General features: G+C 55.2%; 114 protein-coding genes, 4 tRNA genes and 1 other RNA gene (2 of these 119 running past the window's edge). 54 read left to right on the forward strand and 65 right to left on the reverse strand.

The genetic code is table 11. The features are described 5' to 3' along the window. From AC2FIZ_RS03085 to AC2FIZ_RS03095, 3 genes are all read right to left on the reverse strand, one after another. A protein-coding gene (locus AC2FIZ_RS03085; RefSeq protein WP_271947092.1) for a 50S ribosomal protein L21 crosses the window boundary here: on the reverse strand, positions 1-156 show its beginning. It extends 462 nt beyond the left edge of the window; 156 of the gene's 618 nt are visible here — the first part of the coding sequence; it begins with the start codon at positions 154-156; its stop codon lies off the left edge, out of view. Positions 157-365: 209 nt separating this feature from the next. Continuing rightward, a complete protein-coding gene (locus tag AC2FIZ_RS03090) occupies positions 366-1,163 on the reverse strand; it encodes a DUF2059 domain-containing protein (RefSeq protein ID WP_281994622.1) in 798 nt (265 codons plus the stop codon). Next, positions 1,163-1,984: a DUF2059 domain-containing protein gene (locus AC2FIZ_RS03095; protein WP_271948056.1), complete on the reverse strand. Its 822-nt coding sequence runs from the start codon at positions 1,982-1,984 to the stop codon at positions 1,163-1,165. Before AC2FIZ_RS03095 ends, AC2FIZ_RS03090 begins: the two co-directional genes overlap by 1 nt. A gap of 144 nt (positions 1,985-2,128) precedes the next feature. Between AC2FIZ_RS03095 and AC2FIZ_RS03100 the strand changes: the two genes are divergently transcribed. The 11 genes from AC2FIZ_RS03100 (at position 2,129) to AC2FIZ_RS03150 (ending at position 13,030) form a co-directional block, all read left to right on the forward strand. Then, positions 2,129-2,218: transfer RNA gene (locus AC2FIZ_RS03100), tRNA-Ser, on the forward strand. A 344-nt stretch (positions 2,219-2,562) separates the two neighbouring features. Continuing rightward, positions 2,563-3,084, forward strand: a complete 522-nt coding sequence (locus AC2FIZ_RS03105) for a hypothetical protein (protein WP_281972111.1) — start codon at positions 2,563-2,565, stop codon at positions 3,082-3,084. Between the two features lie 201 nt (positions 3,085-3,285). Further along, positions 3,286-4,314: a zinc-binding dehydrogenase gene (locus tag AC2FIZ_RS03110; protein ID WP_496790589.1), complete on the forward strand. Its 1,029-nt coding sequence runs from the start codon at positions 3,286-3,288 to the stop codon at positions 4,312-4,314. Between the two features lie 74 nt (positions 4,315-4,388). Further along, positions 4,389-5,264 carry a branched-chain amino acid ABC transporter permease gene (locus AC2FIZ_RS03115; protein WP_281994624.1) on the forward strand — a complete coding sequence of 292 codons (876 nt, stop codon included), beginning with the start codon at positions 4,389-4,391 and terminating at the stop codon, positions 5,262-5,264. Positions 5,265-5,267: 3 nt separating this feature from the next. After that, on the forward strand, positions 5,268-6,365 hold the full coding sequence (locus tag AC2FIZ_RS03120; protein ID WP_142633851.1) for a branched-chain amino acid ABC transporter permease: 1,098 nt from the start codon (positions 5,268-5,270) through the stop codon (positions 6,363-6,365). Continuing rightward, positions 6,362-7,126 carry an ABC transporter ATP-binding protein gene (locus AC2FIZ_RS03125; RefSeq protein WP_496790590.1) on the forward strand — a complete coding sequence of 255 codons (765 nt, stop codon included), beginning with the start codon at positions 6,362-6,364 and terminating at the stop codon, positions 7,124-7,126. The genes AC2FIZ_RS03120 and AC2FIZ_RS03125 overlap by 4 nt, the downstream gene beginning before the upstream one ends. After that, complete coding sequence (locus AC2FIZ_RS03130; RefSeq protein ID WP_281972114.1) at positions 7,123-7,896, forward strand: ABC transporter ATP-binding protein; 774 nt, start codon at positions 7,123-7,125, stop codon at positions 7,894-7,896. The genes AC2FIZ_RS03125 and AC2FIZ_RS03130 overlap by 4 nt, the downstream gene beginning before the upstream one ends. A gap of 5 nt (positions 7,897-7,901) precedes the next feature. Continuing rightward, a complete protein-coding gene (locus AC2FIZ_RS03135) occupies positions 7,902-9,788 on the forward strand; it encodes an AMP-dependent synthetase/ligase (protein ID WP_496790592.1) in 1,887 nt (628 codons plus the stop codon). Positions 9,789-9,817: 29 nt separating this feature from the next. Further along, entirely contained in the window at positions 9,818-10,978 is a 1,161-nt protein-coding gene (locus AC2FIZ_RS03140; protein WP_281994628.1) for an ABC transporter substrate-binding protein, read from the forward strand. A gap of 144 nt (positions 10,979-11,122) precedes the next feature. Further along, positions 11,123-11,788 (forward strand): YrbL family protein, encoded by a 666-nt coding sequence (locus AC2FIZ_RS03145; RefSeq protein ID WP_281994629.1) that lies wholly within the window; start codon positions 11,123-11,125, stop codon positions 11,786-11,788. A 153-nt stretch (positions 11,789-11,941) separates the two neighbouring features. Next, positions 11,942-13,030, forward strand: a complete 1,089-nt coding sequence (locus AC2FIZ_RS03150; RefSeq protein WP_281994630.1) for an SGNH/GDSL hydrolase family protein — start codon at positions 11,942-11,944, stop codon at positions 13,028-13,030. Between the two features lie 102 nt (positions 13,031-13,132). Here the strand turns inward: AC2FIZ_RS03150 and rpsI are convergent, their stop codons facing one another. The 4 genes from rpsI to AC2FIZ_RS03170 all read right to left on the reverse strand — a co-directional run bounded on the left by rpsI (position 13,133) and on the right by AC2FIZ_RS03170 (position 16,175). Continuing rightward, a complete protein-coding gene (rpsI, locus tag AC2FIZ_RS03155) occupies positions 13,133-13,618 on the reverse strand; it encodes a 30S ribosomal protein S9 (RefSeq protein ID WP_271947073.1) in 486 nt (161 codons plus the stop codon). Positions 13,619-13,623: 5 nt separating this feature from the next. Continuing rightward, on the reverse strand, positions 13,624-14,082 hold the full coding sequence (gene rplM / locus AC2FIZ_RS03160) for a 50S ribosomal protein L13 (protein ID WP_113790645.1): 459 nt from the start codon (positions 14,080-14,082) through the stop codon (positions 13,624-13,626). 147 nt (positions 14,083-14,229) lie between these two features. Next, the gene (locus tag AC2FIZ_RS03165; RefSeq protein ID WP_281972118.1) at positions 14,230-14,760 is read right to left on the reverse strand and encodes a GNAT family N-acetyltransferase; all 531 of its coding nucleotides are present in this window, start codon (positions 14,758-14,760) and stop codon (positions 14,230-14,232) included. Between the two features lie 11 nt (positions 14,761-14,771). After that, the gene (locus AC2FIZ_RS03170; protein ID WP_281972119.1) at positions 14,772-16,175 is read right to left on the reverse strand and encodes an aminotransferase-like domain-containing protein; all 1,404 of its coding nucleotides are present in this window, start codon (positions 16,173-16,175) and stop codon (positions 14,772-14,774) included. 99 nt (positions 16,176-16,274) lie between these two features. On the opposite strand from AC2FIZ_RS03170, the gene AC2FIZ_RS03175 reads away from it, so the two are divergent. After that, positions 16,275-16,502 (forward strand): DUF1127 domain-containing protein, encoded by a 228-nt coding sequence (locus AC2FIZ_RS03175; protein ID WP_142633870.1) that lies wholly within the window; start codon positions 16,275-16,277, stop codon positions 16,500-16,502. 59 nt (positions 16,503-16,561) lie between these two features. On the opposite strand, the gene AC2FIZ_RS03180 is transcribed toward AC2FIZ_RS03175, so the two are convergent. Next, positions 16,562-17,005 (reverse strand): PaaI family thioesterase, encoded by a 444-nt coding sequence (locus tag AC2FIZ_RS03180; protein WP_142633872.1) that lies wholly within the window; start codon positions 17,003-17,005, stop codon positions 16,562-16,564. 58 nt (positions 17,006-17,063) lie between these two features. On the opposite strand from AC2FIZ_RS03180, the gene AC2FIZ_RS03185 reads away from it, so the two are divergent. The 4 genes from AC2FIZ_RS03185 to gluQRS all read left to right on the forward strand — a co-directional run bounded on the left by AC2FIZ_RS03185 (position 17,064) and on the right by gluQRS (position 20,996). After that, entirely contained in the window at positions 17,064-17,849 is a 786-nt protein-coding gene (locus AC2FIZ_RS03185; protein ID WP_142633874.1) for an enoyl-CoA hydratase, read from the forward strand. A gap of 261 nt (positions 17,850-18,110) precedes the next feature. Beyond that, on the forward strand, positions 18,111-19,451 hold the full coding sequence (trmFO, locus tag AC2FIZ_RS03190) for a methylenetetrahydrofolate--tRNA-(uracil(54)-C(5))-methyltransferase (FADH(2)-oxidizing) TrmFO (protein WP_142633876.1): 1,341 nt from the start codon (positions 18,111-18,113) through the stop codon (positions 19,449-19,451). A gap of 37 nt (positions 19,452-19,488) precedes the next feature. Then, positions 19,489-20,103, forward strand: coding sequence for a class I SAM-dependent DNA methyltransferase (locus tag AC2FIZ_RS03195; protein ID WP_142633878.1), 615 nt, complete (start codon positions 19,489-19,491; stop codon positions 20,101-20,103). Beyond that, the gene (gluQRS, locus tag AC2FIZ_RS03200; RefSeq protein ID WP_496790593.1) at positions 20,100-20,996 is read left to right on the forward strand and encodes a tRNA glutamyl-Q(34) synthetase GluQRS; all 897 of its coding nucleotides are present in this window, start codon (positions 20,100-20,102) and stop codon (positions 20,994-20,996) included. Before AC2FIZ_RS03195 ends, gluQRS begins: the two co-directional genes overlap by 4 nt. A 4-nt stretch (positions 20,997-21,000) precedes the next feature. Here gluQRS and hisI read toward each other — a convergent pair whose 3' ends face one another. After that, on the reverse strand, positions 21,001-21,390 hold the full coding sequence (gene hisI, locus AC2FIZ_RS03205; protein ID WP_281972122.1) for a phosphoribosyl-AMP cyclohydrolase: 390 nt from the start codon (positions 21,388-21,390) through the stop codon (positions 21,001-21,003). 48 nt (positions 21,391-21,438) lie between these two features. Between hisI and AC2FIZ_RS03210 the strand changes: the two genes are divergently transcribed. Together AC2FIZ_RS03210 and AC2FIZ_RS03215 are read left to right on the forward strand one after the other, a co-directional pair. Further along, positions 21,439-21,891, forward strand: coding sequence for an iron-sulfur cluster assembly scaffold protein (locus AC2FIZ_RS03210; protein WP_281972123.1), 453 nt, complete (start codon positions 21,439-21,441; stop codon positions 21,889-21,891). A 60-nt stretch (positions 21,892-21,951) separates the two neighbouring features. Then, positions 21,952-22,590: a MarC family protein gene (locus AC2FIZ_RS03215; protein WP_142633886.1), complete on the forward strand. Its 639-nt coding sequence runs from the start codon at positions 21,952-21,954 to the stop codon at positions 22,588-22,590. Between the two features lie 186 nt (positions 22,591-22,776). On the opposite strand, the gene AC2FIZ_RS03220 is transcribed toward AC2FIZ_RS03215, so the two are convergent. From AC2FIZ_RS03220 to sciP, 5 genes are all read right to left on the reverse strand, one after another. Beyond that, entirely contained in the window at positions 22,777-23,061 is a 285-nt protein-coding gene (locus tag AC2FIZ_RS03220) for a hypothetical protein (protein WP_142633888.1), read from the reverse strand. Next, positions 23,013-25,103, reverse strand: a complete 2,091-nt coding sequence (gene recG / locus AC2FIZ_RS03225) for an ATP-dependent DNA helicase RecG (RefSeq protein ID WP_496790594.1) — start codon at positions 25,101-25,103, stop codon at positions 23,013-23,015. Before recG ends, AC2FIZ_RS03220 begins: the two co-directional genes overlap by 49 nt. Continuing rightward, positions 25,100-27,226, reverse strand: coding sequence for an NAD-dependent DNA ligase LigA (gene ligA / locus AC2FIZ_RS03230; protein WP_496790595.1), 2,127 nt, complete (start codon positions 27,224-27,226; stop codon positions 25,100-25,102). The genes recG and ligA overlap by 4 nt, the downstream gene beginning before the upstream one ends. Positions 27,227-27,349: 123 nt before the next feature. Further along, a complete protein-coding gene (gene ctrA / locus AC2FIZ_RS03235) occupies positions 27,350-28,066 on the reverse strand; it encodes a response regulator transcription factor CtrA (protein ID WP_496790596.1) in 717 nt (238 codons plus the stop codon). An 82-nt stretch (positions 28,067-28,148) separates the two neighbouring features. Next, the gene (gene sciP / locus AC2FIZ_RS03240) at positions 28,149-28,442 is read right to left on the reverse strand and encodes a CtrA inhibitor SciP (protein ID WP_496790597.1); all 294 of its coding nucleotides are present in this window, start codon (positions 28,440-28,442) and stop codon (positions 28,149-28,151) included. A gap of 129 nt (positions 28,443-28,571) precedes the next feature. Here sciP and mnmA point away from each other — a divergent pair, with 129 nt between their 5' ends. Continuing rightward, complete coding sequence (gene mnmA / locus AC2FIZ_RS03245; protein ID WP_496790598.1) at positions 28,572-29,717, forward strand: tRNA 2-thiouridine(34) synthase MnmA; 1,146 nt, start codon at positions 28,572-28,574, stop codon at positions 29,715-29,717. Here the strand turns inward: mnmA and AC2FIZ_RS03250 are convergent. From AC2FIZ_RS03250 to AC2FIZ_RS03330, 17 genes are all read right to left on the reverse strand, one after another. Then, entirely contained in the window at positions 29,714-30,295 is a 582-nt protein-coding gene (locus AC2FIZ_RS03250; protein WP_281994638.1) for a cadmium resistance transporter, read from the reverse strand. The two genes, mnmA and AC2FIZ_RS03250, sit on opposite strands and share 4 nt — an antisense overlap. Then, positions 30,295-31,452 (reverse strand): lipid-A-disaccharide synthase, encoded by a 1,158-nt coding sequence (lpxB, locus tag AC2FIZ_RS03255; protein ID WP_281994639.1) that lies wholly within the window; start codon positions 31,450-31,452, stop codon positions 30,295-30,297. The genes AC2FIZ_RS03250 and lpxB overlap by 1 nt, the downstream gene beginning before the upstream one ends. Further along, the gene (locus tag AC2FIZ_RS03260; RefSeq protein ID WP_496708432.1) at positions 31,452-32,246 is read right to left on the reverse strand and encodes an LpxI family protein; all 795 of its coding nucleotides are present in this window, start codon (positions 32,244-32,246) and stop codon (positions 31,452-31,454) included. Before AC2FIZ_RS03260 ends, lpxB begins: the two co-directional genes overlap by 1 nt. 4 nt (positions 32,247-32,250) lie before the next feature. Further along, on the reverse strand, positions 32,251-33,036 hold the full coding sequence (gene lpxA, locus AC2FIZ_RS03265) for an acyl-ACP--UDP-N-acetylglucosamine O-acyltransferase (protein WP_271947043.1): 786 nt from the start codon (positions 33,034-33,036) through the stop codon (positions 32,251-32,253). After that, complete coding sequence (gene fabZ, locus AC2FIZ_RS03270; RefSeq protein ID WP_496691266.1) at positions 33,033-33,506, reverse strand: 3-hydroxyacyl-ACP dehydratase FabZ; 474 nt, start codon at positions 33,504-33,506, stop codon at positions 33,033-33,035. The genes lpxA and fabZ overlap by 4 nt, the downstream gene beginning before the upstream one ends. A 72-nt stretch (positions 33,507-33,578) precedes the next feature. Continuing rightward, complete coding sequence (locus AC2FIZ_RS03275) at positions 33,579-34,061, reverse strand: OmpH family outer membrane protein (protein WP_496785160.1); 483 nt, start codon at positions 34,059-34,061, stop codon at positions 33,579-33,581. A 108-nt stretch (positions 34,062-34,169) separates the two neighbouring features. Continuing rightward, entirely contained in the window at positions 34,170-36,530 is a 2,361-nt protein-coding gene (gene bamA / locus AC2FIZ_RS03280) for an outer membrane protein assembly factor BamA (RefSeq protein ID WP_281972129.1), read from the reverse strand. Positions 36,531-36,658: 128 nt separating this feature from the next. Further along, on the reverse strand, positions 36,659-36,787 hold the full coding sequence (locus AC2FIZ_RS03285) for a hypothetical protein (RefSeq protein ID WP_271947040.1): 129 nt from the start codon (positions 36,785-36,787) through the stop codon (positions 36,659-36,661). A 92-nt stretch (positions 36,788-36,879) separates the two neighbouring features. After that, a complete protein-coding gene (gene rseP / locus AC2FIZ_RS03290; protein WP_496693192.1) occupies positions 36,880-38,232 on the reverse strand; it encodes an RIP metalloprotease RseP in 1,353 nt (450 codons plus the stop codon). Position 38,233: 1 nt separating this feature from the next. Further along, the gene (gene dxr, locus AC2FIZ_RS03295) at positions 38,234-39,409 is read right to left on the reverse strand and encodes a 1-deoxy-D-xylulose-5-phosphate reductoisomerase (protein ID WP_281994643.1); all 1,176 of its coding nucleotides are present in this window, start codon (positions 39,407-39,409) and stop codon (positions 38,234-38,236) included. Continuing rightward, complete coding sequence (locus AC2FIZ_RS03300; protein WP_142633917.1) at positions 39,409-40,191, reverse strand: phosphatidate cytidylyltransferase; 783 nt, start codon at positions 40,189-40,191, stop codon at positions 39,409-39,411. The genes dxr and AC2FIZ_RS03300 overlap by 1 nt, the downstream gene beginning before the upstream one ends. Then, a complete protein-coding gene (gene uppS, locus AC2FIZ_RS03305; RefSeq protein ID WP_496790600.1) occupies positions 40,188-40,898 on the reverse strand; it encodes an undecaprenyl pyrophosphate synthase in 711 nt (236 codons plus the stop codon). The genes AC2FIZ_RS03300 and uppS overlap by 4 nt, the downstream gene beginning before the upstream one ends. 30 nt (positions 40,899-40,928) lie before the next feature. After that, on the reverse strand, positions 40,929-41,492 hold the full coding sequence (gene frr / locus AC2FIZ_RS03310) for a ribosome recycling factor (RefSeq protein WP_142633921.1): 564 nt from the start codon (positions 41,490-41,492) through the stop codon (positions 40,929-40,931). A 186-nt stretch (positions 41,493-41,678) separates the two neighbouring features. After that, positions 41,679-42,674, reverse strand: a complete 996-nt coding sequence (acuI, locus tag AC2FIZ_RS03315; protein WP_142633922.1) for an acryloyl-CoA reductase — start codon at positions 42,672-42,674, stop codon at positions 41,679-41,681. Between the two features lie 85 nt (positions 42,675-42,759). Next, the gene (locus AC2FIZ_RS03320) at positions 42,760-43,863 is read right to left on the reverse strand and encodes a dimethylsulfoniopropionate demethylase (RefSeq protein ID WP_281972134.1); all 1,104 of its coding nucleotides are present in this window, start codon (positions 43,861-43,863) and stop codon (positions 42,760-42,762) included. Positions 43,864-44,003: 140 nt separating this feature from the next. Next, positions 44,004-44,708, reverse strand: a complete 705-nt coding sequence (locus tag AC2FIZ_RS03325; RefSeq protein ID WP_281994647.1) for a DUF1326 domain-containing protein — start codon at positions 44,706-44,708, stop codon at positions 44,004-44,006. Between the two features lie 4 nt (positions 44,709-44,712). Beyond that, a complete protein-coding gene (locus AC2FIZ_RS03330; RefSeq protein ID WP_282027420.1) occupies positions 44,713-45,504 on the reverse strand; it encodes a DUF2182 domain-containing protein in 792 nt (263 codons plus the stop codon). 87 nt (positions 45,505-45,591) lie between these two features. Between AC2FIZ_RS03330 and AC2FIZ_RS03335 the strand changes: the two genes are divergently transcribed. From AC2FIZ_RS03335 to AC2FIZ_RS03365, 7 genes are all read left to right on the forward strand, one after another. After that, positions 45,592-46,326 carry a FadR/GntR family transcriptional regulator gene (locus AC2FIZ_RS03335; protein ID WP_142633929.1) on the forward strand — a complete coding sequence of 245 codons (735 nt, stop codon included), beginning with the start codon at positions 45,592-45,594 and terminating at the stop codon, positions 46,324-46,326. A 7-nt stretch (positions 46,327-46,333) separates the two neighbouring features. Beyond that, positions 46,334-46,696 (forward strand): DUF4345 family protein, encoded by a 363-nt coding sequence (locus tag AC2FIZ_RS03340; RefSeq protein WP_282027421.1) that lies wholly within the window; start codon positions 46,334-46,336, stop codon positions 46,694-46,696. A 37-nt stretch (positions 46,697-46,733) separates the two neighbouring features. Next, positions 46,734-47,079: a transfer-messenger RNA gene (ssrA, locus tag AC2FIZ_RS03345) on the forward strand. 100 nt (positions 47,080-47,179) lie between these two features. Beyond that, a complete protein-coding gene (locus AC2FIZ_RS03350; RefSeq protein WP_142633933.1) occupies positions 47,180-47,611 on the forward strand; it encodes an ester cyclase in 432 nt (143 codons plus the stop codon). 129 nt (positions 47,612-47,740) lie between these two features. Further along, complete coding sequence (locus AC2FIZ_RS03355) at positions 47,741-48,544, forward strand: chromate resistance protein ChrB domain-containing protein (protein ID WP_496790602.1); 804 nt, start codon at positions 47,741-47,743, stop codon at positions 48,542-48,544. Continuing rightward, positions 48,541-49,797 carry a chromate efflux transporter gene (gene chrA / locus AC2FIZ_RS03360; RefSeq protein WP_281994651.1) on the forward strand — a complete coding sequence of 419 codons (1,257 nt, stop codon included), beginning with the start codon at positions 48,541-48,543 and terminating at the stop codon, positions 49,795-49,797. The genes AC2FIZ_RS03355 and chrA overlap by 4 nt, the downstream gene beginning before the upstream one ends. Before the next feature lie 76 nt (positions 49,798-49,873). After that, positions 49,874-50,332: an SspB family protein gene (locus AC2FIZ_RS03365; protein ID WP_281972137.1), complete on the forward strand. Its 459-nt coding sequence runs from the start codon at positions 49,874-49,876 to the stop codon at positions 50,330-50,332. Between the two features lie 34 nt (positions 50,333-50,366). On the opposite strand, the gene AC2FIZ_RS03370 is transcribed toward AC2FIZ_RS03365, so the two are convergent. Then, positions 50,367-50,930: a hypothetical protein gene (locus AC2FIZ_RS03370; protein WP_271947005.1), complete on the reverse strand. Its 564-nt coding sequence runs from the start codon at positions 50,928-50,930 to the stop codon at positions 50,367-50,369. A gap of 206 nt (positions 50,931-51,136) precedes the next feature. Here AC2FIZ_RS03370 and fumC point away from each other — a divergent pair, with 206 nt between their 5' ends. The 4 genes from fumC to AC2FIZ_RS03390 all read left to right on the forward strand — a co-directional run bounded on the left by fumC (position 51,137) and on the right by AC2FIZ_RS03390 (position 53,590). Further along, entirely contained in the window at positions 51,137-52,531 is a 1,395-nt protein-coding gene (fumC, locus tag AC2FIZ_RS03375) for a class II fumarate hydratase (protein ID WP_142633942.1), read from the forward strand. After that, a complete protein-coding gene (locus AC2FIZ_RS03380) occupies positions 52,531-52,707 on the forward strand; it encodes a DUF4169 family protein (protein ID WP_142633944.1) in 177 nt (58 codons plus the stop codon). Before fumC ends, AC2FIZ_RS03380 begins: the two co-directional genes overlap by 1 nt. Then, positions 52,704-52,919 carry a ribbon-helix-helix domain-containing protein gene (locus tag AC2FIZ_RS03385; protein WP_142633946.1) on the forward strand — a complete coding sequence of 72 codons (216 nt, stop codon included), beginning with the start codon at positions 52,704-52,706 and terminating at the stop codon, positions 52,917-52,919. The genes AC2FIZ_RS03380 and AC2FIZ_RS03385 overlap by 4 nt, the downstream gene beginning before the upstream one ends. Before the next feature lie 68 nt (positions 52,920-52,987). After that, complete coding sequence (locus AC2FIZ_RS03390; protein WP_282021276.1) at positions 52,988-53,590, forward strand: DNA-3-methyladenine glycosylase I; 603 nt, start codon at positions 52,988-52,990, stop codon at positions 53,588-53,590. Between the two features lie 6 nt (positions 53,591-53,596). On the opposite strand, the gene AC2FIZ_RS03395 is transcribed toward AC2FIZ_RS03390, so the two are convergent. From AC2FIZ_RS03395 to AC2FIZ_RS03410, 4 genes are all read right to left on the reverse strand, one after another. Further along, positions 53,597-54,478, reverse strand: a complete 882-nt coding sequence (locus AC2FIZ_RS03395; RefSeq protein WP_281972141.1) for a fructose bisphosphate aldolase — start codon at positions 54,476-54,478, stop codon at positions 53,597-53,599. Between the two features lie 72 nt (positions 54,479-54,550). Next, the gene (locus tag AC2FIZ_RS03400) at positions 54,551-55,900 is read right to left on the reverse strand and encodes a cytochrome P450 (protein WP_281994654.1); all 1,350 of its coding nucleotides are present in this window, start codon (positions 55,898-55,900) and stop codon (positions 54,551-54,553) included. Next, entirely contained in the window at positions 55,897-57,111 is a 1,215-nt protein-coding gene (locus tag AC2FIZ_RS03405; RefSeq protein ID WP_281994655.1) for a hypothetical protein, read from the reverse strand. Before AC2FIZ_RS03405 ends, AC2FIZ_RS03400 begins: the two co-directional genes overlap by 4 nt. Before the next feature lie 63 nt (positions 57,112-57,174). Beyond that, on the reverse strand, positions 57,175-57,927 hold the full coding sequence (locus tag AC2FIZ_RS03410) for a cytochrome c biogenesis CcdA family protein (protein WP_281994656.1): 753 nt from the start codon (positions 57,925-57,927) through the stop codon (positions 57,175-57,177). Positions 57,928-58,032: 105 nt separating this feature from the next. On the opposite strand from AC2FIZ_RS03410, the gene AC2FIZ_RS03415 reads away from it, so the two are divergent. Then, complete coding sequence (locus AC2FIZ_RS03415) at positions 58,033-58,266, forward strand: sulfurtransferase TusA family protein (RefSeq protein WP_142633957.1); 234 nt, start codon at positions 58,033-58,035, stop codon at positions 58,264-58,266. A gap of 45 nt (positions 58,267-58,311) precedes the next feature. Here AC2FIZ_RS03415 and AC2FIZ_RS03420 read toward each other — a convergent pair whose 3' ends face one another. From AC2FIZ_RS03420 to purC, 7 genes are all read right to left on the reverse strand, one after another. Then, positions 58,312-61,047 (reverse strand): Rne/Rng family ribonuclease, encoded by a 2,736-nt coding sequence (locus AC2FIZ_RS03420; protein ID WP_282027423.1) that lies wholly within the window; start codon positions 61,045-61,047, stop codon positions 58,312-58,314. Positions 61,048-61,553: 506 nt separating this feature from the next. Next, complete coding sequence (locus AC2FIZ_RS03425; protein ID WP_142633961.1) at positions 61,554-62,888, reverse strand: sigma-54-dependent transcriptional regulator; 1,335 nt, start codon at positions 62,886-62,888, stop codon at positions 61,554-61,556. Positions 62,889-62,900: 12 nt separating this feature from the next. Beyond that, on the reverse strand, positions 62,901-64,679 hold the full coding sequence (locus AC2FIZ_RS03430) for a sensor histidine kinase (RefSeq protein WP_142633963.1): 1,779 nt from the start codon (positions 64,677-64,679) through the stop codon (positions 62,901-62,903). A gap of 36 nt (positions 64,680-64,715) precedes the next feature. Then, entirely contained in the window at positions 64,716-65,384 is a 669-nt protein-coding gene (gene purQ / locus AC2FIZ_RS03435) for a phosphoribosylformylglycinamidine synthase subunit PurQ (protein ID WP_271946978.1), read from the reverse strand. A 22-nt stretch (positions 65,385-65,406) separates the two neighbouring features. Continuing rightward, positions 65,407-65,637, reverse strand: coding sequence for a phosphoribosylformylglycinamidine synthase subunit PurS (gene purS, locus AC2FIZ_RS03440; RefSeq protein ID WP_142633967.1), 231 nt, complete (start codon positions 65,635-65,637; stop codon positions 65,407-65,409). A gap of 95 nt (positions 65,638-65,732) precedes the next feature. After that, the gene (locus tag AC2FIZ_RS03445) at positions 65,733-66,392 is read right to left on the reverse strand and encodes a MarC family protein (RefSeq protein ID WP_496790603.1); all 660 of its coding nucleotides are present in this window, start codon (positions 66,390-66,392) and stop codon (positions 65,733-65,735) included. A 129-nt stretch (positions 66,393-66,521) separates the two neighbouring features. Beyond that, complete coding sequence (gene purC / locus AC2FIZ_RS03450; protein ID WP_271946969.1) at positions 66,522-67,277, reverse strand: phosphoribosylaminoimidazolesuccinocarboxamide synthase; 756 nt, start codon at positions 67,275-67,277, stop codon at positions 66,522-66,524. 186 nt (positions 67,278-67,463) lie between these two features. On the opposite strand from purC, the gene AC2FIZ_RS03455 reads away from it, so the two are divergent. Together AC2FIZ_RS03455 and bmt are read left to right on the forward strand one after the other, a co-directional pair. Continuing rightward, complete coding sequence (locus AC2FIZ_RS03455) at positions 67,464-67,781, forward strand: DUF1476 domain-containing protein (protein ID WP_142633973.1); 318 nt, start codon at positions 67,464-67,466, stop codon at positions 67,779-67,781. 118 nt (positions 67,782-67,899) lie between these two features. After that, positions 67,900-68,913 (forward strand): betaine--homocysteine S-methyltransferase, encoded by a 1,014-nt coding sequence (bmt, locus tag AC2FIZ_RS03460; protein ID WP_271946964.1) that lies wholly within the window; start codon positions 67,900-67,902, stop codon positions 68,911-68,913. Positions 68,914-68,918: 5 nt separating this feature from the next. Here bmt and AC2FIZ_RS03465 read toward each other — a convergent pair whose 3' ends face one another. The 10 genes from AC2FIZ_RS03465 to AC2FIZ_RS03510 form a co-directional block, all read right to left on the reverse strand. Further along, positions 68,919-69,695, reverse strand: coding sequence for an enoyl-CoA hydratase-related protein (locus AC2FIZ_RS03465; protein ID WP_142633977.1), 777 nt, complete (start codon positions 69,693-69,695; stop codon positions 68,919-68,921). 71 nt (positions 69,696-69,766) lie between these two features. Continuing rightward, entirely contained in the window at positions 69,767-70,225 is a 459-nt protein-coding gene (locus AC2FIZ_RS03470; RefSeq protein WP_142633979.1) for a cytochrome c-type biogenesis protein, read from the reverse strand. Next, on the reverse strand, positions 70,222-72,186 hold the full coding sequence (locus tag AC2FIZ_RS03475; RefSeq protein ID WP_142633981.1) for a heme lyase CcmF/NrfE family subunit: 1,965 nt from the start codon (positions 72,184-72,186) through the stop codon (positions 70,222-70,224). The genes AC2FIZ_RS03470 and AC2FIZ_RS03475 overlap by 4 nt, the downstream gene beginning before the upstream one ends. A 75-nt stretch (positions 72,187-72,261) precedes the next feature. Continuing rightward, on the reverse strand, positions 72,262-72,840 hold the full coding sequence (locus tag AC2FIZ_RS03480) for a holin family protein (RefSeq protein WP_281994659.1): 579 nt from the start codon (positions 72,838-72,840) through the stop codon (positions 72,262-72,264). Continuing rightward, positions 72,831-73,442: a holin-associated N-acetylmuramidase gene (locus AC2FIZ_RS03485; RefSeq protein ID WP_281972147.1), complete on the reverse strand. Its 612-nt coding sequence runs from the start codon at positions 73,440-73,442 to the stop codon at positions 72,831-72,833. Before AC2FIZ_RS03485 ends, AC2FIZ_RS03480 begins: the two co-directional genes overlap by 10 nt. Positions 73,443-73,563: 121 nt before the next feature. Next, a complete protein-coding gene (ccmE, locus tag AC2FIZ_RS03490; RefSeq protein ID WP_281972148.1) occupies positions 73,564-74,010 on the reverse strand; it encodes a cytochrome c maturation protein CcmE in 447 nt (148 codons plus the stop codon). Positions 74,011-74,017: 7 nt separating this feature from the next. Continuing rightward, positions 74,018-75,046, reverse strand: a complete 1,029-nt coding sequence (argC, locus tag AC2FIZ_RS03495; RefSeq protein ID WP_281994660.1) for an N-acetyl-gamma-glutamyl-phosphate reductase — start codon at positions 75,044-75,046, stop codon at positions 74,018-74,020. 94 nt (positions 75,047-75,140) lie between these two features. Beyond that, positions 75,141-75,950, reverse strand: a complete 810-nt coding sequence (murI, locus tag AC2FIZ_RS03500; RefSeq protein ID WP_271946944.1) for a glutamate racemase — start codon at positions 75,948-75,950, stop codon at positions 75,141-75,143. Between the two features lie 8 nt (positions 75,951-75,958). Next, entirely contained in the window at positions 75,959-76,837 is an 879-nt protein-coding gene (locus AC2FIZ_RS03505) for a lysophospholipid acyltransferase family protein (RefSeq protein WP_281994661.1), read from the reverse strand. A 78-nt stretch (positions 76,838-76,915) separates the two neighbouring features. Next, on the reverse strand, positions 76,916-80,335 hold the full coding sequence (locus AC2FIZ_RS03510; RefSeq protein ID WP_281994662.1) for an indolepyruvate ferredoxin oxidoreductase family protein: 3,420 nt from the start codon (positions 80,333-80,335) through the stop codon (positions 76,916-76,918). Positions 80,336-80,504: 169 nt separating this feature from the next. Here AC2FIZ_RS03510 and AC2FIZ_RS03515 point away from each other — a divergent pair, with 169 nt between their 5' ends. The 6 genes from AC2FIZ_RS03515 (at position 80,505) to grxD (ending at position 87,581) form a co-directional block, all read left to right on the forward strand. Beyond that, entirely contained in the window at positions 80,505-81,410 is a 906-nt protein-coding gene (locus AC2FIZ_RS03515) for a LysR family transcriptional regulator (RefSeq protein WP_142633997.1), read from the forward strand. Between the two features lie 277 nt (positions 81,411-81,687). Next, on the forward strand, positions 81,688-83,937 hold the full coding sequence (locus tag AC2FIZ_RS03520; protein ID WP_496687954.1) for a mechanosensitive ion channel family protein: 2,250 nt from the start codon (positions 81,688-81,690) through the stop codon (positions 83,935-83,937). Between the two features lie 235 nt (positions 83,938-84,172). Continuing rightward, entirely contained in the window at positions 84,173-86,332 is a 2,160-nt protein-coding gene (purL, locus tag AC2FIZ_RS03525; protein WP_142635129.1) for a phosphoribosylformylglycinamidine synthase subunit PurL, read from the forward strand. A 134-nt stretch (positions 86,333-86,466) separates the two neighbouring features. Then, complete coding sequence (locus AC2FIZ_RS03530) at positions 86,467-86,703, forward strand: BolA/IbaG family iron-sulfur metabolism protein (RefSeq protein ID WP_142634001.1); 237 nt, start codon at positions 86,467-86,469, stop codon at positions 86,701-86,703. Positions 86,704-86,941: 238 nt separating this feature from the next. After that, positions 86,942-87,217: a hypothetical protein gene (locus AC2FIZ_RS03535; RefSeq protein WP_281972150.1), complete on the forward strand. Its 276-nt coding sequence runs from the start codon at positions 86,942-86,944 to the stop codon at positions 87,215-87,217. A gap of 1 nt (position 87,218) precedes the next feature. Next, positions 87,219-87,581, forward strand: a complete 363-nt coding sequence (gene grxD, locus AC2FIZ_RS03540) for a Grx4 family monothiol glutaredoxin (RefSeq protein ID WP_281972151.1) — start codon at positions 87,219-87,221, stop codon at positions 87,579-87,581. Here grxD and AC2FIZ_RS03545 read toward each other — a convergent pair whose 3' ends face one another. From AC2FIZ_RS03545 to AC2FIZ_RS03555, 3 genes are read right to left on the reverse strand one after another with little or no spacing between them, the layout of a single operon-like run. Beyond that, a complete protein-coding gene (locus AC2FIZ_RS03545; RefSeq protein WP_271946931.1) occupies positions 87,582-87,899 on the reverse strand; it encodes an MliC family protein in 318 nt (105 codons plus the stop codon). A gap of 32 nt (positions 87,900-87,931) precedes the next feature. Next, positions 87,932-88,327: a cell division protein ZapA gene (locus tag AC2FIZ_RS03550; RefSeq protein WP_281994664.1), complete on the reverse strand. Its 396-nt coding sequence runs from the start codon at positions 88,325-88,327 to the stop codon at positions 87,932-87,934. Continuing rightward, positions 88,327-89,073 carry a hypothetical protein gene (locus AC2FIZ_RS03555; protein WP_496687948.1) on the reverse strand — a complete coding sequence of 249 codons (747 nt, stop codon included), beginning with the start codon at positions 89,071-89,073 and terminating at the stop codon, positions 88,327-88,329. Before AC2FIZ_RS03555 ends, AC2FIZ_RS03550 begins: the two co-directional genes overlap by 1 nt. 234 nt (positions 89,074-89,307) lie before the next feature. On the opposite strand from AC2FIZ_RS03555, the gene tkt reads away from it, so the two are divergent. Continuing rightward, on the forward strand, positions 89,308-91,332 hold the full coding sequence (gene tkt / locus AC2FIZ_RS03560; RefSeq protein ID WP_281994666.1) for a transketolase: 2,025 nt from the start codon (positions 89,308-89,310) through the stop codon (positions 91,330-91,332). Between the two features lie 58 nt (positions 91,333-91,390). Here tkt and AC2FIZ_RS03565 read toward each other — a convergent pair whose 3' ends face one another. Then, on the reverse strand, positions 91,391-92,353 hold the full coding sequence (locus AC2FIZ_RS03565) for a DUF808 domain-containing protein (protein ID WP_142634015.1): 963 nt from the start codon (positions 92,351-92,353) through the stop codon (positions 91,391-91,393). 184 nt (positions 92,354-92,537) lie between these two features. On the opposite strand from AC2FIZ_RS03565, the gene gap (AC2FIZ_RS03570) reads away from it, so the two are divergent. The 3 genes from gap (AC2FIZ_RS03570) to gap (AC2FIZ_RS03580) all read left to right on the forward strand — a co-directional run bounded on the left by gap (AC2FIZ_RS03570) (position 92,538) and on the right by gap (AC2FIZ_RS03580) (position 94,841). Next, complete coding sequence (gene gap / locus AC2FIZ_RS03570) at positions 92,538-93,539, forward strand: type I glyceraldehyde-3-phosphate dehydrogenase (RefSeq protein ID WP_142634017.1); 1,002 nt, start codon at positions 92,538-92,540, stop codon at positions 93,537-93,539. Between the two features lie 71 nt (positions 93,540-93,610). Then, the gene (locus AC2FIZ_RS03575) at positions 93,611-93,754 is read left to right on the forward strand and encodes a hypothetical protein (protein WP_185956611.1); all 144 of its coding nucleotides are present in this window, start codon (positions 93,611-93,613) and stop codon (positions 93,752-93,754) included. Positions 93,755-93,836: 82 nt separating this feature from the next. Then, positions 93,837-94,841 carry a type I glyceraldehyde-3-phosphate dehydrogenase gene (gap, locus tag AC2FIZ_RS03580; protein WP_281994667.1) on the forward strand — a complete coding sequence of 335 codons (1,005 nt, stop codon included), beginning with the start codon at positions 93,837-93,839 and terminating at the stop codon, positions 94,839-94,841. On the opposite strand, the gene coaD is transcribed toward gap (AC2FIZ_RS03580), so the two are convergent. From coaD to AC2FIZ_RS03595, 3 genes are all read right to left on the reverse strand, one after another. Beyond that, the gene (gene coaD, locus AC2FIZ_RS03585; protein ID WP_142634021.1) at positions 94,833-95,324 is read right to left on the reverse strand and encodes a pantetheine-phosphate adenylyltransferase; all 492 of its coding nucleotides are present in this window, start codon (positions 95,322-95,324) and stop codon (positions 94,833-94,835) included. The two genes, gap (AC2FIZ_RS03580) and coaD, sit on opposite strands and share 9 nt — an antisense overlap. Before the next feature lie 85 nt (positions 95,325-95,409). After that, a complete protein-coding gene (locus AC2FIZ_RS03590; RefSeq protein ID WP_142634023.1) occupies positions 95,410-95,847 on the reverse strand; it encodes a CBS domain-containing protein in 438 nt (145 codons plus the stop codon). A gap of 60 nt (positions 95,848-95,907) precedes the next feature. Next, the gene (locus AC2FIZ_RS03595; protein ID WP_281972156.1) at positions 95,908-96,810 is read right to left on the reverse strand and encodes a LysR family transcriptional regulator; all 903 of its coding nucleotides are present in this window, start codon (positions 96,808-96,810) and stop codon (positions 95,908-95,910) included. 101 nt (positions 96,811-96,911) lie between these two features. Here AC2FIZ_RS03595 and AC2FIZ_RS03600 point away from each other — a divergent pair, with 101 nt between their 5' ends. Together AC2FIZ_RS03600 and AC2FIZ_RS03605 are read left to right on the forward strand one after the other, a co-directional pair. Beyond that, a complete protein-coding gene (locus AC2FIZ_RS03600) occupies positions 96,912-98,411 on the forward strand; it encodes a CoA-acylating methylmalonate-semialdehyde dehydrogenase (RefSeq protein ID WP_281994669.1) in 1,500 nt (499 codons plus the stop codon). A gap of 201 nt (positions 98,412-98,612) precedes the next feature. Beyond that, positions 98,613-99,200, forward strand: a complete 588-nt coding sequence (locus AC2FIZ_RS03605; RefSeq protein WP_271946907.1) for a L,D-transpeptidase — start codon at positions 98,613-98,615, stop codon at positions 99,198-99,200. A gap of 55 nt (positions 99,201-99,255) precedes the next feature. Here AC2FIZ_RS03605 and AC2FIZ_RS03610 read toward each other — a convergent pair whose 3' ends face one another. Beyond that, positions 99,256-99,732: a fasciclin domain-containing protein gene (locus AC2FIZ_RS03610; protein ID WP_142634031.1), complete on the reverse strand. Its 477-nt coding sequence runs from the start codon at positions 99,730-99,732 to the stop codon at positions 99,256-99,258. 77 nt (positions 99,733-99,809) lie between these two features. After that, the gene (locus AC2FIZ_RS03615) at positions 99,810-100,655 is read right to left on the reverse strand and encodes a class I SAM-dependent methyltransferase (RefSeq protein ID WP_271946902.1); all 846 of its coding nucleotides are present in this window, start codon (positions 100,653-100,655) and stop codon (positions 99,810-99,812) included. Between the two features lie 144 nt (positions 100,656-100,799). Between AC2FIZ_RS03615 and AC2FIZ_RS03620 the strand changes: the two genes are divergently transcribed. The 7 genes from AC2FIZ_RS03620 (at position 100,800) to AC2FIZ_RS03650 (ending at position 106,402) form a co-directional block, all read left to right on the forward strand. After that, positions 100,800-101,915, forward strand: coding sequence for a carboxylate-amine ligase (locus AC2FIZ_RS03620; RefSeq protein ID WP_142634035.1), 1,116 nt, complete (start codon positions 100,800-100,802; stop codon positions 101,913-101,915). Positions 101,916-102,043: 128 nt separating this feature from the next. Further along, the gene (locus tag AC2FIZ_RS03625) at positions 102,044-103,186 is read left to right on the forward strand and encodes an acyl-CoA dehydrogenase family protein (protein WP_142634037.1); all 1,143 of its coding nucleotides are present in this window, start codon (positions 102,044-102,046) and stop codon (positions 103,184-103,186) included. 7 nt (positions 103,187-103,193) lie between these two features. Next, positions 103,194-104,234: an enoyl-CoA hydratase/isomerase family protein gene (locus AC2FIZ_RS03630; protein ID WP_281972159.1), complete on the forward strand. Its 1,041-nt coding sequence runs from the start codon at positions 103,194-103,196 to the stop codon at positions 104,232-104,234. A 3-nt stretch (positions 104,235-104,237) separates the two neighbouring features. Beyond that, complete coding sequence (gene mmsB / locus AC2FIZ_RS03635) at positions 104,238-105,110, forward strand: 3-hydroxyisobutyrate dehydrogenase (RefSeq protein WP_496790605.1); 873 nt, start codon at positions 104,238-104,240, stop codon at positions 105,108-105,110. A 94-nt stretch (positions 105,111-105,204) separates the two neighbouring features. Next, positions 105,205-105,603: a hypothetical protein gene (locus tag AC2FIZ_RS03640; protein ID WP_281994673.1), complete on the forward strand. Its 399-nt coding sequence runs from the start codon at positions 105,205-105,207 to the stop codon at positions 105,601-105,603. A gap of 143 nt (positions 105,604-105,746) precedes the next feature. Continuing rightward, positions 105,747-105,899: a hypothetical protein gene (locus AC2FIZ_RS03645; RefSeq protein ID WP_281994674.1), complete on the forward strand. Its 153-nt coding sequence runs from the start codon at positions 105,747-105,749 to the stop codon at positions 105,897-105,899. A gap of 176 nt (positions 105,900-106,075) precedes the next feature. Continuing rightward, the gene (locus AC2FIZ_RS03650; protein WP_281994675.1) at positions 106,076-106,402 is read left to right on the forward strand and encodes a site-2 protease family protein; all 327 of its coding nucleotides are present in this window, start codon (positions 106,076-106,078) and stop codon (positions 106,400-106,402) included. Between the two features lie 17 nt (positions 106,403-106,419). Here AC2FIZ_RS03650 and uvrA read toward each other — a convergent pair whose 3' ends face one another. From uvrA to AC2FIZ_RS03665, 3 genes are all read right to left on the reverse strand, one after another. Then, positions 106,420-109,278: an excinuclease ABC subunit UvrA gene (uvrA, locus tag AC2FIZ_RS03655; protein ID WP_496790606.1), complete on the reverse strand. Its 2,859-nt coding sequence runs from the start codon at positions 109,276-109,278 to the stop codon at positions 106,420-106,422. Between the two features lie 168 nt (positions 109,279-109,446). Further along, positions 109,447-109,523 (reverse strand) — tRNA-Asp (locus AC2FIZ_RS03660). A gap of 44 nt (positions 109,524-109,567) precedes the next feature. Beyond that, positions 109,568-109,644: transfer RNA gene (locus AC2FIZ_RS03665), tRNA-Asp, on the reverse strand. Positions 109,645-110,218: 574 nt separating this feature from the next. Here AC2FIZ_RS03665 and AC2FIZ_RS03670 point away from each other — a divergent pair. Beyond that, the gene (locus tag AC2FIZ_RS03670; RefSeq protein ID WP_281994677.1) at positions 110,219-112,045 is read left to right on the forward strand and encodes a M10 family metallopeptidase C-terminal domain-containing protein; all 1,827 of its coding nucleotides are present in this window, start codon (positions 110,219-110,221) and stop codon (positions 112,043-112,045) included. 142 nt (positions 112,046-112,187) lie between these two features. Further along, positions 112,188-112,212 (forward strand) — tRNA-Val (locus AC2FIZ_RS03675) (it continues 50 nt past the right edge of the window).

The following is a 112,212-nucleotide window of genomic DNA, read 5'->3' on the forward strand; positions in this document are numbered from 1 at the left end:
AAACGGTGCACCAACAACCGGAGCGTCACCGCCCAGCATCAGAACATCGTTGAATTGAACTTTTTCACCTGCGTCGGCAGCCAATTTTTCAACGCGGAGGATATCACCCGCCTGAACCTTGTACTGCTTGCCGCCAGTCTTGAGGACCGCAAACATGCGTCTTTCCTTTGTCTAACCCGCGTTCTGTGGTCCCCTTGCGGGAGTTTTCGGCCTCAGCCACCTCGAACAGCGCGCCCTTTTCGGGCTGTGTGAATGACCCATGGATCAGCCCCTTGGGTCAACAATAACGATACCCGGCGCGGAGATTCCGGCCGGGATGGGCGCTTATCCAAAGATTGCAGGGGAAAGTCAACATGAAATGGCGACTAAAGATCAGAGCCCTGTAAGACAGCCGCTACCGCCTTTCCCAGATCGTAATAGATCTGATCATACATACTGTCGAAGCTCTCGAACAGTGAGCTGTTCAGCGCTTGCCCTGTATCCGTTCGAGAAAACGCGATGTTCTTGCGCATCTGGGCGTTGCTCAGAGGGTTATAGGCCATCAACAGAAAGGAATACAGCCAGGTTTCTGTCTCTTGCTCGATCCCGTCCTTTTGCAGCAGAAGGTTGTCCAGAAGGTCGCTGTCATCGAGAACCTGGCCGTCATTTATCCCCCTGAAAAAGTTGTAATCCGCGCTCAAAGCGCTCCGCACGTTCTGTTTGATCAGGTCGTTGGCCAGTATGTACTCTTCGACCAGTTTGAACTGCATGCTGTCTTTGGTGTTTTCGAAATAGGCCTGTTTTGCCAAGTCTTCGATTGCCGGATCAACAAATGCAAGCCGTGCGGAATTCTCAAGGGAAACGATGGTCTGGCCAAGATCGCTTTCAAAAAAGGCGATGGCGCGTTCCAAATGCACTTCATCCAGGCTTTGCCGGAATCCCTGGACCAACTGATCATACATCCAATCGGGATCATAAATCGCCTCGACCCGAGTTTCGAACAGAGCGCCACCGTTGCCATCCAACAAAGTGGCGTCCATCTCTTGGCTCATCTTTCCGCCTTCGGACAGGAGGATTTCGATCAGGTTCTCCAGACGCATTGCCTGCGCCAGCCGATCCGCTTTTTCCACGGCGCCGGATGATGTGGCCCAGAAGATTAGGGCGAAAACGATCAGAATGCGCATCAGATGTCCTGTGCGGGGTGAAGCTCGGCCATTTTGGTTGCCAGGACTTCGAATTTCATAGCCATTATCTCATACTGAATGGCGTTCAAAAGTTCGTAGACTTCCTGCATTAAAGGCTGTTCCAACGCCTCGACATAGGTGATGACATCCGCATCCGAGAAATCCTGATAGGTATAAGCAGCACCGGCAAGTGCAGAAAGCTGTAAGGCCTGTCGCATCCCGGTTTCGTTCTGTTTCATCATTGCGCGCAATTCATCTGCATCCAACTGCAGTTCGATCACACCTGAAGCGCTGGCGGCGAGGAGGAACCGGATTTGTATTTCCTGAAGGGCGCGCAAAGAAGTACCGCTTGAATCGATGGCAGTGTTCATCCTTTTTAGACTCTCAACACGTTGAGAGCCTTCGCGGACAAGTTGAGCGACAATCTCTTGCCCCTGCTGTTGTTTCGCTTCGTCATCCTCGATCAGATGGGAAGCGTTTTCAGCAGAGACCAGTCGTTGACCCAGATCTGATGCATAGAATTCTACCGCGTGATTCAGCGCCTGATCGCTGAGCGTCTGCTCTAAAATCGAAACTGCAGTTTCATGCATGTCTTTGGTATCGAAAACTTCTTCGGTCAGCCGCGCCCAGTCCGACCCGAATCCATCGGGGTCAAAACCCAGCATCTGAGGTGCCGAGGCCGAGGCCAGAGCAATACTTTCAAGGGCAACGTCGAAACCGGTCGTGGTCAAGAATGCCTCGATCCTATCGCGCCCGGCAGCGGATGCCGGGATTGGCAACATGAATACTGTGAAAAGAAACAGCGAAAGGGCGGTGGTCATGTGGTGCGTAAAATGTCTCATGTACAGAAGCCTAGGGGTTTTGCGGCATCTGGCAACGGAAAATCCTGGGATTGATAAATTATGAAACTTTCTGCTTGCACCCCCGGGTGTTCATCACTAAATCCCCCCCTCACAGACCCCCGCGGAGAGGTGCCGGAGTGGTCGAACGGGGCGGTCTCGAAAACCGTTGTGGGTGCAAGCCCACCCAGGGTTCGAATCCCTGTCTCTCCGCCATCAGCCATTCAGCGCATGATTGGCAACCAGCTTTCCGGAATTTAGCTCAAGCACCTGAAATGCAGGTCTTTGTCGCCTTATTCGCTTTGCGCGCCTTCCTACGAGAATTCTTAGCCTCTGTGCTTCCCTGTCGAACAGGCATTTGTGCGACCCTGTGGGTTGGTTGACAAGAATGGCATCTCGGCCACTGGTTGTTCAACGTTGGCGTGTTATTGCCATGGGATCGGCCCAGATCGGCGTACACTGGCTCAATCCCTTGTTCTGAGAGGATGTTCCACGAATTCCCCTTTCCAGTCCGCTAGTTTCCCCCCATCTCGGCGACACATATTTCAAAGGAGAATCCCATGTCGCGTATAATCTTGCTAGGGGTCGTCGTCGCCGGCGTTGGCGCCGCAATCTATTACTATCTGAATCAACCTGCCGCTCCGGTCGAACAGCCGCAAGCCGCCGCTGAAGAAACCGGAAACGCCGTGTCCGAAGCCGTAGAATCGGTTACTGAACAGGCTGGCGAAGCTGCGTCTTCCGTTACGGAACAGGCGGCTGAAATCGTCGAACAGTCCAGCGAAGCCGCGTCTGACTTAGCCACTCAAGCTGGTGAAACAGCGACTGAGCTGGCCGATCAGGCTGGAGAAGAGGTCGCTGCCCTCACCAACCAGGGGCAAGAGCTGCTGAATTCCTGGGTTGAGAGCGGCGCTATGAGTGTTGATAACTTTGACTATGACGCCATGGTGGCCTCAGTTCAGGAAAGCACACTGGCAGAAGAACTGAAGGTAAAAGCGGTTGGTATTCTCGATGATATCAAAGCCTCACCTGCAACAATCGCGCTGAAAATTCAGGAACTTCAGGCCCTGTTGACTGGTCAGTAAGAATTAGAAAGACCGCCGAAACAGGCGGTCTTTCCCTACGTCAAAGAATAGTTCGATTGACGCGCCTTTAGCCATTTGCTTGGCTGATCTGAACACATATGCCACGGTTGATGTCGATCATGGCTATCATTTTCGAAATTGTTGGTTTGATGCAGTCAAGCAGGACCCGACAGTTTCCTATCGTTCAGAAAAGGTACGCACATGACCCCCCTTCCCTCTTCCATGTTTGCGATCGTTCAAACTCATCATGGGTATTCGGGCAAAGCCACTGGTCCCAGCATCCAAAATGCGTCTGATTGGCTGGCCGAAACGGAAATGCCTGTGCCCGAGCCGGGCGCAGGACAGGTTCTGATCCGTCTGAGGGCGTCATCGGTTAATCCGTCCGACCTGCATTTTATCAAGGGTGAATACGGGCAGCCTAGGGTAAAGGGATCTCCGGCCGGGTTTGAGGGATGTGGAGACGTCGTCGCCACCGGTGCCGGAGCCGAGGGTTTGCAGGGACAGCGCGTGGCATTCATGGCCACTCTTTCCGGTGCGTGGGCCGAGTACGCTCTGACCGATGCACAAATGTGTATTCCACTGCGCCCGGATATCTCGGATGACGATGGGTCAGCACAGATTGTGAACCCGATGACGGCCATGGCGATGGTCGATCTGGCGCGTCAGGCCGGAGATGCTTTTATCGTATCTGCCGCAACCAGTCAGTTGGGCAAGCTTATGTGCAGCCTCGGTCGCGATCTTGGGCTCAAGCCGATTGCGATCGTGAGACGCGCTGAGACCGTTGCTGCATTGAAAGAGCTGGGCGCGCATGACGTGCTGGTAACATCAGACCCCGACATGCTGCAGAAATTCGCAGCGCTTAGCAAAGAGCTTAAACCTCGGGTCTTTCTGGATGCCGTCGCCGACCAGATTTCCGAACAGATTTTCTGTGCGATGCCGAAAGGTGCGCGCTGGGTGTGTTATGGCAAGCTCAGCCCTGAACTGCCCAAACTAACGCAGACGGGACAGCTCATCTTTATGGGTAAGAAAATCGAAGGGTTTTGGCTGACACAATGGATGACAGCGACGCCTCGCGAAGATGTGGTACGTGTCGTTGCCGAGGTTCAGGCCCGCTTTGCGGACGGGCGTTGGAAAACAGATGTTTCAGAAAAGCTTACATTAAAAAATGTTATGTCCGGGCTGGTTGATGCACTGCAAAAGAGTGACGGAAAGGTAATTATCACGCCATAGTAGTACAAACCCCGGGCTAAGGAGGAGGCCCGGGATCTAAATGAACCCGGAGCAACCGGTATAGGGAGGTGAGTTTGGATAATGCGCAGCTGCTGATTAGCGGGCTGGCGAATGGCTGTGTCTATGGGCTGATCGCGCTCGGATTTGTTCTGATTTACAAGGCGACCGAGGCAGTGAACTTCGCACAGGGTGACCTCATGATGCTGGGCGCCTTTGTTACCATCGGGCTTACAAATGCCGAATATATGGGGCTGCCTTTTTGGCTGGCCTTGCCGATCTCGTTGGGGATCATGGGCGCGCTGGGGTACTTGCTGGACCGGTTGATCATTCGGCGACTTTTCGGGGAAAGCCAGACGGCTGTGGTCATTCTGACCATCGCCCTGGGCTTTGTAATCCGATTTGTCGCTGGTCTGATTTGGGGGCACGAACCGCAGACGCTGCAGAATCCACTGGCCGGAAAAGAAGTGCGTTTTGGTGGCCTTGTACTGGGGATGGAGGACGTGGCGGTTATTGTCGTTACCGTTCTGCTGACCTGGGGGCTGTACCAGTTCTTCAGTCGTACCAAGCTTGGGCTTGCAATGCAGGGTGCCTCACAAAATCAGTTGGCGGCCTATTATATGGGAATCCCGGTAAAACGTGTGCAGGGTTTCATCTGGGCGTTGGCCGGCGTGGTTGCGGGTATCGCAGGCATTTTGTTTGCCGCCAAAGGATCCGTGGACCCGGCAACCGGACTTCTGGGCATTAAGGCCTTCGCCGCTGCGGTCATTGGCGGATTCGGAAGTTTACCTGGAGCATTGGCCGGAGGTTTGATCGTTGGCGTAATCGAACCGTTTGCCAGTCGGTATATCGCTGCTGGGTACAGTCAGATTGCACCTTATGCGCTGTTGTTGGCTGTCCTGATCTTTCGCCCCAATGGGCTGTTCAGCCAAGTTAGGGTCAAAAAGGTTTAAGCGATGCGGATCATTTTCAAGACCAGTTACATGCAAGATATCCGGCCTTGGAAAGACCGGTATCAACTGAGCCTATACCTGATCCTTCTAGGCGTCGTGATCGCCGCTCCGTGGTGGTTGGACGCATTCTATCTGGGTGAGCTGACAAATGTTCTGATCTGGGCGATTGCAGGTCTTGGGTTGATGATTCTGACCGGCCATACCGGACAGGTCAGCCTTGGGCATGCGGCTTTTCTGGCCTTTGGGTGCTATGCGAATATCATCTTGATTGAGGCAGGCTTGCCATTCCTGCTGGCCTTCCCGATCGCCGGTATCCTGACCGGGATAGCAGGGGTGACCGTTGCTATCCCGGCCCTGCGCCTTCACGGTATCTACCTGGCAATCTTTACCATGGCCCTGTCGATCCTGATGGATGACGTGATTGTCCTGGCCGAGCCGATCACCGGCGGGGTCGCCGGTAAATATATCGGCGGGGTCGAGATATTTGGATTCATGGTCGATCGCTGGGCTACGCCGGTCCAATTCTTCTGGCTGGTGCTTGCAGTCGCGGTTCTGGTCACTCTGGGCTATATCAACCTGCTGCGCGCACCGCTTGGGCGCAGTTTCATCGCCGTGCGAGATTCTGAGGTCTCGGCCCAGGCGATGGGTGTTGATATTGCGCAGACCAAGATGATTTCATTTGCCCTGTCCTGCGCCGTGACCGGCTGGGCAGGTGCTCTGATGGGGATGTTCTCGGGCGCGTTCAATAACGAGACATTCAGTGTCCTAATCTCAATTCAGTTGCTGATGATGATCGTGATCGGTGGTCTGGGCTCAATCCACGGGGCATTCCTGGGCGCTGTCGTCATAGGGTTTCTGCCGCAATTTTTGTCGATCGCAAAAGAGTATGTCGGCGCAGTTTTCGGGGGCAGCACCGTCGCAATTCCGGGATTGGAATTTGGAATCTTCGGCATGATCCTGATCGCCTTTATCCTGTTTGAGCCCATGGGGATGTATGGACGTTGGCTGAAGATCCGGACATGGTTCGAACTGTTTCCCTTCTATCGCAAGGACATGTTCAAACGTCAGAAATCCTATCTCAAGACGGAGCGTCTGAGATGAGCCTGCTTGAATTTAAGAATGTCACCTTGAAATTTGGTGGCGTCACGGCTGTGAACGACCTGTCCTTTTCAGTCGAAGACGGCGAGGTTTTTGCCATAGTCGGCCCCAATGGCGCGGGTAAATCGACCGTTTTCAATCTGATCTCGCGCTTTTATGAACCAATAGAGGGTTCAATCCGGTATGACGGGCATGACTTGCTGCAGGTGAAACCGTCAGGCGTTGCAGCATTTGGTGTTGCGCGGACGTTTCAGAATATCGAACTGTTCGAACACGCCACTGTTCTGCAGAACCTGTTGGTCGGGCGTCATCGGCACCGCAAGACAAAACTTTTATCCGAGGTGCTGTTTCTGCCGTCGGCCCGGCGGCAAGAGATCGAAAACCGTGAAAATGTGGAAGAGATCATAGATTTTCTTGATCTACAGGCCTATCGCGACAAGATGATATCCGGCCTGCCTTACGGTGTGCGCAAAGTGGTTGAAGTTGCCCGCGCCCTGGCCACCGATCCCAAGTTGTTACTGCTGGATGAACCGGCCTCGGGGCTGTCGGTCGAGGAAACGACCGATATGCGCTGGTGGATAGATGATATCCGGCGGCAGATGGGGATTACGGTGCTGATGGTCGAACATGACATGGCTTTGGTCTCGGGCGTCTCGGATCGGGTCCTTGCAATGGCGGATGGGGCAATGCTCGCACTGGGAACCCCTGCGCAGGTACAGTCACACCCGGCAGTGGTTGAGGCCTATCTAGGGAAAGTGTCATGAGCGATCCGATCCTGACCATTCGCAATGTCGAAAGTTTTTACGGGCCAATCATGGCAATCCGGGGCGTGTCGCTGGATGTGCATCCGGGTAAAATCGTGTCGATCCTTGGGGCTAATGGGGCCGGCAAGACTACATTGATGAAAACCGTGTCCGGCGTAATGGACCCAGAAAAGGGCAAGATCAGCTTTGACGGGGTCGAAATTCAAGGGGCCGAGCCACATAAAGTTGTGCAGAAAGGCGTCGTCCACGTACCCGAAGGGCGCGAAGTATTCCCCCTTTTGACCGTGGATGAGAACCTGAGTCTCGGGGCCTATACCTCGTCGGACCGGGGGCAAATTGATCATGATCGCGATCTGGTTTTTTCATACTTCCCGATCCTGAAAGAACGCCGCAATCAAGAGGCGGGGACCTTATCCGGAGGCCAACAACAGATGTTGGCAATCGGGAGGGGATTGATGGCAAATCCAAGGATAATGTTACTGGACGAGCCCTCGCTGGGCCTGTCTCCTTTGCTTGTGCAAGAGATTTTCGGAATCCTGAAGCGCCTGAATGATGAACAGAACATGACGATGATGCTGGTTGAACAGAACGCCAATGCTGCGCTGGAACTGGCCCATCACGGCTATGTCATGGAGGTTGGGCGCATTGTCATGGATGGCGCTGCGGATGAACTGATGCGGTCAGAAGATATCCAGAATTTCTATCTGGGCGTGCAGGAAGAAGGTGCGCGTGAAAACCGCCGCTGGAAACGCAAGAAGACGTGGAGGTGAGCAGCATGAATATAAGCACCCTGCCCTCTCAGATCATGATCAACGGTGTTCAGTACAACGCAAATCCCGGTCAGCGACCGGTCTATGTAGATGAATGCACAACCATCGGGCAACTATTTCAAAAGCGTTGTACCAATTTGGGCGCGCGTACGGCGCATCGTGAAAAGGATTTCGGTATCTGGAAATCCTATTCCTGGGCGGATTACTGGCAGCACGCGAAATGGATAGGCCTCGCCCTGCAAAAGCTGGGCTTGAAACGTGGTGAGGTCGTATCGATCCTGTCCGAAGACCGAAAAGAATGGGCCTGGTTCGATATGGGCATTCAGGGCGTCGGGGGGATCGCCTCGGGCATCTACACGACGGATTCGGCCGCGCAACTGAAATATCTGATCAATGACAGTGACAGCCGTTTTCTGGTGGTCGAAAATGAAGAGCAGTTGGACAAGTTTCTTGAGGTCGAAAACGATCTTCCCAATCTTTTGAAGGTTATCATCCTTGAGGATGAAGGTCTGCATGATCTGGACCATGACCGCTGCATGATGATCAGCGATCTTTATGAGCTAGGTCAGCAAACCGAGCGAGAAGAGCCGAACCGCTTTGACGCAGAAATCGCGCTTGCATCCCCGCAGGATACCGCCCTTCTTGTCTATACGTCCGGCACGACCGGCATGCCAAAAGGCGCAATGCTGAGCCACGAGAACATCCTGGCCGCAATCGAAGCCGGCGCCCATTCCTTGCCTGCGTTGGAAACAGATGAACAGCTGTGCTTTTTGCCGCTCTGCCACATCCTCGAGCGTGATGTTTCCATATATTTCCCGTTGGCAACGAAATCTGTCGTCAACTTTGCCGAAAGCCCCGAGACTGTTTTCGCAAATCTGCAAGAGGTTTCTCCTTCGACGTTTACGGCGGTCCCGCGTGTCTGGGAAAAGATCTATTCTCAGGTTCAGATCATGGCCCAGGATGCAACCTCGACCGGGCGCGCGTCCTTTGAAATGGCGGTAAAGGCGGGTCTGGCACGTGCCGAATATATCCTGGCGGGCAAGCCGGTCCCGGCCAGTGTTGCCGCGCAGTACTGGCTTTGGGACCGTTTGGTACTGCGTAACCTGCGCCGGATGCTGGGGTTGGACAATATGCGGCGCGGTGGAAGCGGCGCCGCCCCGATTTCGGCGGACTTGCTGAAATGGTACTGGGCCATTGGTGTACCTCTGGTCGAAGGTTTTGGTATGACCGAAACATCGGGCCTGGCGACATTGAATACACTTGGAAACAACAGGATCGGAACCATTGGAAAGGCTGTGCCCGTTAATGACGTCCGTATTTCCGAAGGTGGAGAGATTCAGCTTAAAGGGTTGAACATCTTTCAGGGTTACTGGCGAAACAACGCCAAAACAGCCGAGACTTTCACTGCCGATGGTTGGTTGCGTACTGGTGATATGGGCCAGATCGACCAAGACGGTTTCGTGACCATTACGGGTCGCCTCAAAGATCTTATCATCACGGCGGGCGGCAAAAATATCGCCCCGGCCGAGATTGAAAGCCGTCTCAAGTTCAGCCCCTTTATCTCGGACGCAGTTGTAATTGGCGATAAGCGCAAGTTCCTGACTGCACTAATCATGATAGATCAGGAAAACGTGGAGAAATTTGCGCAGGATCGAAAGGTCCCCTTCTCGAATTTCGCCTCTCTTTGTGCCTCCGCCGAGGTTCGGGACCAGATCAAAGACGAAGTGGGGGCCGCAAACAAGGATTTCGCACGGGTTGAGCAGATCAAGGATTTCCGCCTGATAGATGTTCTGCTGACGGCAGATGATGACGAACTGACGGCCACAATGAAGCTCAAGCGCAGCTTTGTGGAAAAGAAACACGAACATCTTATTGAAGACATGTACAATTAGACAAAACGTTATCCAAAGGGAGGATTATAATGAGGAATCTGATTAAACGGCTGTCCGCTGCCACAGTTTTGACGGCTGTCGCGACACTCTCCAGCGCTCAGACACAGGGTGTTACGGATGATGAGATCGTAATTGGCTCGGTCAATGATCTGAGCGGTATCTTCGCCGCTGTTGGTGTCCCAGCCACCAAAGGCGCCAATGTAGTGTTCGACCGCGTGAACGCTGCAGGTGGTGTTCACGGTCGGACTATCCGTTTTGTGGTTGAGGATAATGGCTATCAGATGCCGCGCGCGATGCAGGGCTACAACAAGTTGCTGAACCGCGACAAGGTGTTTGCGATGTTGCAATCTCTGGGTACGCCGATGAACCTGGCCGGATTCAAACTGCTGGATCCCAAGGGCATTCCGAATGTCGCGCCTTTGACGTCGTCGCAGAAAATGCTGCAAGAACCAGTGCGCAACAAATTCACGTCCTTTTCCACCTATTTCGATCAGGCGCGTGTCGGCGTGAACTATCTGGCCAGCGAATTCGGATCGCAAACAGTCTGCACCATGTATCTGCCCACCGATTTCGGCGAGGAGATTCTGGAAGGCAGCAAGGCGGGTGCCGAAGAGGCTGGGATCGGTTTTGGCACAGAAACCACCCACAAGCCCGATGAGACCGATTTCGTGGGCTCTCTGAGCAAGCTCAGAGATGAAGGCTGCGACATCGTCACCATGGCCCTTGGGGTTCGGCAGGCGATCACTGTGGTTGGCACCGCCAAAAAGATGGGTCTAACGGATATGAAATTCTTGGGAACATCAGCCAGCTTCCTGACCGTCGTTGCCCAGGTGCCGGGTGGCGTGACGGATGGTTTTTATGCCGCCGCCTCATGGCTGGACTTGTGGGCCCGCGCGGATCAACCGGCCCCTGCAGCCTTCATCGAAGAGTATAAGGCTGCAACAGGCGAAGACCCCGTTGGATTTGCGATGTTGGGCTATTCTGCGGCTGAAATGATGGTTAAGGCGCTGGACGCCGCCGGCCCCGATCTGACTCATGACAGTTTTATCGCTGCGATGGAGACACTCGACTACAACGACGAACTGGTTGGAAACCACATCTCGTTTTCGCCGGACGACCACCAGGGTGCCGATACGGTGTTTGTGAGTGTTGTTGAAAACGGTGCTTGGAAGCTGGTCCACGAAGAGTAACGACTGAAAAACAGAGTTTGATCAGCATTCAGGCGTTAGAAACCACGAGCCGTCCGTTCCAATACGGACGGCTTTTTCATTTTGTTTTGAGCTATCCACCTGCGGATAATTGGTTCCAATGCAAAACCGCTATAGTTAAGCCAAATGGAAAAAACTCGAATCGAAAATCTGTTGTCGTTGAAAGATCGTAAGATCATCGCGCAGGGTAATCGGCAATTTGTCTATCAACACCCTGATCTGCCGGACACTCTGCTGAAGATCCCGCAACCTCAGACGATAGATGACGAAGCTCATCTTGTGACGGATACCTGGTTTGATCGGATGTTTCGACGCTCGACGGCGTTCAAAGGATTTCTGCGCGAGTTTCACGAGTCGTTTGATCTTATGGTGCGTCACCAGAAATCCGCTGCCCCTATCCCCGTATGTGAGGTGCGAGGTGTGGTTCAGACGGACCTGGGTCTGGCGCTTATGTACGAGCGGATTTCCGAGCCTGACGGACAGCTATCGCCCAGCCTTATTGGCTTGGTCCAAAGCCGTCGCCTTAAGCCGCATCACTTGGATTCGTTGAACGCGCATTTTGATATTTTGGTCAAAGAGAACGTTTTGGTCAGTAACCAGAACCCCGGCAACATCGTCTATCAGACGCTGGCCGACGGCTCAGGACGATGGGTCTGGATAGACAGTTTCGGAAATAAGCAGGCGATCCCAGTTCGCAGGTGGTTCCCAAGCCTGAACAAACGAAAGATCGACCAGACTCGGCAGAAATTCCTTACTTTGGCTCAACAGGCTTTAGGACGTGAAACGGACTGACAAATCCGTGTTGGAGCGACTTTCTTTTCGTCTCACGCTTGACGTGTGCAGGCTGTTAATCTCAACATTCAGAAATGTGTTTTGTGCGTCCTCGTCATTACCACGAAAACGGGACCAATTCAGTAAATGGTATTCTAGGTAGTTAGATAAAAAATGCGGTCAAAAATTCTGAACTTTCTGATCATCGTGATGATCTCTGCAACGCTTCTTGCTGGTGTGGAGCTGGGCATCCGTTGGCTGTCACCACAAGGCGTTCTGACAACATATCCAGAGGGCGGTCCACTTGGATTGAAGGACCCGGTCGTCGGGCATACGAACAGGCCAAACACTGTCGTCGCCATCAATGCACCAGAGTTCACGGTCGAGTATAAAGTCGACGAAAACGGGTTTCGTGAAACGCGTTTTCCAGCCAATACCGCAGACGATGGAAGCACCATCAAGATCCTGCTGCTGGGGGATTCATTTACCTTCGGCGCTTCAAACGAGCTGGGCGATATCTGGCCTGAACTTTTGGCCCAGAAATTCCTGGATGAAGGCATGTCTGTGCAGCTGATCAACGCAGGCGTGCCGGGATATAACACATCTCAACAGGCGCTGTATCTTGAGCGGTTAAGCGAAAAATATAACCCCGATATTGTGCTGGTGACCTTTCTTCCCAACGATATGTTTGCAAATGAGCCTATTCGGACCGTTGATGGCGTTGATGTCGCTTACAGCGATGTCAGCTCGGTTGTGGGATCCGGGAATATCAAGAAATCCTCGCTGCACTCGGTCACGATGTTAAAGCGAATGCTGATGGCCAACGATCAGAGCTATACCCAACTGTACCTGATGACGCCGCGAAAGGCGTTTTTCACCACCCCGATGAGCGAGCTGTTTCAGGCCAAAGTCGAGACGACAAAGCAGGTGTTTACCCGCATGGCCACCTTCACGCAGTCGCAGGGATCCGAGCTTGTGGTCGTGTCTGTCCCACAGTTGTTTCAGGTTCTCCAGGCCGCAAAAACATCTTCTGATCCCGAGGTTGATCCCGGCCTACCCGACCGCCTGATGGAGGGTGTGGTGGCCGAGCAAGGATTTCAGTGGCACGAAGCGTTGCCCTACCTCACCGAAGAATACAGCTCCACAGGTAAAGATCTGTATTTCAGATACGATGGTCATCTGAATGCCGACGGCAACAGGGTTCTGTCTGATTTCATGTTCCAGATTCTGGCCCCGCTGATCGAAACCAAAGCAGCTGGCTGAGTTCGAAAACAGATTCGGCAAACCAAATCCCAATCAACAAAAGAAAAACGGCCGCAACATTGTGCGGCCGTTTGAAACAGTCTTGAAGGTTCGTGCCAGCGATTAACGCTTGGAGAACTGGAACGAACGACGCGCTTTGCGCTTACCGTATTTCTTACGTTCCACAACGCGGCTGTCGCGGGTCAGGAAACCAGCGGCTTTCAGTGCGCCACGCAGCGACGGATCGTACAGTTGCAGCGCTTTCGAGACGCCGTGCTTGACCGCACCGGCCTGACCGGTCAGGCCACCGCCTTTGACGGTTGCAACAACGTCGAACTCACCTTCTACGCCGGCAACCTGAAACGGCTGGCGCAGGATCAGCTGCAGAACGGGGCGTGCAAAGTACACGTCCTGGTCTTTGCCGTTCACGGTGACCTTACCGGAACCCGGCTTGATCCAAACGCGGGCAACAGCGTCTTTACGCTTGCCGGTGGCATAGGCACGACCCAGTTCGTCGCGTACGGGTTCACGCACGATGACTTCTTCGGCCACAACTTCAACGCCTGCTACGGCGCTCAGCTCTTCGAGAGTATTGATCTGATCAGCCATGGTCATTAGCTCCGGGTGTTTTTCTTGTTCATGGATGCAACATCCAGAACTTCGGGCGCTTGCGCCTCATGGGGATGCTCGGCACCGGCATAAACACGCAGGTTGGTCATAACCTGACGCGATAGGCGGTTGCCCGGCAGCATGCGCTTGACCGCCTGGGTCACGACGCGCTCGGGGTATTTGCCCTCGAGGATCTGCTGCTTGGTGCGCGACTTGATGCCGCCCGGGTGGCCAGTGTGCCAGTAGAAGTTCTCTTCGCGCTTCTTGCCGGTCATCTGGATTTTGTCAGCGTTGATCACGATGACATTGTCGCCCATGTCCATGTTCGGGGTGAACGACGCTTTGTGCTTGCCACGCAGACGCATGGCGACGATCGAGGCAAGACGGCCCAGAACAACGCCCTCGGCGTCGATCAGGATCCATTTCTTGTCGATGTCTGCAGGTGTTGCAGAAAAGGTTTTCATGGCAGGATAGTCCTGTTTGATGTGAAAGACCGCCCCCATACGGAGCGGTCCGAATTCGATGGATGGGGTTTAAACCCACGCGAAAGGCGGGTCAATACACGCAAATCAGTTTTAACTTAGCAAAAACAATGTATTACAAAATAGGTATTATTTTACCCCATGTTTTTGCCAATCTTTTTCCGTCAATACCCAACGCATCCACTGCCCAGCCCCGGTACCAAGAACAAGTTGCCGGGTATCAACGTACCGCGCCCCAAGTTTCGCGGTCCCTTTTTGTGATCGCAAGTTGGTTGGGTCGATATGAAACCAGACCTCATCCAGTTCGCCGAACACCTGATTTACCATCAGCGATTTGATCGCCCGATTGCTGGCTCCGCCCCAGTGATCACGGGTGATAAAGCTGTATCCGATGCCGATGCCCCCGGGAACTTCGGGAGGCTCATAATAGCGAGAGCACCCGATGACCCGGCCTGTCGCCTCTTCGCGTACTGTCACTGACCCACCTGCGCTCAACAGAAAATCGAAATAAGGGGCGAAAACTTCTTTCTGATGGCGGGATTTGGCGGGATGCCCGGCCCAAATCAACGGATCGCTGGCTGCAAGGTGCAGGTCTTCGAAGTCACTTTTGAGCATAGGTGTGACGACAAATCCCCTGCCCTGCATTTCCCGAATATCCATTAAGCGTCCCCTTACACCGAAATCTGTTCGGGTGGATTATCCAGCAGACGCCTGAGACGCTGCATTGCGTCCTCGAATTGATCCAACGATACATGCCCGTTCATGGCTATGCGAACCGCATTGGGTGCGCGCCCGTCACGCAAAGCAAACTCATCGGCAGACCGCAGTTGAATTCCCTCTCGCTCGGCTGCGCGGCTGAACGCAGCTGCTCGCCAACCAGAAGGCAAGTTCAGCCAGACAAAAGGTACATCTGAGGCCCAGTTCAGGTCGAACCCACCCAGGGCGTTTACGGCCACGCGCACATATTCCCCCATCCGGGTCCGGACATCTTTTGCGATTTGGCGCGTCCGCGGATCAGACAACATCAGCCGCGCCAGTTCGGCAAGCGGCTGAGCAAGGCCAAAATAGCCATATTCCGCTGAACGGCGCAGATCAACGCTGCGCTCGCGCGGCGCTATGGCAAACCCGACACGCAGTGCGGGCGTCAAAATCTTCGAGATCGACGACACATGCCATCCCCTTTCCGGCGCCAGGGCGCGATAGCTGGGCGCTCTTGCATCACCCATGCGGTAGCAGTCGTCCTCGATTATCTGGACGCCAAACCGCCGCGCGATTTCCACAACTTCTTTGCGGCGTTCCAGTGGCGTATGTGAGCCGGTCGGATTTTGAACCTCGGGTGAGACACATATGGCCTGCGCCGCCGACTGGCGAAGGACATGCTCCATAGCGTTGGGATCCACGCCCCATTTGTCCATCTTTACGCCAACGACCTCTGCACGCATCAACTCACCGGCCCGTCGGAACCCTGCGTATGACAGATCCTCGACCAGAACGATCGGCTTTGGTCCGCGTAATATTGTCTGAAATACAAGGCAAAGGCCGTTTTGTCCGCCGTGAGTCAGAACGATATCGTCCTGCGAAATTGGTCCCAATGGCAAATCGGAAAGCCATTCTACAACAGCCTGTCGCATAGGTTTATACGCATCGCGGGTTGGATAGTTCATAAACAGGCGTGGATCGGATTGTGCCACTTTCTGCATACATTCGCGGATCAGGGCCACCTGCCCCATATCGGCGAGCCTTGGGCTGAACAGGCTGACATTGGCTTCATATTTGTCATCTCTGAGATGAAGTTGCCGAGCCCAGACATCATCGAGCAGAGGCGCCTTGGGCGGGGCCACAAATGTACCACGTCCTACTTCGGCGCTGAGCAGACCTTCATCTGTGAGTATCGTATAGGCGCGCGCAACGGTGCCCGGTGTGATTTGTAACCTATAGGCAAGTTCCCGCACCGGCGGCAGCTTTGTACCGACTTCCAAAAGATTGTTATCTATAGCTTTTCGAATTGTATCGGCGACCAGTGTATATTTTGGCCCTTTGGATTTAGGCAGTGACTCTGGCCAAATTGTATCCATTACAATTCTTCCTTTGATTGCAGCACAATTCTGAATGTATCAATTGTTCATACCGAACATATTACGTTTGTGTCAATACAATTTGAAAGGAACCCCAAGATGACACGCGCAATGCACAACCCCGCCCTGATAGCGCTTAACGACAGCCCCCGGCTGCCGCTGATTGCCGCACTGGCCGTGCGGTTTGCGGCGACGGTCACAAAATGGGAGCGGCAACGCCGCAGCCGAATTAACTTGTCCAATCTCGATGACAGGCTGCTGAAGGATGTGGGCCTGACTAATTACCAGGCCAGACGAGAGATCGAACGCCCTTTTTGGCAGGGCTAGGTAATCCCCAGTCCCTATATGGGACCTCTTCCTTGGCCGGGTTTATCCCGGCCATTTTTTCACCCAAAAGCTGCCGCAGCTGACCCCTCTGGTGGTAAAGAATAGGTCATCGTTGCGCGAGCGACGGGTTTGTCTGACCCTTCCGAAAATATTAGAACGTCACCTACGGCAAGGGTTTTTCCTAGCTTCAGCAAGGTGCAGCGCGCAATCAAATCTGCATTTCCATCCGGTTTGCGCATGAAGTCCATTGAACAACCGGTTGTCACGGCCAGAGACTGCTGGCCCCTGCGCGCCAGGATCAGTGCGTAAACGCTTACATCAGCTAATCCAAACATAGACGGTCCCGAGACGGTCCCACCGGGGCGCAAATGACGGTCGCCAACGGCAAGTCTCATGACGATGGACTCTTCGGTCAGATCCTGGACCGAATAATCCTGACTGACCTGGGGGAAGATTTGGCTCATATAATCCTCCAGTTCCTCCCGATTCATTGCCAATGACATACTTCCCCTCCTGGATTTGCCGACCTAGAGTTGGCCTCACATCAGATCGGAGGGCAAGATGGGAATTCTGGAACGAAATGACGCAGACGCCGTGGCTAGGCTTACAATGAATGCGCCAGACCGACTCAACGCCCTAAGTGACGAAATGCTGGCTGCGCTGCAGACTGAACTTGATACTCTGCGCGAAGACAGTTCCATCCGGGCGGTGATCCTTTCTGGTAAAGGCAAAGCTTTTTGTGCGGGTCATGATCTGAAACAGATGACAGCTGGGCGCCAATCTGAAGACGGCGGCAAAGCCTATTTCCAGGACCTATTCAATCGCTGTGCGAAAATGATGCTTTCGATTCAGTCGCTTCCGCAGCCGGTAATTGCCCAGGTGCACGGCATTGCTACGGCGGCCGGATGCCAGTTGGTTGCAACCTGCGATCTTGCTGTAGCTGCCGAAGGGACGCGGTTTGGCGTAAACGGTGTGAATATCGGGCTGTTCTGTTCGACTCCAATGGTTGCTCTTAGCCGAAACATTCCACGCAAACACGCCTTCGAGATGTTGACGACCGGAGATTTCATTCCGGCGTCACGAGCTGCTGAGCTGGGTCTTGTCAATCGCGTGGTGCCAGAAATGCTGTTGGAGCATGAGGCTGTTTCACTGGCCGAGCAGCTTGCCTCAAAACTGGGATCTGCCGTGAAAGTCGGAAAACAGGCCTTCTACCGCCAGTTGGATATGCCATTGGATCAGGCCTATTCCTATACCGGCGAGGTAATGGCTCAGAATATGATGCATCGGGATACCGAAGAAGGAATATCTGCATTTATCGGAAAAAGAGATCCAAATTGGAGCCAATAAGGAATTTGTCATGCATGTTTTTCCGCAATGTCGCCATTTTTGGACTTTTCAAATGGGCGTTACTGTGGCAATGCTGAGACGAGGCTAAGGCCTTGAACACTTTTTGGGTCGCCGTGGGCGGAAGGTCCCTCCGAGCTGGTTTCTCTCACTGGCGCAGACATTCCCGCATCGGCGACCCCAAAAATCCCTTGAAAACATGATTTCCCGTGCGCCATCGCTGCTGTGTTGCGTTGCGATCTTCTGTGCCCTATGTGGCAGCTTATGACACAGAAATTGCATATCGTGGGCGGCGGCATGGCCGGGTCCGAGGCTGCCTGGCAGGCGGCGGAAATGGGCGTCGAGGTCGTGATTCACGAAATGCGCCCAAAAGTCGGAACTTTTGCGCATCAGACCGGCAACTTGGCCGAGATGGTCTGCTCGAACTCATTCCGGTCGGATGATGACGAACAGAACGCCGTTGGACTGCTGCATTGGGAAATGCGCGAGGCCGAAGGGTTGATCTTGAAAACGGCAGATGCGCACCGACTGCCGGCCGGGGGCGCATTGGCTGTGGATCGCGATCCGTTTGCGGAATCTGTGACGGCCAAGTTAAAGGCTCACCCCCTTGTCGAAATCACTGGCGAAGAAGTGACCGCCCTGCCCTCTGACGGCCAATGGATATTTGCCACCGGCCCTCTGACGTCTGCTGGATTGGGAGAAGCAATCCGCGCGGAAACCGGCGCCGAGTCGTTGGCGTTCTTTGATGCCATTGCACCAATCGTATATGCAGACAGCATCGACATGAGCAAAGCTTGGATGCAATCTCGGTATGACAAGGGTGAGACCGAAGAAGAACGCACCGCTTACCTGAATTGTCCGATGGACCGAGAACAGTACGACGCCTTCATCGACGCCCTGCTGGCCGCGGACAAGACCGAGTTCCATGAAGGAGAGACCGCAGGCTATTTCGATGGCTGTCTTCCGATAGAGGTTATGTCCGAGCGCGGTCGTGAAACGTTGCGCCACGGACCGATGAAGCCGGTCGGCCTGACGAACCCGCATCAGCCCGAGGTAAAGCCTCACGCGGTGGTTCAACTGCGCCGGGATAACGCGCTAGGAACATTGTTCAACATTGTCGGCTTTCAGACCAAGATGAAATACGGAGCCCAAACCGATGTGTTCCGCATGATTCCGGGGTTGGAGAATGCCAGTTTTGCGCGGCTGGGCGGTATTCATCGCAATACGTTCATCAACTCTCCGACATTGCTGGATTCCCAGATGCGACTGAAATCAAAGCCGAATATCAGGTTCGCTGGTCAGATTACCGGTGTCGAAGGTTATGTGGAAAGCGCCGCGATGGGTCTTTTGGCCGGACGTCTGGCTGCTGCCGAGATGTTGGGCCGTACCGTTCCCGAAGTTCCGCAGGACAGTGCCATGGGCGCTTTGATCCACCACATCACTGGCGGTGCCGAGGCAAAGACATTCCAGCCTATGAACGTGAATTTCGGTCTGTTCCGTCCTGTCGATGGGTTAAAAGGCGGTCGGCGTGGCCGAAAAGACCGCTACAAGGCCTATACTGACCGGGCCAAGGAAGAATGGACCAAGTGGTTGGCGCATTGGTGACTGGACGGGTCCGGCCCCGACGTCCTAACATATCGGTATGAGCGATAAATTCCTAAAGGATGTCTATGGGCTGGATTCGCCTCAGGCGACCAAAGCACATTATCAAAAATGGGCCTCGTCTTATGATGATGAGGTTGGGTCAAACGGTTATGCAACCCCGGGACGTATCGCCCGGGCTCTCTGGTCGCAATTACCCGAAACGAAAACCCCAATTCTGGACTATGGCTGCGGTACCGGTCTGTCGGGTGTCGCACTGAACGCGGTAGGATTTGAGGTCATCGACGGAATAGACCCCACCCCGCAGATGTTAGAGGGCGCACTGACAAAGGGGGTTTATCGCAACCTAACCAGTTTCGACATCACAGATCCCAACCCTCTGCAAGCTGGCGCATATAAAGTAATCACAGCGATCGGAGTCATCGGCGTCGGCGCCGCACCGCCAGAGACACTGGATATGCTGATAAACGCATTGCCATCACACGGTCTTTTAGCTTTTTCTTATAATGATCATACGCTTGAAGATCACTGCTATACCGTTCGCCTAAGTGAGTGGCTGGATATGGGCGCAGCACGATTGCTGTTCCGGGAATATGGCCCGCATCTTCCGGGAATGGACATGAAGTCTGACGTTTATATTGTTGAAAAAGTGTGACTTTAGTAACCAGATTTGCCCCTTCGCCCACAGGACCACTGCATCTGGGCCACGCGTATTCGGCGATTTTGGCGCATGATTTTGCAAAGTCGAAGAATGGCCAGTTTTTGCTGAGGATCGAGGATATCGACCGATCTCGCTCGCGCCCGGAATGGGAAACTCAGATTTACGATGATTTGCATTGGCTTGGCCTGTCTTGGCCTGAACCGGTGCTGTGCCAATCCACGCGAACCGCAGTCTATGATGCCGTACTGGACGATCTGTGGTCGCGGGAGCTGCTGTACCCGTGCAGCTGCAACCGAAAAGACATCGCCAACGCGGCCAGCGCTCCCCAGGAAGGAGCCCCACTTCTTGGTCCGGACGGGATTATCTATCCGGGGACGTGTCGCACACGTTGGAAACAACAGGGTTCATCGGGTAAACCACGCCCTCTGGATGTTCCGTTGCGGTTGGATATGGCGACAGCTGTAGAACAAGCTAAAAGTCTGTTTCAGAACGATAATAACACCGCATCGTTTCAAGAGATTGGAGAAGGTCCAAGTGCTGAATCCGGCGGTGTCCGGTTCACACAGGCAGAGATGTTGGAAACGGTTGGGGATGTCGTTCTGTCGCGCCGGGATATGGGCACGTCGTATCACTTGTCGGTCGTTCTGGATGACGCTGCACAAAAAGTTACGCATGTAGTTCGCGGTCGGGATCTGTTCGAAGCCACACGTATCCACGTTCTGCTGCAGGCGTTGTTGAATTTGCCGACACCCATCTACCTGCATCACCGCCTGATACGCGATCAGGCCGGAAACCGACTGGCGAAGCGCGACGATGCGCGTGCCATTGCCAAGTTCCGCGAGGAAGGTGCGACGCCCGAAGATATTCGGGCGATGGTGGGGCTTTGACCAATCAGGTCATGGGGTGCATGATTTCGACCTCGTCCCCGTCTCTGACCGCTGTGTAGAAACAAGATCGACGGTTGGTGTGGCAGGCCGGGCCGGTCTGGCGCACAAGGACAAGCAGGCAATCCCGGTCGCAATCCACGCGGAGATCAACCAATTCCTGCACATGGCCCGAGCTTTCGCCCTTGATCCAGAATGACTGGCGCGAGCGGGACCAATAGGTAACGCGTCTGGTTTCAAGCGTCTTTTCAATGGCGCTCTGGTTCATCCAGGCCATCATCAATACCTCGCCCGTATTTTCGTCCTGAGCGATGGCTGGAATCAGCCCGGCCTCGTTGAATTTCAAACTCGATGCATCGAACGCGACTGAGGAAGACATGACAAAAACCTTTTGCATCCCGGTGGATGGCCACTATGTATTGGGAACATTCAACGAGGGAAAGCCATGTCCGGCGAGAATGACCTGATAAAGCTATACTCTGGCCGAATTCTGGCCCTTGCTGCTGACATCCCACACCTATGCCGGCTTGATGACGCTGACGCTACGGTGAAAAAACGCTCGCCCCTATGCGGGTCGACCATCACTGTTGATGTAAAAGTTCAGGATGGCAGAATTTCAGAATTCGGTCAGGACGTGAAAGCCTGCGCCCTGGGACAGGCCTCCGCTTCGGTTGTTGGCGGGGCAATCGTCGGAACAACGCGTGCCCAGGTCGAAAAGGCGCGCGAGCAACTGTCCGCGATGCTGAAAAAGGATGGATCGGCACCCGAGGCCCCATTTGATGGGCTAGAGGTTTTGATGCCCGCACGGGAATATAAGAACCGCCATGCCTCGATCCTGCTGGTTCTTGATGCAACCGCAGAGGCGTTTGAACAGGCGGAACGTGCAAATTGCGCCTAAACATGGTTTTGACGGGCGAAACGTTATAGCCTTTCGGAATAAACGAAGGGAATTCCAGTTTTGAACGGTTTACTTGAGCATTTTGTCACGCTTTGGGTTGTTATTGATCCTATTGGAACAATCCCGGTCTTCATCGCTGTTACTGCAGGGCTTGGGGCCGCCGCACGCCGCAAAATGGCGCTTGTGGCCTCGCTTATAAGCGCCGGGATTCTATTGTTTTTCCTGGTCTTCGGGCAACTGCTGATCGAGGCGCTGGATATCGGCCTGAACTCTTTTCAAGTCGCTGGCGGCATTATCCTTTTCCTGTTCGCGCTGACCATGATTTTTGGCGAGCCCAAACAGGAAGTCGAGCAGCGCGCTGCCGAGGACGACATCAAAGACGAACTCCACAAACACAACCCAGCGATCTTTCCTCTTGCCGTCCCCTCGCTTGCCTCACCAGGTGCGATGCTGGCCATCGTCATCTTGACCGATAACAACAGGTACAGTGTTGCTGATCAGGGGATCACGGCTTTGGTCATGCTGTCGGTTGTTGCGATTGCCTTTGTCCTGATGTTGCTGGCCGAACCGATCATTCGGCTGATCGGCCATTCAGGTGCCGCCATCATCAGCCGTGTCATGGGAATGATCCTGGCATCGGTCGCAGTGAACTCGGTTCTGTCGGCGTTGTTGGAAATTATGAAAACCGGTCAGCTCTAAAAAAAACCGCCGCACCTTTCGGGCGGAAAGGGCGGCGGCAGGTAATGCGTTTCTCATGTGGGGTCCGGATATCCGCGCGGGGCCGAGGCATGGCCCTTCAAGGGTATTGGGACAGGCAGGTCACCCTTGATTGAAATGGGGATGACAAGCGCGGCGTGATCGGCATGAGATCGCAGGCAGAAAGACTTAATACGTTCCGGGAAGATGAAGTGCGACCATAAGTATGACCACCAGTGCAACCGCACCTGCTGCGTCCTGCAGCAGCGTCGACTGGGAACGATTTAGGGTGGTCTTGATCTGGGTCAGCATATGGGTTCCTCCGGTCAGGGTTTTAATCCTTTGTTGACCTTTTGTTCTCATATTTTGCTGTCTTGGTAAAGAACTTTTTGAGAACATTTGTGAACTAATGTTCCTGTTTTCGTCTAACCAACTGATATCAAACGGATTGCCTGATCCTGTTTCATCAGCCACAAAAGAACACGAGCCGCCTTGCCCCTTTGCGTTTCAAGTTTGGCGTCCACGCCCAGCAGAGCCCTTGCGTCAGACTGCGCAACTGCCATCAAACCGGCCTGCCTTTCCAAATCGGCGATACGGAACTTCGGCAGACCTGACTGCGCAGTACCGATCAGATCGCCCGCTCCGCGCATTTGCAGGTCTGTCTCAGAGATTTTGAACCCGTCTTCGGTTTCGCGCAGAACTTCCAGCCTTTTGCGCCCCCCTTCGCCGAGGGGTGGCTGATACATCAGCAGACATGTCGAATCTGCCTCGCCTCGCCCAACACGACCGCGAAGCTGATGCAGCTGCGCCAGGCCAAAAATCTCGGCCCTTTCGATAACCATGATCGAGGCATTTGGAACATTCACGCCAACCTCGATTACCGTGGTCGCCACCAGAACTTTGGTTTGCCCCTGCTGAAATGCCTTCATCGCTGCGTCTTTGTCGGCGGGCGGCATTTGGCCGTGAACCAGCCCCACTATCCCGTCCCCCAAAATGGCACGCAGCCTTTTGAACCGTTCCTCGGCAGCGGTCAGATCCGAGACTTCGGATTCATCGACAAGCGGGCAAACCCAGTAGCATTGGCGGCCCTCAGCAATAGCTTTTTGCAGATGCGAGACAACTTCTTGAATCCGTTCAGTGCTCACAACCGCTGTTTTGACAGGTTTTCGCCCCGGCGGCTTTTCATCAAGCACGGACACGTCCATGTCACCGTATTGAGTCAGGGCCAGACTGCGTGGGATCGGCGTTGCAGTCATGACCAGAACATCTGCTCCCTTGCCTTTTTCCGAAAGCTCCATGCGTTGACGGACCCCAAATCGGTGCTGTTCGTCGACGATTGCCAGCCGTAATTCCTGAAACGCGACATCGCTTTGAAATACGGCGTGAGTGCCCACCAGAATGTGAATATCCCCCCGTTGAAGCGCCAACAGCTTGGCACGCCGATCCGCCCCCTTGTCGCGACCGGTCAGGATTTCCAGAACCACGCCCGCCTCTTCGGCGAGGGGGCGCAACCCTTCCAGATGCTGCTGAGCGAGTATCTCGGTTGGGGCCATCATGACGCCCTGCCCGCCCGCCTCGACCGCGACCAGCAGTGCCATGAACGCAACCAGAGTCTTGCCGGACCCAACATCCCCCTGAAGCAATCTGTTCATGCGCGTATCGGAGGCCATATCCCCTGCGATCTCTTGAATTGCGCGCTGTTGGGCGTTGGTGGGCTTGTATGGCAGGTTCGACAACACACGGGATTGCAGCTTGCCCGTACCAGCGCTGGCGATCCCCTTGACCCTGCGCTCTCTTTGGCGGGCTAATGCCAACGTCAGTTGATGCGCGAACAGCTCATCATAGGCCAAACGCTCACGCGCAGGCGAAAACGACGCGACATCATCCGCACCCTGGGGGTTATGCGCTGCATGTACCGCGCCCAGCCAGTCTGGCCAGTTCTCTTTAGCGACCTGCGCGAGGTCAATCCATTCCGTCAATTCCGGCGCGAGGGCAACCGCGCTGCGCGCCGCTTTAAAGGCGGTTTTCTGGGTCAGGCCTTGGGTCAAATGATAGACAGGTTCAAACTCAGGGATATCCTTCGAATCCGCTGGCGGCAGCATGTGATCCGGGTGGACCATCTGAGCAATCCCGTCGAACAGCTCTAACTTGCCAGAGATCACCCTGCGCGCGCCCTGAGGGAGCACTTTTTGCAAGTAATCGCCGCGGGCATGAAAGAACACCAACTGAAATTCAGCCTGGCTGTCTTCAACATGGACACGATACGCACCGCCCTTGTTTCTAGGTGGGCGATGGATGCCAACGGTGACTTCTACGGTCAGCGTCGAGGGCAAATCGACGCCTTGAATGGTATCGCGCCTGCGCCGATCAATCACCGCATAAGGCAGCCCGAACAAGACGTCGCGCGGGGTCTCGACACCTGACTGCGCCAAGACCTGAGCCGTTTTCGGCCCCACGCCGTCAAGCGTTTCCAGCCGCGAAAACAGCGGGAACAGAGATTCGGGCCGACCACTCATTTGCCGTCGATCAGCTGCAACCAGCCATCTTCGTCGAGCGTCTCGATCCCAAGCTCAGCCGCCTTTTTCGCCTTTGATCCAGCGCCCGGTCCTGCAACCAAAAGATCGGTCTTTTTGCTCACTGACCCCGACACTTTAGCGCCCAGTGCCTCGGCACGTGCTTTGGCTTCGGCGCGGGTCATCTTTTCAAGCGTTCCCGTAAAAACCACTGTTTTCCCCGCAACAGGGCTGCCCAAGGTATCGGGCCGTTTCGCGTCTTGGACATCAAGCTGAGCCACAAGATCGTCGATACTCTGCCGTTCGGCAGGTTGGGCGAAGGCTGAAACCAATGCGCGGGCCATAACCTCACCAACACCGTCAACGTTCAGCAGCTCATCCCATTCTGACCCGGTCTGACTATGCGCTATGGTAACCGCTTTTTCCAGCTCATCCCATGATCCGTAATGCGTTGCGATTAGGTTCGACGCTGCCTCGCCGACATGTCGAATGCCCAGTGCAAACAGTAACCGACCCAGTGGAATAACTCGTTTTTCATCAATCGCTTGCCACAGATTGGTGGCGCTTTGCGCCCCCCATCCCTTGCGATTAGCCAGCCTGTTCAGGTTCGCACTATCTCGTTGTTTCAGAGTAAAAATATCAGCCGGGGTACGAACTGGCAGATCGGGATCATCATAGAACATCTCAATCTGCTTTGCTCCAAACCCTTCGATGTCAAAGGCCTTGCGTGAGACGAAATGCTTCAATTTCTCAACGGCTTGCGCAGGGCAGATAACGCCGCCGGTACAGCGACGGACCGCGTCACCTTCCTCGCGGATCGCATCGCTGTGACATTCAGGGCATTTTTCCGGGAAGATGAACTTTTCGGCATCATCCGGGCGTTTCGAAATGTCGACATCGGCAACCTTCGGGATCACATCGCCGGCGCGATAAACTTGAACCCAGTCGCCGATCCGAATGTCTTTGCCTTCGCGTATCTCGCCGCCTTTTGCGTCTTTACCAGAAATGTAATCTTCGTTGTGCAACGTTGCATTCGACACGACCACACCGCCGACAGTAACCGGATGCAGCCTGGCCACCGGGCTCAGCGCGCCGGTGCGGCCAACCTGAATGTCGATCGCTTCAAGACGGGTCCAGGCAAGCTCGGCCGGAAATTTATGCGCAATTGCCCAGCGGGGTGTGCTGGACCGGAACCCAAGCCGTGATTGCAGCGCAAGATCGTTTACCTTGTAGACCACACCATCAATGTCATATCCAAGCGTCGCGCGCTGCAGCTCGATGCTGCGATAGTGATCCAGAATCTGCTTTGTATCCGCGCATAAACGGGTTAGCGGGTTGGTTGAAAATCCGAATTCCTTCAGGCGCTGTATGGCTTCGTATTGGGTGCTTGCCAGAGGCTCAGACAGTTCCCCCCAGGCATAAGCAAAAAACTTGAGGGGACGAGAACGGGTAATTGCGGAATCCAACTGACGAAGGGATCCTGCGGCGGCATTTCGCGGGTTGGCGAAGGTTTTTTCGCCTTTCTTGGACTGGCTCTCATTTAGACGATCAAAGTCGTCGTGAGACATATAGACCTCGCCACGAACCTCAAGGATGTCTGGCGCGCCGGTGATTACGTGTGGGATATCCGAAATAGTCAGCGCATTTGCGGTAACATTTTCCCCGACTTCTCCGTCTCCCCGCGTGGCCGCCTGGACAAGCCTACCCCTCTCATACCGAAGCGAAAGGGAGAGACCGTCGATCTTGGGCTCAGCCGTATAGCTCAAACCCGTCTCGTCATCCAACCCTAGATATTTTCGGACAGACCGATCGAAATCAGAGACGTCCTCGTCATGAAAAGCGTTGCCCAAAGACAGCATGCGCACGGCATGTGAAATCTTGGAGAACCCATCGGCAGGGCGGGCACCAACGATATCCGATGGGCTGTCAGATCGCTTGAGTTGCGGAAATCGCGACTCGATTTCTGAGTTTCTGAGTTTCAGCGCATCATAGTCGGCATCAGAAATCTCGGGGGCGTCTTTCTGGTGATACAATGCGTTCGCATGATGTAAAAGCCCAGCCAGCCGCGCCAGTTCATTGCGTGCCTGATCTTCCGTCAGGTCTGATACAGAAATGGAATTGCTCATGCCCTCGCCCCGTCAACTGTTCTTGGAGTTCAGTGATAGGGCGAGGGCATGGCTAGGTCCAGACGTGCTGTTCAGTGAACGAGGGTGTCGCCCCGGACCCTTGGCGACGTAAAACTTGCGCGCCTAGGCGCCAACCGCAATGCGAGGTTCGTCGACGCTGTTTTTCTGAGGATCGCGCAACACATATCCCCTGCCCCAGACGGTCTCGATATAATTTGCGCCGTCGGTGGCATTGCTAAGTTTTTTGCGCAATTTGCAGATAAAGACGTCAATGATCTTCAATTCGGGCTCATCCATTCCCCCATAGAGATGGTTAAGGAACATCTCTTTGGTCAGGGTTGTTCCCTTTCGAAGGCTCAGAAGTTCGAGCATTTGATATTCTTTGCCGGTCAGGTGAACGGCCTTGCCTTCCACTTCGACGGTTTTCGCATCCAGATTCACTGCAACGCGCCCGGTGTGGATTATGGATTGAGAATGCCCTTTTGAGCGGCGAATAATGGCGTGGATACGTGCAACCAATTCTTCTCTATGGAATGGTTTGGTCAGATAATCGTCAGCACCAAATCCGAAGCCTTTAATTTTATTTTCTGTATCGTCGGCCCCCGACAGGATCAGGATCGGCGTTTCCACCCGCGCAATCCGCAACTGGCGCAGCACTTCATGCCCGTTCATATCCGGAAGGTTGAGATCAAGGAGGATCAGGTCGTAATCGTAAAGTTTTGCGAGGTCGATCCCTTCTTCGCCTAAATCTGTCGCATATACGTTCAGATTGGCATGTGTCAGCATCAGTTCGATGCTTTTGGACGTGGTTGGATCATCCTCGACAAGAAGTATACGCATTTACTGCTCCAATTCAGCTCAATTTACCGATTAAAATCGAGCCTGCTCAAAAATGGTTAATCTGACGTTACCGTTGTATCATTTATTCACACTCTCCTTTAGGTTGTCGATATTTTTTTATTGTGGTGACCTTTAATGCGTCCGTTCCGTGTTCTGCGACCGCAGAAACCCAGGAATTAATTTCTTCATCGCTGAGGCCATATTGGTTTTTGGCTTCCGAAAGCGTGATCAATCCGTAAAGAACGCCACGGACTACAATCGCTTTACGGGATGCCACCCAGCGGGTTGTCTCTTTTGGCGGCAGATCAGCCCGGGATAAAACCGTTCCATCCGGCAGGGTTACCGACCTGGGCCCCTCTACTTTGTGCAAATACATCTTTCGGTCCTCTTCGTGCTGCGACAAAGCTGACACCATGCTACTTAATGTGTTGTGAAACCGCCCCTTGAGAGTATCTAGAATTTTCCTATATTCTGCCGGTCTTTCTTAACCCGTACTGGAACCGTCATGGCCCTCGACACCGAGACACCGCTGAACTCTCTTGGCTTTGCCAAGCCCCCGTCTGAAACGCGGGTGGTTGTTGCCATGTCCGGAGGCGTGGACAGCTCGGTCGTGGCCGCGCATTTGGCGGATCAGGGGTATGACGTCATCGGCGTCACCCTGCAGCTGTATGACCACGGTGCTGCGCTGGCCAAAAAGGGGGCCTGCTGTGCCGGTATCGACATTCACGATGCGCGCCGCGTGGCCGAGGAACGCGGGTTTCCGCATTACGTTCTGGATTATGAGAACATCTTCAAGGACGCCGTGATCGACGAATTCGCCGACAGCTATCTGGCCGGTGCGACGCCGGTTCCCTGCATTCGCTGTAACGAACGGGTGAAATTCAAGGATCTGCTGGAAACCGCCAAGGATCTTGAGGCTGATTGCATGGCCACCGGCCACTATATTCAGCGCAAGACAGGCCCCAACGGGCCGGAATTGCACAGCGCCGAGGATGCCAACCGCGATCAATCCTATTTCCTGTTCTCGACGACCCCGGAACAGCTGGATTTCCTGCGCTTTCCGCTGGGCCACCTGCCCTCCAAGGACGCAACGCGCGAAATAGCTGCGCAATATGGGCTGGCTGTTGCCGACAAGCCCGACAGTCAGGACATCTGTTTCGTGCCCAACGGCAACTATGCCAGCGTAATCGAAAAGCTGCGCCCCGGCGCGGCGGAACCGGGTGAGATCGTTCATGCGGATGGTCGTGTGCTGGCCCAGCATAACGGGGTAATCCACTATACCATTGGTCAGCGCCGCGGGCTTGGTATCGGAGGCCTCAGCGATCCGCTTTACGTGGTGAAGCTGGATGTCGACAAAAAACAGGTTGTGGTTGGCCCCAAAGAGATGTTGGCCACCCGCACCATTCCGGTGCGTGAAATCAACTGGCTGGGCGATGAGCCGTTTACGTCACGCGATGAATGGCACGTCCTGGTCAAGGTTCGCTCGACCCGACCCCCGCGTGAGGCCATCATCCGCCCACTTTCGGAAACCACGGCCGAGGTCGAGTTGCTGACCCCGGAAGAAGGTGTGTCGCCCGGTCAGGCCTGTGTCTTCTATGCATCCGAAGGCAGCCGCATCTTCGGCGGCGGTTGGATTTGGCGCGGATACTAAACTGCGTCGGTCCACGAGTTGCTGAGAATATAAAGACCAGCGCAGATCATCACGTAAGGAACAAGCATCTCAAGCTTGCGCGCGATGCGACCACTGATGAGCGGAGATTTGGCGCCCAGCAGCGCCAGCGTGGCCAATCCTACCACGGCAAGCCCTGCGCCGAAGGCTCCGGCGATCCGAAAGCCTAGCGTTGAATCCGCCAATAACGGCGCCAGAACGGCCAAAGTGTCCATCGACAGGCTGGTAAACAGTAAGGTTGTCACCAAAATTGACGCTCCGGCTTCGAGATGCGCCGGTGTATCGGCGCCCTGCCCGCGCCATTGGCGGATGGCGGCCAGACAGCCCAGTGTCAGCGGGATCATCCCCAGATACCCGGCCCAGCCCGGTATCACGCCCTCGATCCCCATGGCGAACAGCAAGGACGCCGAAATCACCAAGCCCTGTGCGAACAGAAAGCCAAAGACGGCCCGCTTGTCCCCTGACACCAAGATCAGCGCCACCAAGGCGGCAAGATTATCCAGATTGGTCAGTATCAATGCCAGAAAGGCCGAAAAACCAAAGAGGATGAACTCGGCCATCAGGACGGCATTCTGGCCAACACGGCCTTTGCAGCTCTGAAACCAGGGGCGTCGCCGCCACGGCCCAGGCGTTCCATTGTCAGATCCATCGCGCTGCGCTGCGCGTCAGGTTTCAGGGCGACCTCTCGTAGCGCTACGGCAATCTTGTCCGGCAGGCAGTCATCCAGCAGGCATTCCGGGATGGAACGCGTTTCCGAGACAAGATTGACCAATGTAACCGTGTCCAGATTGACCATACGTACTGCCAGTTTCTGGGTCAGCCAGCTGAGGCGGTAGGCAATCACCATGGGTGTTGCTTGGGCTGCAAGTTCAAGCGACACGGTACCCGATGCCGCCAGAGCAAGGTCCGCTGCGGCAAAAGCTGCGCGTTTCTGCTGAACCGCCTCTTCGGTCGGAACATTGCGCGGGTCGATCACGACGGGATTGCCTGGCCATGTCTGCAGATGTTCGGTTACGGCCTCGACCATATGTGCAACCGCCGGAACAATAACCCGCGTACCCGGCCGGTCGGCTAGGAATTGCCCCAGGGCCTGACCAAATACAGGGGCCAGACGGTCAACCTCACCCTTGCGCGACCCCGGCAAGGCAAGAACCAGCGGAGCATCCCCAAGATCATAGGCGGCGCGAAACTCCTGGATATCGCGATCTGAGGCGATGGGTTCGCTTGCAACCGGATGGCCAACAAAATCGCATTCCATCCCGGCGCGTTCCATATAGGGCGGCTCAAACGGAAGCAACGCCAGCACATGGTCGATGACCTTGGCCATCTTATCCGCACGCCCCGGTCGCCACGCCCAAACGCTGGGGGCCACATAGTGGACGGTTCGAGTATCGCTTGCCGCTTTGACCAGCTTGGCAACGCGCAACGAGAAGTCCGGACTGTCGATGGTGATCAATACGTCAGGTTTGGTGTCCAGCACGGCCTGCGCTGTCTCAGATATCCGGCGCTTGAGGTGAAAGAATTTTGGCAATACCTCAATCAGGCCCATCACTGACAATTCGGACATCGGAAAGCGGCTGTTCAGACCCTGGGCCTGCATCAATGGTCCGCCGACCCCGTCGAATGTAACATCTGGGACAAGGGCACGTAGCCCTTCCATCAACGCGCCGCCCAATCGATCGCCCGAAGGTTCGCCGGCGACCAGAAACACCCGCATCAGTTGGTTCGCTCACGCACATAAAGGAACAAACCCAGGCGATCGCACTCAGCAATTACACGTTGTCGCTGCAATACAAGCACCCCGCCTTTTTCGATCACGATCCCGGACAAACCAGCTGCGACGGCGCTGGAAATGGTTTCGGGTCCAATAGCTGGCAGATCCGCGCGAAAGTCCTGATCGGGCTTTGGACCCTTGAAAAGCACCCCACCCCCCGCATCGGGCCGTTGAGTCAGAGACTCGAGCATCCATGCGGTGCCAAAAATTCCTTCGATCGCCAAAGCCTGCCCTTTGGAAACTGCACAGGCCTGGCCGATATCAGCTGCCCCCATGGCACGCAGGATACTGGATGCCCGATCCGCATCTGCGCGATCCGCGTCTGAGGGCTGTGCCTCTGTCAAACAACCAAGCGGAGGCAGCAGTTCAGGCGCAATCTCATGCGCGGCACGGACATTCAGGCCTGAGTTTTCGAATATCCCAATGACAGCCCGTAATGCGCCGTCATCGCCGGATTGAATCGCCTGCACCAGAATAGGCACCAACGGCATCGTCGCGGCATCAATGCGCGACGGGTCAACGGCGGGACGTTGAACCGCTCCGGCCATACAGATTTCAGTTACGCCACGGGTTTTGAGATCTGCGATGAATGATCCAAGCTGTTCCAGCGGGAAAACGATGTCGGCAGACAGAGTATCCGGGGCAAAGCCTTCCATCGCGCAGATCAAGGGCCGTTCAGCCAGACAGGAAACCACTTCGTCCGGCAACACACCTGTTCCCGCGATCAGTGCCAACATGATGTTACTTCCTCGGTGTCAGAAAGGACCGATCCGAATCGCCGGTTACGAAATTGACGATTTCGCGGACATATTCGCTTTCGGCATCTTCACCCAAGCGCTTGGCGCGGTCCATAAAAGTTCCGTCACCATCGGACAATTCGCGAAACGCTGCGCGTAAAGCTGAAATATCAGCTCGTGCGACACCGCGCCGTTTGAGGCCAACAAGATTCAGGCCGTCCAGCTCGCCGCGAGGCGCTTGAACAAGCCCATAGGGAATCACGTCGTTGGGCACCATCGTCAGCGCGCCGATAATCGCCCCACGGCCCACACGAACCCATTGATGCAAACCCGAAATCCCGCCGACGATAACATCGTCTTCGATAATGCAATGTCCCGCGGCACCAGAATGGTTCACCATGATCACGCGATTGCCAATCTGAACGTCGTGAGCCACGTGAACACCAGCCATCAGCAAACAGTCATCGCCAATCCGGGTTACACCGCCACCGCCGTCTGTTCCAGAATTCACAGTTACATGTTCACGGATACGGTTTCGTTTGCCAATTTCCAGCCGCGTATCTTCACCGCCGAACTTAAGGTCTTGGGGGATTTCACCGATGACCGAAAAATTGAAGATTATGGTGTCTTCATCCACCTCGGTGTCACCGGTAACAACAACATGCGACTTCAGTTCTACCCGGTCTTTCAACCGCACCCTTGAACCAACAAAACAAAAAGGGCCGATGACACAGCCCTCTCCGATCTGAGCACCGTCTTCGATGATTGCGCTAGGGTGAATGCCGCTCATGTTGTCTTTTCCATGTCCCAATCAACATAGGCTGAGAACTCAGCTTCGGCTGCGACCTCTCCATCAACCGTGGCCCTGCCAGAGAACTTGAAAATCTTGCCACCCTTCTTGCCGCGCACAGTTTCAACATGCATCTCGAGCACGTCACCGGGCACGACTTTGCGGCGGAACTTGCACTTGTCGATATTCATGAAATAGATCAACAAGTCGCTGTCGATGACATCCATCCCAACGCCAAGCATAACACCTGCGGTCTGCGCCATTGCTTCAACAATGGTCACACCAGGCATGATCGGTGTACCAGGGAAATGGCCCTGGAAATGCGGCTCGTTCATGGTGACGTTCTTGATGCCGACCGCTGATTGATAGCCTGAAATCTCGACCACCTTGTCGACCAGCAGAAACGGATAGCGGTGCGGCAATATCCGTTGAATCAGCTGAATGTCGGCGCTTTTGGTGTCCGTGCTCATAGTTCTGATATCCTGTTCTGGATTTCTCTTTTCAATGTGGTTAGCAACACCGCGACCCGAGGGCAAGCAAACCTATTCGCCTGTACCTTCGTCAAGTGTTGTTCCATCACCAATGGCTGTATCAATTCGGGTGATGGCGGCATCTGTCACATCGGACAGATCCGAACTGAGAAACACGCTGGAGCGTTGAATAATGACCGAGGCGCCAGATTCGCGCAAAAGATCGATCAATACTGGGCGGGCGAGTTCAAAAAACATCTGTTGTGCGTCTTCACTGCGACGCGCAAGGGCATCAAGCTTGGCGCGCTGCCCTTCTCGGTGGTTCTGAACCTTTCTGTCGAACGCCTCTGCGAGGGGACGAAATTCTTCAGCAGACAGAGAGGCGCGCTTTTCGGTGAGGTCCTTCTCCTCCGCGCTGAGCTCTGCAACGATCCGTTCGTTCTCGGCAGCCAGCAGAGCTCCCTCTGCTTCGATCTCACTGAGAATGCGACGTCCAAACGCCGAGTCAGAAAACAGCCGTTCGCTGGAGATTGTCAGGACGCTGGCTTGTGTCACGCCAAGCTGCTGTCCGGTAACCGGTCCTGCCAGGGTTAAGGTCAGAAAAAGACACAGGGCCCGAATGGGGCCCTGCATATAGGTTTGAAGACTACCTCGCATCCGAGATCAGAACCTCGCCTGAATGGTCAGGTCGAAATTCTGTTCCTTGTCAAAGTCCTCTTTCTTGAGCGCTTGCGAAAAGTTAAAGCGCAGCGGGCCAAACGGTGTTTCCCATAGGACTGCAACACCCAGAACATGACGGATAGACCCATCCGCACCGACAATGTTGGCACCCGAAGTGTTTACATCGTCGATATTGTACAGGTTACCGAAATCATAGAACACGCCTCCACGCAGGCCCAATTCTTCGGGCAAGCCCAGAGGAAAGTCCGATTCCAGACGCGCGACCCAATAGTAATTCCCGCCGATAGCGTCATCCTGACCATTTGACAGATCCCGTGGCCCCAAACCGGCTGGCTCGAACCCGCGGAATTTATTGGGGCCCAACACAAAGCGATCCAACGTCCGGCTGAAATCGTTGCCAGTCCAGTGCATTGCACCCATTTCAAGCGATGCACGCAGAACGACTTCTTCACTCAGAACGCGTGTTTGGGCAATCCCGCGTGCGCTGGTTTTGTAAAACTTGTTGTCCCCACCCAGTCCAGCGGCATCCAGGCCAACCTCAAACAGAACACCGGCATTGGGGTTAAGCCCACCAAGGCGACTGTCATATACATAGGACACACCCAAAGAACTGGTCGTGCGTTCACCCTGATCAATCTCAGAGGCGATGACCGCGCCGTTTGCCTCGTTGTCCTGCTGCTTCATCTCGCTGTTTTCCCAGGCATAGCGTACGCGCAACGAAGACAGCTCTCCGATCGCATAGCTCAACTGAGGGTTAAAGAACACACGCTCGGTGTTATAGCTGGCAAAACTGGAGTCGGTCGACGCCAAACCCAGACCAAGATCAAAGCGAAGCTTGCGGCCCAAAAGATAGGGTTCGGTGAAATTCAGGGAGTACTCTTCTGAATCCTGTGCGGTCGAAATCGTAACCCCGACGGTCTGTCCACGGCCTAGGAAGTTTGACTCACTTAGGCCGATTGCAATGCCGAAACCGTCAGAGATCGAGTAGCTACCACCGAGGCTGAGCGAGCCTGTCGGCTGTTCTTCGACGTCGACATCCACGATCACTTGGCTGGGTGTCGAACCCTCGCGCGGTTCAACGTCAGCGACAGCGAAATAGCCCAATGCCCGGATACGTTCAGCCGCCTGCCGAATTTCTCGCGGGTTGAACGGGTCACCCTCGACGGTGTCGAATTGACGACGGATCACGCGGTCAAGCGTTGTGGTGTTGCCCTCGATGTCGATACGCTCGACAAAGATACGCGGTCCTTTGGTCAGAACGAATTCAACATCCAGCGTCAAATCACGTGCATTGCGCGTGACGCGTGGCTCAACCCGCAGAAAGTCCACCCCTTGCCGAATGCCCAGACGCTCTTGCCTGGCGATAGAGTTTTCGACCAGTGAAGGAGAATAGGTGACACCCGGCTTGACCTTGAGTGCGGCCTGATATTCGGCCGCATCCACACCGGGTATTTCGCTTACGGTGGTGATCTTGCCGAATGAGAATTTCTGACCTTCAGTTACATTCATCACCAGGAAAAACGCGTCGCGCTCACGTGTGAATTCAACATTGGCGCTGTTGACGCGGAAATCGACATAGCCACGCGACAAGTAGAAATCACGGATGACTTGTTTGTCGAACTCGATCCGGTCAGCGATAAAAGTATCGCCCCGCAGGAACGTGCGCAGGAAATTGGCTTGCTTGGTTTCAAGCACACGGCGCAGACGCCGGTCGGAATAAGCCCGGTTGCCAACAAAGCTTACGCGCTCAACCTCGATCGTCGTACCTTCGGAGATTTCGAAAACGAGGTCTACCCGATTGTCGCTGCGGCGGATGATTCTGGGGATGACGGTTGCTGCAACACGTCCTTGAGCCAAATAGATTTCGGCAATCATGTCTGCGTCAGCTTCAGCGACCTGAGGCGTAAAGACCCGGCGGGGTTGAGACGAAACGGCATTGAGCAACAGCTCATCCTTGAGCCTCTTGTTACCCTCGATGCTGATCTGGTTGATCGTCGGATATTCCTGAACTTTGATGACCAAAGTGCTGCCACGAGGGGTCAAATCGACTGTTTCAAAAACACCACTGTCAAGCAGCCGTTGGAAGGCATCGTTGAGTTGTCCAGCTGTCACCGTCTGCCCAGGTTCGATTCCCGAACGTGCAATGATTGTCGATGTCTCGATGCGCCTGTTCCCCTCAACTTCGAACGAGTTGATGGTGTAGCTTTGCGCCTGAGCAGCCTGCGGCAGTGACAGCAAACTAACTGTGGCAAATAAGAAAAAGAATGTTAGGGCCTGCCACAAAATCTTGTTTACCGGCTTTTGCCCCCCGCAGGATGTGCCTGCGCCTCGCCTGTCGGTCATATTTTTCTCTACCCAGAATTTTAAGACTTTAAAGCTGAGTAACGGGATTGTCTGGCCTTGTCAAAAGCCGAAAAACAGAAAGCGGCCCATTGGGCCGCTGTTCAGCAAATAAAAAGAAAGGAACAGAATCACATGGTGATCAGATAAGCGCATCCACCCATAGCCAACGCAGTCGCGCCGAAAAACAAGATCGAGTCCCAGTTCAGCGCAAGCAGGAAGCTAAAGCTGCGATATGATTTTTTGATAGCATTCGCCATGATCGCCTCTGACAGACAAAATTATGAAACGAACACATCCTATGAGGGAATTGGGGCGGAATTGCGACTAGATTGTGCAAGCTCCGCCCAAATCAACAGAACAGGTCATTTGAGACGGAAAACAGCATCAGAGCCAGAATGATTGACACTCCGATGCCCATCAGAATCCGCAGCGCTTTGTCGCTGGGTGGTTTCCCAGAGATGGCCTCATATGCGTAAAATACCAAGTGTCCCCCATCCAAAGCCGGAATCGGAAACAGGTTTAGCAAACCGACAGCAGTTGACAGAACAGCGATAAAGAAGATGAAGTTCTGCGCACCCTGGCTGGCCATCGCACCCGAGGTTTCGGCGATTCCGATTGGGCCGGACATGTTGCAGGTGCTGATCGCTCCGGTCACCATGTGCCAGATACCTGAAAGAGACCCGTCAATGATACGCAATGTTTGTCGTACACCGCCGCCGAGAGATGTCAGGATGCCCGCCCTTTCGGTTGCAGGTTCTAGCATCATGCCGCCGACGATCCCGATCCTCCAATGCGTTACAAAACCACCATCAGACTGCGGCTCATCCGTGCGGCGTGGAGCCAGGGCAAACTCCAGTTCCGCTCCGTCACGCCAGACATTCAACAGCAGTGGCCGCCCATCAGAGCTTTCCACATGGTCCTTGAGCTGTTCAAAGGCATAAACCGGGTCGCCATTAACCGCTGTTATGACATCCCCTTGTGCCAGGCTGATATCCATTGCTGCGCTGCGCGGAACAACCTGTTGTATCAGAGGGGGGAACAGCCAAGGTGCGGAAACGTCCAATGTGTCACCGTCACGAAGAACTGTGTAATCAAGAACGGGGTCAACGGGCAAAGAGTCTACGAACTCGCTCCACGATCCTTCTTGCTCGAAATCTGGCAGGTCAATACCTGCAATCGCGTGGATTTCATCACCTTCACGCAGCTCTTGCACTGTCCCGGGCAGAGGATGCAGAGACCCAACGGTCAGAGGGTCTCTGGTTGCGCCTTGAGTAAAGAAAATTAGGGCAAAGACCAGTATCGACATTGCGAAATTAAAGATTGGCCCTGCCGCAACAGTTGCCGTCCTGGCCCAAAGTGGCGCGCCATGCATCGTGCGGCGCAGCTCCTCCGGGCTTTGCTCGGAAATTTCAGACATTGCGGCTTCGTCTTTGCCGGATGCTGCATTGGCATCACCCAGAAACTTGACATACCCGCCGAATGGAAGCGCTGCGATCTGCCAGCGCGTTCCTCTTTTGTCGATACGGCTCCAGAGTACGGGACCGAAACCGATTGAGAACACTTCGGCGTAGATGCCGGACCAACGGCCAACAATGTAATGCCCGTATTCATGTACGGCTACGATGGCGGATAACGCGATCACAAAGGCGAATATGGTGTAAATCAAATTGCCGAACTGTGGGATCAGTGAGAGTACGTCCAATTTATTTTCCTGCTCGTTGCGCAACGGCGTTATCGACCCATATACGTGCCAGATGGTCGGTTTGCAGCACGTTATCAAGGGTCATTGGGGCGTCAATATGGTTGTCCTGTGCATCGAAACGATCCAAGACGGCGGCCACGATGTCTGCCATATCAAGGAAACCAATGCGACCTGCAATGAAATGGTCGAGTGCACATTCTTTGGCTCCGTTGAAAACCGCTCCGGACAGCCCGCCCCGCTCCATGACTTCGCGTGCTAACCGCAAAGCCGGATATCGGTTTTCGTCTGGTTCGTGAAATCGCAACTGTCCCAGCTTTGCAAGGTTCAGCCTTTCGACCGGAAGGGTCTGACGTATTGGCCAATTCAGGGCATATCCGATCGCGTGGCGCATATCTGGCGCGCCCATATGGGCCATAACCGCGCCATCGTTAAACCCGACCATCGCATGAACGATGGATTCAGGATGCACGATCACTTCGATCATATCCGGGGAAATGCCGAAGAATTCGCGTGTTTCGATCACCTCGAGCGCCTTGTTGAACATCGAAGCGCTATCAATCGTGATCCGCTGCCCCATATTCCAGTTCGGGTGGCTCGAGGCCTGCTCAACCGTGGCTGAGGCCAATTTGCTTATTGGCCAATCACGGAAAGCGCCGCCGCTGGCAGTGATGATGATACGCTCGACCGATGCCATATCTTCACCGACCAGAGCTTGAAAAACGGCAGAATGTTCGCTGTCCACCGGCAGCAATCGGGCATTGTGCTTTCGGGCAGTATCCAGAACCAAAGAACCCGCGCAGACAAGCGTTTCTTTATTCGCCAAAGCCAGCGTCGCGCCCTGTTCAAGCGCCGTCAGCCCTGGTTGCAACCCCGCAGCCCCAACGATGGCAGACATGACCCAGTCAGCCGGTCGCGCCGCAGCTTCGGCCAGAGCATTCGCGCCGGCGGCGACCTCGACATCAGAACCGGCCAAGGCCGCTCGCAGGTCCTCAAGCCGGTCTGGGTGGGCTGTAATCGCGATATCCGCCTTCAAACGTTTGGCGTCACGTGCAAGTTGTTCGATATTGGCTCCACCAGTCAGGGCGACAACATCATACGCTGATGGATTTCGGTCAATCAGATCTATCGTGTTTTGCCCGATAGAACCCGTCGCGCCAAAAACAGAGATTTTGCACATCACATGGCTCCGGGGGAAAAAATCAACCCCACAAGCAGAACGAACAGAGCGGCCCCCATCATCCCATCGAATCGATCAAGGAAGCCGCCATGGCCGGGAATCAGGTTCGAACTGTCCTTGACGCCGAATTTTCGTTTGGCCGCGCTTTCGACAATATCGCCGGCCTGGCTGGCCATTGACGCCAGAACCGAGATCACGATGAACCAAGTTCCGAAGCCGCCGTAAGCCGCAAAGGCTAAGCCAACAATGGCAGCCGCTACCCAGCCTCCTGCTGTTCCCGACCACGTCTTTTTCGGGCTGACTCGTGGCCAGAATTTTGGCCCACCCAATGCCTTTCCGACAAAATATCCGGCGACATCCGTAGCAACGACGACCGATATCAGCCAGACCATCCAGACAAACCCCATATTCGTCCGGATTGAGATAAAGCCCAGCCCCGCGGCCGCGATCCACAGCGCAAATAGGGTATAGATACCCCGGTACCGGCTGACCTGCCCTGCCCCGACCAGTGCCGGAGCAAGCAAGAAGGGAAGTTTATAGAGTGCCGGAAGATGGTAACTCAGCACCACCGCAAAACCGGTCAATATGGCAAGCTGGATCGCAACAGCTTTCCTGCCCGGGTCGATCATACGGACCAGTTCCCAGGTCATCAGCCCGCAAGCAATGGAAATGAAGGCTTCGAACCACAGACCGCCCAGCCAGACCTCGACAGCGCCAACGGCAACAAGGACACCCGCCGATAATACGCGGGCAGTCAGGTCGGACCAGCGCCCGTCACTCATGCCGGTACAGCTCCGAACCGTCGGTCGCGGCTGCCATAGCTCAGGCACAGGCGCTCAAGCTCTGCCGCAGTGAAATCTGGCCAGAGCGTGTCGATGAATTCGTATTCCGAATAGGCGGATTGCCATAACAGAAAATTGGAAATTCGCGCCTCGCCGCTGGTTCGGATCACCAGATCAGGATCGGGAAGAACATGTGTGTCCAGATATTTCGGCAGCGTTTCTTCGTCTACATCATCAGGATGCAAGCGCCCGTCAGCGACATCCTGTGCCAGACGTTTGGTAGCCCGCGCGACTTCATCCCGACCGCCATAGTTCAACGCAATGGTCAGGTGAACCAGATCATTTCCCTCGGTCTCGGCCTCAAGCGTATCCATCAATTCGATCAGTTTGGCATCCAACCTGACTCTGTCACCGATGAAACGCACCCGAACACCCGAGTCTCGGAGCGTCCGGGTTTCCTTGATAATATAGCGCCGAAACAAGCTCATCAGCCCGGCAACTTCAACCTGAGTGCGTTTCCAGTTCTCGGTCGAAAACGCAAAAACAGTCAGATATTTAATACCAAGCCTCGGGCAGGCCTCGACCACATCGCGCACACGTCTTGCCCCGGCGTGGTGGCCAAACAGACGAGGTCGCCCGCGGGCCTGCGCCCAGCGACCATTGCCATCCATGATGATCGCGACATGCTGGGGCCCTCTATCGGGCATGGTATGCGAGGAAGAGGGCATCACCCGGTCTCAGACCTGCATGATTTCTGCCTGCTTGGTCTCAAGCGCGGCATCTACTACCTTGATCATCTGATCGGTTAGATCCTGCACTTCGCTTTCCCAGAACTTCTGGTCATCTTCGGACATACCGTCGGCCTTGGCCTTCTTGATCTGATCCATCCCGTCGCGGCGCACATTGCGGATCGAAACGCGCGCGTGTTCGGCATATTGTCCGGCGACTTTGCCCAACTCGCGACGGCGTTCTTCGTTCAGTTCCGGGATCGGTAGCATGATGATCGTTCCGTTAAGCTGAGGGTTGATGCCCAGCCCACTTTCGCGGATCGCTTTTTCCACTTTGCCGACCAGCCCTTTATCCCAGACATTGACCGTTACCATACGCGGCTCGGGCACATTGACCGTTCCCACCTGGTTGATCGGCGTCATCGAACCATAGGCATCGACCATCACCGGCTCGAGCATCGAGGCCGAGGCGCGCCCGGTGCGCAGCGATGCAAATTCGGTTCTGAGGTTTGACATTGCGCCGTCCATGCGGCGTTTCAGGTCGTCTGTGTCCAGTTCGAAATCGTCAGACATTCTGCTCACTCCCCGTCTTCAGGTACTGTTTGCATGGCTCATAAGCCATTCAATTTGGGATGTATAGCAATGATGGTCCGTATTTACGCCATTGACCAGAGGTGTTTGCCGGAATTCCGCGAACCTGCAGCCACAAAATTAACCGACCGCAAATCAATGCGGTCGGTCAGACATATTCATTCCGGATCAGGCGTTTACGTCTACGACAACACGACCTTTTACCTGACCTTGCAGGATATCCGCCCCTAATTGGGGCAGATCGCTCAGCTTTGCGGGATGGATCATCGCCTCAAGCTTGTCCATCGGAAGGTCGGTTGCTATCCGCTGCCAGGCCCGCAGCCGATTTTCATAAGGCTGCATCACGCTGTCGATCCCCAAGAGGTTCACACCGCGTAAAAGGAACGGGATAACAGTTGCCGGAAGGCCCGCGCCGCCAGCCAACCCCACGGCCGAGACCGAGGCACCGTATTTCATCTGCCCCAGAACGCGTGCCAGCATTGCGCCGCCAACTGCGTCCACACAGCCAGACCATGCCTCGCTTTCCAGGGGGCGCTTAGTTGTCTCGTTCAACTCTTCGCGTGGCACAATGGTCGTGGCGCCCAAAGACTTCAGGTAATCGCTGGTTTCCGGCCGTCCGGTGACGGCTGCCACTTCGTATCCCAAATTGGCAAGAATCGCCGTCGCGACCGAGCCGACACCACCTGCCGCGCCCGTGACCAAGACCGGACCGTGCCCCGGTTTCAGCCCATGATCCTCAAGCGCCATAACCGCCAGCATCGCGGTGAACCCAGCGGTTCCGACGGCCATCGCCTGGCGGGGCTCCAACCCATCGGGCAGCGGAACCAACCAATCGGCACGGGCATTGGCTTTTTGTGAGTACCCACCCCAATGCGCCTCACCGACACGCCAACCGGTCAGGACCACTTTGTCACCCGGTTTATATCGCTCATCCGAAGACGACTCGACCGTCCCCGCATAGTCGATGCCAGGAACATGCGGATAGCTGCGTACCAGCCCCCCGCCTTTGGGCGACAGGCAAAGACCATCCTTATAATTTACCGTTGAATACTGAACCGCCACGGTAACCTCACCCTGCGGCAGATCCCCTTCCGAAAGCTGTTGAACCGAGGGGCTGGCCAGCCCGCTTTCCTCGTCTTTTTCCATCACCAGTGCGTTGAACATCAAAATGTCCTCCTGTTTTGGACGTCAGAGTACAGCCCCGACCCCGTGTAATAACCTGTTTCTGAACCCGATACGCCGCTTGCGATCAGATCCAGAACTTTTCCCGTACAGTCGCCTCACGCATACCGTCGGGCGTTTCGACCTCAACCCTTGTACCCGCATCCCAATGGCTGAGTTTGAGCATCCCAATGGAAACATTGGTGTTGAAATCCGGAGACCAAGCGGCAGAAGTGATTTGACCGACCCGTTTCCCCTGCGCGTAAACCGACCATGGAGCAACGCAGGCACCAACGGCCGGCCCAGCGATTTCAATCGGACGGATTTGCTGGATCGGCCCTTCTTTCGCGACCCGCAACAATGCGTCCCGGCCAATGCAGCCGATTGCGGTATGCGTGTTACAGAATTTGCCCAAACCACATTCATGCGGGGTGTTGTCGTCGGTCATATCGTTTCCGTAGGACAGCAACCCAGCCTCAATGCGTTCGATCAGGTTGGGACAACCCGCCCGCACGTTCAAATCCTCACCGGCCGAAAACAGCGCATTCCACAGCGTCATTCCGATATCGCTGCCCTCGACATAAATCTCGAACCCGCCCTGCTTTGAATACCCGGACCTGGCGATGGCCAGATCGCGGCCCGCAAATTCGAACATGTCGAATTTGAAGAACCGGATGTCTTTGACGCGCTCGCCGAATACGCGGGACATCAGCTCATCCGCCATGGGCCCTTGTATGGCCAGGGGTGAGACGTCGGGCTCATCCACTAGAACATCCAACCGATAGCCGTTCGCGATTCCTTTGACCCATAACAACAAATCGCTATCCGCGATTGAGATCCACCAGCGGTCCTCGGACAGTTTCACCGCAACAGGATCATTCAGCATGCCACCGGTCTCATCAACGATAGGGACGTAATAGCATTGGCCGGGCAACATGCCTCTCAAATCGCGTGGCGTCAGCATTTGCATAAGGCGTGCCGCGTCGGGACCTCTGAGTTCGACCTGTCGCTCACACGAGACATCCCAGACCTGCACATGCTTTTTCAAGTGCCGGTAATCAGCCTCGACGCTGTCGAATACAGTTGGCAATAGCATCCGGTTATAAACCGTGAATGCCTTTACGCCTGCGGCTTCGACCCCTTCAGAAAAAGGTGTGCGCCGCAACCGGCGAGAGAAGGAAATATTGGCCACTTAAGCCTCCTCGGGCATAATGCCAGATCACAATTCGAAGCCTGCGGTCCCGTCAGAATCTGGTGCAACAGGCCGCGATGGCGTGTCTGGCGATTGAAAATTAGGATCACGTATTGCACGTAATCCTTTGTGATTTCGTATTATTTCGGCCCTTGCCAATCGATTGGGCAGATTTCGGCGGATTTTCCACCGAAATCCCAGACCCGACCGTAATCGCGGACCTTGGATTTGGTGCCGCGCGCCACGATAATGTCCGGTCCCATCCAGTATTTCGAGTTTGAGACCATCACAGGATGCTCGGGGTCTTTGCCCGCCAACATCTCGATTTCGCCCTGGATTTTCCGACCAATCATGATGCGGCGCTTGGTCCCGTCGCGTTCGATCTGAACCGGAGCACGTTCGGCCCCGATAATTTCGCTGACCAGCATGGTAAACAAGCCGGTCGTGCCCCCGGCCTGACCGCTGAATATCTGGAGCAACCCGTTATAGGCCTTACCGCTGGCCCGTTCGTCGACATAGGCGGCAACTTTCCACTGCCCCTCACCCATGCGACCCGGAATATCGACCAGAAGGCCAACATTGAGGCCCGACAGATCTTCGCCCTCGTAATGGCCCTCATCGATGACAATCCCCATCCAGGCATGACAATGACCCTCGGTCGGAGGATGCGCGCCCAGCGATACGACACAGGGGCAGAACAGATCGCACGAGCAGTTAAGGATCAGCTCTCCCTTGATCGCCCAATTCGTCGGGCTCATCTCACGCCGCTTGGGGTTGGGCATGCGGCTGTCGATACGCTGGCTGATCGGCAGGCGATCCGCCTCTGGTTTTTTGTTCTTAGCCAATAGCTTATCCTCCATAGATAAAGGGGTACACGAGCAAGGCACAGCCGCCCGCGATAAGAGCAAATCCCAGCGGTCGTGTAATCACGTGACCGATCTGGGGTAGTTTTTCGAGAACCATGAAAAATGTCGCCAGACCCATCCACAGCAGACTCATGACGCCGCCCACAAAGCCGAGCGCCATAAAGCCCCAGCAGCATCCAACGCAGAACGCACCAAGGCCAAGCCCCATGCGAAAACCGCCTGAAAAACCGGTTTTCCAATGGCCGAAAAAATAGGTCATTGGCGCATGGCAGACCCCATGGCACAGCTCTTTGGCGCGGGTGAACTGAAAGGCGCCGACGGCGATCATCAACCCACCCGCAACAAGCCCGGATTTAGCAATGCCCAGCATGTCGACAACGCCGCCAAACAGCAGAACCAGTTGCACCCCGGTAATGAGCGCGGCAAACCCGACCCAGACGACGAAATAACCCACCAAGACGCCAATCCAGCCGGACCGCGTCCCATTTGCGCTGCGGATCAGATCGTCATAGCTGCGCAAAGTTGGGACAATGGTCGGCAACATCATTGCGGCCATCATGATGGCCCACATCCAAAACAGCGGGCCGAACTCTGCCATGGGCATGTACATGTCCATCCTGGGGTCCATGGCACGCATAGCCTGCCCCATCGCTCCGGGACGACCGATCCAGTCCAGATCCATGGCGCGGTTCATCACAAACATCATCCACCACGCCCACAGGATCAGAGCGTAGAATCCCAGCCAAAACCCATTACGTAGAACTGCGCGACTCACTTGTCCCTCCCGACTCAGTCCTTGCAATTCAAATGTCAGACTTTTAAATGTCAGACAAATGAAATTTTGCCTGCGGCCCTGCTCAAAATGAAAATCGACCCCAAGAAACCTGCTGATCTTTCGGTTCAGATCGCCCAATCAATCCGAGATGCGATCATATCGGGTCGGTTGATTGTAGATGAACGCCTGCCTTCTGAGGCGGAACTGTCCGACCAGTTTCAGGTGTCCCGACCAACCGTGCGCGAGGCCCTTAAACGCCTTGCGGCACAATCCCTGATCCGCACCCAACGTGGCGCGACCGGCGGCGCATTTGTCAACCGGCTGAGCTATCAGGATGCGTATTCCCAACAGATCACCACATCCACGTTGCTGCTGTCCATGAATGCGGTCAGTTTTGAAACGGCTTGCGAGGCTCGGTATTCGCTGGAGCGCGCCTGCGCTACTTTGTCAGCCGAACGCAGGACGGCGGATCATCTGGCGACGATGCGTGCCGAGATATTTCGGCAGGCTCAACCCGGGCTGACAGACGAAGCCTTTTGCGCCTCGGATGTGACCTTTCACCGGGCATTGGTCGATGGGGCCGGCAATCCGGTGTTGTCCTATCAACTGGCCGGCGCCGTCGAGGCGATGCAGCCTTTGATGAACATGATCACGTTTACGGCGCGGTCCCGAGAAGAGATCATCGTGTTGCACAACCAGATTGCCGATGCTTTGGATCGGCGGGACGCTGCTGCGGTAGATTCAGCACTGGTGGATCTCGAAGCTTATACCCGTAAGCTTGCCCTGGACGTTGCCAAACAGCGGCGCAAACCAACCGAATGAGGGTACAATGACGTCGATTTTGAATGTTGCAGCGGCGGTTCTGACAATCGGTTTCGGCCTCTTTGGGTTTCTCGCGCCCGCCTGGACCGCGGCCTCGCTGGATCTGGCACCCACGAACAGCACGATGGGTCTAAGCGAAATGCGAGCTTCGGTCGGTGGACTTTTTGTTGTCACCGGAATTGCGGTCATTTGGCTGAACACTCCCATGGCCTATGCGATGTTGGGCGTTGTTTTTGCCGGCGCAGCCTTGGGCCGGTTTGTTTCCGTCATTCTGGATCACCCCCCTTTGATCAAAGCGATGACATTTGGGGGAATCGAGCTGATATTGGCGCTGTGGCTGATCCTGGCAAACATTAACCGACCAAGCTAAGGCGTTATTATATAATCCGTCTTTTAGTTGAAGTATGGGGTTTGCTTTCCCCTTGTGGCTCACCTATATAAGGGATGTCCTTCGGGACTATGGACATAAACGCGCTCGTAATAAGCGGATCGGACCCGGGGGCGGTACCCGGCGGCTCCACCAATATCCTTCATTTGAGGATCGCGGGGCCGAAATAGGATCGACGAACGTCTAAAGGGGTTAGCTTTGTCTCGGCGGGGTGCCACCGTACCGGCCCAAACAGTACAATTGCAAATGACAATCGTGCTCCGGTTGCAGTTGCTGCGTAAGCAGTAGCAAGACCGAAACTTAAGCCCTTGCGCCTAGCAGCGTAAGGCGGGGTTCGCAGGTACCTGGCAACAGAAACCTGCATTTTCCCTTAAATGTCTGCTGTTTAACCCTGTCTGTGTTCACGTTCAGAGTTTGTTCACTCATTCGCGTCATGCTCGGCCCGTGAGGAAAAGGAGAGCTGGGATGTCACACGCAGATATACTCAGAGAATGGTATTCAGAGGTTTGGGAAAACGGAAATACCGATGCGATTGATCGGTATTTCGCGCCGGAAACGACAGCCGAAGGACTGATTCCGGAAATGCAGGTGGGGGCCGATGATTTTCGGGATCTGGTCATGGCGTTTCGCCACATTCTGGGCGATATCCATGTTGAGCTGCCCAAAATCATCGAAAATGGCGATTGGGTATCGGCGATATTGCAGGTCAGCACAACACGCGCCGATAACGGCGCACCACTGCAGGCCTCTGGCAGTATGATTGGCCGCATTAAAGAAGGTCGTATTGTCGAGGCGTATAACCAGTTTGACTTCATTTCCTTATTTGAACAGCTTGGTCAGTTTCCCAAGGACACCCTGCCCGTATGCATGACTGGTCAACGGCTGGACTGGGCCTAGGAAATGAGCTCGCAATCTTGACCCCGACTGGCTTGTCGCGGTAGCAAAGCCTATGGGGTAAGATTGCGAACGCCCCGTGAGGCGACAGCCCAAGTTTCGCATGTATCCGTCGATCACAGGAGACATGCCATGCCTGCGCCTAATGCTATAACATCGAAACAACTGTTACGTCTGATCGGAACGTCCCGGGCGCCTGTTCTAGTGGACATCTGCACTGACACCGATTTTGAACAGGACCCTTATCTGATACCGGGCTCGGTTCGTCATCCGGCGAAGGATCTGGATGGGCTGAAGGGGCTCATCGCTAACCGCCCCTGCATCATCATTTGCCAAAAGGGCAAAAAGCTGAGTCAGGCTGTTGTTTCCTGGCTGAGGAGTGAAGGCGTGGCCGCTGAGTATCTGGAAGGCGGCATGTATGCTTGGCGCGAGACGCCCGATGCACCGCGCATCCCATTTGCAGATATACCAGCGTCTCCTTCACTCTGGGTAACGCGCCATCGGCCTAAGATTGATCGCATTGCTTGCCCCTGGTTGATCCGGCGTTTCATCGACCCCAACGCACGTTTTCTGTTTGTTGCCCCATCCGAAGTGGCAAAGGTATCCGAAGTCTTTAACGCCACCCCGTTCGATGTTGAGGGCGTCCGCTGGAGCCATCGTGGGGATAACTGCACATTTGATGCTTTGGTAAAAGATTTCCAGCTTGCTACGCCCGCAATGAACAGGCTTGCGACAGTTGTCCGGGCCGCGGATACGAACAGGCATGATCTGGCGCCCGAAGCAGCCGGGCTTCTTGCGGTCTCGGTGGGGCTATCGCGCCTATATAAAGACGACCATCAGGCCATCGAGGCCGGGATGCATCTGTACGATGCCTTGTATCTCTGGGCCCGCGACGGGTTTGATGAGAAACATGATTGGCCGGCAGTCGAGAAATGAGCACACCAACATATCCTGAACTCATCCGAGTGTTCGGCCGCATTGGATTGCTGTCCTTCGGCGGCCCGGCAGCCCAGATATCATTGATGCATCAGGAACTCGTCGAAAGGCGTCCCTGGCTGGACGAAGAAACCTATCTTCGGGCTCTGTCGCTGTGCATGTTGCTGCCCGGCCCCGAGGCGATGCAGCTTGCAACCTATTCCGGCTGGCGTCTGCGCGGCGTCTCGGGCGGTATGATCGCAGGCAGCCTGTTTGTTCTGCCCGGTGCGATCATTATCTCAGCATTGGTGGCACTATACGCGGCCTATGGCGCGCTTCCTCTGGTGCAGGCCGCGTTTCTCGGCGTCAAAGCTACGGTGATCATCATCGTGCTACAGGCCCTGCGAAACCTGTCCCGCAAAGCGCTGTCGGACGTCTCACATCGTGCGATCTCGGGCCTCGCGTTTCTGGCAATCTTTCTGTTCGACCTCCCCTTCCCCGCGATCATCGCGGCGGCAGCCCTTTGGGGGTATCTGAGCTTCAACGGCGTCGCCGCCCGACCGGTCGACACCCCCACCCCGCGCCTAAGCGAAGTGCTGCGGAACGCGTCGATCTGGTTGGTTCTGTGGCTTGGCCCGTTGTGGCTGTTAAGTCTTTCTGGTCAGAAACTTCTCAGCGATCTTGGCTGGTTCTTTGCCCGCCTCGCAGTTGTGACATTTGGCGGGGCCTACGCTGTTCTAGCCTACATGACGCAGACCGTTGTGGATCAGTATAACTGGATATCCACAGATCAGATGATCGACGCGCTTGGTCTGGCGGAAACGACACCGGGGCCTTTGATTTTGGTAACACAATTTGTCGCTATGCTGACCGGTCAGATCTCGGGCGGATCGATGCTGGCCATCGCCGCAGGTATCGTTGCACTTTGGGCAACATTCGTTCCCTGCTTTCTGTGGATATTCCTCACAGCCCCCTATCTTGACCACATCGCTGCGCGGCCCCGGTTATCGGCGGCCCTGCAAGGTATTACCTCTGCTGTGGTTGGGGTGATTCTCAACCTATCCGTGTGGTTTGCCCTGAATGTGCTGTTTTCAGAACTGCCAAATAAAACCTTTGGACCAATCAGCCTGCCCTGGCCTGAATTGACCTCATTGGATGTGAAAGCTGCTGTGCTGACTGTCTTCGCCGGAGCGTTGATTTTTAAACTTAAATTCGGCATGGCGCTTACGCTAATGGTTATGCTAGCTGCTGGCACCGGCCTGTTTTTTCTCTGAACAGTCAGCGTGTAACCGGCCTTTCGTTTCCAAAGGAATCCCTTATGCTTAGGGAAGCCACTTTTGAGGATGACACATGTCGCAAGACATCGACTATGGGAACCTGATGCACACCGCCATGCGCGGGTTGATCAAGACGGTTCTGACCAGCGTTTCAGAAAATGGCCTGCCGGGTGCGCACCACTTTTTCATTACGTTTGATACCAGGTGTGACGGCGTGGAAATTGCCGACTGGCTGCATGATCGTTATCCGGAAGAGATGACTGTCGTGATGCAGCATTGGTTCGAAAATCTTGAGGTCGGCGAAAGCGGATTTGCCATCACGCTCAACTTTGGCGACGCGCCGGAACCTTTGTACATTCCCTATGCCTCGATCAAAACATTTGTCGACCCCTCTGTGGAATTTGGCCTGCGTTTTGAAAGCCCGGATGAAGAGGATGACTTTGATCCGATGGACGATGAGATAATCGAGGTCGAAGAAGAACCGCAACAGCATGACGCTGATGTCGTGTCGCTGGACAGCTTCAGAAAATAGTATATGCGCTGGAAAGCCTCGCGGTTCGCGGGGCTTACTCTTTCGTCAGGAACGTCTCTACGGAACGTGATTTGGTACCGTTGCGGAAACGGGAAAATGACAGGTTCAGACCGCCTTCTGCCAGCGTTCTGTCATATTGCTGCAGCTCATAGCCGCCATTTTCTGCAATGAACAACGAAAACACGGTCAGAGTTTGACCCTCAATCCGGCCCCAGACGAACGGTTCCCCCTGCATCGGGTCAAGCGGAACTTCATGGCCGAATACATTGCGCTTCATGGCCGCGGAAAAGATGTCCGATCTGTCCGAGGTCTGAAAATCAATCGAGAATGCCTGTTCCTTGACGCGGCCATTCAGTTTGTAAGTTGTCGTCTTCCAACTAACATTGAACCCGTTCTTCAATTCCTGGATTGACACACTCATATCACGAGGTGTTTCGGTCCCGTTTGCATCGACAACATTGGCAGACCCAACGTAGCTGCCAACAAAGGGCTCAATATCTGCCGCATGAAGCGGATTTACCACCAAGGAGGCCCACAGAACGGTGGCAAAGGAATATATAATGAATTTCAGGCATGTGGTCGGGTGATTCAGACGCATTGCGGCCTCCGGCGTGCTCTGACTCTATAGTAGCTCACCCACCGGCGCGTACAATGGTGGTGATGGCGATTGCGACGAGAAAAATGACGCAGCTCTGCGCCTATACCTTTGTCAGGCATAAGTTTATGGTGCGCGCAACTGGCCGATTGCACCGCGACGCTGCTGACTGTAATTGGCATGCAATGGTATACATGACGGAGTGACCGATGTCTCAAACCCGCACCGAATCCGACAGCTTTGGCCCGTTGGAAGTTCCCGCAGACAAATATTGGGGTGCACAGACCCAGCGTTCGATTATGAACTTCCCGATCGGATGGGAAAAACAGCCTGTGGCCATCGTGCGGGCATTGGGTGTGATCAAAAAAGCCTGCGCCATGCAGAACAAGTCGACAGGGAAACTGGACGCGCGGATTGCGGATGCGGTGATTCAGGCCGCGGGTGAGGTTTTTGAAGGTAAGTTCGACGACAACTTTCCGCTGGTCGTCTGGCAAACAGGATCCGGCACCCAGTCGAACATGAACTCGAACGAGGTTATTGCGAACCGGGCTATCGAAATCCTGGGTGGTACAATCGGCACAAAAGACCCGGTTCATCCGAACGATCATTGCAACATGGGCCAGTCCTCGAACGACACGTTCCCGACGGCCATGCATATCGCCACAGGTATGAGCGTTCGGGACGTTCTGCTGCCGGGTCTGGAAAAGCTGGCCTCGGGGCTGGAGCAGAAGGCCGAAGAATTCAAAGACATCATCAAGATCGGCCGGACCCATACGCAGGATGCCACGCCGCTGACACTGGGTCAGGAATTTGGCGGCTACGCCCATCAAATTCGTCAAGGTATCGCACGGGTCAACGCCGCGATGCCGGGAATTTACGAGCTTGCCCAGGGCGGAACTGCTGTTGGTACTGGCCTGAACACTCAATCCGGGTGGAGCGAAGCGGTCGCTGCGAACATGGCAGATATCACCGGCCTGCCCTTTGTTACCGCTCCGAATAAGTTCGAGGCGCTGGCCGCCCATGATGCGATGGTTTTCCTATCGGGTGCTTTGGCGACCATTGCTGGCAGCTGCTATAAAATTGCAAATGATATCAGACTTTTGGGATCTGGACCGCGTTCCGGTCTGGGCGAATTGATCCTGCCTGAGAATGAGCCCGGATCGTCCATCATGCCAGGCAAGGTAAACCCAACACAAGCCGAAGCACTGACTCAGGTCGCAGCACATGTCATGGGCAACGATGCCGCCATAAAATTCGCCGGCAGCCAGGGGCATTTCGAACTGAACGTCTATAACCCTATGATGTCCTACAATCTTTTGCAGTCGATCCAGTTGCTTGGTGATGCCACAGACAGCTTTACCGAGCGGATGTTGCTAGGCATTCAGGCCAACGAACCACGCATCGAAAAGCTGATGAAGGAATCGCTGATGCTGGTCACCGCGCTGGCACCAACCATTGGGTACGACAACGCAACGACTGTTGCCAAGACCGCGCATAAAAACGGCACCACCCTCAAGGAAGAGGCCATCGCGCTTGGCTTTGTCGACGCCGAAACCTTTGATGCGGTTGTGCGCCCCGAACAAATGATTGGGCCCAAGGACTGATGGCAAAGCCGGTCAATCTGAACCGGTACAGAAAAGACAAGGCGCGGGCCGAGAAAAAGGCCCGCGCCGACCAGAACGCCGTGTCATTTGGGCGCAACAAAGCCGAGAAAGACGCAAGTAAAAAACATCTGGAAAAGTCGCGGCGCGACTTGGATGGGCACGAGATCGACAAATGAGTGGACGTCCCATCAAACGCTCATTGACGCTTAAAGGTCATCGAACCTCGGTATCTCTTGAGGACGAGTTTTGGAAATCCTTTCGTGCCATTGCAGCTGATAAAGATATGGCAATCAATGCCTTAGCTGCGGAAATTGATTTTAACCGTGACCCTGAGGTTGGATTGGCTTCGGCAATACGCGTTTATATTCTGAACTGGTATCGCGGCTGACTTTCCGTTCTTGATTTGGCCTCTGGAAAATGCCTATGCTCATACCAGAACAAAAAGGGAACTTAGTGATGAGCGAAACAGTTACCGGCCCAGACGGTCAACCGCGTTGTGTATGGTGTCAGTCTGCGCCAGAGTTTTTCGACTATCACGACAATGAATGGGGCTATCCGGTCAGCGACGATCAGCGTTTGTTTGAGAAGCTGTGCCTTGAAAGCTTTCAGTCCGGCCTCAGCTGGCGCACCATTCTTTCCAAACGCGAGAACTTTCGAAAAGCATTTAAACATTTTGATTACAACGCAATAGCGAAGTTTGATGAGGCAGATGTCACCCGTCTTTTGCTGGATGCAGGCATTGTCAGGCATCGCGGAAAGATCGAAGCAGTCATCAACAACGCCCGGCGTGCCCAGGAGCTGGTGGCAGCTGAGGGGTCGATTGCAGCTTATGTCTGGCGCTATGAGGCCAGTTCACCGCCAGCGCCGCAAACAGCCTCAACTTCGGCTGAATCTATTGCCATGTCCAAAGACCTTAAAAAGAGGGGATGGAAGTTTGTGGGCCCGACCACGGTTTTTGCATTCATGCAGGCCATGGGTCTTGTAAACGATCATGCGACCGAGTGTTCTATGCGGGAAAAAGCGGCGCAGATGCGCCGCGATTTCACTAAACCGAAATAGCGCAGCTTAGGCAGAGGCGCGAGAAATCTTATCGATATTGCTGCCGAGGGCCGTATTGAATTCGGCATCTGACTGCTTTTTCGACAGTCCTTCGGTCAGCGCACGAGAGAAAGACGCAATCATCTTGCTATTCTGCGCCAGCAGATCACAGGCTTGTTCGGTCGAATATCCGCCGGACAGGGCTACGACCCGCAAAACTCTGGGGTGGTCAGCCAGATCGTCATACAGATTAGCCTGGCTGGGGATGGTAAGCTTAAGCATGACATCCTGACCATCATCCAACTGATCTAGGTTCTGCAAGATTTCCGATTTTAGAATTGCTTCGGCTTCGGCTTTGGTGGTCGAGTTGATGTTCACCTCGGGCTCGACAATCGGAACTAACCCGGCGGCAACGACTTCACGCGCCACATCGAACTGCTGAGCTACAACGTTTGCGATGCCTTTGGCGTTGGCCTCATGGATCACGGAACGTTCCTTAGTGCCGAAAACGCCTTCGGCTTTAGCCAAAGTGTCGGCCAGACCGGGGATCGGTTTCATGACCTGAACGCCATCGGCCTCATCCTCGAGGCCCTTGTCGATCTTCAGAAACGGAACAATGCCTTTTACGTTCCAAAGAAAATCTGCGACTTTACGGCCATCAATCTCTTCGCCGAGCGTGCGTTCGAACAGGATCGCGCCGATGACTTTGTCGTTTGTGAAGCCATCCGCCAGAATGATACGCGCGCGCATCTTCTGGATTTCGCCGAACATCTCTGCGTCCGAGCCGTATTCTGACGCGTCTACCCCATAAAGCGCCAGCGCCTTGGGGGTCGAGCCGCCACTTTGGTCCAGTGCTGCAATAAAACCGGCACCGTTGGACATCTGCTCGCGCTGTTGTGTTTTGGACATATGACTTTCCCGTTCGAAATGATTCCGCGTTTTTCAACCGCATACAGCATGGAGCATGCCGATGGTAGTTTGTTAGCGCTCAACCAGGCGCAACCAAATTCCATCTTTGGATCTGACGGTCAGATGAGCCACCGGAACCGGCTCTGGCATGTCCGAGATTTCGAACCTGAACTTCCGCAGTAGTGACGACAGCAATAACGGACCTTCGACCATTGCAAAACCGGCACCGATGCAAATGCGCGACCCGGCCGAGAATGGGATGAAAGCCTCTCTGGGACAACTTTCCTCATTGCCCTTAGCCCAGCGGGACGGGTCGAACCCGTCGGGGTCTGCCCACAGACGTTCGTGCCGATGCAGGTGCCATGGGCTGATGACTATCTGCGAGCCTGGTTTAATCGCCCGGCCCCTGAAGTTTTCGCGGCATGTGGCCTCTCGCACCATCATCGGGACCGGAGGGTACAGGCGCAGCGTTTCGCGAAACACGTCGCGGCTGAGCTTCAACAGCGATACGGAGGTAAAATCGGATAGGTCCAGCCCTTGCGCCTCGGCCGCCAGCTTGTCCTGCCAATCCGGGTGGGTCGCCAAAAGGTACAACGCCCAAGCCAACGCAGAAGCGCTGGTCTCGTGGCCTGCCAGAAAGAAGATCGCCACCTGATCAACCATCTCCTGCGTGTCAAAACACTTGCCGGTCTTGGGATCAGCCGTTGTCATGATCTTTGTTGCCAGATCATGCGGCGCCTGCCCGGCCTCAATCATCCTCGCGCGTTGAGCGGTCATTTCGGTGATCAGCGTCCTGATTTCACGCGCGGTCTTGCGAGTTTTTCTGGAATGTAGCCGCGGCATCCATTTGGGCAGAGGCAGAAACGCCGCCAAATTCAACAGCGGTTGCTCTCTTTGATAGGTTCGGAATTTCTCAAAAACCTGAGACGCAACGCGGTCTTCAATCGGTACAGAAAAAAGCGTTCGAAAGATCACATCCGCGGCGACGTGACTGGTGACCTCTTCGCACTCGATGACAGAACCGGCCTGTCCGCGCAGACGCGCGACGCAGGCCTCTGCCGCCTGAACCATGGCCGGATAGGTATCTTTCAGGCACCCGCCCTCAAACGCCGGGTCGATAACCCGGCGCTGGCGTTTCCAGTTTTCACCATTGGTCAGAAAGACCGAATTCCCCAGCAACGGCCGCAGACCCTCGCCAATACGGTCTGATTTCGGAAAATCATCGGGGCGTTTTTTCAGGACGGTTTCAACAAGTTCTGGTTGGTTCGTCAGATATGATCGAAAGAACGGCGTCTTAAACTCGGCCATCCATGCGCGGTACAATCGCTGCGGCTGTGCCGAGAGGATGTCCTTGCGAAACAACCTGAAATAGCGCCACAGCGAAACCCTGTCTGACCGCGATGTGGGCTTTGGCGGGGTCATGCTTGCACCGAAACATACTTGGATACAGATCGCACAATCCGGGATCCCGAAGGTTTGCGATCGGCGAACCGATGCCCAAGCGACAGAGGCCCGGCAGTCACGCGGAAATAATCGTACCTGTCCGGGTGATCAAAGGCACAGAGATATTGGAAATGCAGTCTGAAAAACCGCCACCTCAGGGCGCGCCACCGTTCTGCTGACAGCGTTTGCGTAAACGCGGCAGATAACACCAAAGGCCAGCGCTGATCGGCATCCGCGACCCCGCTTACAGCGACAGGATCACACAGAGCGAATGCGCAGCCGTCCCCGGGTGCAGAAATGTCGACCCAAGCCAAGTCTTCGCGTTTCGAAAGAAACCTCAGGTCCGCGCGCAGATCATATGCGTTGGGCAGGAACGAGACCATGGGAACCACCTGCCCCAATGTCAGAAAGGACAGCTCTGGCCCGTCTGTGCCCACCCGTCCGGATCGGATCAGATCGGCCAGAACCGTGACACCCAGATGAGCGCCGGAACTGTGGCCGACGATCAGAACCTCATCCGTCTCATCGGTAAGAGCTGCGGCAATCGCATTTGTGAACTCCGATAGTCGTCCGGTCAATTCAGGAGGTGTTTTACCGCCTGAAGCCGCTGAATAGGCGTAATCGTGCATCAGGTAATAGACGAACAGCTTGTTGTCGATTTTCCGGAACCACAGCATCAGCACATAGGCAACACCAATAGACAGAACCAACGCCACCAAAGACAGGATCGGCGCAAGCAGAACTGTCAGCCCGATGACCACAGCCATTGCGACCAAAAGCTGTGCGATCAGCATCACGATCGGATAAAGCGCGGCTATCACCGGACCTTTGCGCAATCGCATCAGGCGCCATAACACGCCGGTCGAGATATAGATCCATGCCGTACGCAGCATCTGCAGATAGGTGGCCGCAATCGAGTTCGACATGCTGGAGCGTACGATGTCGGACCAGACCAGCACCTCGACATCTGTGTGAACTTCAGCCCCGTCCTGAACCGAATGGACGTGCCATCCATACAAGCCCTCTCCGGTTTTGGGCGAGACCGAGATTTCATACCCTGAAATAGCCGCCTGTCTTGCGCTTTCACTGCGGTAGAGCTCGCGATAGCGCCGTGGGGGGATCGGGTCATACCCGGGAATATAGAATACCCTACGCCGTTTCACCCGAGGCTGATTTGTCTGACTGCTCATGGTCTTACCTTCTGCGACGCAGGTTAGCGCAGCATTACAGCCAAAGTAAGTCAGATAAGAGGGTTACCCAAAGTTTGCCAGCGCCGGGAAGGCTTCCAACAGCCACCAACTGAACTCAGTGAACAGGCCGGTGATCAGCATGATACCAACAAACAGCAACAGGCCACCCATGATCCTCTCGATCAGTGCCATATGGGGCTTTATTCGGTTCATCACCGACATGGATCGGTTCAGGAACATCGCGGCGAGCAGGAAAGGTATGCCAAGACCCGCTGCATAGACGCCCAGCAACAATGTCCCACGTGCCACGGATGCCTCGGAGGCAGCCAACGACAGGATCGCACCCAATTGCGGGCCGATACAGGGCGTCCAGCCAAAGGCGAAGGCCAGACCCAGAATATAGGCCCCAAAGACAGACCCGCCGCTGTCGCCGGCTTCGATCCGGGCCTCACGGTCAAGGAATGGGATGCGGAAGACGTTCAGAAAATGCAGGCCAAAAATGATGACAACCGCGCCTGAGATCTTGGCGAACAGCACCTGGTTCTGCAGCACGAACGCCCCAAACGCAGAGGCTGTGAAGCCAAGCAACAGAAACACCGTGGACAGCCCCATAACAAAGAACAGCGCCGAAAGTGTCGCCTTTCTGCGTGCACGGACCTCATCCTGCATCTCGTTGATCGTGACGCCGCTCATATAGGCGAGATAGGGCGGCACAATCGGCAGCACGCAGGGCGATAAAAAGCTGATCAACCCACCGAGCAATGCGATGAACATGGCGGGCAACAGCCCTGCGTCAATGATATCAATTCCGAACATGTTTCAGCACATATGTCATGAAGTCGCCCGCGTCACGGGGCCATTCGGTCACATCCTCGTGGTTGCACGCTGGACACCGTCTGAAAGTGGAAATATCTCAGGTACATGTCAAACCAAACCGAGACACTGGACGCGTTGGGGCTGCTGTGCCCTCTGCCCGTCCTGAAGGCCCGTAAACGGCTCAAGTCAATGCCCGCGGGAGCGGTCTTGAAAGTGCTGGCGGATGATCCCGCTGCAGTCATTGATGTTCCACATTTCTGCATGGAAAGTGGACATCGCTTGCTGTCACAGGAAGAATCTGACGGGCATCAGGTCTACATCATCCAGAAGTCCGTTTGAGGCCAATCAAAGAAAAAGGCGGGCTCTGAGGCCCGCCTTTTCAAGTTACTGGCCCAACGACCACCAACCGCGCCGTTTTGGCTTGGCAGGCTCCGATGGCGTTTCCGGTTCATCCGCAACCACTTCCAGCACAGGCTCTGTGACTTCTACTGCTGGTTCCTCAGTGGCTTCAACCGCAACAACCTCTTGAACAGGCTCTGCCGCTTCCGGCGTTTCTTCTGTCGGCACGGCAGTTTCCGAAACCGTTTCCTGTTTCGGTGCTGCTTCGGCTTCGACAGTTTCGATTTCTGCCGGAGCTTCCGTTTCAGCTTCGACCTTGGCCTCTGGTTCAGCTTTGACGACCTGTTCGGTTATCGTCTCGGCATCTTCGGCGTCCTTCTTCTTGCGACGCGGAGCCCGGCGGCGTTTAGGCTTGGCAGGCGCTTCTTCCTGCGTCTCTTCCACCGCTACTACGGCATCTGTTGCAGGTTCTTCCACAGCTTCTTCGGACGCTTCAGCTGTATCTTCATCAGCCTCCTGCCCGTTAGAATCCTGCCCCTCGGCACCACCATTGCCCTTCTTGCGACGACGCCGACGGCGCTTGCGCTTGGGTTTGGTTTCATCTTCAGCCTGCGGCGTTTCTTCTTCGACGGTCTCTTCTTCAGAGGCGTCGACCATTTCCATCAGCGTGGCATCAACCGATACAACCGGCGCACTGGCTTCGGGAACAATCCGGCTGGCGGTCTTGAACTTCTCCATCGAGAAATCAGGGCTTACCAGATGCACATCCCCTTCGATGCGAACCGACAGACCATAGCGCGCCTCAATCTGTGCGATATGCTCGCGCTTTTGGTTCATCAGGAAGTTGGCGATACTGACCGGGCAGCGCACCAGCACCTCGCGTGAGCGACGGCGCGTGCCTTCTTCCTCGATCTGGCGCAGAATGCTCAGCGCCATGTTGTCATCCGAACGGATCAGGCCGGTACCATGGCAGGCCGGACAAGGCTGTGTCGTTGCCTCCAACATACCGGGACGCAGGCGCTGTCGGCTCATTTCCATCAGACCAAAACCAGATATGCGACCAACCTGGATGCGTGCACGGTCTGTTTTCAGTTTTTCTTTCAGGCGTTTTTCGACAGCGGCGTTGTTCTTCCGCTCGTCCATATCGATAAAATCGATGACGATCAGACCGGCCAAATCACGCAGGCGCAACTGGCGAGCCACCTCTTCGGCGGCCTCAAGGTTGGTCTTCAGGGCCGTTTCCTCGATCGAGCCTTCTTTGGTTGCCCGACCCGAGTTCACGTCGACCGCCACAAGCGCTTCGGTCACGCCGATCACGATATAGCCACCCGATCTCAGCTGTACCGTCGGGTTGAACATCCCCGCCAGATAGCTTTCCACCTGATAGCGCGCGAACAATGGCAGCGCGTCTTCGTACCGCTGCACATTCTTGGCGTGCGACGGCATGATCATTTTCATGAAGTCCTTGGCGATGCGATATCCGCCTTCGCCTTCGACCAGAACCTCGTCGATGTCGCGATTATAGAGATCGCGGATCGACCGTTTGATCAGGTCGCCTTCTTCATAGATCTTCGCAGGCGCGATGGATTTCAACGTCAGCTCGCGGATCTGTTCCCACATACGTTGCAGATATTCGTAATCGCGCTTGATTTCGGATTTGGTGCGTTTCGCCCCGGCGGTCCGAATGATAAGACCCGCCCCTGTCGGGACGTCTATCTCAGCCGCAATTTCCTTAAGCTTTTTGCGATCAGGCGCGTTGGTAATCTTACGGCTGATGCCGCCGCCCCGCGCGGTGTTCGGCATCAAAACACAATATCGGCCAGCAAGTGACAAATAAGTGGTCAGAGCTGCACCTTTGTTGCCACGCTCTTCCTTGACGACCTGCACAAGCAGAACCTGGCGTACTTTGACGACTTCTTGAATCTTGTACCGGCGCGCGCGCGGTTTGCGCGGTGGACGGATGTCTTCGCTGTCATCTTCGTCGGCAACCGACTCAATGGTCTCGTCTTTTGCGGTGGCGTCCGTACGGGTGTTTTCTTCTTCGTCGTCGCCAGCCTCGTCAGGGGCGTCCTCGGCGTTGGCTTCAGCGCTTGTCGCGTCATCCGCGTCCGTCTCAGTCGCGGTGCTTTCCTGCGCCTCGGCTTCTTTGTCCGTGCCGTCCTGATCAGCGCTAGCATCTGATTGGTCGACTTCTTCCGCAGGCGCGTCTTCAGTTTCTGCGGTTGCTTCTTCCGCCTCCGGTTCGTCCGTCGGCTCTTCTACAGGAGTTTCTGCCACATGATCGGCCGGAGATGTTCCTTCTTCTACAGAAGGATCATTGGCCTCATCGCTCTCATCCAGGTCAATCGTTTCCATGCCTGTGGGTTCGGACGAGACTTCGACCGATTCCACTGCATCATCCGATTTGATATCGGCAGCCTTGGCGCGCGAGCGCGAACGGCGTCTTTTGGGCTTGGTTTCCTCAGCCTCATCACGCGCACGCATTGCCTCGGCATAGGCGCGCTCTTCTTCCATCAGAGCTTCGCGATCAGCGACGGGAATCTGATAATAGTCGGGATGAATTTCCGAGAACGCCAGGAATCCGTGGCGATTTCCGCCATAATCAACAAAAGCTGCCTGCAGCGAGGGTTCGACCCGTGTAACTTTTGCTAGATATATGTTGCCAGCAAGCTGACGTTTGTTTTCGGATTCAAAATCGAATTCCTCGACCTTGTTTCCGTCAACCACCACGACGCGGGTTTCTTCCGCGTGGGTGGCATCGATAAGCATTTTCTTAGCCATGTTTCCTTAGTGCACCGCGCCAAACGCGTTGTCCTAACCCGTCCAGGAGGATGGGTGCTTTTGGGGTGGTGTCTTGTCAGGGCGATTTCAGACGGCGCGCTGCAGGGTCTGGCACTGTGGCCCCCTGCCCGTACACTCAGTCGTTGCGCGCGCGTCATCGCGGTTCTTCTCCGACAGGCGCGAACGACCGCTGCCTGCCCATTTATTCCTTTCGCCCGCTTTTCTGCGGGCTCAGGCGTTCAATCACCCCGGTAAGGGGCACAATCGGTCTGCTTGGCCAGTGTGGGACCTGGTCTCCACCAGTGGCGTAGCAGCGAATCTCAAAGATCGGGACTTTTCGGCGTCAAATCCGCCCAGCCCGTCTGGTTACAATAAAAGCAGTCCTGTGGAAAAGACAATGGGCAAACTGCATTGAAGACCCCGACCACCGGTCGGGATCTCGTTATCCAGCTAAAAACATTACTTGGTATCACCCAAAGGGCCACAAAGGCATCGCCTCAAGCCCGTCACAGGTAATCGGAACGTTGCAGGCCATATTTGGCCATCTTCTCATTCAATGTCCGACGCGGCAGGCATAGTTCATCCATAACCGAGGCAATCGACCCCTTATGTCGCCGCATGGTATTGTCGATCAGCATCCGCTCGAATGCCTCGACATATTCCTTGAGCGGCTTGCCTTCGGTCGTCATCACGGGCTGCATTTCTTCGTGATCAGACATCAACAGAGACGCGATCGTCCCCGATCCGCGACGGGATTGCAGCACGGCACGTTCCGCGATGTTTATCAGCTGCCGTACGTTTCCGGGCCACGGCGCTTGCAAAAGCTGAGCCGCCTCTTGCGCACTGACCTGAGGTGCATCGCAGCCGTATTCTTCAGCGAATTGCTCGCTCAGCCGTGTGAACAGGGTCAGAATGTCTTCACCGCGCTGACGCAGCGGCGGCATTGTGATCCGCAATGCTGCAAGCCTGTAGAACAGATCAGGGCGCAGAACGTCCTCGCTGGTTTTCCCAGCTTCCTGCAGGTTAGAAATGGCGACGATGCGGGTTTCGGCAGGTGTGCCCTGATCGTTCATGACACTCAGCAGTTTCGCCTGAAGCGTATCGCTGAGCGCCTCGACATCCTCCAGAACCAGAGTTCCACCCCGGGCTTCCTCAATCGCGGGCAACTGGCTGTCTTCTGGCATCATCGGGCCGAACAGACGCTTTCCCAAGGCCTCTTCTTCGAGGGCAGCACACGAAACCAGAACAAATTTTTTGCCTGCGCGACTGCCAACAGCGTGCAACGCATGTGCAACCAGGGTTTTCCCGGTGCCGGTTTCTCCGTCGATTAGAACATGACCGTCAGCCTGCCCCAGATCCAGAATATCCTCGCGCAGGCGCTCCATCACGGGGCTGGCACCGATGAGCTTGTTCATGATCTGAGTGCCACCGGACAGCTCGCGGCGCAGGGCCCGATTGTCCAGCGTCAACCGGCGGGCATTGCTGGCACGTTTGGCCAGTTCGGACATCCGATCCGGGTTAAACGGCTTTTCGAGGAAATCAAACGCACCCACGCGCATGGCCTCGACCGCCATTGGCACGTCACCGTGGCCTGTGATCATGATCACCGGCAAGGTGCTGTCCGCGCCCATCAGCTTTTTCAACAGCTGGATCCCGTCCATACCAGGCATCTTGATGTCCGATATGACGATACCCGGATAATCCGGACCCAGAACTTTCAGTGCATCCTCGGCGCTGGAAAAGGTTTCAGTGTCATATCCCGACAGTGCCAGCCATTGGCTGATCGACTGGCGCATGTCCTGTTCGTCATCAACAATGGCGATTTTCATGGCCTGTGCCATATTCATTCCTCGTTATTCAGCGGCCTCAAGGCCATCGCTTCCAAGTATCGGCAGTTGCATCTCAAACACCGCGCCACCGTGCTGGCTGTTGCGCGCGGTCAGCCGTCCCCCATGGTCGTTCACGATACCGGATGAGATGGCAAGCCCCAGACCGACTCCATCGCCGGGTTGTTTGGTCGTATAGAACGGCTCAAACAGGTTTTCGATGTCTTCAATCCCATAGCCATTATCGCGTACAGTCAGCACCGCCTGGTCACCCGCGGCCAGTATGATTTCAACATCCGGTTCCGATACAGACTTGGTGGCGTCCAAGGCATTACGCAAGAGGTTCACCATCACCTGTTCGATCCGCATGCGGTCGCCCATGACTAGTACGCTTTCTTCCGGCAGTATCTGCGTAATCTTGACGTGCCTCTGTCGCAGTTGCGGCTCCATCATGGAGAGGGACGAAGCGAGCGCTTCGCCAAGGTTAACTGGTGAAAACGCATCCGCACCCTTGCGGGCATAGGACTTGAGCTGGCGTGTTATTGCGCCCATTCGTTCAATCAGACCGTCGATGCGGCCAAAGCTGGCCAGCGCCTCTTCGGGGCGGTTCCGTCGCAGCAGCAAACGCGCGCCGGCAAGATAGGTCTTCATTGCAGCCAAAGGTTGATTCAGCTCGTGGCTGACGGCCGCAGACATCTCGCCCAGGGCTGCGAGTTTCGAGCTTTGGGCCAGCGTCTGCTCGGCTACTTCCAGCGTCTTTTCAACCCGTTCCCTCTCAGCGATTTCCCGCTGTAACCTTGCGTTCAATGCGCGAAGCTCTGCCGACTCGCGCTGGAACAAGGCCATTCTGAACGTGGCCCTACGGCTGAGCGCATAGAAGGCAAGCGCCAACAGAATCGCAAAACCCATGATTTCCAATGCAAGAACGCTGTTTACCTTCTCACGGATCGAGGCGTAGGTCGTGAACGAGGTCATCGTCCAGCCGCGGAATGGAATGCGTGTCTCCATGCGGATCACCGCCTCGCCCTGCAAATAGGCGTCGGGGGGCAGAGCCGTCCAATCGGTCGTGGCCCTGATAGCGCGCTGGATGGCACTTTGCGGCGGCTGCCGCAGCATGGCAGCCCCCTCCTCTACTCCGCGCCATTGCGGTTCGGTTGACAGAATAATGGTGCCCGTACTGTCAGCGACCAGAACAGCATCGGAGATACCTGCCCAGGCGCGCTCAAATTTTTGCAGATCAACCTCGACGACTATGACCCCAAGGATGTCCGACGAGGCCTCCATCCGGCGCGAATAGATAAAGCTGTAACCACCGGATTCCTTTTCAATCACGGTGAAGATGGTCGAGTTTGACCGAATGGAATCTACAAAATACGGCGCGTTTCTGTGCGTCTCGCCCAACCGGCTGCGATCAGTTGCGGCAACAGATCGGCCATCCCGGTCTAAAAGCATCAAGGATGCGGCGCCTATCTCTTCGACAAAAGAAATAAGTCGCTGCGTGGACAGTGTAAAATCGCTGGATTGCAACGCCGAGATCAGCGTCGGATCCCGCGCCAGCAGCTGCGGCACAATCGCATTTCTGCGCAGCTCGCTCAGCAGGTTCCCGGAATACAGAGCAAGGCGCAGCTCGGCCCGGTTTCGCGTGGATTCAGTAAACCGATCCGTCAGCAGACTGTTGGTTATCCATATCGTCGCAACCGTTACCAACAAAAGCACCAGAACAGCCGCGCGCAAAGGCCAGCCAAGAGGCGCAGCGCGGAGCGGTTTGAACAGTGCAGACCAGGTAGAGCGTGTGTCGGAACTCATCCCCGAAAGTTACGCGGGCTAAGATGCAAGCTCAAGTCACGCAGGTGCGACGATGCCCGACAATGCGCGAAACAATGCCGTTCCATCGGTGCCACCATGCCCTTCGTCTGCCGCTCGTTCGGGATGCGGCATCATACCAAGAACACGGCGGTTTTCAGACAGAATGCCCGCAATGTCGCCAACCGAGCCGTTCGGATTCTCGGTATAGGTGAATGCGATCCGGTCGTGATCCCTGAGCGTGGACAATGTAGCCTCATCCGCGAAATAGTTTCCATCATGATGCGCAATCGGAATGCCGATCACATCGCCAGCGTTATAGCCTTGGGTAAAGGCGCTGTCGCTGGTTGCGACCTTCAGGCCTACGGTACGACAGATATATTTCAGGTTCGCATTGCGCAGCAGAGCGCCGGGCAGAATGCCCGTTTCGGTCAGGATCTGAAAACCGTTACAGATACCAACGGCGTATCCGCCACGCTCGGTGTGGTCGACCACGGCCTTGCAGATCGGGGATTGTGCGGCAATCGCTCCGCAGCGCAGGTAGTCTCCATAAGAAAACCCGCCGGGGACACCGACAATGTCCACGCCCTTGGGCAGAGCGGCATCTTTATGCCAGACCATGTCTACCTGGAACCCGGCCTGTTCAAAGGCAACGGCAAGATCCCGATCACAGTTGGAACCGGGGAAAACGATGACAGCTGCGCGCATGGCTAGCCCTCCTGCAAGCGGTTCAGACCAGTTCGATCTCGTAGCGTTCGATGACCGTGTTAGCCAACAGTTTTTCGCACATCTCGGTGACGTCCGATTCCGTCGCACCCTCGGCGAGTTCAAGATCAATCACCTTGCCCTGACGGACGCCTTCGACCTGATCAAAACCCATGGCACCCAATGCGTGGCGCACCGCTTCACCCTGAGGGTCAAGTACCCCGGTTTTCAGCATCACATGCACACGTGCTTTCATTTACTGCAACTCCAGCTGAGGGCCGGTATTTGAGGCCCGTTCCGTTGTGCGCGGGGATAGCGCGACTGTCGGCGTTCGACAACCCTTGTCAGCACCTACTCGGAACCCTTTAGCGCGGGATAATGCGTATCTATTGCGTTGAAGGTCCCTGTCAGAACCATTTCAACCGCTACGGCAACCAAAATGATAGCCATAACACGGGTGATCACATTGATCATTGTCGGCCCAAAGAACCTGGAAATAGGGTCAGCGAATAACAATCCCAGACCGACAATAGCGCAGGCAATCAAAACGGCCGCCCCCAAAGTTACTACCTCGGCGCCGTCGGGCAAACTATGCGCGAACACAATGGTTGTCGCGATAGTGCCGGGCCCAATCGTTAACGGGATAGCCAGGGGAACAACCGCAATGCTCTTCTTCTGCGCGCCATCTTTAACGGCTTTCTGATCGCTTTCTGACCGGTCAGACGCGTTCAGCATCGACATACCAACCCCAAGAATGATCAACCCACCAGCGATGCGAAAAGACGGAATGTCGATACCGAAAAGCGCCAGAATTTCTTCGCCGATCAGTACCGAAATCAGTGATACAATCACAACCGTGGCTGTCACAACCATTGCAACGCGTTTACGTTCTGGCGGGCTATACCCCTCGGTCATGCTGAGGAAAATCGGGATGCCGTATAGCGGGTTGAAAATCGCCAGCAGCGCAGCGAGGAACTTTAAAAATACTGCCTGATCAAATAGCTCGGCCATTTTTATTCACCCGATTACGCTTGTTCAACAAACAATGCCGGACAAGCTGCGGCCCTGTCAAATAACCGATCTCAAATAAAAACGCCGCCCAATATCGGCGGCGTTTTTGCGTTGTTCTTCGGCTTTCGATCAGTTGATCAGGGTCGGTTTGGACACATTGCTTTTCGGCAGAACGCCTAGGCGACGCGCAACTTCCGAGTAGGCGTCGGTCAGGCTGCCCAGGTCGCGGCGGAATACGTCCTTGTCTAGCTTCTGGCCGGTTTCGATATCCCAAAGACGGCAGCTGTCTGGGCTGATTTCATCCGCTATGATCAGGCGCTGGAAGTCACCTTCATAGACGCGACCGATTTCAATTTTGAAATCGACCAGACGAATGCCAACCGCCAGCATCACACCGCTCATGAAATCATTCACCCGCAATGCGAGGCTAAGAATGTCTTCCATGTCCTGCTGGCTGGCCCAGCCAAAGGCGGCGATATGTTCTTCGGTGACAAGAGGATCACCCAACGCGTCGTCCTTGTAGCAGTATTCCACTATCGGGCGCGGCAGCTGTGTCCCCTCGGCAATGCCAAGGCGTTTGGACATCGTGCCAGCCGCGAAATTGCGAACAATAACTTCAAGCGGTACGATTTCGCAGTTGCGGACCAACTGTTCGCGCATGTTCAGGCGACGGATGAAATGGGTCGGCACACCGATTTGATTCAACCCGTTCATAAAGTATTCGCTCAGGCGGTTGTTCAGCACACCTTTCCCGTCGATCACGTCCTTCTTTTCAGCGTTGAAGGCAGTGGCGTCATCCTTGAAATACTGCACGATTGTACCCGGTTCAGGGCCTTCATACAAAATCTTGGCCTTACCTTCGTAAATTTTCTTGCGACGCGCCATAAGCGACCTTTCCAGACTGTCGCGAGGGAAAAAGTTCCTTCGCCTTGGCGCTCTCTTAGTCCAACCCCCACCTTCCCGCAAGTTCCGAGGCCCGAGAGGCTTTGACGCAGCGCAAATACCTTGCACCCGGATCGTCGTATCGTCATATCATTAAGGAAAGAACTACCAACCCAAGGGGTCCAACTGATGACTACGTTTGACGAGCGCGAAAACGCATTCGAAGCAAAATTCGCCCATGATGAAGAAATGCAGTTCAAAGCACAGGCGCGTTGCAACAAACTGCTTGGCCTTTGGGCGGCCGAAAAACTGGGCAAAACCGGTAATGAAGCCGATGAATACGCAAAATCCGTTGTGATTTCAGACCTGGAAGAAACCGGGCACGAGGATGTCGTGCGCAAAGTTTCCGGCGATCTCGGGGATCTGTCTTCGGATGACGATATCCGTGCAAAAATGGCCGAGTTTCTGGTCGAGGCCAAAGCACAGGTTCTCAACGAAACCAACTAAGGTCTCCCCGCAATATTCATGATCTTCATGAGATTTATGAATTTGATTTGACGCCCCGGTCATGAGACACGGGGCGTCTCACATTTCTAGCGCGGCTCGCCAGTTTCGGAATATTCTTATGACAAATGCGCTCAGCAAACTTCTGGACTCCAACACGACTCTTTTGGCGGATGGAGCAACAGGTACAAACCTATTCAACATGGGCCTGCAGTCGGGCGACGCGCCCGAGCTTTGGAACGTCGATGCACCGGATAAAATCCGCGCGCTGTATCAGGGTTCGGTGGACGCAGGCAGCGACCTTTTCTTGACCAACACATTCGGCGGGACATCTGCGCGTCTCAAACTGCACGAGGCTCAGAACCGGGTCGCTGAACTGAACCGCGCAGGCGCAGAACTTGGCCGTGAGGTTGCTGACAAAGCCAACCGTCCGGTTATCGTCGCGGGATCGGTCGGACCAACCGGCGAGATCATGCAGCCTGTTGGCGCCCTGTCCCATGCCGATGCCGTGGAAATGTTCCACGAACAGGCGCAGGCATTGAAGGACGGCGGTGTCGATGTTCTTTGGGTCGAAACCATCAGCGCCCCAGAAGAGTTCAGGGCCGCGGCAGAAGCCTTTGCGCTGGTCGATATGCCTTGGTGTGGCACGATGAGCTTTGACACGGCTGGCCGCACCATGATGGGTGTCACATCCGCCGACTTTGCTCAGTTGGTTGAAACGCTCCCTAACCCGCCGGTTGCCTTTGGCGCAAATTGCGGGACTGGCGCGTCTGATATTCTGCGCACTGTCCTTGGATTTGTCGCACAAGGTACGGAACGGCCGCTGATATCAAAAGGCAATGCCGGTATTCCGAAATATGTGGATGGACATATTCATTATGACGGCACGCCGGAACTGATGGGCCATTATGCGACCATGGCGCGAGAGGCCGGCGCAAGCATTATCGGCGGATGTTGCGGCACAATGCCCGAGCATCTGCGGCACATGAGAGCTGCGCTTGACGGTGCCCCGTCCGGTATACGCCCAACCCTTGATCAGATCACGGACGCGCTGGGCCCGTTCTCATCCGCAACTGACGGGACTGGCGAGTCCGCCCTTCCGGAACGGCGCGTGCGTAAACGCCGCCGCGCCTGACAACCTCAACGCCCTTCGAATTTCGGGGGGCGTTTTTGCATGAAGGCAACGACGCCTTCGGAAAAGTCTCGGCTGCGGCCACATTCACCTTGCAGATGCGCCTCTGCCTCGAGCTGTTGCGGCAGAGTGTTTTCATAGGTGCCGCGAATAGCCTTTTTGATGGCGCCAAACCCTGAGGTTGGACCTTTGGCCAGATACATGGCCCGCTTGCGCCAATGCGCTTCGAACTCCGCGTCGGGAACGGCTTCCCAGATCAGGCCCCAGTCGTCGGCCTGTCGAGCACTGATCTTATCGGCAAAAAGAGCAGCGCCCATGGCTTTGGCGAACCCCATCTGGCGCGGCATAAACCAGGTGCCTCCAGCGTCGGGCAACAGGCCGATACGGGCAAAAGCCTGCAGGAAATAAGCACTCTCCGTCGCGATCACGATATCCGCGCATAGCGCCAGATTGGCCCCCGCCCCCGCAGCAGCGCCATTTACTGCGGCGATTGTTGGAACCGGGCAATTATAGATTGCTTCAAGCATGGGCTCGTATTCGTCGCGCAGCGTGCGCTCAAGATCAATCTTCCCGGTGCTTGAGGCATCACCTAAATCCTGACCCGAGCAAAAAGCGTTTCCCTTACCGGTCAAAACAATCGCGCGGGCATGGGTGGCAGCGTGTTTCATCGCGTGCGTGACTTCGGCCCGCAACTGAGCGGTCATTGCGTTCAACTTCTCTGGGCGGTTCAGAGTTACCACTGCCAGATCATCCGCAATGTCCAACAGGATCGCTTCGTATTCCATCCACCCCTCCAAGGTTCGCTGCGCCTGCGACCCTGCCTCAATTTCCAATGAAGGAAAAGGTGAACCGAAGGTCAATCTTTGAGGATTTCGCGTAATCGTTCTTTCTCGGCGTCGCTAAGGAGGCCGTCACCTTCCCTTCGGTCCTGTTCCGCCGATCTTTTGCGTAAAAAGCTGAAACCAGTCGCCACAGCGATCAAAAGCATGATCGGACCGGCCAGCCACAAAAGGATGTTCGATCCTGACGTTGTTGGCCTTAGCAAAACATATTCGCCGTAGCGATCAACGATAAAGTCAATCGCCTGTCCATCTGTATCGCCGGCCACCAGGCGTTCGCGCAATAACAGGCGCAAGTCACGGGCCAATCCTGCATTGCTTTCGTCTATGCTTTCGTTGCGGCAAACCAGACAGCGCAAGCCGGAACTCAGATCCCGCGCCCTCTGTTCCAGGATCGGATCATCAAGCACCTCGTCAGGTTGGACAGCCATGCTTGGCGTTGCCAATAAAAGCAGTATCAGTAGAAACCGTTTCATTCCGCCGGAACCCCCTGCGTCGGCGTCTTGCGCGCGCCTGCCGCAACGCGAAAACGCCTGTCGCACAGGCTAAGAACGCCACCGAGCGCCATCAGTAGGCACCCGCCCCAAATCCAATTCGCTAAAGGCTTGATATAAGTCCGCACGACCCAGCCACCATTTGCCTGCTGATCTCCAATGACGACGTAAAGATCCCTGAGAAACCGATAGTCAATCGCAGCTTCAGTCGTTGGCATCCTTGAAACTGGGTAGTCGCGTTTTTCCGGATGCAGTGTTGCGATTGTTCGACCGGCCTGTTCGACCTTAACATCGGCTGTGGTTGAGAAATAGTTGGGCCCCTCGACATTCCGAACCTGTTCAAGTGTCAGAGTGAACTGGCCAACCTCGAAAGGCTGCCCCGTCTGCGCAACGCGGATATCCTCGACCTCCCATGCGGTCAGCCCGGCGATGGCAAAGATCGTAACCCCCAGTCCGGTATGGGCTGCAGCCTTGCCCCAATCGGCACCGGGCAGTCTGAACAGACGCTGCAGGTTGTTTTTTCTTCCAGTACGGCTCCAAAGGTCCACAATAGCGCCAAATGTGATCCAGGCCCCCAGAAACAGCCCCACGGGTCCCAATGCGCTGCGACCGGTCTGCATGACCCAAACGAGCAAGCCAAGCGCAACCGCCAGAAGGAATGCGAACCGCAACGAATGCGCCGCCTTGCCAAGCTTTCCACGTTTCCACGGAAGCATTGCACCAAGCGGTAATACAATCCCCAGCGCAACCATGAACGGTGTGAACGCCGCATTAAAGAACGGCGCGCCGACCGAGAGTTTGCGATCAAATGCCATCTCGGCCACCATCGGCCACAAGGTTCCGAAGAACACAACGAAACAGCTGACCGCCAATAGAATGTTGTTCAGCACCAGGGCGCTTTCGCGGCTGACCATACCAAACACGCCCTTGGCCTCCATCGCTTGCGCGCGTGCCGCATAGAGTGTCAACGCACCGCCAATGAAGACCACAAGAATGATCAGGATAAACACGCCGCGTTCAGGATCATTGGCAAAGGCATGTACCGAAGTCAAAAGCCCCGATCGCACAATGAACGTCCCGATCAGCGAAAAGCCAAAGGCGATAATCGCCAGAAGGATGGTCCAGCTCTTCAGCGCTTCACGCTTTTCGACCACGATAGCAGAATGTAACAGGGCTGCCGCCAATAGCCACGGCATGAAAGAAGCGTTTTCGACCGGATCCCAGAACCAGAACCCGCCCCAGCCCAGCTCGTAATAGGCCCACCAGGATCCAAGCGCGATCCCAATAGTCAGAAAAATCCATGCGGCCAGCGTCCAGGGACGCACCCACCTCCCCCAAGAGGCATCCACGCGCCCTTCGATCAGCGCGGCCACTGCAAAGCTGAATGCCATGCTCAGGCCGACATAGCCCAGATACAGAAACGGCGGGTGGAATGCCAAACCTGGATCTTGCAATAATGGGTTGAGATCGCGCCCATCGAACGGGGCGATAATCAGACGGTCAAATGGGTTCGAGGTGAGCAGGATAAAAGCGTAAAACGCCACCCCTACGGCCGCCTGAACCGCCAGCACGCGCGCTTTGAGCGTCGGAGGTAACCCTGCGCCAAAAAAAGCGGCCATGGCCCCGAAAACTGCGACGATCAGGACCCACAGTAACATTGACCCTTCGTGGTTGCCCCACGTGCCGCTGATTTTATACAGCATCGGTTTGGCGGAATGGCTGTTTTCAACCACTATCCGCAATGAGAAATCAGAGGTGGTAAAGGCCCAGACCAACGCCGCGAAAGAGAAGGCGACTAACAGAAACTGTGCAATAGCGGCGGTTTCTGCAAAGGACATCCAGCCAGTCCACCGTTTCGCCGCCCCTATCAGCGGAATGACCGTCTGAACGATGGCGACGAGAAAGGCGAGTATCAGCGCGAAGTGACCAAGTTCTGTAATCATGGTCCCGCATATATTCCTGTTGAGGGACAATCACCAATCACTTTCGCCTCTGCCGGACGCACATAGTGTCGCGGGTCAGGCGGACCGACCCCGCCGCCAATCCTCGAGCGCAGGGTTGAAATCGGGTTTTAGGACCTCATCGGCCAAGCCTGCATCTGTCCCAGTATCAGCGACCCCAATCAAACGTTCCCGCATCTCTGCCAGTGTTTCGATGTTTTCCATAACTTTCGGAGTACGTGTCATCGTTGCCGAAATTTCACGCTGCAGATCCTGCACTTTGGTCTGGTGTCTTGCGCCGAAATAGAACGAGACGACCACGCCCAACAACCACCACAAGGGCTCAGGTACCAACGCAATCCCCTGCATCCGAGCGGCAAACCAAAGCGGATCGACCATAGCGGCGATAAACAGCCCCAATGTTCCCAAGGCCATGGCGGGGCGCGGCAGCCGGTTGAGCCCATCCATAAAACGGTCAAATGCACTTTTTTGAACCCGCTCGAACTCTGCCCTATACTGTTCCAGTACTCCCTGTTGTCGCGTCAGGTCGCGTTTAGCGCCCTGCTCAGCATTTTCACGAAAGACTTCGGTTGTTTCACGCACGACATTCCGACCCTCGCCAAACAAGAACACAAATATTCCCGAGATCAGCCCCATTCAGAAACCCTCCTTTGAAACTCTGCGTCGCTAAGATGATAGGTCGGTGACAGGAATTCCTCGGCGCGTCGTATCCAGCCACCTTTTGCCCCAGACCGGGACCGAGCATATTTGCGAGAGGTTGGACGCCGTTCCGCTATCCGGAAATAATAGTTTCTCCTGGCAACGCCATAAGCATCCCGCAGCGCGACAGGGTCCGGTTCAGACGCAGCACTGCAAGCCTGCGCCGTCTGCGGGCCCACAACGCCATCTACGACGACATGATACCCCATTTCACGCAGCAAATATTGCATAATTTTAACAGCTTGAACGCCTGAATTCACGTACATGTCGAAAACAGATGGCTGCAGAATGTTAGGCAGTAGGTGTAATCGCGGTTTTGAGAAATAGTGGCGGATAAAGATTTCAACGGCCTGCGACCGGCTCAGCCGCCTTACATCGGATACATCAACCATCCCGTCCTGCGTCAGGTCCAGTTGCAATCTGCGCATGGTATGGACTGTTACGCCGAATTTTGTCGCTCCACCCGGATCGTCGGGGTCATCGACAAAACCACCTTCACGCGTAACTATCTGTTCCGCGATCTGCCGAACCGTCTGCATGTACTGTTCTCCAACTTGGGACAGACAGACGCTCGGACAATTCTGTTAATACAGCTAAAATAGAAAGGGCGCTGCATGTCGATCCACGCAACGCCCGAATTCCGATCTCAAAGCCTATGGCTCAGCTCTCGCCGGCCTCCTTGTAAATACCTTGTTCTTTCAACGCGTCCACAACCTCTTTTGGCATATAGGTCTCATCGTGTTTCGCAAGAATTTCTGAGGCTTCAAAGACTCCGTTTACGTAGCTTCCGGTACCAATCATACCCTGGTTTTCCGAGAACAAATCAGGCAAAACCCCAGTAAACGTGACCGGCACACTTTCGCCACCGTCCGTCACCACGAAACGCACGGTTTCCCCTTGCCCCCGCACGATCGAACCCTCTTCGACAAGACCACCGATCCGGAATATTTCAGTCGGTTTTGGTGGCTCTGCCATTACTTCACTGGGTGAGCGGAAGAAATTGATGCCGTCCTGCATAGCGTATCCGATCAACGCCGTAGACACTGCCAAAGCAACGATTGACAGAAGGATGATCTGAACGCGACGACGTTTCTTGAGCGTTTTCATTTGTTCCTCATGGGAAAAGTGGGGCCATCATCAGACCCGCAGTTTCAGCTTCACCTAACATCAGGTTAGCGTTCTGCAAGGCTTGGCCACTGCTACCTTTTGTCAGGTTATCCAGTGCTCCGATCACAATGGCGCGCCTCTCGATCCGGTCGCTGGCCACGCCGATATGGCAGAAATTTGAGCCGCGCACATGGTGGGTCGAGGGTGTTTCGCCAAATGGCAGCATCTGGATAAATGGTTCGCTTTCATAGGTTTTCACAAGCGCTTCATAAACGCTCGTGGGGTCACCTTTGACATATGTAGTCGCTAGGATACCCCGGTTTGCCGGAACCAGATGCGGAGTGAACTGAACATGGACCGGGCGCCCTGCAAGGGCAGAAAATTCTTGATCGAATTCCCCCAAATGCCGATGCGTACCGCCAACAGCATATGCGTTATACCCTTCGCTAAGTTCGGCATGCAGCAGGTTTTCTTTCAGCGACCGCCCGGCACCAGACACCGCGCATTTGAGGTCCAGAATGATGTCATCCAGATCAATGACGCCGGCCGAAATCAAAGGGCGCAAAACATATTGTCCGGTGGCGGCGTTGCAGCCTGTTCCGGCAACCAAGCGGGCCGTGCGAATTTGATCGCGATAAAACTCGGTCAGGCCGTAAACGGCCTCCTCCTGCTGCTCCAAAGCCGCATGAGGGTTGCCATACCATTTTTCATATTCCTCAGGGTCGCGTAGCCTGAAATCGGCGGACAGGTCGATGATTTTAAGGTCCTTCGGCAGGTCGCGGATAACTTCCTGGCTGGTTTTATGTGGCAGCGCGCAAAAGCACAGGTCGATCCCTGAAAAGTCGATTTCTGAAATTTTGCAAAGAACCGGTAACTTCAGGTGCCGCAAATGTGGAAATACCTGCGCCATCGACTGTCCGGCTTTCCGCTCGGCAGAAAGTGCAGCGATTTCCATATTCGGATGCTCGTCGATCAACCGAACCAGTTCAGCGCCGGTATAACCCGAAGCGCCCAGAATTGCGATTTTGTGGGTCATCTTGGACCTCTTGAAACTGTATGCCACTGTTCATGCCCGCCACTGTGACGGTCATGGGATTACGGGTTCTTTCAGGCCGCGTCTTTGACCAAAGTCAGACAGCCTCGAAAGTAATTTGTCGTCGGAGGAACTGGGTGGCGCGATCACTGACAACGCCTGGCTTACCAGTGGTCAGATAACCGCCCTTCGCCGCACCCTGCATGTTCGGGTGCCGCTGCAAATAGTCTGCCAGACTTTCGGCAACCAGATCACCCTGGCTGAACACCTCAACGTCGGGTCCTAAGGCCTTCTGAAACGCCTCAGCCATCAAGGGATAGTGCGTACAGCCCAGAATTGCGGCCTGAGGCTCTGGCATCTTGCGTTTCAGGGCGTCCACATGGCTTCGAACCAGCGCTTCGGCCAGGATCATGTCGCCTTCCTCGATGGCATCAACGACCCCACCGCAGGCCTGCGCCTCAACATCTACGCCAATCGCACGAAAGGCCAACTCGCGTTGAAACGCGCGACTCGATACGGTGGCCGGGGTCGCAAACAAAGCGACGTGTTTGACCGCGACTTCACGCGGCGGGCTGTTGTCACCCCATTGCCGCTCAGTCAGCGCTTCGATCAATGGAACAAAAACGCCCAAGACGCGCTTGCCTTGAGGCACGCCCTCTTCCTGCATCCGCCGCAAAGCAGCAGCGCTGGCCGTATTGCAGGCCAGAATCACCAGATCACATCCCCGGTTCCAGAGGTCGTTCACCGCACCCCGGGTCAGCTCATAGATATTCTCTACATCACGCACCCCGTAAGGCGCATGTGCGCTGTCCGCGTAATACAGGAAATCAACGTCGGGAAGACGTTTCTGCGCGGCGTTCAGAACGGTCAGACCGCCCAAACCAGAATCAAAAATGCCTACTGCCATTTGCCCCTTTAGGCGCGATGCCGTTCCTCAAATTCATAGCCATAGTCATAAGACTTTAGTGGCTTTGGAGACAGCTCATACGTTGCTTTGCGCAAGAAATCCATCATCTTGCGCGTATCCTTGGCCAACGGGTCCAGAACGTCGCGGCCGATGGGCTCTCCGATCACCACTTGGACCGGGGTATCAACGCGTTTTTTGAATTCCTTGATCAGCAATCCCATGCGCAATGTATTGTGCAGATGGCTGGCGATCTGAAACAGGCGTGAGGTATGACCGTCAAAAAAGACCGGCACAACTGTCGCGTCTGATTTGGCAACCATCCGCGCTGTGAAGCCACGCCAGCCCGGGTCCATTGGGTACGAGAAAGGCCTTGCCCCAGTGCTGACGGTTCCGCCGGGAAATATGCCAATCGCACCGCCCTCGCCCAGATAGTTCAAAGCTTTCTTGCGGGTCTCGAGGTTCTGCTTCATCGCAGTTTTTGTATCGTCGAATGAAATCGGCAGAACGACCCGATTCAGATCCTCTGCCTTACGAAACACATGGTTGGCCAGAATGCGAAAATCCCCACGCGTACTGGACAACATGTGCCCCATCATCAACCCATCCAGAATTCCATATGGGTGATTGGCAATCAGAATCAGAGGGCCATCACGGGGAATATTAGACAATGACCCACCAACCACATCCAGAGACAAACCGTATCTCTCAACCATGACCGACCAGAAATTTCGCCCGTTGGCCACGTCTTTTTCGTACCCATCAGCACGCCTGATAAGGCGCAGGCGGCCTGTGGTGTTTTCCATAAGCTTGATGACCATCCGTCCGCTTTTGGTTTCGGCGGAATAGGCATAAGAAATGTCACGTGCAACATGGCGTCGCGAGGGCATGGAAATCTCCGGTTTTGTACCTGCATTTTAAATGCAAGTAACAATTTTGCCTAGCTGTCGTGACACGGTTGTGACGAATTACTCGGCGGCGGCCTGTAATTCAGGTCCTCCGTTCCGTATCGTGGTCAACAATTCCTCTCTGCGTTTGGCGGCGCTCGCCTCATTCGCCTTAAGGACGGGTCCAAAACCTTTGATATCCAAGGGCAACTTAGCAAGCGAAATTACGGCATCCTTTGTTTGGATGGAAATCAGCGGAGTGATCTCTTTGAGATCACGCTCATATTGCTTGATCAGCGCGCGCTCCATTCGACGTTCGACACTATAGCCAAAGATATCCAGCGGAGTACCTCGAAGAACTTTTAGCCGAGACATGAATTTCAGCGGCTTCAGCATCCATTCGCCGAAACTCCGTTTGCGGGGTCGGCCATCTGGTCCTTTGCCACCAAGCAGCGGTGGGGCAAGGTGGAAAGTCATTTTGAATTCGCCATCAAATTCGGCGGCGGCTTTCTCCCGACTGGACAGTAACAACCGGGCCACTTCGTATTCGTCCTTGTAAGACAACAGCTTATGATACCCTTTTGCGACAGCATCACGAATTTCTGCATCCTCAAACGAGTCAACGATTTTGCGGTAGCGTTTCGCCAAACGAGCGCTTTGATACTGGGTCAGATGATCGGCGCGGAACGCGATGACCTGCTCTGGTGATTTCGGGAGGTCGGAAAAACTTGGCCGTAGAATCTCATCGACTTTTTCCGGGTGTAAAACCGCCCAACGACCGATTTCAAAGGCTCTTTTGTTGCGCTCTACCGCCGTTCCGTTCAGATCAATGGCTGCAATCACCGCATCGAGGCTGACGGGTATCAGTCCGCGCTGCCATGCGGCCCCAAAAACCATCATGTTCGAATAGATTGAATCTCCCATCACTGCGCGCGCAAGCTCAGTGGCATCAAACAGGGAAACATCTTCTTTCAATCGTGCTTGCAGCGCCAGTTCCAGCCTCTCACCAGGAATCCTAAACTTAGTGTCGCGCGTGAAATCGCCGGTAACGGTTTCGTGGCTGTTGACCACCGCTCCGGTCTGACCCAAGCGTGTCAGGCCAAGTGTTTTGGCCCCGGCGGAAACAACCAAATCACCACCGATCAATGTGTCGGCTTCACCCGTTGCCACACGTATTGCACTGATATCATCTGGCCGGTTGGCTATACGGCAATGAATATGAACCGCACCGCCTTTCTGAGCCAAGCCTGCCATCTCCATCATTCCGGCGCCTTTGCCGTCAATCTGGGCCGCCTGTGCCAGGATCGCCCCGAGCGTGACAACTCCGGTCCCACCGATGCCGGTAATGACAACATTATGTGTGCCCATGATTTCAGGCAGCTCGGGCATCGGAAGATCGGGCAGATCAAGTTCGGTCGTCGCTTCTTTGCGAATCTTCGCGCCTTCCAGCGTTACAAAGGAGGGGCAGAACCCACTCAGACACGAAAAATCCTTGTTACAGCTCGATTGGTCAATCGCGCGCTTCCGGCCAAGTTCGGTTTCCTTGGGAACAATCGAAACACAGTTCGATTGGATGCCGCAGTCACCGCAGCCCTCACAGACATCCGTATTGATAAAGACCCTTTTGTCCGGGTCGGGAAAGGTTCCGCGTTTACGGCGACGGCGTTTCTCAGCGGCACAGGTCTGGACATAGACGATGACCGAGACGCCCTCATAGGTGCGGAATTTCTCTTGCACAGTCATCAGTTCGGCACGCTCAAAGCTCTCTACCCCTGCGGGTAAGGCTTTGAAGTTTACATCTTCTTTTTCGTCATAGACCAGCGCGACATGTGTGACGCCCATAGCCTTGACCTCGGCCGCGATCCTTTCAGCGGTCAGATCACCCTCATTGCCCTGCCCGCCCGTCATTGCGACCGCATCGTTGAACAGAATCTTGAAGGTGATGTTCGTACCCGCCGACAAAGCTGCCCGGATCGCCTGAACACCGGAATGGTTATAGGTGCCGTCTCCGAGGTTCTGGAACACATGATTGGTGGTCGAGAACGGCTCTTCCCCGATCCAGTTTGCCCCTTCGCCACCCATCTGAGTAAAGCCAAATGTGCTTCGATCCATCCACTGAACCATGTAATGGCATCCGATGCCTGCATAGGCCCGGCTTCCGTCTGGTACCTTGGTCGAACTGTTATGCGGGCATCCAGAACAGAAATACGGAAGGCGCGAGGCTATTTCCTCGGCATTGTCCGCCCGGCGCGCTTCGGTCAGCTTGGTCAAACCTGCGCGGACCCCGTCGGTATCGCGGCCTTCTTCAATCAGAATACCGCCCAGTTTTTCAGCGATCATGTTCGGATCAAGGGCACCGCGGGTGGGAAACAGCTCTTCCCGGTGCAGCGTCCCAGCACCGCCCTTGTACCAGCCATAGACTCGTCGACCACGGCGGTCGTCAAAGATCGCTTCTTTGACCTGAACCTCGATTAGCTTGCGTTTTTCTTCAACGATTACGATCAGGTCCAGACCCTCTGCCCAGTCGTGAAATCCGGCCATGTCCAGTGGGAACGTCTGTCCGACCTTATAGGTCGTGATGCCAAGGCGCTCGGCCTCGGCCTCATCAATATTCAGCAAGGAAAGCGCGTGGGTGAGGTCCAGCCAGTTCTTGCCAGCGGCCACCAGACCTATCTTTGCGCCGGGTTTGCCCCAGACACGTTTGTCCATCCGGTTAGCGCGTGAAAACGTTTCAGCCGCAAAACGCTTGTAATCAATAATGCGCTCTTCCTGCAGATGAGGCGTATCGCCAAGCCGGATGTTCAGCCCTCCTTCGGGCATATCAAACTCGGGCACCACGACATTCATGCGATCGGGGTTGCCATCAACAACCGAAGTCACCTCGATCGTGTCCTTCATGGTCTTGAGGCCGACCCAGACACCGGCGAACCGGCTGAGCGCGAATCCGTAAACGCCGTAGTCGAGTATCTCTTGTACTCCGGCCGGGCTGACCACTGGCATGTACATATCAACCAACGACCACTCGGACTGATGCAGCACGGTCGAGCTTTCGCCCGTGTGATCATCCCCCATGGCCATCAGAACGCCACCATGTGCCGCCGTCCCTGCCATATTGGCATGGCGCATCACGTCGCCTGACCGATCTACACCAGGTCCTTTTCCGTACCACAGACCAAAGACGCCATCGAACTTGCCGTCACCCCTTAACCCGGCCTGCTGACTGCCCCAAAGCGCGGTTGCCGCAAGATCCTCGTTCAGACCGTATTGAAAAGTGACATCGCTTTCTGTCAGCTGTTTCTGCGCGCGCATCATCTGCTGGTCGACCGCTCCAAGAGGCGATCCGCGGTATCCCGTCACCAATCCAGCAGTGTTCAGACCCGATTTCGTGTCGCGCGCCTTTTGCATCAGCATAAGGCGCACAAGCGCCTGAGTGCCGTTCAGTAAAACCGTGTTTTTGCTTAGGTCGAAACGGTCGTTCAAAGAAATTTGTGGCTTACTCATCAAACGCCTCCCCTCGTCAGATCAGTGTGCTTCATCTGCTTCCATATTAGGTCATAATAACTGACCTGCCTAGAGCTTATCCTCTGAAACGCAAGGATTTCGCCGTTTGAATGTGGAAGTTGTCACCTATTTCATATAGGCGTTCGGCAGGATAACGAAAGTTGCGGCGATGGATTGGGACAAGCTTAGGATATTTCACGCGGTTGCAGATGCGGGCAGCCTGACACATGCAGGCGATAAGCTGAACCTATCTCAATCGGCAGTCAGCAGACAAATTCGGGCATTGGAAGAGTCACTTGATTCGACGTTGTTCCATCGTCACGCCCGCGGTCTGATTCTGACCGAACAGGGTGAGCTGCTGTTCGACGCCACCTCGGCAATGTCCAAGCGACTGGACGCGGCAGCCGCGCGCATACGAGACAGCGAAGAAGAAGTCTTTGGTGTGCTGCGGGTCACAACCACATTTGGCTTTGGGACTCTATGGCTCGCTCCGAGGTTGCCAAAGCTGTATGAACAATACCCGGACCTAAATATTGACCTTATGCTTGAGGAACGCGTTCTTGACCTGCCAATGCGCGAGGCTGATGTCGCCATCCGTATGAAAGAGCCCAGCCAGGCTGATCTGGTGCGCAAGCGCCTGATGACAGTACAGATGCTGCTTTATGCTACCCCAGAATATCTTAAAGAAAGCGGTCAACCTGCCTCCCTCGAAGAAATCTCGAGCCATCGACTTATCTGTCAGACCCCCTCAGCCCCCCAAGTAGGGGCCAGTGCGGCAATGGTACGGCATCTGATGACCTATAACCCGGCGTCGTTGCTGACAGTGAACAACTATTTCGGTGTCTTGCAGGGCGTACTGCACAATCTGGGAATTGGCTTGCTGCCCGATTATGTCACGCATGATTTCCCGCATCTGCTGCCGGTACTTTCAGACATCGAAACGGCAGACGTTCCTGTTTATCTCGCCTACCCCGAAGAGTTACGCCACTCCAAACGCGTGGCAGCCTTCCGCGATTTTGTGCAGGACGAGATCATCGCGCAGCGTAAACACCTGAAGAAAATGGGGAAACTATAGCTATGCGTCAACGTCATAGCGGACATGACGGACTATCACACTGAAACGCCTTGATCGTTATCAAACTGATGCCTAAATGAGCACTCGAAGGCGGTGATGCTGTAACGCTCATCATCTTCATACCTCCCTGTTGGACTACGGCCGAGCTTAGTGCTCGGCCTTTTTTTTGGCCCTGACTTAATCGGTGACACCGAACAGCCGAAAATTGCTGGGAAATTTCCACCTCCGCGCCTATGATCCCGTAAGAGATCAAAAATTCGTGTTCGAGGGAAAATTCATGCACCATCCACTCCGCCTATTACTGGCGTTGATTTCCGCCATTCTTCTTGCGGTACCAGTACACGCACAAGACAGTGGGGCCGCGTCGTCTACGGTCACAATTCCAGAGGACCTGACGCCCGATCAGGTTGATGGCTTGGTGGCACGTATGTCCGACGATCAGGTTCGCGCCATTTTGCTGGAACGGCTCGATGCGGTTGCAGAAAAGCAGGCGGCAGCAAACGAAAACCATGAAGATCCGCTTACCGAAATCAGTGAAATCTGGGCCGAGATGGTTACCTCTTGGACGCAGGTTTTGACCACATTGCCAAATATCGTCAGCGCCCAGGTTGAGGCGTTCAGCAATTTCTCAGCGAAATTCGGATCTACCGGGGTGTTTGGCCTGTTTGGGTTGATCCTAGCAGTTCTGGTGGCCGGATACGCTGCTGAGAAATTGTTTGGGTTTCTCACCCGCAAATGGCACGAAGAGCCCGATGGGAATTCTGATGCCGATCTTTGGAGCGCGGTACGTTACTTGTTCCGCCGATTCTGCCGGGAAATCGCAGGACTTGTTGTGTTCTATGTTGTTATCCGGGCGATTGGACGGGGCTTGCTGACGACAGAACAGCTTACCTATGCCGCCCCATTCGTTTTCTACCTGATTTGGATTCCGCGTCTGGGCGCAGCCGCCTCACGCTTTGTGCTGGCGCCCAAAAAGCCACATTACCGGTTGGTCAACATAGACGATCATTGGGCCAAATATCTGCATCGCAACCTGATTGGCCTTCTTCTATTGATCGGCCTCACGCTCTTTATCGTACGGTTCAACTTGCTTAACGGTATCACCCCGGCCGATACGCGTATCGGTTTCTGGCTGAACGCTGGCATCCATATATACATTGGGATCATCGCCTGGACCGCGCGCGAAGGGTTGTCTCAGATGATGTTGGGCACGGACCCGGACCACACCAAATTCGATGAAAAGGTCGCTCATTACTATCCCTACTTCGCTATCGGCGTTTCGGTGGTGATATGGTTCCTGGTCGAATTCCTGATCGCACAGCGTGATCCCAGAACACTTGCCCTGCTTGGCAAAGGGCCACATTTCACGACGATGTTCTGGCTGCTGATCGCACCAGCGCTTGATACGCTGATCCGTGGCCTAGTGCGCCATCTTCAACCCCCAATGTTGGGCGACGGACCATTGGCCGAACGCGCCTATAAATCAGCCAAGCGCAGCTATATCCGGATTGGTCGCGTGCTGGCCGGCCTGTTTGTGGTCTTTATGATCGCGCGGGTCTGGCAGCTTGATCTTCGACATGTCGCCTCTGCCGGGATCGGAACAGACGTTGGCGGTACGGTTATCGAATTCCTGATGATCATCGCTGTCGGATACATCTTGAACGAGGTCGTCTCACTATGGATCAACCGTCGTCTTGCCAAGGAACAGACAACGGCAGAAGAGCTGGATGAAGAGGCCGGTGGCGAGGGTGGCGGCGCAGGCGGTTCACGTCTGGCGACGGTTCTTCCCCTGCTGCGGATCACGGCACAAGTCACGATTGCGGTCATCTTCGGCCTGCTCGCATTGGGCGCGCTGGGCATCAACATCACCCCACTTCTGGCAGGTGCTGGTGTCCTTGGTCTTGCGATCGGTTTCGGCGCTCAGAAGCTGGTGGCAGATATCGTCGGCGGTGTCTTCTTCCTTATCGACGATGCGTTTCGCGTGGGTGAATATGTCGATGTCGGCGGCACCATGGGCACCGTCGAGAAAATCTCGATCCGTTCGATGCAGCTCCGCCATCACCGTGGGCCCGTTCACACGATCCCCTATGGCGAGATTCAAAAGCTGACCAATTTCAGCCGTGACTGGGTGATCATGAAGCTAAAGTTCACCGTGCCGTTTGACACTGATCCCAACAAGGTCAAGAAGATCTTCAAGAAGATCGGCGCCGAGATGATGGCGGACGAAACCCACAAAGAAGGCTTCTTGCAGCCCTTCAAATCGCAAGGTGTTTTCGACTTTGACGATGTTGGCATGATCATCCGCGGCAAGTTCATGGCCAAGCCGGGCAAGCAGTTCACGCTTCGCAAGGAAATCTTCAACCGGGTGAAGGCCGAGTTCAATGCCAATGGCATCGACTTTGCCCGCCGCGAAGTTCGCGTAGCAATTCCTGGTCTGGAAGAGGCCGAGAACCTTACCGAACAACAAAAAGCTGCTGTTGGGGCCGCTGCGGCGGACTCGATCAACAAGGGAGAAACCCCAGCTTAAAGACCAGATACAGACGCCACGCGGCTTTTGGGCCGTCTGGCAGGAAATACTATAGACGGAACCGGCCACTAGCGCGGTTCCGTTTTTTTTTTCTGGGTACACAAAGCGCAGAAAAGCTCGAAATTGGCATATGCCGGTTACGTTATTCGACCCTGCGCTGACTTGGCCCTTCCCACAGACGCGCCCTTGCCCTACAAGGCCCGCAATCTCGGCCACCATGGATACAGGACAAACGATGCAAGAGCCCGCCATCACACCGGATCTGATTGCCGCGCACGGGTTGAAACCCGAAGAATACGAGATGATCCTGGAGATTATCGGGCGCGAGCCAACCTTTACCGAGTTGGGCATTTTCTCGGCCATGTGGAACGAGCATTGTTCCTACAAATCTTCTAAGAAATGGCTGCGCACCCTGCCCACCTCTGGACCCCAGGTGATCTGCGGACCGGGTGAAAATGCAGGTGTGGTCGATATCGGCGATGGTCAGGCCGTGGTCTTCAAGATGGAAAGCCACAACCATCCGTCTTACATCGAACCCTATCAAGGTGCAGCCACAGGTGTTGGAGGTATCCTGCGCGACGTTTTCACCATGGGTGCGCGCCCAATTGCCTCGATGAACGCGCTGTCTTTTGGTGAACCCGGCCACCACAAGACCCGTCAGCTGGTCAATGGCGTGGTCGAAGGTATCGGCGGCTATGGCAACTGTTTCGGCGTGCCTTGCGTTGGCGGCGAAGTGCGCTTTCACCCGGCCTATAATGGCAACTGCCTTGTGAATGCCTTCGCAGCCGGGCTGGCTGACAGTGACAAGATTTTCTACTCAGCCGCATCGGGCGTCGGCATGCCGGTTGTCTATCTTGGAGCCAAGACCGGACGCGACGGCGTGGGCGGAGCCACCATGGCCAGCGCCGAATTTGACGACACGATCGAGGAAAAGCGCCCCACCGTTCAGGTTGGCGACCCGTTCACCGAAAAACGCCTGATGGAAGCGACGCTGGAGCTGATGCAAACCGGCGCAGTGATCTCGATCCAAGATATGGGCGCGGCGGGCCTGACCTGTTCCGCAGTTGAGATGGGGGACAAAGGCGGTCTGGGCGTTCGGCTTGATCTGGAAAACGTCCCCCAGCGCGAAGAGAACATGACAGCCTATGAGATGATGCTGTCGGAATCCCAAGAACGCATGTTGATGGTTCTCAAACCCGAGCTTGAGGCCGAGGCTCGCGCCGTTTTCGATAAATGGGATCTGGATTTCGCTATCGTGGGTGAAACCGTCGCCGAAGATCGCTTTCTGATCATGCATAATGGTGAGGTCAAAGCCGATCTGGTTCTATCCAAACTCTCCTCGACCGCGCCCGAATATGATCGCCCGTGGGAGCCTACACCGCAAGCAGAAGATCTGGCCGACGTGCCTCAGATCGACCCAATCGACGGTCTGCGCGCCCTGCTCGCTTCGCCCAACTATGCGGGCAAGCAATGGGTTTACGAGCAGTATGACACCATGGTTATGGCCGATTCCGTGCGTACGCCTGGTCTGGGCGCCGGCATGGTTCGTGTACACGGCACCGACAAGGTTCTTGCTTTCACCAGTGACGTGACCCCGCGCTATGTGCGAGCTAACCCTGTTGAAGGCGGCAAGCAAGCTGTTGCCGAAGCCTACCGCAACCTGACCGCCGTCGGGGCATTGCCGCTGGCGACCACTGACAACCTGAATTTTGGCAACCCGGAAAAGCCCGAGATCATGGGCCAGTTCGTCGGTGCCATCCAAGGCATTGGTAAGGCCGTCGCAGCATTGGATATGCCCATCGTGTCCGGCAACGTGTCGCTTTACAACGAAACCGACGGTCAAGCGATCCTGCCGACCCCGACAATCGGAGCGGTCGGCCTTCTGGCGCACACGGACGAGATCATAGGTAATGAGGTCCGCGACGGCCACGTGGCTCTGGTCATCGGCGAAACGCAGGGGCATCTGGGCCAATCCGCCCTTCTGGCCGAAGTGTTCAACCGCGAAGATGGCGACGCGCCGCATGTCGATCTGGACGCCGAAAAGCGCAACGGAGAGTTCATCCGCGCAAACCGAGAAATGATCAAAGCCTGCACCGATCTTGGCGATGGTGGTCTGGCATTGGCGGCCTTCGAACTGGCCGAGGCAACCGGCGTCGGCATCACGCTTGACGACGCCTCGACCGAATTCCTGTTTGGCGAGGATCAGGCCCGTTATCTGGTAGCCTGCAACTTTGACCAGGCCGAAGCCCTGATGATTGCCGCAGGTCAGGCTGGCGTTCCACTGGTATCGGTCGGGCGGTTCACGGGCGACAGCGTCCGCATCGGCTCTTCTGAGGCCTTGCTTGATGAACTGACTGCCACTTTCCGCAACAGCTTCGCCGAAGCCGTCGCCTGATTTTGGGGCCTGCGCTTCTGAAAACCTGCACTTTGACAAGTGCAGGTTTTTGTCATTTCGGGGCGTTTATCTGACCCTTGCGCGCCCCGCCCCGGCGCACTACATCTTGGGAAAGACTTTCAGGAGAAACCTACATGCCGATGAGCGCCCACGAGATTGAGAACCTGCTGCGCGACGCGTTTCCCGATGCGGACATTCAGGTCGGCGGCAGCGACGGCGTACATATGTCGGCCATGGTTGTGGATGAGAGCTTTCGTGGCAAAAACCGGGTGCAACAGCAACGAGCAGTCTATGCAGCCCTCAAAGGTAAGATGGACGGCCCGGATGGCGACTTGCACGCGTTGGCGCTGACGACGAAAGTGCCTGAGTGAGCACGACTTTCTGGATTTACGGGATTTGCTCTTTGGTGACGCTGGTTGGGTGCATATTGGTTGTTCAATCAACTTCTTTACCCGGTACCAATAAGAAAGCTCGCGGAAGCGAACCCGGCCGAGGAGATCAACTAATAACTTATGGCGTGCATACGGGCGGCCCGGGCGGCGGATACACGGCTATGGCGAGGGTGACCCGATATCCGCAGCAATACGCAAAAGCCATGGCTCCAAAAAAATGAGTACATGGCTGGCTTGGATATCAGCAATCGCGGCTTTGATAGTTGCCGCCGCGCTGATCGAGGCCTATGTGAAGCGAAACAGAAAGCGTAAACTGGTCAACATGCGTCCAAACCCGGACAAAATCAGCAAGGTTGACGGCATCGAGAGATACGGGCTGAATCCGCTGGCCCTGGCGCAGGCCGAACACCGACGGCTGGAAAAGGAAGGATGGGTCGCCGCCCCATCACAGGATGAAACGACCGCCCCGGATGCGGATGACAAGGAAAAGTAACATGACCGACGTGAAAACCCAGATCGACGAGACCGTCAAAGCCAATGATGTGGTGCTATATATGAAAGGCACCAAGGAAATGCCGCAATGCGGATTCTCCTCGCGCGTGGCAGGCGTGCTGAACTACATGGGCGTAGAATTTGCTGACGTGAATGTACTGGCCGACGAAGGCTTGCGTCAGGGGATCAAGGACTATTCTGACTGGCCGACTGTTCCGCAACTCTATGTCAAAGGCGAGTTCGTAGGCGGATGCGACATCATCACCGAGATGACCCTGTCAGGTGAGCTGGACACCTTGTTTGATGACAACGGTGTCGGCTACAACAAGGAAGCCGCTGATAAAATCAGGGAAGCAAACGCCTGATCAGCGACTGACGCAATTTCCCAATAAGACCTGCTCGCTGGCGGCATCTGCACCTGTCGCCAGAAAGCTCACCGTGGCGTCCCAGCCTTTGGAGCGCAGGATGTAAGTGCCAGTTGTTCCGTCGGATTCATAGCGAATACCAGAGCCGCTCTGAGCTTGGCGCAAAGTCACCAGCTTATTGTCGACCATCATGGCTGCCGCGCTGGATCCATCCTCGGCATTGAAATAGGCAACCTCAAGAGGCACGCCGTTATCACAAGTAAATGTGACGGGCAGAATATCGATCCCAGCCCAGGAAACCTGCGCTGACACAGACATGAAAGTCGCAATAGCAATAGTACGCATATTTATCATTTCGTTGACTTTTCTTCTATGAATGCCGCCATTGCCTCGGCCCGAGCAGCCAATTCTGCCAAGGTGTCGGTGACCGAAGGTGGAACCACGGCAACTTCAATTCTTTCCGGCTCGGGCTGTGGCATGCTGCGCAGGTTCCGAAGCTCGGCTTCGGCCTCCGCTAGCTTATTTTCCAGCGAGTTGATCTTGTCACCCGTGGCGGCGGCTTTGTCTGCCAACATCAATCCAGCCATCAAAAGCATCCGGGATTCAGGCATCCGACCGATCTGATCCGACAATACCTGCGCTTCATCATCCAGCAATTTAGCAGCAGCTTGCAGGAAAACCTCTTCGCCTTCCTGGCATGAAACCTCAAAGCCGCGCCCCCCGATTTGAATGGTCAATTCAGGCATTATTCCACCTCTCCTTCGGCCAGTTTCGCCTGAGACAGCAACGGTTCCAACCGGGCCAGCACGGCATGTGCTTCGGCCGCATCGGTGGCCTGCGCTGCGCGCGTTGCCTCAAGCTCGGCAGCTGTGGCACGATTCAACAGATCCGCATCGGTCATTCCGTCTTCTGCAGCTGCGCGCAGCTCTTCGACCGACATTCGTAGTTGTTCGTTGGCTTTGCGCATGCGCTGCAGATCATCATCCAGACGCGACATCGCCGAGCCATGGCTACTGCGTTCGGCGCGCAGCATTTCTAACTCGGCGCTGAGTTCCGCTACGCGTTCACTATCCGCCAATTCCGAACGAAGACGGGCATTTTCGGCTTTCAGTTCTTCGACAACATCCTGATCTTCCAATGCTGCCTTTGCGCTTGCCAACTCGGCCCGTGCGGCTTCGACCGAAGTAAGCTGTGCCTTGGCATCTTCGAGTTGCTCGCGCAGCGCTGCACTTTCCTGACTATCAGACGGCGTATTGCGCAAGCCTTCGATTTCTAGGCGCATGGCATCGACTTCGGAATCGTGCCTTTCTTTTAATGATCTGAGACGCTCTTCAAGTTGAGCATTCGCAACCCTCTCATCATCCAGAGCTACACGCAGAGTGTCATCTTCTCCACCGCTGCCTGCGCCAACTTCCGCCATTGTCGCAATGCCGGATCCAATCCGATCCATCGCGGCCACAATACGGCGTTGTAGTTCTTCGATCTGGCTCATGCCCCTGCCACCTTTTTATCAAGGTTCCTTGTTTCGCGAGGTTATCCGAATCAACCTTGTACGCGTCTTGGCCTAGTCTAACCCAATGGCATCGAAAATACCCACTGTTTGCTTTCAACGACTTGGGTCACATTCTTGATCCAGCAAAACCCTGCAGCACCCAGTTCTACTTGCACTTTGAGGGCTGAATGGTATTGAGCGGCCATCTGCCTGTAATCCAAAGGAACAACACCCGTGGACCTGACTGCGCTGCGCAATGCCAACCCCGAACACTGGGACAAAGCTGCGGCCATCCGCACATTGACCCTCGACGCCGTCGCCGCCGCCAATTCCGGCCATTCCGGTATGCCAATGGGCATGGCCGATGTCGCGACCGTACTGTTCGAAAAGCACCTGAAATTCGACGCCTCGGCCCCAAGCTGGCCCGACCGCGACCGGTTCATCCTGTCCGCCGGTCACGGCTCGATGCTGATCTATTCGCTGTTGTATCTCACTGGGAACGCTGACGTTACGCTGGAACAGATCAAGAATTTCCGTCAGCTGGGCGCAAAAACTGCAGGTCACCCCGAGAACTTCCTTGTCAACGGGATCGAAACAACAACCGGCCCGCTGGGTCAGGGGATCTCGAACGCCGTTGGTTTTGCCATGGCCGAGGAAATTCAGCGCGCTCATTACGGCAAGAAGATCGTAGATCACTATACCTATGTCATCGCGGGCGACGGCTGCCTTATGGAAGGCGTTAGCCAAGAGGCCATCACGCTGGCCGGCCGTCACGAGCTGGGTAAGCTGATCGTGTTCTGGGACAACAACAACATCACCATCGACGGCACGGTCGACATCGCTGACCGGACCGATCAGGTGAAACGTTTTGCCGCCTCGGGCTGGCAGGTCATCGAGATTGATGGTCATGATCCGCAGGCCATCGACGAGGCCATCACCAAGGCGAAATCGTCAAACAAGCCGACCATGATCGCCTGTGAAAGCCATATTGCTTTGGGTCACGCCGCGCAGGATACCTCGAAAGGCCACGGCGCCCTGACCGATCAGGAACAGCTGAAAGCGGCCAAAGAGGCCTATGCCGCCCCGCATGGCGCCTTCGAAATTCCGCCAAATGTCAAAACCGCCTGGGAAGCAATCGGTTCCCGCGGCGCGGCCGAGCGGTCTGCGTGGGAGGAGCGTTTCGGGCAAATCTCTGAACGCAAACAGGCCGAGTTCAACCGCTCTTATGCGTTCGAGGCACCCAAAAAACTGGCCGGTGCCATCCGCTCGTTCAAAAAGCAGATGTCGGAAGATCAGCCCAAGTTGGCCACCCGTGCCTCGTCCGAAAAAGTTCTGAACGTGGTCAATCCGATCATGCCGGAAACTATTGGCGGGTCTGCTGACTTGACCGGTTCGAACAACACGAAATCGGCCGATATGGGCGTGTTCCTGCCGGAAAACCGCAAGGGTCGGTACATCCATTACGGTATCCGCGAACACGGCATGGCCGCCGCGATGAACGGTATGGCGCTGCATGGCGGCATCCGTCCCTATGGCGGTACCTTCATGGCGTTCACCGACTATGCGCGGCCCTCGATGCGGCTTGCAGCGCTGATGAAGATACCCACGGTCTTTGTGATGACCCATGACTCGATCGGTCTGGGCGAAGACGGCCCGACCCACCAGCCGGTCGAGCATCTGGCAATCTCACGCGCGACACCGAATACCTATGTGTTCCGCCCGGCGGATGCCGTTGAAACAGCGGAATCCTGGGAACTGGCGCTGACCTTCAAGGACAGCCCTTCGGTCTTGTCTCTGACCCGCCAGGGCGTGCCGACCGTACGCAAGGATCACAAAACCAAAAACCTGACTGCACAAGGCGGCTATGTTCTAGCCGAAGCCGAAGGCAAGCGTCAGGCAATCCTGATCGCAACCGGTTCGGAAGTGTCGCTGGCGATGGAAGCCAAGGCGATGCTCGAGGCCGAGGGCATTGGCACGCGCGTCGTGTCGATGCCATGCATGGAACTGTTCGCCGAGCAGGATGAAGCGTATCGCAAGCGGGTTCTGCCCGGTGGAGCCGTCCGTGTCGGCATCGAGGCCGCCGTCCGCGCCGGAGGCTGGGACCGCTGGCTGCTGGGTGAACGCGGCCGTGACGCCAAGGCAGGCTTCATCGGCATGTCGGGCTTTGGCGCGTCTGCCCCCGCTGATGAACTGTACAAACATTTCGGCATCACTGCCGAGGCCACAGTTGCAAAGGTCAAGGAATTACTGGAGCTGTAATTCCCAATTTCAAACATCAAGCGAAGGGCGGCCATGCGCCGCCCTTTTCGTTTTCTGATTAATGCGTTTCAGATTTCCGAGACAAAATCGGCGCGACCACTTTGGTTGCAATCGGGATCAGCACGAACCCCCAGGCCAGTCCGAAAATGCCATCCATCGTGGCTTTGGAAATCCACTCCACGGCACCTTCCCATTGCGCCGAAACCGCATGCCCGGCTGCATAGGCCATGTCATGGATCTGATGTCCCAACCAGCCAAAACCCAGAACCTCAAGCCCGTGAATGATGATCGAGCCGCCAACCCACAGCATCGCAGCTGTGCCGACAATCGACAGCACTTTCATGACAACCGGCATCGCCTTAACCAATCCACGCCCCAATCCGCGCCCGATCGGCGTTGGTGCGTTTCGCGCCAGGAAAAGGCCCACATCGTCCATCTTCACGATCAAGGCGACCGAGCCATAAACGGCCAGGGTCACACCTAGTCCAACAACGGCCAGCGTTGCCGCCTGCATCCAGATATTCGGTGCTTCGATGGCGGCAAGGGCGATTGTCATGATCTCGGCGGACAAGATGAAATCGGTTTTGATCGCCCCCTTGACCTTCTGCTCTTCCAGATGGCCCGGGTCTTTGACCTTCATATCTTCGTCTATAACGTGGCTGCCATGAGGGAAAAGCAGGTGAAATATCTTTTCTGCCCCTTCGAAGCACAAATAGGACCCGCCAAGCATCAACAAGGGCGTTATCAACCAGGGTGCAAAATTGGCCAGCAACAAGGCGACTGGCAACAGCAGTATAATCTTGTTGAAAATCGAGCCGCGCGCAATGCGCCAGATGATCGGCAATTCCCGCGCCGGGGCAAAGCCCTGCACATATTTCGGAGTAACTGCTGCATCATCGATGATCACGCCCGCAGTCTTGGCCCCGGCCTTGCCGGCGGCAGCGACCACATCGTCCACTGACGCTGCAGCAACCTTTGCTATGCCAGCAACATCATCCAACAGTGCCAACAAACCACTCATGCGTGTTTCCTCTCATCTCACCTGTCGCCAGGGGACCCTACCCGATCCGACGGCTAGCGCAAGCGTTAGCGCAACCGGCGAAGGTTTGCGCTAACACGTTAAGAATATGTCACTTTTGCCCTTTTGAGAAAGCGTCTGTGCCGCTATATGCCCCGCAGAGCAAGCGCATTTTTGGAGACGTCAGATGACCATCAAGGTCGGCATCAATGGATTTGGCCGTATCGGCCGCTGCACCCTGTCGCATATTGCGGCATCGGCCCGCAACGACATCGAAGTGATCAAGGTCAACGCGACCGGCCCATTGGAAACTACCGCCCACCTGCTGAAATACGACAGCATCCACGGCCGCTTTCCCCGCGATGTTTCGATCGAAGGCAACACCATGGATTTGGGCCGCGGCCCAATGGAGGTGTTCTCGACTTACGATATGAACGAGCTTGATTGGGAAGGTTGTGACGTCGTTTTGGAATGCACCGGAAAATTCAACGATGGCCTGAAAGCCAAAACGCATCTGGAACGCGGTGCTCAGAAGGTTCTTTTGTCTGCGCCAGGCAAGAATGTTGATAAAACCATTGTCTATGGCGTGAACCACAACAGCCTGGTTACTGAAGATAGAATGGTTTCGAATGGCTCTTGTACCACGAACTGCCTTGCTCCGCTTGCCAAGGTACTGGACGAAGGTATCGGGATCGAACACGGTATCATGACTACGATCCATGCCTATACCGGCGACCAGCCGACACTGGATCGCCGTCATAGTGACCTGTATCGCGCGCGCGCTGCGGCAATGTCCATGATCCCTACTTCAACAGGTGCAGCCAAAGCTCTGGGCGAAGTTCTGCCGAACCTGAAGGGTCGTTTGGACGGCTCGGCTATCCGTGTACCAACACCAAACGTTTCTGCTGTCGACCTGACCTTCCATGCGGCGCGTGACGTGACTGTCGAAGATGTTAATGCCATCGTTCGTGAAGCATCACGGGGATCAATGCAGCGCGTCGTGGGCTATGAGCCCGCGCCGCTGGTTTCGACCGATTTCAATCATACCGAAGAAAGCTCGATTTTCGCACCAGACCAGACACGGGTCGTTAACAACCGCATGGTTCGTGTTCTGGCTTGGTATGACAACGAATGGGCCTTCTCGGTTCGTATGGCAGACGTCGCCGTTGCCATGGGACGGCTTAACTAAAACGCCGTAGAAATGTTGTACCTTTACACCCGCTCAGTTTATCTGGGCGGGTGTTTTCATTCGGGGCCAACATGACCAATCAAATTGCTATCTGGCTTGGCATTCTAATACTTGGCTGTCTGCTAGTCGATTACGCAATGTTCGGCTCTGAGAACCTGATCTTCCTGGGAAAGAAACTTTACACCTTCCTGGACTGGCTCGCCTTCTGGCGCTGACAGAGGTTTTTCTTGACTTTTTCCTTGATCTAGCTTTGTTAGCGCTAACTTTGCAATAACAGACACCCAGACGGAGCAGACCATGACACTCAAGTTGGCAATCAATGGATTTGGACGGATCGGGCGCGGTGTTTTGCGGGCATTGATGGAATCTGGGCGGACCGACGTTCAGATCGTGGCCATAAACGATTTGGCCAAGCCCGAAATTAACGCGCATCTCTTTGAATTCGACAGTGTGCATGGACGTTATACAAAGCCCGTTTCCCTGACCGACGCCGGTTTGGATGTCGGTGCAGGCCCGATCCGCCTAACCAGCGAACGCGAGCCTGAGAAACTCGATTGGTCCGATATTGACGTTGTTCTCGAATGCACAGGCGTGTTCCGCACGCGCGAAGCCGCGGCGCGCCATTTTGACAACGGCGCCAAAAAAGTTCTGATTTCTGCTCCTGCCCGCGGGGATGGTGCGGTCAAAACCATCGTCTTCGGGGTAAATGACCATGAACTGACCGTCGAAGATACAATCGTTTCGAACGCATCCTGCACGACCAACTGTTTGTCGCCCGTTGCTGCGGCGCTGGACGAGGGTTTGGGCATTGTCCACGGAAACATGACAACCGTTCATGCCTATACAGCCAGCCAACCAGTTCACGATACCGCAGGAAAAGACCCGTATCTGTCACGCGCAGCTGCGTTGTCGATGATTCCCACCACTACGGGGGCAGCCTCAGCCGTAGGTCTCGTATTGCCCCAGTTGGCAGGTAAATTGACTGGACAGGCAATCCGTGTTCCCACTCCGAACGTCTCGGTTGTGGATCTGGTGGCCGAGGTGTCGCGCCCAACAACCGAAGAAGAGGTCAACCAGTTGTTCATTGATGCCGCGGCCAATATTCCCGGTGTCCTGGCTGCGGAAAACCGCCCACTAGTGTCGATCGACTTCAATCACGACGCACACAGTTCGACCGTATCTTTGGCTGAAACCAAGGTGACAGACGGCACGTTGGTCCGGGTGCTGGCCTGGTACGACAATGAATGGGGCTTTTCGAACCGGATGCTGGACACTGCGGCCGCGATGGGCGCGCTATCCTAAACGTGCACGCAGCGCGTCATTTACGCGGGGCGTGACGAAATTCGACACGTCCCCGTTCAATCGCGCGATCTCTTTCACCAGTTTCGAGGCAATCGCCTGATGGCGGGCCTCAGCCATAAGGAACACCGTCTCGATCGAGTCGTCCAAAGCGCGGTTCATACCGACCATCTGGAACTCATACTCGAAATCCGCAACAGCACGCAGACCTCTGACAATGACCTGAGCACCTACGTCGCGGGCACAGTTGATAAGCAGGTTTTCAAAAGGATGGGCGACAATTTCAGTTCCGGTCTGTTCGGAAAGAAAGGAACATTCGGCTTCGATCATCTCGACCCGTTCTTCCAACGAAAATAACGGCCCCTTTTCCCGATTGATCGCCACCCCAATCACGAGCTTGTCAACCAGAGCGGCCGCGCGACGGATGATATCAATATGACCCAGGGTGATCGGATCAAATGTTCCGGGATACAATCCAACCCTCATTGCCGCCTCCTGCGCAACGAAATTTCTGCGCAAGCAAACATAACTTGGCTATGGGTGCAAGTAGTTGCGTCGCGTTTCTATGGGCTTAATGGCCCATGATCATGCCTTCCAATGCGTCTTTTTCCATTGCCAGTTCGGAAAGCTGTGCTTTGACAACGTCGCCTAGGGTAACAATGCCAACGAGGTTACCGTCCTCAACAACCGGCATATGGCGAAAGCGCCCTTCGGTCATCCGCGACATTATATCCTGGACAGTATCCTGTTGCGTCGCTGTCACCAGCTCGCGGGTCATATAAGCGCTTACAGGTTTTGATAGGCATCCGCTGCCGCTTGCGGCCAGTTCGCGCACAATGTCACGTTCTGATAAGATGCCTGATGCGGTCTTACCGCCGTCTTCTGATACAACCACCGTTCCGATGCGCTTTTCTGCAAGGATTCCTGCAACCTCTGAAACTGTGCGCGAAGGAGCAACTGTCACCACGCCTCCGGTGGCTTTGGATTTCAGAATGGCCTGAACAAGCATTGACGTAACCTCCGAAATAACTTCGTGTTTTCCAAAGCGTTGCCGGAATGAAATAGCCTGTCAAGGTGAAGCTTCAGCCTCAAGCCGCTCAACTTCATCGCGAATCCCTTGGGACAGGGCCTGCGCGAACCGATTCAACCGCTCGTTTCGTTGGTCACCTTGATGTCGAACCAGATGAAAACTGCGTGTCAAACTCACTTGATCAACTAATATTTTCTTCAACTTCGGGTGAAATGGCAGTGTGAAATCATGCGCAATGCAGATCCCTGATCCCTGGGAAACCTGCCGCAGTTGGACAGAGACCGAATTCGAGGCCAGCGCGACACGGTCAACACCCAGATCGACCAGATAGTCCAGTTCGCGGTCGAATATCATATCAGGTATGTATCCGATCATACGATGCCCCCCTAACGTGCTGATGGAATGAACTGCAGGGTGATCGGCAAGGTATTCCTGCGTTGCGACAAGATGAAGTTTGTAATCGGTAATTTTCTGTACAAGCAGTTTTCCAGCGGTCGGTGCGCTGACGGTCACGGCCATATCGGCTTCACGGCGTGAAAGGTTGATGACGCGCGGCAAGGCCAGAATTTGTATGTCCAGATTGGGATTGGCGTCACAGATCTTGCCACACACCTGCGGCAACAAGTAGTTCGCACACCCGTCCGGTGCGCCGATCCGGATTTGCCCGCTCAACCTCTCAGATGGTTCTGCCATGGCGCCTGCTGCAGCTCGCATCGCCTCTTCGGCTTTTAGACCGTGGTCCATCAAACGCTCACCAGCTGAGGTCAGCACATATCCCTGCTGCGATTTGGTGAACAGCGGCGCATCCAGAGACGCTTCCAACCGCGCTACACGGCGTCCGACCGTAGCCGGGTCAATCCGAAGTAATCGTCCCGCCGCCGAAAGGCTTTCTTCGCGGGCTACGGCCAGAAAGACCCTCATATCATCCCAATTAGGTGTCACGCTTCACCTTTGCAATTTTGCAAAACACCTTTGGGACATTGCCTCTGTTCAAGCCATTTATGCAAGCCTATTCTGCGCGCAGACCTTCGGAGGAATTCGCAATGAACGAACTGTCCCATTTCATCAACGGTGAGAATGTCGCCGGCACGTCCGGCCGATATGATGACGTGTTCAACCCCGCTACCGGCGAGGTACAGTACAAATGCCCGATGGCAAGTGGTGCCGAGACCACAGCAGCCATTGCTAGCGCCGCAGCCGCACAACCGGCCTGGGGTGCAACGAACCCGCAAAAACGCGGGCGCGTGATGATGGCGATGGTTCACCTGATGAACCGCGACATGGACAAGCTGGCCGAAGCGCTGAGCCGCGAGCACGGCAAGACGATCCCTGACGCGAAAGGCGATCTGCAGCGCGGTCTAGAAGTGATCGAATACTGCATCGGTGCTCCGCAGATGTTGAAAGGCGAATTCACCGACAGTGCGGGCCCAGGCATCGACATGTATTCTATGCGCCAGCCTTTAGGGGTTGTGGCCTCGATCATGCCGTTCAACTTCCCAGCCATGATGCCTCTGTGGCATGTGGGCCCTGCCCTGGCCTGTGGCAACGCTGTTGTTCTGAAACCGTCCGAGCGCGATCCTTCAGTACCTTTGATGCTGGCGGAACTTTTCGTTGAGGCAGGTTTGCCCAAAGGTGTGTTCCAAGTGGTCAATGGCGACAAAGAGGCCGTGGACACCCTGTTGGACAGCGAGATCATTCAGGGCGTTTCCTTTGTGGGCTCGACCCCTATCGCGCAGTACATCTATTCGCGCGCCACGGCCAACGGCAAACGCGCGCAGTGTTTCGGCGGCGCCAAGAACCACATGATCGTCATGCCCGACGCCGATCTTGACCAGGCAGCAGATGCCCTGGTTGGCGCCGGTTTCGGCGCGGCTGGCGAACGCTGCATGGCCGTATCGGTTGCCGTCCCGGTCGGAGAGGATACCGCCGACGCGCTGATCGAAAAGCTTATTCCTCGTATCGAGAAACTGAAGGTCGGCCCCTACACTGCCGGCGATGCTGTTGACATGGGACCGGTCGTGACCGGTGCTGCCAAAGAGCGCATTTTGGGACTGATCAGCTCGGGCGTTGAACAGGGTGCCAAACTGGTTGTCGATAATCGCGACTTTAGCCTGCAGGGCTATGAAGACGGCTTCTTCGTCGGCCCTCACCTGTTTGACCACGTGACGCCCGACATGGACATCTATAAGCAAGAGATCTTTGGTCCGGTTTTGTCGACCGTCCGCGCAGGATCATACGAAGAAGCGATTGGCTTGGCTATGGACCACGAATACGGCAATGGCACGGCGATCTTCACCCGCGATGGAGATACCGCGCGTGACTTTGCCAGCCGGATCAATATCGGCATGGTCGGTATCAACGTTCCGATCCCGGTTCCGTTGGCCTATCACACCTTTGGCGGTTGGAAGAAATCCATGTTCGGTGACCTGAACCAGCATGGTGCGGATAGCTTCAAATTCTATACACGCACAAAAACGGTCACCGCGCGTTGGCCTTCAGGCATCAAAGAAGGCGGCGAGTTCAACTTCAAAGCCATGGACTGATCCAAACGAAAGCTGTGGATCCACAGAGCCCGGCCACCACTGGCCGGGCTTTTTCAATACACGGCCAAGTTTCGCTTGTGATGTTCGCTTCACAATAAATTCACTCAACACTCCCTAGGAAATCTGATCAGAAAAACATAAGTTACACGCAGTTCCGCGCGAGCAGTTCCTGAACCGGAGGCCAATTTGTCAGATCCCCGCATGACCCGTCGCTCTGCATTATTAGGTGCAGCGTCTCTGTTGATGACACCTGCACTGGTGCGCGCACAAAGCAGCGCCGATGCTTTCCCACTCGACGAAGAAGCGATCAGCACACAGCTAGCTGTGCGGCGGAATGTCTCCTCATTCTCGCACCAAAATTGGCAGGATCACTTCGATCAGTTAGGTGTCGGCTGCCTGCTGGCAGATATCACAAGCCGCGCTGTACACTATTGGGGGGCTGACGGGACGTACAAACTGTACCCCAGCTCAGTCCCTATGAGCGAAGAACTCACAAGGCGTGGTTATACCGAAGTAGTACGCAAGCGCGAAAACCCAAGCTGGACCCCGACCGCCTCAATGCGCGAGCGCGACCCGAACCTGCCCATCCGAATTGAAGGTGGCGAGTCCGGAAATCCGCTGGGTACGCGGGCGATGTATCTGGGCTGGCCAGCATATCTGGTGCACGGCACGCACGATACACGCAAGATTGGACGCCAAAGTTCTTCTGGATGTATTGGCCTTTATAATCAGCATGTTGAAGAGTTATATCCGCTGGTTCAGGTTGGCACCAAGGTCAGATTGGTCTGACAGAATGCCCCGGCCATAACGGCCGGGGTTTTTGCTTGATCACGGTGGTTGCCAATTATTCCGGCAGGATCACCGCATCGACGACGTGGATCACGCCATTGCTGGCCTCGATATCGGCCTGCACAACCTTGGCGCCATTCACTTTGACGCCGTTTTTACCATTCACACTCAGGCGATCACCCTGCACGGTCAGAACTTTGGTGCGCTTGCCAGCGATGTCCCCAGACATGACTTTGGCCGGAACCACATGGTAAGTCAGGATTGCGACCAGTTGGTCTTTGTTCTCGGGCAGTAGCAGCGTTTCCACCGTCCCTTCGGGCAGTGCGGCAAAGGCCTCATCCGTGGGGGCAAAAACGGTGAACGGACCGTCCCCTTTCAGCGTATCGACCAGACCCGCCGCTTGAACCGCTGCAACCAGTGTGGTGAATGATCCAGCAGATACGGCGGTATCCACGATATCGGCGGCCTTCGCTTGTACCGGCAAGGTAAGTGCGATTGCGGCGGCGGCGCTCAGGAAAGTACGGCGAAACATATTTGAGATCTCCTATCCAGGTTGTTATGGAAAGGGGTACGGGCGTTTCGCTGCACCGGATCAATTTGGTGTCAGATTTATTTGACCTGAACCCAAATACTTTGCGCGCGCCCATCTTTCAAAAACGGCAGCGCCTCGACCGCATCCTGGCGATCCTGTTGCAAGAAGTATCCAGGCCAAAGCATTGAATATGCACTAGATTGCAACAATGCATGCAACATATATTGCTCGCCCCATCCCGGGCAGTCATAGAAGAACCGCTTGGGGTATTCGTAGGGTAGAAAAACATCGTGCACATGGATCACAACGCCTGGTTTTAAGGCCGGTATGATGCGACAGAACAGATGCGCGACATCATTGCTCATCCGGACAACATGGCTGGAATCGATGAACAGGATGTCACCCGCTTCAAGCTGTTCGAAGAGGGCTGGATCGACCTCTTCCAACCGTTTCTGTTCGAATTGATCGACAACATGCGCGATGTCCGCGCGCGGATAAGGATCAATCGCGGTGATTTGCGTCTGCAGCCCGCCATCCAATACAGCCTGCCGTGTCACGCGCGTTGAATTACCGCAGCCAACCTCAATCACCCGCTTGGGTTTGAAACGTCGGACCATAAGATACAACGCATCCGCATCTGGGCTGTCATAATACCCGTTGCCGATCCTATACCCGGTTTGATTGCGGGACGGATCTTTCAATGCAGCCAAAGCGGCGGCATGTTCACCATATTCGGCTACCAGCTGCGAGATGTCGAAATCGGCCATTCCCGGTGACAACGAATAAGCCGAACGGGTCAGCCCGCCTGCCCTTTCGAACGCCTCCAGCCGGGCACGCTCGTCCCGTTCCGTGACTTTGTCAATCAGCCTGACACCAAATCGGTCGAGAACGGCATTCAGCCGGGGGAATTTCCTGGGTTTCACACAATGGCTCCGGGGTTCTTCTGAACTTTGACCCGTTCCTTACCGTTGCTAGCCCGATGACCGCAAGGACTCTGCCGGTAAACACTTGGCAAAAAGCGTATTTCCGTATTCACTGTTTCGCATAAAGCTAGAAAGAGGGCCGCCATGCAGCAGGAATACACGCTGGGCATTGAGGAAGAGTATCTTCTGGTCGACCGCGACAGCCTTGAACTTGCCCAAGCACCCGCTGCACTGATGGAAGCCTGCCAGGCTGATTTTCAGGGCCAGGTCAGCCCCGAGTTTCTGCAGTGCCAGATCGAGGTTGGCACCCGCCCCCATGCAACGATCCGCACGGCCCGAGAAGATTTGAAACGCCTGAGGGCGGGTGTGGCGGATCGGTCCGCCGAATACAATCTGGCCCCGATTGCTGTGTCCTGCCACCCCTTTGCGGACTGGAAGAAACAGCACCACACGCGCCGAGAGCGCTATGACGCCTTGCAGCATGCCCTGGGCGGTGTCGCGCGACGGATGCTGATCTGCGGGATGCACGTGCATGTCGGTGTTGAAGAACCGTCATTGCGGGCCGACCTGATGCCGCAGCTTTCCTATTTCCTGCCGCATCTGTTGGCGCTCTCCACATCCTCGCCCTATTGGAACGGAGAGGATACCGGCCTGTCTTCCTATCGCCTGACCGTATTCGACAACCTGCCCCGCACCGGATTACCACCAGTTCTGGCAAGTTGGTCGGAATATGAACGTACGACAGGCATTCTGGTCGAACTTGGCGTGATCGAGGATACCTCGAAAATCTGGTGGGATTTGCGACCGTCTCATCGCTTTCCAACGCTCGAAACACGCATAATGGACGTGCAGCCGAGGTTGGAGCACACTTTGTCACTGGCTGCAATGGTACAGGCGCTGGTCCGAATGTTGTGCCGTCTGAAAGACCGCAACTTGCGTTGGCGGCAATATGACAGGTTCCTGATTGGTGAAAACCGGTGGCGGGCGCAGCGTTACGGTGTCGGCGAAGGCATGATTGATTTCGGGGATCGATCCATCAAGCCCATGCCGGAACTTATGGGTGAACTGATGGGTATGCTGGCCGAAGATGCCGAAGCACTGGGCACCATGACTGAACTTGCCCGGCTACAGCAAATCGCACAAAACGGCACATCTGCCACGCGGCAACGACGTGTTCACGCCGAAGCGACGGCCAAAGGTGCGGATGCAGGCAGGGCTGTGGTTCAGCATCTGATCGAAGAATTCCATCAGGATTTATGACCTGCCTCAAAGTATGATCTAATCGTTTTCGCAATATCCCTGTCAGGAATTGCTGGGCGTGCAAAATTTCTGTAAGAATCAGGAAATAAACACTCGTTCAATTCATCCGGCGACGTGGGAGGAAACCAATGGATTTTGCACCAACCGAAGAGCAAACTGCTATCTTCGATATGGCCTATGAGTTCGGGCAGGAGCATATCGCACCCTTCGCCCGGCAATGGGAGGCAGATGGCACTATTCCCAAAGACCTTTGGCCCCGTGTAGGGGAGCTTGGCTTTGGCGGTCTCTATGTGTCCGAAGATAGTGGCGGTTCCGGTCTTAGTAGGCTGGATGCGACGATGGTGTTCGAGGCCCTTTCGATGGCTTGCCCTTCAGTCGCGGCCTTCCTGACGATCCACAATATGTGCGCCAAGATGTTGGACACATTTGCCGCGGATGAGCTGAAATCGCGGATCATGCCGGATATTCTTAACCTGAACACAGTCCTCAGCTACTGCCTGACCGAACCCGGATCAGGCTCGGACGCAGCCGCGCTGAAAACTCGCGCCGAACGCACGAACGAAGGTTATACGCTGAACGGAACAAAAGCCTTCATCTCGGGCGGCGGATACTCAGATGCTTATGTCTGTATGGTGCGCACCGGACAGGATGGTCCCAAAGGGATTTCAACCCTGTATGTCGAAGATGGCACTCCAGGTCTTAGCTTTGGCGCGCTTGAACAAAAGATGGGCTGGAAAAGCCAACCAACGGCGCAGGTTCAGTTTGACGACTGCAAAGTTCCGGCGGGCAATCTGGTGGGTACAGAAGGTGACGGATTCAAATATGCGATGATGGGCCTGGATGGCGGTCGCTTGAATATTGCCTCATGTTCTTTGGGGGCGGCACAAGCAGGTCTGAACATGACGCTTCAGTATATGTCCGAGCGTCAGGCATTCGGGAAGTCGATTGATCAGTTTCAAGCGCTGCAGTTCAGGCTTGCGGATATGGAAATAGAATTGCAGGCGGCCCGGACGTTCTTGCGTCAGGCGGCCTGGAAACTGGACACGGGCGCACCGGACGCCACCAAGTTCTGTGCAATGGCCAAGAAATTCGTGACTGAAACCGGATCAAAAGTGGTCGACCAATGCCTGCAACTGCACGGCGGTTATGGGTATCTCGCCGATTACGGTATCGAAAAGCTTGTCCGCGACTTGCGCGTTCATCAAATTCTGGAAGGCACAAACGAGATCATGCGCGTCATTGTTTCTCGTCAGATGCTTGCCCAACGCTGAGACCCCGATGCCAGATATTGAAATTCACACTACCGGCCGCGCTGGACGCATCACTCTGACACGCCCCAAGTCTTTGAACGCGCTGAGTTATGACATGTGCATGGCGATAGATACGGCCATGCGCAACTGGCGCGAGGACGAGTCAGTTGACCTGATCATACTGGACGCCGTTGGCGATAAAGCATTTTGCGCCGGGGGAGATATCGCAGAGCTTTATGATACCGGGTGCAAAGGCGACTTTGCCTATGGGCAGACTTTCTGGCGCGATGAATACAGGCTGAATGCACTGATTTTCGAATACCCCAAGCCCGTGGTCAGTTTCCTACAAGGGTTTACTATGGGTGGCGGCGTCGGAATTGGGTGCCACGGAAGCCACCGCATAGTCTGTGAAACATCTCAGATTGCCCTGCCCGAGTGCTCTATCGGTTTGGTGCCGGATGTTGGTGGCTCTCTGATGCTCGCGCTGGCTCCGGGTCGACTGGGAGAATACTTGGGCACAACAGGTCACCGAATGGGCCCTGCGGACGCCATTTATGCGGGCTTTGCCGACCATTTTATCCCCATTGAAGAATGGCCCGGCTTGATCGAACTGCTCGAAGCTTCCGGGAGCACAGACCTGTTGGTCGAGCATTCCCAGACGCCACCCACAGGTAAACTTGAAAAGGTCCAGGCGGAAATCGACGTGCTTTTCAATGGCGAGGGGTTGAACGACATCCTCAACGCGTTGCGCTTTTCCGAGACCCCGTTCTCTGACGCGGCGCAAAAGTTGATGGGCCGCAACTCTCCACTATCCGTGGCTTGTACCATTGAAATGATCCATCGGCTTAAGGCGCTGGATCTGTCGATCCGAAAAGCCCTAGAGATGGAATACCGCTTTACGGCGCGCGCCATGGAACACGGAGACTTTCTGGAAGGTATCCGCGCGCAGATCATAGACAAGGATCGCTCTCCTAATTGGCGTCACCATGGCAAACCTGTTCCCGCCGTGGATATTTCCGCAATGCTGCGGCCCCTGGGCAGCGTCGCCCTGACATTCGAGGAGGATTAAAGAATGAAAATCGGGTTTATCGGCCTTGGAAACATGGGCAATCCAATGGCAGTCAATCTTGCCAATGCCGGGCATGAAGTCGCTGGGTTTGATATGGCCGAGGTGTCGGTTTCCGGTGTTACTTTGACTGGGTCAGGGGCCGACGCTGCAAAAGACGCAGACATCGTCATCACCATGCTTCCGAATGGCCAGATACTTCGATCCGTCGCAAATGAGATCATTCCAGCGATAAATGAAGGGGCCGTCTGGGTCGATTGTTCGACAGTGGATGTCGACAGCGCTCGAGCTGTTGCCGATATGGCTTTGGCTGCGGGAGTTTTGGCCGTCGACGCGCCCGTCTCGGGCGGTATCGGAGGCGCCTCGGCTGGGACGCTGACATTCATGGCAGGTGGAAGCGCCGAGGCATTTGAAAAAGCCCGGCCCTTGTTCGACATCATGGGGCAAAAGGCAGTGCATTGCGGAGACGCGGGCGCGGGTCAGGCGGCCAAGATCTGCAACAACATGATTTTGGGCGTCACCATGATTGCAACCTGCGAGGCCTTCGCGCTGGCCGACAAGTTGGGGCTGGACCGGCAGAAAATGTTCGACGTTGTCAGCACCTCCTCGGGCTATAGCTGGACGATGAACGTATACTGCCCTGCCCCAGGCATCGGCCCGCAAAGCCCGGCCGACAATGGTTATCAACCCGGCTTTGCCGCCGAACTGATGTTGAAAGACCTGCGTCTCAGTCAGCAGGCGGCGGAAAGCTCGGATGCCGACACCCCAATGGGGATGATGGCGACCGAGCTGTATCAGCAATTCGTCGAAAGCGAAGATGGGCTGGGGCTGGACTTCTCGGCCATGCTTCCGCGATTTGAAAAGCGCGGTCGGAACTAGGATGCCCTTGGGCGGCTTCCTGCCCATAGGGTTGACCCCTTTCCTGCCGATGTCCATCTAATGGAGAGGTTCAGCATCGATTCTTGGGGCTACGATGACGCATAATTTGGTCAAAGCGCTTACTGTTCTTGCTCTGGTCGTGACCCCGGTGGCGGCCATGGCCGGTAACGGGAAGGGAAACGGCAAGAACAAGAATAGCAATAAGGTCATCCGCATTGCGCCTCAGGGCGGTATTGTTGCAACTGGAAACGCCGGCCACTGCCCGCCGGGCCTGGCCAAGAAAAACGTACCCTGTGTCCCTCCGGGACAGGCCAAAAAGCTGTATAGAAATGGCGAGTTTATCAATGGCGACTATCGCTGGATTGATGATCCGTTTCGGTATGGCCTGAATAGGGGAAGCTATGTCCGCGCAGGCGACTACGTGTATCGTGTCGACCCGGATACACGCAAAGTTCTGAACCTGATCGGCGCGGTTGCAGACATCCTGAACTGACAATCGCGGCCTGAATTCAAGCGGTCGAAAAGCAACCTCTGTCTATTTGAGAAAGTAAGCAGGCTCGGGCATTTTTCAGCCTGTTTTCAAAATTTTGACGCAATCTAACTTCATCATAAACCTCACTATTTCGAGGTTTTATTATGAATACTGAAAACGTGCTATTTGAGCTCCGCGGCCCATGGAACGTACCGATACATTTCAGCCAAAGCCTTATTTTTCTGGTTTTGATCGTTGTCGGATTTAACGCCGATCCGGTCAACCTGCCCTATGCGCTCGCCTTCGTGGCGATTTAATTGATTTCGATTCTCCTGCACGAGTTGGGCCACCTATGGGGCTGTCTTGTGCAGGGCGTGCCCGTCAATCGAGACGTCCTTTATGGAGGCGGTAGATTCTGCGAACATCGCCGGTCAACCTCGGCATATGAAGACGAATTGATTGTGGCCATGGGGCCGATTGTGAACCTGACCCTGTGGACCGTGTGTTCATTGCTGGAACCGTTTCCAACTCGCCCGAAATTGGCTGGGTTCTGGTGGTGACGGCAGAGCTAAACCTGTGGCAGGCGCTGTTTAACATGCTGCCCCTGATGCCGCTGGATGGGGGGCGTCTGCTCTTCGCTTTGCTCACACGCATTATGTCGGCGAACTCAGCCGCGCGTGTTTCCGGGATTATTGGGCTGGTTGGCGTTCTGCTGTGGATCCCGATAATGATTTTTGCCTATGTCAGCTTCGGCTTCGTGTTCCTGTTCTTTCCGCCAATACTGCGCCACTGGCAGACGCTGCGATACGCCAGATACTGAAGTTGCCGCGACGGAGGTTATTCCGCCGCGACCCGCTCGGGGTTCAGCAACTGTTTCAAATACCTGCCCGTATGGCTGCGTTCCACAACAACAACATCTTCGGGCGTTCCCGTGGCGACAATTTCACCACCACCATCACCGCCTTCGGGTCCGATATCAATGATGTGGTCGGCCGTTTTGACAACATCCAGATTGTGTTCGATCACAACAACCGTGTTACCCTGATCAACCAATTCATGCAGCACTTCCAACAGCTTGCGGACGTCTTCGAAATGAAGACCGGTCGTCGGCTCATCCAGAATGTAAAGCGTCCGACCAGTTGAGCGTTTGGAGAGTTCTTTTGACAGCTTCACCCGCTGCGCTTCACCGCCCGACAGGGTCGTCGCCTGTTGCCCGACCTTGATATACCCCAGACCGACCCGCGCCAGCGCGTCCATCTTATCGCGGATCGACGGCACGGCTTTGAAGAACTCTTGTGCATCTTCCACTGTCATATCAAGGACATCCGCGATGGACTTGCCTTTGAATTTGATCTCAAGGGTTTCCCGATTGTACCGCGCGCCTTTGCAGGTTTCGCAGGTTACATAGACATCGGGCAGAAAGTGCATTTCGATCTTGATGACGCCGTCGCCCTGACAAGCCTCGCACCGACCGCCTTTGACGTTAAAGCTGAACCGGCCAGGCTTGTACCCGCGCGCCTTGGACTCGGGCAGACCGGCGAACCAGTCACGGATCGGCGTGAACGCCCCCGTATACGTGGCCGGGTTCGAGCGTGGTGTACGCCCGATGGGCCGCTGGTCGATGTCGATCACCTTATCCAGATGCTCGAGCCCCTTGATCGTCTCGCACGGCGCGGGTGTCTGCCGCGCGCCGTTCAGCCGCATGGAGGCTGTCTTGAATAGGGTTTCAATCGTCAGGGTCGATTTGCCACCGCCGGATACGCCGGTCACACAGACGAACTTGCCCAGAGGAAAATCAGCGGTCACTTTCTTCAGATTGTTCCCGGTGGCCTTAACCACAGTCACTTTCTTTTTGTTCCCCTTCCGCCGCTCGGACGGCACCGGGATTTCGCGTGTGCCTGACAGGTATTGGCCGGTGATCGAGGCTGCATCGGTCGCGATCTCGGACGGGGTACCCTGGCTGACGACCTGTCCGCCATGCACGCCTGCGCCCGGTCCGATGTCAAAGACATAGTCGGCTTCGCGGATGGCTTCCTCGTCATGTTCTACGACGATGACCGTGTTCCCCTGATCCCTCAGGTTTTTGAGAGTACCCAGCAAGCGGTCATTGTCGCGCTGATGCAACCCGATCGAAGGTTCGTCCAGTACATACAACACCCCGGTCAGACCCGAACCGATCTGGCTGGCCAGACGGATACGCTGACTTTCCCCGCCCGAAAGCGTTCCACTTGAACGTGACAGCGTAAGGTACTCCAAACCAACGTTATTCAGAAATCCTAAACGCTCGCGGATCTCTTTGAGGATCACCCGCGCGATTTCATTTTTCTGAGCGCTCAGATGGTTCGGGGCATCCTCAACCCAAGCCAGTGCCTCGCGGATCGACATCTGGACCACCTGCCCGACATGCATTCCGGAAATCTTGACGGCCAGCGCCTCAGCGCGCAGGCGATAGCCTTCGCAGGTGCCGCAGGAGCGGTTGTTTTGATAACGCTCAAATTCTTCGCGGATCCAGGCGCTGTCAGTCTCGCGATAGCGCCGCTCCATATTCGGGATAACGCCTTCGAAACTGCGGGTTACCTGATAAACCCGGCCGCCTTCGTCATAGCGGAACTGGATTTCTTCCTCGCCCGATCCGCGCAGAAACACCTGCTGCACCTTGGCGGGCAGATCTTTCCACGGCGTATTCTTGTCGAACTCATAATGTCGCGCGATGGCTTCGATAGTCTGCAGGAAATAGGGCGACTTGCCCTTGCGCCAGGGCGCCAAGGCGCCATCATACAGTTTCAGCGTCTGATCCGGCACTACGAGGCGTTCGTCAAAGAACAGCTCGACCCCCAGCCCGTCACAGGCCTGACAGGCCCCGAAGGGCGCATTAAAGGAAAACAGGCGCGGTTCGATCTCGGGGATGGTGAAGCCACTGACAGGACAGGCGAAATTTTCACTGAAGGTGATCCGCTCCGGGTCGCCTTCAGGCGGTGCGGTTTCCAAAATCGCAATGCCATCGGCCAAATCAAGCGCTGTGCGCAGGCTGTCCGCCAGCCGCGTTTCCATACCCTCGCGCACGACCAACCGGTCGACCACAACGTCGATGTCATGGCGGAATTTCTTGTCCAGTGTCGGCGGCTCGTCCAGCTCGTGAAACGCGCCATCAACCTTGACGCGCTGAAAGCCCTGTTTGCGCAGTTCCAGGAACTCTTTTTTGTACTCGCCCTTCCGGTCTCGCACGATCGGGGCAAGCAGATACCCGCGCGTGCCCTCCTCCATCGTCATGATCCGGTCGACCATATCCTGCACCTGCTGGGCTTCGATCGGCTTGCCCGTGGCAGGGCTGAACGGTGTACCAGCGCGGGCAAACAGCAGACGCAGATAGTCGTAAATCTCGGTCACGGTTCCCACAGTAGACCGTGGGTTCTTTGAGGTCGTCTTCTGTTCGATGGAAATAGCCGGAGATAGACCACTGATATGGTCCACATCTGGCTTTTCCATCATATCCAGAAATTGCCGGGCATAGGCCGACAGGCTTTCGACATACCGGCGCTGCCCTTCCGCATAGATCGTGTCAAAGGCAAGCGACGACTTGCCCGAGCCTGACAGACCAGTGATGACCACAAGCTGGTCACGCGGAATATCCACGTCAATGCCTTTGAGGTTATGTTCGCGCGCGCCGCGCACCTCGATATTCTTCAGCTCAGCCATGTTTGGCCCCCAACACATAAGTGTCCTAGAGATAAGCGAGCCACACTGAGTCTCCAACAGAAAAGTTAGAACAAAATGTGAACGAGAGAGATGTTGCCGCCACCTACTGACAACAAAACCAATAGAGTCACCCGGTAAACGGTATGATTTCTGAAAACTAGTGGAAAATGGCGCGGTTGACGGGGCTCGAACCCGCGACCCCCGGCGTGACAGGCCGGTACTCTAACCAGCTGAGCTACAACCGCGCATCTATTTCGTGGCCTTTACCCTGGACCAAGGATGGCAGCGATGGCGCGGTTGACGGGGCTCGAACCCGCGACCCCCGGCGTGACAGGCCGGTACTCTAACCAACTGAGCTACAACCGCCCGCTGCCCGTTCGTTGCTGAACGTTGGGGTGTATTATGGCCACGCCCGGACATCGTCAAGCGGCGAATTGAAGTTTTTTCTCAGAACGTAATTTTTGTTAGAGATGTTTTCTCGTCACACGACGAATGGCCAAACAGAAACAAGCCGATAATTCACGACCCACTGCCTTTGGCCAGACAAAAATATTCTGAAACCTTGAGCAGCACATCACCTGGCATGGGTCCGCTAGATCCAGATCTTAGGACAGCCCCCAAGCTCATCCCCAAGCTCATCCCCAAGCTTATTCTGGCATAAACCCAAAGCGAACAGTCATATCAACTTGCTGGCAGAGAGTTACTCAAAGCTTGCCGCGTTCTGCCTCATTTCAACCACAAATGGTCTTCAAGACGATTACAAACACCTCTGCCAAAAGAGACTTCATACGCTCGGTTGATCCTCGGGCCAAAACGTTGGAAATTTCTGATGCCAAAGGAAGAATTACCGATTCTAGAACCGGTCAAAATATACGGCGCTAATTTTGTATTCCGGAAAAACCGGGAACAAACGGCGTGTTAGACAAGGAAGAAATTTAAGATGTCAGTTGCCAGCACAACTTCTCCGGGTGCAAATGTTACCGGTCATGTTTATGTAGACAGCCTAATTTGGGGCACGTCTTGGGACACCAGCGCCGGAGGCGTCAGTGCTCCGGGCACAATCACATACTCCTTCGATGATGGATCGTTAGGTCGCCGTGGCTTTGCCTCCTACATGAAGGAAGCAATCCGCAAAGCATTTGCAATTATCGAAACGATCATTCCGATCGAGTTCAACGAAGTCGGCTTTCTGACACCAGCAGGCGAGATTAATGACGTTAACATCACCTACGCTTTGCTGACCCAAAACGATCTTGGCGGACCCGGATCTCTTGGTGTCCATCAAGTTCCGGGTGACGACCCCCTGCTGCAGGATTCTGGCATCGACGCCCTGTTCGGCATCTTTGCCTATGATACGCCTCTGTTTAGCAAAGAGGCGCTACGCAAAGGCGGTGAAGGCTTCGCGACAATCATTCACGAGATTCTTCACGGCCTTGGCCTAGCCCACCCACATGATGAAGGCGGCAGCTCGACTATTTTTCCGGGGGTTACGCAGCCCTTCGACGATTACGGGACAGATGGGCAGAACCAGGGTGTTTACACCATCATGTCCTACAACTCGGGCTATCCCGAAGTTGTTCCACTGAAGACATATAAGGCTGGCGGCACGGCCTCGCCCATGGCCCTTGATATAGCTGCGCTGCAGGCGATCTACGGAACGACGGACCACAACACCGACGACAGCGTCTATAAAATCAAAGGCAAGAATGGCGCCGGAACATTCTGGACATCCATCTGGGATACAGATGGAATCGATACAATTTCGGCAAAGGGTGTTGATCGTAGCGTCACGATCAACCTCAATGACGCGGATCTTGATGGCAGCGATGCAGGTGGCACTCCTTCCCATGCCAAAGGCGTAACCGGTGGATTTACGATCGCAAATGGGGTCGTCATTGAGAATGCGCAGGGCGGCAACAAGGGCGACATCATCGTCGGGAATGAAGTTGATAACCGGTTGGAAGGATTTGGCGGTAGCGATGTTATTTCTGCTGGCGAGGGTAATGACATTGTTCTTGGGGGTGGCGGCAATGACACCCTGACCGGAGGTCTTGGAAACGACGAACTGTACGGCCACAAGGGCACGGACAACTTTGTAGCCGAGGACAGCGACGGCGACGATATTATTGACGGCGGAGAGGGCCTGGATTGGTTGCGTTATATTGGCACAAGCGCCGTAACCGTTGATTTGTCTGACACCAATGCACAGGCAACCGGATACGGAACCGATACCATTACGGGTGTCGAAAACGTCGATGGGTCCGAGCAAAATGACGACATTACAGGTACGGACGGTCGAAACATCCTGCAGGGTAATGGAGGGTCTGACCGCCTGGACGGGGGCCTTGGCAAAGATACCCTGAATGGTGGCGCAGGCAGCGATACTTTGATCGGTGGTGCCGGAAGGGACACCATGACCGGCGGCGAAGGGGCCGATGAGTTTGTGTTCACGTCAACAACCGAAAGTTCGCGCAAAGCAAAATATGCCGACCGGATTACCGATTTCACTCAGGGTGAAGACAAGATCGACCTAAGTGCGATCGACGCAAGCACCGTAATTGACGGCGATGATTCATTTGTCTTCAACGGTACAACACCGGCCCAGACGTCGGACGAAGGCGAAATCTATTACGTCAAGAAAAACAACGCAGGCACCAAGAACGACTTCACACTTGTTCTTGTGGATACTGACGGCGACAAAAATCCTGAGATGGTTATCAAGATCTCTGGCTTGCACGATCTGACCCAGGACGATTTCATTCTTTGACATCAAAAAGTGAAAGGGCGGCCCCACAAGGCCGCCCGTTTATGGGCACCTCGACTGGGCATTTGCGGGGTAATCCCCGGGGCCCAAAAGGCGCAAAGACCTCTTGCGGCTTTGCTGAACTCCTTATAAGACCCCTGCTCACGGGTGATTAGCTCAGTGGTAGAGCG

Source organism: Ruegeria sp. CDSB022 (assembly GCF_059611145.1).

What these genes read in the sequence shown, in the direction of transcription:
- rplM (WP_113790645.1), bottom strand. Translation starts at nt 14,082, where the DNA reads ATGAAAACCTTTTCTGCAACACCTGCAGACATCGACAAGAAATGGATC.
- AC2FIZ_RS03465 (WP_142633977.1), bottom strand. Translation starts at nt 69,695, where the DNA reads ATGGAATACGAAGCGATCCTGTTGGACATTGCGGATGATCTGGCAGTG.
- AC2FIZ_RS03185 (WP_142633874.1), top strand. Translation starts at nt 17,064, where the DNA reads ATGGGAATTCTGGAACGAAATGACGCAGACGCCGTGGCTAGGCTTACA.
- uppS (WP_496790600.1), bottom strand. Translation starts at nt 40,898, where the DNA reads ATGCCCGATAGAGGGCCCCAGCATGTCGCGATCATCATGGATGGCAAT.
- AC2FIZ_RS03505 (WP_281994661.1), bottom strand. Translation starts at nt 76,837, where the DNA reads ATGCCCTCGCGACGCCATGTTGCACGTGACATTTCTTATGCCTATTCC.
- fumC (WP_142633942.1), top strand. Translation starts at nt 51,137, where the DNA reads ATGTCTCAAACCCGCACCGAATCCGACAGCTTTGGCCCGTTGGAAGTT.
- AC2FIZ_RS03125 (WP_496790590.1), top strand. Translation starts at nt 6,362, where the DNA reads ATGAGCCTGCTTGAATTTAAGAATGTCACCTTGAAATTTGGTGGCGTC.
- AC2FIZ_RS03145 (WP_281994629.1), top strand. Translation starts at nt 11,123, where the DNA reads ATGGAAAAAACTCGAATCGAAAATCTGTTGTCGTTGAAAGATCGTAAG.
- AC2FIZ_RS03455 (WP_142633973.1), top strand. Translation starts at nt 67,464, where the DNA reads ATGACTACGTTTGACGAGCGCGAAAACGCATTCGAAGCAAAATTCGCC.
- AC2FIZ_RS03545 (WP_271946931.1), bottom strand. Translation starts at nt 87,899, where the DNA reads ATGTCTGTGTCAGCGCAGGTTTCCTGGGCTGGGATCGATATTCTGCCC.
- AC2FIZ_RS03210 (WP_281972123.1), top strand. Translation starts at nt 21,439, where the DNA reads ATGTCCGGCGAGAATGACCTGATAAAGCTATACTCTGGCCGAATTCTG.
- ctrA (WP_496790596.1), bottom strand. Translation starts at nt 28,066, where the DNA reads ATGCGTATACTTCTTGTCGAGGATGATCCAACCACGTCCAAAAGCATC.
- AC2FIZ_RS03420 (WP_282027423.1), bottom strand. Translation starts at nt 61,047, where the DNA reads ATGGCTAAGAAAATGCTTATCGATGCCACCCACGCGGAAGAAACCCGC.
- AC2FIZ_RS03410 (WP_281994656.1), bottom strand. Translation starts at nt 57,927, where the DNA reads ATGTTCGGAATTGATATCATTGACGCAGGGCTGTTGCCCGCCATGTTC.
- AC2FIZ_RS03130 (WP_281972114.1), top strand. Translation starts at nt 7,123, where the DNA reads ATGAGCGATCCGATCCTGACCATTCGCAATGTCGAAAGTTTTTACGGG.
- grxD (WP_281972151.1), top strand. Translation starts at nt 87,219, where the DNA reads ATGACCGACGTGAAAACCCAGATCGACGAGACCGTCAAAGCCAATGAT.
- AC2FIZ_RS03485 (WP_281972147.1), bottom strand. Translation starts at nt 73,442, where the DNA reads ATGCAGACGGTTCGGCAGATCGCGGAACAGATAGTTACGCGTGAAGGT.
- AC2FIZ_RS03550 (WP_281994664.1), bottom strand. Translation starts at nt 88,327, where the DNA reads ATGCCTGAATTGACCATTCAAATCGGGGGGCGCGGCTTTGAGGTTTCA.
- AC2FIZ_RS03480 (WP_281994659.1), bottom strand. Translation starts at nt 72,840, where the DNA reads ATGGGGCTGATCTCGGGAATATTTGTGTTCTTGTTTGGCGAGGGTCGG.
- AC2FIZ_RS03575 (WP_185956611.1), top strand. Translation starts at nt 93,611, where the DNA reads ATGACCAATCAAATTGCTATCTGGCTTGGCATTCTAATACTTGGCTGT.
- AC2FIZ_RS03170 (WP_281972119.1), bottom strand. Translation starts at nt 16,175, where the DNA reads ATGGATACAATTTGGCCAGAGTCACTGCCTAAATCCAAAGGGCCAAAA.
- AC2FIZ_RS03285 (WP_271947040.1), bottom strand. Translation starts at nt 36,787, where the DNA reads ATGGCGAATGCTATCAAAAAATCATATCGCAGCTTTAGCTTCCTGCTT.
- AC2FIZ_RS03605 (WP_271946907.1), top strand. Translation starts at nt 98,613, where the DNA reads ATGACCCGTCGCTCTGCATTATTAGGTGCAGCGTCTCTGTTGATGACA.
- AC2FIZ_RS03250 (WP_281994638.1), bottom strand. Translation starts at nt 30,295, where the DNA reads ATGGCCGAGTTCATCCTCTTTGGTTTTTCGGCCTTTCTGGCATTGATA.
- AC2FIZ_RS03405 (WP_281994655.1), bottom strand. Translation starts at nt 57,111, where the DNA reads ATGAGCAGTCAGACAAATCAGCCTCGGGTGAAACGGCGTAGGGTATTC.
- mnmA (WP_496790598.1), top strand. Translation starts at nt 28,572, where the DNA reads ATGGCCCTCGACACCGAGACACCGCTGAACTCTCTTGGCTTTGCCAAG.
- mmsB (WP_496790605.1), top strand. Translation starts at nt 104,238, where the DNA reads ATGAAAATCGGGTTTATCGGCCTTGGAAACATGGGCAATCCAATGGCA.
- AC2FIZ_RS03385 (WP_142633946.1), top strand. Translation starts at nt 52,704, where the DNA reads ATGAGTGGACGTCCCATCAAACGCTCATTGACGCTTAAAGGTCATCGA.
- AC2FIZ_RS03400 (WP_281994654.1), bottom strand. Translation starts at nt 55,900, where the DNA reads ATGACCCCGCCAAAGCCCACATCGCGGTCAGACAGGGTTTCGCTGTGG.
- AC2FIZ_RS03470 (WP_142633979.1), bottom strand. Translation starts at nt 70,225, where the DNA reads ATGAAACGGTTTCTACTGATACTGCTTTTATTGGCAACGCCAAGCATG.
- AC2FIZ_RS03610 (WP_142634031.1), bottom strand. Translation starts at nt 99,732, where the DNA reads ATGTTTCGCCGTACTTTCCTGAGCGCCGCCGCCGCAATCGCACTTACC.
- AC2FIZ_RS03340 (WP_282027421.1), top strand. Translation starts at nt 46,334, where the DNA reads ATGACGTCGATTTTGAATGTTGCAGCGGCGGTTCTGACAATCGGTTTC.
- AC2FIZ_RS03425 (WP_142633961.1), bottom strand. Translation starts at nt 62,888, where the DNA reads ATGGCACAGGCCATGAAAATCGCCATTGTTGATGACGAACAGGACATG.
- AC2FIZ_RS03640 (WP_281994673.1), top strand. Translation starts at nt 105,205, where the DNA reads ATGACGCATAATTTGGTCAAAGCGCTTACTGTTCTTGCTCTGGTCGTG.
- AC2FIZ_RS03180 (WP_142633872.1), bottom strand. Translation starts at nt 17,005, where the DNA reads ATGTCATTGGCAATGAATCGGGAGGAACTGGAGGATTATATGAGCCAA.
- AC2FIZ_RS03120 (WP_142633851.1), top strand. Translation starts at nt 5,268, where the DNA reads ATGCGGATCATTTTCAAGACCAGTTACATGCAAGATATCCGGCCTTGG.
- sciP (WP_496790597.1), bottom strand. Translation starts at nt 28,442, where the DNA reads ATGTATTTGCACAAAGTAGAGGGGCCCAGGTCGGTAACCCTGCCGGAT.
- AC2FIZ_RS03390 (WP_282021276.1), top strand. Translation starts at nt 52,988, where the DNA reads ATGAGCGAAACAGTTACCGGCCCAGACGGTCAACCGCGTTGTGTATGG.
- AC2FIZ_RS03515 (WP_142633997.1), top strand. Translation starts at nt 80,505, where the DNA reads ATGGATTGGGACAAGCTTAGGATATTTCACGCGGTTGCAGATGCGGGC.
- purQ (WP_271946978.1), bottom strand. Translation starts at nt 65,384, where the DNA reads ATGCGCGCAGCTGTCATCGTTTTCCCCGGTTCCAACTGTGATCGGGAT.
- lpxB (WP_281994639.1), bottom strand. Translation starts at nt 31,452, where the DNA reads ATGCGGGTGTTTCTGGTCGCCGGCGAACCTTCGGGCGATCGATTGGGC.
- purS (WP_142633967.1), bottom strand. Translation starts at nt 65,637, where the DNA reads ATGAAAGCACGTGTGCATGTGATGCTGAAAACCGGGGTACTTGACCCT.
- AC2FIZ_RS03535 (WP_281972150.1), top strand. Translation starts at nt 86,942, where the DNA reads ATGAGTACATGGCTGGCTTGGATATCAGCAATCGCGGCTTTGATAGTT.
- coaD (WP_142634021.1), bottom strand. Translation starts at nt 95,324, where the DNA reads ATGAGGGTTGGATTGTATCCCGGAACATTTGATCCGATCACCCTGGGT.
- ccmE (WP_281972148.1), bottom strand. Translation starts at nt 74,010, where the DNA reads ATGAAAACGCTCAAGAAACGTCGTCGCGTTCAGATCATCCTTCTGTCA.
- purC (WP_271946969.1), bottom strand. Translation starts at nt 67,277, where the DNA reads ATGGCGCGTCGCAAGAAAATTTACGAAGGTAAGGCCAAGATTTTGTAT.
- ligA (WP_496790595.1), bottom strand. Translation starts at nt 27,226, where the DNA reads ATGAGCAATTCCATTTCTGTATCAGACCTGACGGAAGATCAGGCACGC.
- recG (WP_496790594.1), bottom strand. Translation starts at nt 25,103, where the DNA reads ATGAGTGGTCGGCCCGAATCTCTGTTCCCGCTGTTTTCGCGGCTGGAA.
- AC2FIZ_RS03475 (WP_142633981.1), bottom strand. Translation starts at nt 72,186, where the DNA reads ATGATTACAGAACTTGGTCACTTCGCGCTGATACTCGCCTTTCTCGTC.
- AC2FIZ_RS03135 (WP_496790592.1), top strand. Translation starts at nt 7,902, where the DNA reads ATGAATATAAGCACCCTGCCCTCTCAGATCATGATCAACGGTGTTCAG.
- AC2FIZ_RS03670 (WP_281994677.1), top strand. Translation starts at nt 110,219, where the DNA reads ATGTCAGTTGCCAGCACAACTTCTCCGGGTGCAAATGTTACCGGTCAT.
- AC2FIZ_RS03355 (WP_496790602.1), top strand. Translation starts at nt 47,741, where the DNA reads ATGCCTGCGCCTAATGCTATAACATCGAAACAACTGTTACGTCTGATC.
- AC2FIZ_RS03095 (WP_271948056.1), bottom strand. Translation starts at nt 1,984, where the DNA reads ATGACCACCGCCCTTTCGCTGTTTCTTTTCACAGTATTCATGTTGCCA.
- AC2FIZ_RS03520 (WP_496687954.1), top strand. Translation starts at nt 81,688, where the DNA reads ATGCACCATCCACTCCGCCTATTACTGGCGTTGATTTCCGCCATTCTT.
- AC2FIZ_RS03300 (WP_142633917.1), bottom strand. Translation starts at nt 40,191, where the DNA reads ATGAGTGACGGGCGCTGGTCCGACCTGACTGCCCGCGTATTATCGGCG.
- AC2FIZ_RS03530 (WP_142634001.1), top strand. Translation starts at nt 86,467, where the DNA reads ATGCCGATGAGCGCCCACGAGATTGAGAACCTGCTGCGCGACGCGTTT.
- dxr (WP_281994643.1), bottom strand. Translation starts at nt 39,409, where the DNA reads ATGTGCAAAATCTCTGTTTTTGGCGCGACGGGTTCTATCGGGCAAAAC.
- AC2FIZ_RS03175 (WP_142633870.1), top strand. Translation starts at nt 16,275, where the DNA reads ATGACACGCGCAATGCACAACCCCGCCCTGATAGCGCTTAACGACAGC.
- AC2FIZ_RS03565 (WP_142634015.1), bottom strand. Translation starts at nt 92,353, where the DNA reads ATGAGTGGTTTGTTGGCACTGTTGGATGATGTTGCTGGCATAGCAAAG.
- AC2FIZ_RS03555 (WP_496687948.1), bottom strand. Translation starts at nt 89,073, where the DNA reads ATGAGCCAGATCGAAGAACTACAACGCCGTATTGTGGCCGCGATGGAT.
- AC2FIZ_RS03395 (WP_281972141.1), bottom strand. Translation starts at nt 54,478, where the DNA reads ATGTCCAAAACACAACAGCGCGAGCAGATGTCCAACGGTGCCGGTTTT.
- AC2FIZ_RS03370 (WP_271947005.1), bottom strand. Translation starts at nt 50,930, where the DNA reads ATGCGTCTGAATCACCCGACCACATGCCTGAAATTCATTATATATTCC.
- AC2FIZ_RS03630 (WP_281972159.1), top strand. Translation starts at nt 103,194, where the DNA reads ATGCCAGATATTGAAATTCACACTACCGGCCGCGCTGGACGCATCACT.
- AC2FIZ_RS03590 (WP_142634023.1), bottom strand. Translation starts at nt 95,847, where the DNA reads ATGCTTGTTCAGGCCATTCTGAAATCCAAAGCCACCGGAGGCGTGGTG.
- purL (WP_142635129.1), top strand. Translation starts at nt 84,173, where the DNA reads ATGCAAGAGCCCGCCATCACACCGGATCTGATTGCCGCGCACGGGTTG.
- bmt (WP_271946964.1), top strand. Translation starts at nt 67,900, where the DNA reads ATGACAAATGCGCTCAGCAAACTTCTGGACTCCAACACGACTCTTTTG.
- AC2FIZ_RS03380 (WP_142633944.1), top strand. Translation starts at nt 52,531, where the DNA reads ATGGCAAAGCCGGTCAATCTGAACCGGTACAGAAAAGACAAGGCGCGG.
- murI (WP_271946944.1), bottom strand. Translation starts at nt 75,950, where the DNA reads ATGGCAGTAGGCATTTTTGATTCTGGTTTGGGCGGTCTGACCGTTCTG.
- trmFO (WP_142633876.1), top strand. Translation starts at nt 18,111, where the DNA reads ATGACACAGAAATTGCATATCGTGGGCGGCGGCATGGCCGGGTCCGAG.
- fabZ (WP_496691266.1), bottom strand. Translation starts at nt 33,506, where the DNA reads ATGAGCACGGACACCAAAAGCGCCGACATTCAGCTGATTCAACGGATA.
- AC2FIZ_RS03260 (WP_496708432.1), bottom strand. Translation starts at nt 32,246, where the DNA reads ATGTTGGCACTGATCGCGGGAACAGGTGTGTTGCCGGACGAAGTGGTT.
- AC2FIZ_RS03150 (WP_281994630.1), top strand. Translation starts at nt 11,942, where the DNA reads ATGCGGTCAAAAATTCTGAACTTTCTGATCATCGTGATGATCTCTGCA.
- AC2FIZ_RS03620 (WP_142634035.1), top strand. Translation starts at nt 100,800, where the DNA reads ATGCAGCAGGAATACACGCTGGGCATTGAGGAAGAGTATCTTCTGGTC.
- AC2FIZ_RS03510 (WP_281994662.1), bottom strand. Translation starts at nt 80,335, where the DNA reads ATGAGTAAGCCACAAATTTCTTTGAACGACCGTTTCGACCTAAGCAAA.
- chrA (WP_281994651.1), top strand. Translation starts at nt 48,541, where the DNA reads ATGAGCACACCAACATATCCTGAACTCATCCGAGTGTTCGGCCGCATT.
- acuI (WP_142633922.1), bottom strand. Translation starts at nt 42,674, where the DNA reads ATGTTCAACGCACTGGTGATGGAAAAAGACGAGGAAAGCGGGCTGGCC.
- AC2FIZ_RS03430 (WP_142633963.1), bottom strand. Translation starts at nt 64,679, where the DNA reads ATGAGTTCCGACACACGCTCTACCTGGTCTGCACTGTTCAAACCGCTC.
- bamA (WP_281972129.1), bottom strand. Translation starts at nt 36,530, where the DNA reads ATGACCGACAGGCGAGGCGCAGGCACATCCTGCGGGGGGCAAAAGCCG.
- hisI (WP_281972122.1), bottom strand. Translation starts at nt 21,390, where the DNA reads ATGCAAAAGGTTTTTGTCATGTCTTCCTCAGTCGCGTTCGATGCATCG.
- AC2FIZ_RS03105 (WP_281972111.1), top strand. Translation starts at nt 2,563, where the DNA reads ATGTCGCGTATAATCTTGCTAGGGGTCGTCGTCGCCGGCGTTGGCGCC.
- AC2FIZ_RS03445 (WP_496790603.1), bottom strand. Translation starts at nt 66,392, where the DNA reads ATGGCCGAGCTATTTGATCAGGCAGTATTTTTAAAGTTCCTCGCTGCG.
- lpxA (WP_271947043.1), bottom strand. Translation starts at nt 33,036, where the DNA reads ATGAGCGGCATTCACCCTAGCGCAATCATCGAAGACGGTGCTCAGATC.
- gap (WP_142634017.1), top strand. Translation starts at nt 92,538, where the DNA reads ATGACCATCAAGGTCGGCATCAATGGATTTGGCCGTATCGGCCGCTGC.
- AC2FIZ_RS03110 (WP_496790589.1), top strand. Translation starts at nt 3,286, where the DNA reads ATGACCCCCCTTCCCTCTTCCATGTTTGCGATCGTTCAAACTCATCAT.
- AC2FIZ_RS03165 (WP_281972118.1), bottom strand. Translation starts at nt 14,760, where the DNA reads ATGGATATTCGGGAAATGCAGGGCAGGGGATTTGTCGTCACACCTATG.
- gap (WP_281994667.1), top strand. Translation starts at nt 93,837, where the DNA reads ATGACACTCAAGTTGGCAATCAATGGATTTGGACGGATCGGGCGCGGT.
- AC2FIZ_RS03140 (WP_281994628.1), top strand. Translation starts at nt 9,818, where the DNA reads ATGAGGAATCTGATTAAACGGCTGTCCGCTGCCACAGTTTTGACGGCT.
- argC (WP_281994660.1), bottom strand. Translation starts at nt 75,046, where the DNA reads ATGACCCACAAAATCGCAATTCTGGGCGCTTCGGGTTATACCGGCGCT.
- AC2FIZ_RS03415 (WP_142633957.1), top strand. Translation starts at nt 58,033, where the DNA reads ATGTCAAACCAAACCGAGACACTGGACGCGTTGGGGCTGCTGTGCCCT.
- AC2FIZ_RS03600 (WP_281994669.1), top strand. Translation starts at nt 96,912, where the DNA reads ATGAACGAACTGTCCCATTTCATCAACGGTGAGAATGTCGCCGGCACG.
- AC2FIZ_RS03350 (WP_142633933.1), top strand. Translation starts at nt 47,180, where the DNA reads ATGTCACACGCAGATATACTCAGAGAATGGTATTCAGAGGTTTGGGAA.
- AC2FIZ_RS03195 (WP_142633878.1), top strand. Translation starts at nt 19,489, where the DNA reads ATGAGCGATAAATTCCTAAAGGATGTCTATGGGCTGGATTCGCCTCAG.
- uvrA (WP_496790606.1), bottom strand. Translation starts at nt 109,278, where the DNA reads ATGGCTGAGCTGAAGAATATCGAGGTGCGCGGCGCGCGCGAACATAAC.
- AC2FIZ_RS03645 (WP_281994674.1), top strand. Translation starts at nt 105,747, where the DNA reads ATGAATACTGAAAACGTGCTATTTGAGCTCCGCGGCCCATGGAACGTA.
- rpsI (WP_271947073.1), bottom strand. Translation starts at nt 13,618, where the DNA reads ATGGCTGATCAGATCAATACTCTCGAAGAGCTGAGCGCCGTAGCAGGC.
- AC2FIZ_RS03090 (WP_281994622.1), bottom strand. Translation starts at nt 1,163, where the DNA reads ATGCGCATTCTGATCGTTTTCGCCCTAATCTTCTGGGCCACATCATCC.
- AC2FIZ_RS03335 (WP_142633929.1), top strand. Translation starts at nt 45,592, where the DNA reads ATGAAAATCGACCCCAAGAAACCTGCTGATCTTTCGGTTCAGATCGCC.
- AC2FIZ_RS03365 (WP_281972137.1), top strand. Translation starts at nt 49,874, where the DNA reads ATGTCGCAAGACATCGACTATGGGAACCTGATGCACACCGCCATGCGC.
- frr (WP_142633921.1), bottom strand. Translation starts at nt 41,492, where the DNA reads ATGTCTGACGATTTCGAACTGGACACAGACGACCTGAAACGCCGCATG.
- AC2FIZ_RS03625 (WP_142634037.1), top strand. Translation starts at nt 102,044, where the DNA reads ATGGATTTTGCACCAACCGAAGAGCAAACTGCTATCTTCGATATGGCC.